The organism is Enterobacter sp. EC_64, assembly GCF_019584165.1.
GTDB classification, from domain to species: Bacteria; Pseudomonadota; Gammaproteobacteria; order Enterobacterales; family Enterobacteriaceae; genus Enterobacter; species Enterobacter roggenkampii.
On record NZ_VDAS01000002.1, the window covers coordinates 56,150 to 171,492 of the forward strand.

At 55.9% G+C, this 115,343-nt stretch carries 99 protein-coding genes, 1 tRNA gene, 3 pseudogenes, 1 riboswitch and 1 other annotated feature (2 of these 105 running past the window's edge); of the genes and pseudogenes, 61 read left to right on the plus strand and 42 right to left on the minus strand.

Annotated features, from left to right (window positions below; genetic code table 11):
- Positions 1-240: the final stretch of a DNA-binding transcriptional activator BglJ gene (bglJ, locus tag FHC52_RS01860; RefSeq protein ID WP_032622978.1), read on the plus strand. It extends 396 nt beyond the left edge of the window; 240 of the gene's 636 nt are visible here — the last part of the coding sequence; its start codon lies beyond the left edge, outside the window; its stop codon occupies positions 238-240.
- Between the two features lie 38 nt (positions 241-278).
- Here bglJ and FHC52_RS01865 read toward each other — a convergent pair whose 3' ends face one another.
- The gene (locus tag FHC52_RS01865) at positions 279-737 is read right to left on the minus strand and encodes a YbaK/EbsC family protein (protein WP_008502085.1); all 459 of its coding nucleotides are present in this window, start codon (positions 735-737) and stop codon (positions 279-281) included.
- A gap of 328 nt (positions 738-1,065) precedes the next feature.
- Between FHC52_RS01865 and FHC52_RS01870 the strand changes: the two genes are divergently transcribed.
- Positions 1,066-2,412, plus strand: a complete 1,347-nt coding sequence (locus FHC52_RS01870) for a PTS cellobiose transporter subunit IIC (RefSeq protein WP_008502084.1) — start codon at positions 1,066-1,068, stop codon at positions 2,410-2,412.
- A gap of 82 nt (positions 2,413-2,494) precedes the next feature.
- On the opposite strand, the gene fhuF is transcribed toward FHC52_RS01870, so the two are convergent.
- Together fhuF and FHC52_RS01880 are read right to left on the minus strand one after the other, a co-directional pair.
- Complete coding sequence (gene fhuF / locus FHC52_RS01875) at positions 2,495-3,283, minus strand: siderophore-iron reductase FhuF (RefSeq protein ID WP_220419881.1); 789 nt, start codon at positions 3,281-3,283, stop codon at positions 2,495-2,497.
- A 95-nt stretch (positions 3,284-3,378) separates the two neighbouring features.
- The gene (locus tag FHC52_RS01880) at positions 3,379-4,443 is read right to left on the minus strand and encodes a GGDEF domain-containing protein (protein ID WP_023293335.1); all 1,065 of its coding nucleotides are present in this window, start codon (positions 4,441-4,443) and stop codon (positions 3,379-3,381) included.
- A 215-nt stretch (positions 4,444-4,658) separates the two neighbouring features.
- On the opposite strand from FHC52_RS01880, the gene FHC52_RS01885 reads away from it, so the two are divergent.
- Entirely contained in the window at positions 4,659-4,928 is a 270-nt protein-coding gene (locus FHC52_RS01885; RefSeq protein WP_175441116.1) for a DUF1435 domain-containing protein, read from the plus strand.
- A 39-nt stretch (positions 4,929-4,967) separates the two neighbouring features.
- On the opposite strand, the gene FHC52_RS01890 is transcribed toward FHC52_RS01885, so the two are convergent.
- Positions 4,968-5,054: transfer RNA gene (locus tag FHC52_RS01890), tRNA-Leu, on the minus strand.
- A gap of 172 nt (positions 5,055-5,226) precedes the next feature.
- Positions 5,227-6,255 (minus strand): 16S rRNA (guanine(1207)-N(2))-methyltransferase RsmC, encoded by a 1,029-nt coding sequence (rsmC, locus tag FHC52_RS01895; protein ID WP_069597853.1) that lies wholly within the window; start codon positions 6,253-6,255, stop codon positions 5,227-5,229.
- 102 nt (positions 6,256-6,357) lie between these two features.
- On the opposite strand from rsmC, the gene FHC52_RS01900 reads away from it, so the two are divergent.
- The 8 genes from FHC52_RS01900 to FHC52_RS01935 all read left to right on the plus strand — a co-directional run bounded on the left by FHC52_RS01900 (position 6,358) and on the right by FHC52_RS01935 (position 12,720).
- Entirely contained in the window at positions 6,358-6,771 is a 414-nt protein-coding gene (locus FHC52_RS01900) for a DNA polymerase III subunit psi (RefSeq protein WP_032675908.1), read from the plus strand.
- The gene (rimI, locus tag FHC52_RS01905; protein ID WP_008502078.1) at positions 6,740-7,183 is read left to right on the plus strand and encodes a ribosomal protein S18-alanine N-acetyltransferase; all 444 of its coding nucleotides are present in this window, start codon (positions 6,740-6,742) and stop codon (positions 7,181-7,183) included. The genes FHC52_RS01900 and rimI overlap by 32 nt, the downstream gene beginning before the upstream one ends.
- A 20-nt stretch (positions 7,184-7,203) precedes the next feature.
- On the plus strand, positions 7,204-7,881 hold the full coding sequence (gene yjjG / locus FHC52_RS01910) for a pyrimidine 5'-nucleotidase (protein ID WP_008502077.1): 678 nt from the start codon (positions 7,204-7,206) through the stop codon (positions 7,879-7,881).
- 91 nt (positions 7,882-7,972) lie between these two features.
- Positions 7,973-9,562 (plus strand): peptide chain release factor 3, encoded by a 1,590-nt coding sequence (gene prfC / locus FHC52_RS01915; RefSeq protein WP_008502076.1) that lies wholly within the window; start codon positions 7,973-7,975, stop codon positions 9,560-9,562.
- Between the two features lie 299 nt (positions 9,563-9,861).
- Positions 9,862-10,479: a molecular chaperone OsmY gene (gene osmY, locus FHC52_RS01920; protein WP_008502075.1), complete on the plus strand. Its 618-nt coding sequence runs from the start codon at positions 9,862-9,864 to the stop codon at positions 10,477-10,479.
- A 127-nt stretch (positions 10,480-10,606) separates the two neighbouring features.
- On the plus strand, positions 10,607-10,768 hold the full coding sequence (locus FHC52_RS01925) for a DUF1328 domain-containing protein (RefSeq protein WP_003856556.1): 162 nt from the start codon (positions 10,607-10,609) through the stop codon (positions 10,766-10,768).
- 120 nt (positions 10,769-10,888) lie between these two features.
- Positions 10,889-11,941, plus strand: coding sequence for a patatin family protein (locus FHC52_RS01930; RefSeq protein WP_126287596.1), 1,053 nt, complete (start codon positions 10,889-10,891; stop codon positions 11,939-11,941).
- Positions 11,938-12,720, plus strand: a complete 783-nt coding sequence (locus tag FHC52_RS01935; protein ID WP_126287597.1) for a TatD family hydrolase — start codon at positions 11,938-11,940, stop codon at positions 12,718-12,720. Before FHC52_RS01930 ends, FHC52_RS01935 begins: the two co-directional genes overlap by 4 nt.
- Here FHC52_RS01935 and FHC52_RS01940 read toward each other — a convergent pair.
- Together FHC52_RS01940 and FHC52_RS01945 are read right to left on the minus strand one after the other, a co-directional pair.
- Positions 12,715-13,575: a YjjW family glycine radical enzyme activase gene (locus FHC52_RS01940; protein WP_032675911.1), complete on the minus strand. Its 861-nt coding sequence runs from the start codon at positions 13,573-13,575 to the stop codon at positions 12,715-12,717. The genes FHC52_RS01935 and FHC52_RS01940 overlap by 6 nt on opposite strands.
- A complete protein-coding gene (locus FHC52_RS01945; protein WP_126287598.1) occupies positions 13,550-15,097 on the minus strand; it encodes a YjjI family glycine radical enzyme in 1,548 nt (515 codons plus the stop codon). Before FHC52_RS01945 ends, FHC52_RS01940 begins: the two co-directional genes overlap by 26 nt.
- Before the next feature lie 262 nt (positions 15,098-15,359).
- On the opposite strand from FHC52_RS01945, the gene deoC reads away from it, so the two are divergent.
- The 4 genes from deoC to deoD all read left to right on the plus strand — a co-directional run bounded on the left by deoC (position 15,360) and on the right by deoD (position 19,663).
- Positions 15,360-16,139, plus strand: coding sequence for a deoxyribose-phosphate aldolase (gene deoC, locus FHC52_RS01950; RefSeq protein ID WP_047746207.1), 780 nt, complete (start codon positions 15,360-15,362; stop codon positions 16,137-16,139).
- A 101-nt stretch (positions 16,140-16,240) separates the two neighbouring features.
- Complete coding sequence (gene deoA / locus FHC52_RS01955) at positions 16,241-17,563, plus strand: thymidine phosphorylase (RefSeq protein WP_021240582.1); 1,323 nt, start codon at positions 16,241-16,243, stop codon at positions 17,561-17,563.
- A gap of 53 nt (positions 17,564-17,616) precedes the next feature.
- Positions 17,617-18,840 (plus strand): phosphopentomutase, encoded by a 1,224-nt coding sequence (gene deoB / locus FHC52_RS01960; RefSeq protein ID WP_046091472.1) that lies wholly within the window; start codon positions 17,617-17,619, stop codon positions 18,838-18,840.
- 103 nt (positions 18,841-18,943) lie between these two features.
- The gene (deoD, locus tag FHC52_RS01965; RefSeq protein WP_003856538.1) at positions 18,944-19,663 is read left to right on the plus strand and encodes a purine-nucleoside phosphorylase; all 720 of its coding nucleotides are present in this window, start codon (positions 18,944-18,946) and stop codon (positions 19,661-19,663) included.
- Positions 19,664-19,717: 54 nt separating this feature from the next.
- Here deoD and lplA read toward each other — a convergent pair whose 3' ends face one another.
- Both lplA and FHC52_RS01975 read right to left on the minus strand, forming a co-directional pair.
- Positions 19,718-20,734 (minus strand): lipoate--protein ligase LplA, encoded by a 1,017-nt coding sequence (gene lplA / locus FHC52_RS01970; protein WP_023293326.1) that lies wholly within the window; start codon positions 20,732-20,734, stop codon positions 19,718-19,720.
- A gap of 39 nt (positions 20,735-20,773) precedes the next feature.
- Entirely contained in the window at positions 20,774-21,418 is a 645-nt protein-coding gene (locus tag FHC52_RS01975; protein ID WP_008502067.1) for a YtjB family periplasmic protein, read from the minus strand.
- Between the two features lie 117 nt (positions 21,419-21,535).
- On the opposite strand from FHC52_RS01975, the gene serB reads away from it, so the two are divergent.
- The 3 genes from serB (at position 21,536) to nadR (ending at position 25,232) form a co-directional block, all read left to right on the plus strand.
- Positions 21,536-22,504 (plus strand): phosphoserine phosphatase, encoded by a 969-nt coding sequence (gene serB / locus FHC52_RS01980; RefSeq protein WP_008502066.1) that lies wholly within the window; start codon positions 21,536-21,538, stop codon positions 22,502-22,504.
- Positions 22,505-22,578: 74 nt separating this feature from the next.
- Positions 22,579-23,964 (plus strand): DNA repair protein RadA, encoded by a 1,386-nt coding sequence (gene radA / locus FHC52_RS01985; RefSeq protein WP_003856523.1) that lies wholly within the window; start codon positions 22,579-22,581, stop codon positions 23,962-23,964.
- A gap of 35 nt (positions 23,965-23,999) precedes the next feature.
- Positions 24,000-25,232, plus strand: a complete 1,233-nt coding sequence (nadR, locus tag FHC52_RS01990; RefSeq protein WP_006810194.1) for a multifunctional transcriptional regulator/nicotinamide-nucleotide adenylyltransferase/ribosylnicotinamide kinase NadR — start codon at positions 24,000-24,002, stop codon at positions 25,230-25,232.
- Between the two features lie 54 nt (positions 25,233-25,286).
- On the opposite strand, the gene FHC52_RS01995 is transcribed toward nadR, so the two are convergent.
- A complete protein-coding gene (locus FHC52_RS01995; RefSeq protein WP_220419882.1) occupies positions 25,287-26,288 on the minus strand; it encodes a zinc-binding alcohol dehydrogenase family protein in 1,002 nt (333 codons plus the stop codon).
- A gap of 108 nt (positions 26,289-26,396) precedes the next feature.
- Between FHC52_RS01995 and FHC52_RS02000 the strand changes: the two genes are divergently transcribed.
- Complete coding sequence (locus tag FHC52_RS02000) at positions 26,397-27,296, plus strand: LysR family transcriptional regulator (protein ID WP_021240577.1); 900 nt, start codon at positions 26,397-26,399, stop codon at positions 27,294-27,296.
- Between the two features lie 92 nt (positions 27,297-27,388).
- Here FHC52_RS02000 and ettA read toward each other — a convergent pair whose 3' ends face one another.
- Positions 27,389-29,056 (minus strand): energy-dependent translational throttle protein EttA, encoded by a 1,668-nt coding sequence (ettA, locus tag FHC52_RS02005; RefSeq protein ID WP_032654944.1) that lies wholly within the window; start codon positions 29,054-29,056, stop codon positions 27,389-27,391.
- A gap of 227 nt (positions 29,057-29,283) precedes the next feature.
- Between ettA and sltY the strand changes: the two genes are divergently transcribed.
- The gene (sltY, locus tag FHC52_RS02010) at positions 29,284-31,221 is read left to right on the plus strand and encodes a murein transglycosylase (protein WP_008502060.1); all 1,938 of its coding nucleotides are present in this window, start codon (positions 29,284-29,286) and stop codon (positions 31,219-31,221) included.
- 55 nt (positions 31,222-31,276) lie between these two features.
- Positions 31,277-31,603, plus strand: a complete 327-nt coding sequence (trpR, locus tag FHC52_RS02015; RefSeq protein WP_021240574.1) for a trp operon repressor — start codon at positions 31,277-31,279, stop codon at positions 31,601-31,603.
- Here trpR and yjjX read toward each other — a convergent pair.
- Entirely contained in the window at positions 31,600-32,115 is a 516-nt protein-coding gene (yjjX, locus tag FHC52_RS02020; RefSeq protein ID WP_008502058.1) for an inosine/xanthosine triphosphatase, read from the minus strand. The genes trpR and yjjX overlap by 4 nt on opposite strands.
- 50 nt (positions 32,116-32,165) lie before the next feature.
- Here yjjX and gpmB point away from each other — a divergent pair, with 50 nt between their 5' ends.
- Positions 32,166-32,813, plus strand: coding sequence for a 2,3-diphosphoglycerate-dependent phosphoglycerate mutase GpmB (gene gpmB, locus FHC52_RS02025; RefSeq protein ID WP_008502057.1), 648 nt, complete (start codon positions 32,166-32,168; stop codon positions 32,811-32,813).
- Here the strand turns inward: gpmB and robA are convergent.
- A complete protein-coding gene (gene robA / locus FHC52_RS02030; RefSeq protein WP_008502056.1) occupies positions 32,810-33,679 on the minus strand; it encodes an MDR efflux pump AcrAB transcriptional activator RobA in 870 nt (289 codons plus the stop codon). The genes gpmB and robA overlap by 4 nt on opposite strands.
- Before the next feature lie 211 nt (positions 33,680-33,890).
- Here robA and creA point away from each other — a divergent pair, with 211 nt between their 5' ends.
- Complete coding sequence (creA, locus tag FHC52_RS02035; RefSeq protein WP_023293322.1) at positions 33,891-34,364, plus strand: protein CreA; 474 nt, start codon at positions 33,891-33,893, stop codon at positions 34,362-34,364.
- Positions 34,365-34,410: 46 nt separating this feature from the next.
- On the opposite strand, the gene arcA is transcribed toward creA, so the two are convergent.
- Positions 34,411-35,127, minus strand: coding sequence for a two-component system response regulator ArcA (arcA, locus tag FHC52_RS02040; RefSeq protein ID WP_003856501.1), 717 nt, complete (start codon positions 35,125-35,127; stop codon positions 34,411-34,413).
- A gap of 95 nt (positions 35,128-35,222) precedes the next feature.
- On the opposite strand from arcA, the gene yjjY reads away from it, so the two are divergent.
- The 7 genes from yjjY (at position 35,223) to FHC52_RS02075 (ending at position 42,020) form a co-directional block, all read left to right on the plus strand.
- On the plus strand, positions 35,223-35,363 hold the full coding sequence (yjjY, locus tag FHC52_RS02045; protein WP_085928893.1) for a protein YjjY: 141 nt from the start codon (positions 35,223-35,225) through the stop codon (positions 35,361-35,363).
- A 399-nt stretch (positions 35,364-35,762) separates the two neighbouring features.
- Positions 35,763-36,449 carry a tRNA/rRNA methyltransferase gene (locus FHC52_RS02050; protein ID WP_045335631.1) on the plus strand — a complete coding sequence of 229 codons (687 nt, stop codon included), beginning with the start codon at positions 35,763-35,765 and terminating at the stop codon, positions 36,447-36,449.
- Between the two features lie 211 nt (positions 36,450-36,660).
- Positions 36,661-36,729 carry a thr operon leader peptide gene (gene thrL, locus FHC52_RS02055; protein WP_015572623.1) on the plus strand — a complete coding sequence of 23 codons (69 nt, stop codon included), beginning with the start codon at positions 36,661-36,663 and terminating at the stop codon, positions 36,727-36,729.
- Positions 36,668-36,785: a sequence feature (Thr leader region), on the plus strand. (Overlaps the previous gene by 62 nt.)
- Before the next feature lie 24 nt (positions 36,786-36,809).
- Complete coding sequence (thrA, locus tag FHC52_RS02060) at positions 36,810-39,272, plus strand: bifunctional aspartate kinase/homoserine dehydrogenase I (RefSeq protein WP_044597172.1); 2,463 nt, start codon at positions 36,810-36,812, stop codon at positions 39,270-39,272.
- 1 nt (position 39,273) lies between these two features.
- A complete protein-coding gene (gene thrB, locus FHC52_RS02065; RefSeq protein ID WP_021240567.1) occupies positions 39,274-40,203 on the plus strand; it encodes a homoserine kinase in 930 nt (309 codons plus the stop codon).
- Between the two features lie 3 nt (positions 40,204-40,206).
- Positions 40,207-41,493 carry a threonine synthase gene (thrC, locus tag FHC52_RS02070; RefSeq protein WP_023345407.1) on the plus strand — a complete coding sequence of 429 codons (1,287 nt, stop codon included), beginning with the start codon at positions 40,207-40,209 and terminating at the stop codon, positions 41,491-41,493.
- Between the two features lie 245 nt (positions 41,494-41,738).
- On the plus strand, positions 41,739-42,020 hold the full coding sequence (locus tag FHC52_RS02075; protein WP_126287601.1) for a DUF2502 domain-containing protein: 282 nt from the start codon (positions 41,739-41,741) through the stop codon (positions 42,018-42,020).
- Positions 42,021-42,052: 32 nt separating this feature from the next.
- Here the strand turns inward: FHC52_RS02075 and yaaA are convergent, their stop codons facing one another.
- Both yaaA and FHC52_RS02085 read right to left on the minus strand, forming a co-directional pair.
- Positions 42,053-42,826 (minus strand): peroxide stress protein YaaA, encoded by a 774-nt coding sequence (gene yaaA, locus FHC52_RS02080; protein WP_048225595.1) that lies wholly within the window; start codon positions 42,824-42,826, stop codon positions 42,053-42,055.
- A gap of 66 nt (positions 42,827-42,892) precedes the next feature.
- On the minus strand, positions 42,893-44,323 hold the full coding sequence (locus FHC52_RS02085) for a sodium:alanine symporter family protein (RefSeq protein WP_021240561.1): 1,431 nt from the start codon (positions 44,321-44,323) through the stop codon (positions 42,893-42,895).
- Positions 44,324-44,585: 262 nt separating this feature from the next.
- On the opposite strand from FHC52_RS02085, the gene tal reads away from it, so the two are divergent.
- The 3 genes from tal to FHC52_RS02100 all read left to right on the plus strand — a co-directional run bounded on the left by tal (position 44,586) and on the right by FHC52_RS02100 (position 47,682).
- Entirely contained in the window at positions 44,586-45,539 is a 954-nt protein-coding gene (gene tal, locus FHC52_RS02090) for a transaldolase (RefSeq protein WP_008502045.1), read from the plus strand.
- A gap of 110 nt (positions 45,540-45,649) precedes the next feature.
- Positions 45,650-46,237: a molybdopterin adenylyltransferase gene (mog, locus tag FHC52_RS02095; protein ID WP_008502044.1), complete on the plus strand. Its 588-nt coding sequence runs from the start codon at positions 45,650-45,652 to the stop codon at positions 46,235-46,237.
- Positions 46,238-46,359: 122 nt separating this feature from the next.
- Entirely contained in the window at positions 46,360-47,682 is a 1,323-nt protein-coding gene (locus FHC52_RS02100) for an MFS transporter (RefSeq protein ID WP_095442975.1), read from the plus strand.
- On the opposite strand, the gene satP is transcribed toward FHC52_RS02100, so the two are convergent.
- Complete coding sequence (gene satP, locus FHC52_RS02105; RefSeq protein ID WP_126287602.1) at positions 47,659-48,225, minus strand: acetate uptake transporter; 567 nt, start codon at positions 48,223-48,225, stop codon at positions 47,659-47,661. The two genes, FHC52_RS02100 and satP, sit on opposite strands and share 24 nt — an antisense overlap.
- Positions 48,226-48,521: 296 nt before the next feature.
- Between satP and dnaK the strand changes: the two genes are divergently transcribed.
- The 4 genes from dnaK (at position 48,522) to nhaR (ending at position 53,975) form a co-directional block, all read left to right on the plus strand.
- Positions 48,522-50,435 carry a molecular chaperone DnaK gene (gene dnaK, locus FHC52_RS02110; protein WP_008502041.1) on the plus strand — a complete coding sequence of 638 codons (1,914 nt, stop codon included), beginning with the start codon at positions 48,522-48,524 and terminating at the stop codon, positions 50,433-50,435.
- 87 nt (positions 50,436-50,522) lie between these two features.
- Positions 50,523-51,668, plus strand: coding sequence for a molecular chaperone DnaJ (gene dnaJ / locus FHC52_RS02115; RefSeq protein ID WP_008502040.1), 1,146 nt, complete (start codon positions 50,523-50,525; stop codon positions 51,666-51,668).
- Between the two features lie 173 nt (positions 51,669-51,841).
- Positions 51,842-53,017, plus strand: a complete 1,176-nt coding sequence (gene nhaA, locus FHC52_RS02120; RefSeq protein ID WP_023326672.1) for a Na+/H+ antiporter NhaA — start codon at positions 51,842-51,844, stop codon at positions 53,015-53,017.
- A 58-nt stretch (positions 53,018-53,075) separates the two neighbouring features.
- Complete coding sequence (gene nhaR, locus FHC52_RS02125) at positions 53,076-53,975, plus strand: transcriptional activator NhaR (RefSeq protein WP_008502038.1); 900 nt, start codon at positions 53,076-53,078, stop codon at positions 53,973-53,975.
- A 59-nt stretch (positions 53,976-54,034) separates the two neighbouring features.
- On the opposite strand, the gene rpsT is transcribed toward nhaR, so the two are convergent.
- The gene (gene rpsT / locus FHC52_RS02130; protein WP_008502037.1) at positions 54,035-54,298 is read right to left on the minus strand and encodes a 30S ribosomal protein S20; all 264 of its coding nucleotides are present in this window, start codon (positions 54,296-54,298) and stop codon (positions 54,035-54,037) included.
- Between the two features lie 115 nt (positions 54,299-54,413).
- Between rpsT and FHC52_RS22750 the strand changes: the two are divergent.
- The 10 genes and pseudogenes from FHC52_RS22750 to FHC52_RS02175 form a co-directional block, all read left to right on the plus strand.
- Positions 54,414-54,620: pseudogene (locus tag FHC52_RS22750) on the plus strand (DUF2575 domain-containing protein); the annotation flags it as partial.
- 7 nt (positions 54,621-54,627) lie between these two features.
- Complete coding sequence (gene ribF, locus FHC52_RS02135; RefSeq protein WP_023326674.1) at positions 54,628-55,554, plus strand: bifunctional riboflavin kinase/FAD synthetase; 927 nt, start codon at positions 54,628-54,630, stop codon at positions 55,552-55,554.
- A 45-nt stretch (positions 55,555-55,599) separates the two neighbouring features.
- On the plus strand, positions 55,600-58,416 hold the full coding sequence (gene ileS, locus FHC52_RS02140) for an isoleucine--tRNA ligase (protein ID WP_025912149.1): 2,817 nt from the start codon (positions 55,600-55,602) through the stop codon (positions 58,414-58,416).
- Positions 58,416-58,916 (plus strand): signal peptidase II, encoded by a 501-nt coding sequence (gene lspA / locus FHC52_RS02145; RefSeq protein WP_008502034.1) that lies wholly within the window; start codon positions 58,416-58,418, stop codon positions 58,914-58,916. Before ileS ends, lspA begins: the two co-directional genes overlap by 1 nt.
- Before the next feature lie 117 nt (positions 58,917-59,033).
- Positions 59,034-59,483, plus strand: coding sequence for an FKBP-type peptidyl-prolyl cis-trans isomerase (gene fkpB / locus FHC52_RS02150; RefSeq protein ID WP_023345412.1), 450 nt, complete (start codon positions 59,034-59,036; stop codon positions 59,481-59,483).
- A gap of 1 nt (position 59,484) precedes the next feature.
- Complete coding sequence (gene ispH, locus FHC52_RS02155; RefSeq protein ID WP_032654909.1) at positions 59,485-60,435, plus strand: 4-hydroxy-3-methylbut-2-enyl diphosphate reductase; 951 nt, start codon at positions 59,485-59,487, stop codon at positions 60,433-60,435.
- Positions 60,436-60,640: 205 nt separating this feature from the next.
- The gene (gene dapB, locus FHC52_RS02160; protein ID WP_023293311.1) at positions 60,641-61,462 is read left to right on the plus strand and encodes a 4-hydroxy-tetrahydrodipicolinate reductase; all 822 of its coding nucleotides are present in this window, start codon (positions 60,641-60,643) and stop codon (positions 61,460-61,462) included.
- Positions 61,463-61,916: 454 nt separating this feature from the next.
- Complete coding sequence (gene carA, locus FHC52_RS02165; protein WP_220419883.1) at positions 61,917-63,065, plus strand: glutamine-hydrolyzing carbamoyl-phosphate synthase small subunit; 1,149 nt, start codon at positions 61,917-61,919, stop codon at positions 63,063-63,065.
- 18 nt (positions 63,066-63,083) lie between these two features.
- Positions 63,084-66,308 (plus strand): carbamoyl-phosphate synthase large subunit, encoded by a 3,225-nt coding sequence (gene carB, locus FHC52_RS02170; protein ID WP_008502028.1) that lies wholly within the window; start codon positions 63,084-63,086, stop codon positions 66,306-66,308.
- A gap of 181 nt (positions 66,309-66,489) precedes the next feature.
- Positions 66,490-66,723: a YgdI/YgdR family lipoprotein gene (locus FHC52_RS02175; protein WP_021240552.1), complete on the plus strand. Its 234-nt coding sequence runs from the start codon at positions 66,490-66,492 to the stop codon at positions 66,721-66,723.
- A 48-nt stretch (positions 66,724-66,771) separates the two neighbouring features.
- Here the strand turns inward: FHC52_RS02175 and FHC52_RS02180 are convergent.
- A pseudogene (locus FHC52_RS02180) lies at positions 66,772-69,647 on the minus strand (autotransporter outer membrane beta-barrel domain-containing protein).
- Between the two features lie 351 nt (positions 69,648-69,998).
- On the opposite strand from FHC52_RS02180, the gene kefF reads away from it, so the two are divergent.
- From kefF to folA, 3 genes and pseudogenes are all read left to right on the plus strand, one after another.
- Positions 69,999-70,529: a glutathione-regulated potassium-efflux system oxidoreductase KefF gene (gene kefF, locus FHC52_RS02185; RefSeq protein WP_126287604.1), complete on the plus strand. Its 531-nt coding sequence runs from the start codon at positions 69,999-70,001 to the stop codon at positions 70,527-70,529.
- Positions 70,522-72,388, plus strand: a pseudogene (kefC, locus tag FHC52_RS02190) (glutathione-regulated potassium-efflux system protein KefC). Before kefF ends, kefC begins: the two are co-directional and overlap by 8 nt.
- A gap of 114 nt (positions 72,389-72,502) precedes the next feature.
- Positions 72,503-72,982, plus strand: coding sequence for a type 3 dihydrofolate reductase (folA, locus tag FHC52_RS02195; RefSeq protein WP_008502023.1), 480 nt, complete (start codon positions 72,503-72,505; stop codon positions 72,980-72,982).
- Between the two features lie 40 nt (positions 72,983-73,022).
- Here the strand turns inward: folA and apaH are convergent, their stop codons facing one another.
- The 6 genes from apaH to lptD are packed head-to-tail and all read right to left on the minus strand — an operon-like array spanning position 73,023 to position 79,752.
- Complete coding sequence (gene apaH / locus FHC52_RS02200; RefSeq protein ID WP_032654900.1) at positions 73,023-73,871, minus strand: bis(5'-nucleosyl)-tetraphosphatase (symmetrical) ApaH; 849 nt, start codon at positions 73,869-73,871, stop codon at positions 73,023-73,025.
- 4 nt (positions 73,872-73,875) lie between these two features.
- Entirely contained in the window at positions 73,876-74,253 is a 378-nt protein-coding gene (gene apaG, locus FHC52_RS02205; protein WP_008502021.1) for a Co2+/Mg2+ efflux protein ApaG, read from the minus strand.
- A 3-nt stretch (positions 74,254-74,256) separates the two neighbouring features.
- Positions 74,257-75,078, minus strand: coding sequence for a 16S rRNA (adenine(1518)-N(6)/adenine(1519)-N(6))-dimethyltransferase RsmA (rsmA, locus tag FHC52_RS02210; RefSeq protein WP_008502020.1), 822 nt, complete (start codon positions 75,076-75,078; stop codon positions 74,257-74,259).
- Positions 75,075-76,061, minus strand: coding sequence for a 4-hydroxythreonine-4-phosphate dehydrogenase PdxA (gene pdxA / locus FHC52_RS02215; RefSeq protein ID WP_029740873.1), 987 nt, complete (start codon positions 76,059-76,061; stop codon positions 75,075-75,077). Before pdxA ends, rsmA begins: the two co-directional genes overlap by 4 nt.
- Entirely contained in the window at positions 76,061-77,347 is a 1,287-nt protein-coding gene (gene surA / locus FHC52_RS02220) for a peptidylprolyl isomerase SurA (protein WP_008502018.1), read from the minus strand. The genes pdxA and surA overlap by 1 nt, the downstream gene beginning before the upstream one ends.
- Positions 77,348-77,400: 53 nt before the next feature.
- A complete protein-coding gene (lptD, locus tag FHC52_RS02225; protein WP_045353209.1) occupies positions 77,401-79,752 on the minus strand; it encodes an LPS assembly protein LptD in 2,352 nt (783 codons plus the stop codon).
- A gap of 239 nt (positions 79,753-79,991) precedes the next feature.
- On the opposite strand from lptD, the gene djlA reads away from it, so the two are divergent.
- Positions 79,992-80,807 carry a co-chaperone DjlA gene (djlA, locus tag FHC52_RS02230; protein WP_008502016.1) on the plus strand — a complete coding sequence of 272 codons (816 nt, stop codon included), beginning with the start codon at positions 79,992-79,994 and terminating at the stop codon, positions 80,805-80,807.
- 60 nt (positions 80,808-80,867) lie between these two features.
- Here the strand turns inward: djlA and FHC52_RS02235 are convergent, their stop codons facing one another.
- The 8 genes from FHC52_RS02235 to araB all read right to left on the minus strand — a co-directional run bounded on the left by FHC52_RS02235 (position 80,868) and on the right by araB (position 94,835).
- Complete coding sequence (locus tag FHC52_RS02235) at positions 80,868-83,378, minus strand: autotransporter outer membrane beta-barrel domain-containing protein (RefSeq protein WP_248260551.1); 2,511 nt, start codon at positions 83,376-83,378, stop codon at positions 80,868-80,870.
- Between the two features lie 88 nt (positions 83,379-83,466).
- Complete coding sequence (locus tag FHC52_RS02240; RefSeq protein ID WP_220419885.1) at positions 83,467-84,381, minus strand: ESPR-type extended signal peptide-containing protein; 915 nt, start codon at positions 84,379-84,381, stop codon at positions 83,467-83,469.
- Positions 84,382-84,689: 308 nt separating this feature from the next.
- Positions 84,690-85,349 (minus strand): bifunctional tRNA pseudouridine(32) synthase/23S rRNA pseudouridine(746) synthase RluA, encoded by a 660-nt coding sequence (gene rluA / locus FHC52_RS02245; protein WP_032654885.1) that lies wholly within the window; start codon positions 85,347-85,349, stop codon positions 84,690-84,692.
- A gap of 12 nt (positions 85,350-85,361) precedes the next feature.
- A complete protein-coding gene (rapA, locus tag FHC52_RS02250) occupies positions 85,362-88,268 on the minus strand; it encodes an RNA polymerase-associated protein RapA (RefSeq protein WP_025912159.1) in 2,907 nt (968 codons plus the stop codon).
- Between the two features lie 128 nt (positions 88,269-88,396).
- Positions 88,397-90,754, minus strand: a complete 2,358-nt coding sequence (gene polB, locus FHC52_RS02255) for a DNA polymerase II (RefSeq protein ID WP_220419886.1) — start codon at positions 90,752-90,754, stop codon at positions 88,397-88,399.
- A gap of 74 nt (positions 90,755-90,828) precedes the next feature.
- Positions 90,829-91,524 (minus strand): L-ribulose-5-phosphate 4-epimerase, encoded by a 696-nt coding sequence (gene araD, locus FHC52_RS02260; RefSeq protein WP_023326685.1) that lies wholly within the window; start codon positions 91,522-91,524, stop codon positions 90,829-90,831.
- An 88-nt stretch (positions 91,525-91,612) separates the two neighbouring features.
- The gene (gene araA, locus FHC52_RS02265) at positions 91,613-93,115 is read right to left on the minus strand and encodes an L-arabinose isomerase (protein ID WP_008502010.1); all 1,503 of its coding nucleotides are present in this window, start codon (positions 93,113-93,115) and stop codon (positions 91,613-91,615) included.
- Positions 93,116-93,125: 10 nt separating this feature from the next.
- Positions 93,126-94,835: a ribulokinase gene (araB, locus tag FHC52_RS02270; RefSeq protein ID WP_220419887.1), complete on the minus strand. Its 1,710-nt coding sequence runs from the start codon at positions 94,833-94,835 to the stop codon at positions 93,126-93,128.
- A gap of 337 nt (positions 94,836-95,172) precedes the next feature.
- On the opposite strand from araB, the gene araC reads away from it, so the two are divergent.
- Together araC and FHC52_RS02280 are read left to right on the plus strand one after the other, a co-directional pair.
- Positions 95,173-96,018 carry an arabinose operon transcriptional regulator AraC gene (araC, locus tag FHC52_RS02275; RefSeq protein WP_023293301.1) on the plus strand — a complete coding sequence of 282 codons (846 nt, stop codon included), beginning with the start codon at positions 95,173-95,175 and terminating at the stop codon, positions 96,016-96,018.
- 128 nt (positions 96,019-96,146) lie between these two features.
- Entirely contained in the window at positions 96,147-96,914 is a 768-nt protein-coding gene (locus tag FHC52_RS02280) for a DedA family protein (protein WP_008502007.1), read from the plus strand.
- Between the two features lie 28 nt (positions 96,915-96,942).
- On the opposite strand, the gene thiQ is transcribed toward FHC52_RS02280, so the two are convergent.
- The 4 genes from thiQ to sgrR form a co-directional block, all read right to left on the minus strand.
- Positions 96,943-97,641: a thiamine ABC transporter ATP-binding protein ThiQ gene (thiQ, locus tag FHC52_RS02285; RefSeq protein WP_126287608.1), complete on the minus strand. Its 699-nt coding sequence runs from the start codon at positions 97,639-97,641 to the stop codon at positions 96,943-96,945.
- Positions 97,625-99,235, minus strand: coding sequence for a thiamine/thiamine pyrophosphate ABC transporter permease ThiP (gene thiP, locus FHC52_RS02290; protein ID WP_126287609.1), 1,611 nt, complete (start codon positions 99,233-99,235; stop codon positions 97,625-97,627). Before thiP ends, thiQ begins: the two co-directional genes overlap by 17 nt.
- Positions 99,211-100,194, minus strand: coding sequence for a thiamine ABC transporter substrate binding subunit (thiB, locus tag FHC52_RS02295; protein ID WP_045371592.1), 984 nt, complete (start codon positions 100,192-100,194; stop codon positions 99,211-99,213). The genes thiP and thiB overlap by 25 nt, the downstream gene beginning before the upstream one ends.
- A 31-nt stretch (positions 100,195-100,225) precedes the next feature.
- Positions 100,226-100,326: riboswitch (TPP riboswitch) on the minus strand.
- 36 nt (positions 100,327-100,362) lie between these two features.
- Positions 100,363-102,018 carry an HTH-type transcriptional regulator SgrR gene (sgrR, locus tag FHC52_RS02300; RefSeq protein WP_220419888.1) on the minus strand — a complete coding sequence of 552 codons (1,656 nt, stop codon included), beginning with the start codon at positions 102,016-102,018 and terminating at the stop codon, positions 100,363-100,365.
- Between the two features lie 88 nt (positions 102,019-102,106).
- On the opposite strand from sgrR, the gene sgrT reads away from it, so the two are divergent.
- Both sgrT and FHC52_RS02310 read left to right on the plus strand, forming a co-directional pair.
- On the plus strand, positions 102,107-102,259 hold the full coding sequence (gene sgrT, locus FHC52_RS02305; protein ID WP_008502002.1) for a glucose uptake inhibitor SgrT: 153 nt from the start codon (positions 102,107-102,109) through the stop codon (positions 102,257-102,259).
- A gap of 120 nt (positions 102,260-102,379) precedes the next feature.
- Entirely contained in the window at positions 102,380-103,558 is a 1,179-nt protein-coding gene (locus tag FHC52_RS02310; RefSeq protein ID WP_032664609.1) for a sugar efflux transporter, read from the plus strand.
- Between the two features lie 58 nt (positions 103,559-103,616).
- Here FHC52_RS02310 and leuD read toward each other — a convergent pair whose 3' ends face one another.
- From leuD to leuL, 5 genes are all read right to left on the minus strand, one after another.
- A complete protein-coding gene (gene leuD / locus FHC52_RS02315) occupies positions 103,617-104,222 on the minus strand; it encodes a 3-isopropylmalate dehydratase small subunit (protein ID WP_023324149.1) in 606 nt (201 codons plus the stop codon).
- Between the two features lie 10 nt (positions 104,223-104,232).
- A complete protein-coding gene (leuC, locus tag FHC52_RS02320) occupies positions 104,233-105,633 on the minus strand; it encodes a 3-isopropylmalate dehydratase large subunit (protein WP_045335670.1) in 1,401 nt (466 codons plus the stop codon).
- A 2-nt stretch (positions 105,634-105,635) separates the two neighbouring features.
- Positions 105,636-106,727, minus strand: coding sequence for a 3-isopropylmalate dehydrogenase (leuB, locus tag FHC52_RS02325; protein WP_021240531.1), 1,092 nt, complete (start codon positions 106,725-106,727; stop codon positions 105,636-105,638).
- The gene (gene leuA, locus FHC52_RS02330) at positions 106,727-108,298 is read right to left on the minus strand and encodes a 2-isopropylmalate synthase (RefSeq protein WP_021240530.1); all 1,572 of its coding nucleotides are present in this window, start codon (positions 108,296-108,298) and stop codon (positions 106,727-106,729) included. Before leuA ends, leuB begins: the two co-directional genes overlap by 1 nt.
- A gap of 91 nt (positions 108,299-108,389) precedes the next feature.
- Positions 108,390-108,476 (minus strand): leu operon leader peptide, encoded by an 87-nt coding sequence (gene leuL, locus FHC52_RS23010; RefSeq protein ID WP_071530973.1) that lies wholly within the window; start codon positions 108,474-108,476, stop codon positions 108,390-108,392.
- A gap of 606 nt (positions 108,477-109,082) precedes the next feature.
- Between leuL and leuO the strand changes: the two genes are divergently transcribed.
- The 6 genes from leuO to rsmH form a co-directional block, all read left to right on the plus strand.
- Entirely contained in the window at positions 109,083-110,027 is a 945-nt protein-coding gene (leuO, locus tag FHC52_RS02340; RefSeq protein WP_094944006.1) for a transcriptional regulator LeuO, read from the plus strand.
- Positions 110,028-110,407: 380 nt separating this feature from the next.
- Positions 110,408-112,132, plus strand: a complete 1,725-nt coding sequence (gene ilvI / locus FHC52_RS02345) for an acetolactate synthase 3 large subunit (protein ID WP_008501995.1) — start codon at positions 110,408-110,410, stop codon at positions 112,130-112,132.
- 1 nt (position 112,133) lies between these two features.
- Entirely contained in the window at positions 112,134-112,625 is a 492-nt protein-coding gene (gene ilvN, locus FHC52_RS02350; protein ID WP_008501994.1) for an acetolactate synthase small subunit, read from the plus strand.
- Positions 112,626-112,804: 179 nt separating this feature from the next.
- Complete coding sequence (gene cra / locus FHC52_RS02355) at positions 112,805-113,812, plus strand: catabolite repressor/activator (protein ID WP_008501993.1); 1,008 nt, start codon at positions 112,805-112,807, stop codon at positions 113,810-113,812.
- Positions 113,813-114,412: 600 nt separating this feature from the next.
- Positions 114,413-114,871 (plus strand): division/cell wall cluster transcriptional repressor MraZ, encoded by a 459-nt coding sequence (gene mraZ, locus FHC52_RS02360; RefSeq protein ID WP_021240528.1) that lies wholly within the window; start codon positions 114,413-114,415, stop codon positions 114,869-114,871.
- A 2-nt stretch (positions 114,872-114,873) separates the two neighbouring features.
- A protein-coding gene (gene rsmH, locus FHC52_RS02365; protein ID WP_021240527.1) for a 16S rRNA (cytosine(1402)-N(4))-methyltransferase RsmH crosses the window boundary here: on the plus strand, positions 114,874-115,343 show its 5' end (the start). The gene runs 472 nt beyond the window's last position; 470 of the gene's 942 nt are visible here — the first part of the coding sequence; the start codon lies at positions 114,874-114,876; the stop codon falls past the right edge of the window.

Genomic DNA, 115,343 nt, shown 5'->3' on the forward strand with positions numbered 1-115,343 from the left:
AGGATGCTAAGCCCCACAGAACGGGCAATATTGCGTTATATGTCCTGCGGGTATTCCATCCCTGAAATCGCGGCACAGCTTGAACGGAATATTAAGACTATTCGGGCACATAAGTTTAATGCGATGGTGAAACTGGGTGTGAATTCAGACGTAGGGTTGCTCGATGCGGCGGATATTATTACGCATCTTCCTGCAAGAGAGCCGCAATGTTTGGCTCTCCTCACGCCCACATTTTTATAACCCGTCTTTTGCGCGCCAGATATACTCTGGCGCGTCAATCAGATACAGACATCCACCCATTTTGCGGAAGTCAGTTCTGCCATTCTGTCAGGTGAAATGCGCACAGCGCTGTGAATTGCGCCTGCGGCGGGCAGCACTTCGGCGTACTGCTTCAAAGAGATATCGCAATATACCGCGAGCGGGTTTTCCAGTCCGAACGGGCATACACCGCCAACGGGATGACCGGTAATGGTCACCACTTCATCACTGCTGAGCATGCGCGCTTTCGCACCGAACGTGTCTTTGAGCTTTTTGTTATCCAGACGCGCGTCGCCTTTCGCCACCACCAGGATCACCTCATTTTTAACCTTGAGTGACAGGGTCTTGGCGATTTGTCCCGGCTCGACACGATGGGCGGCAGCAGCCAACGCAACGGTAGCAGTACTTTGACTAAGCTCAATAACGTCTATATCCGGCGCGTTGTCGGCAAAAAACTGCTGTACAGACTGCAAACTCATTGTTTCCTCCTGACAAATATCCTGCGTAATCTGTCATAAGAATTTATGCTCTGTAAATATCTCTTAAGTAACAAATACCCCAAACGGCTGATTTCTGGATCCTCTTCACAATCACGGAAACCGGTTACAGTAACCGGTTGCAGAGCGCGGAGCGTAGATTAATACTGAGTACGTAACGTCCCCTGTATCCAATAATAAGAGCCAAATATGAAACCATTTCGTCTGAGCAGTACCGCTGGTTGGCAAGCCAGCAAGGTTGTGAAGCTGATGTATGGAACAACGTGCGGCGCGTATGTGCCCGTAACAAACGTCTGACAGGAGATCTGCCATGTCTGCCAACCATGCTGCGTTTAATCTGATATTCCGTTTCGTCGAAAATTACGTCAGCCCGATAGCCGGGCGGATCTCTTCCCAGCGTCACGTTATGGCGATTCGTGACGGGTTCATCTCCGCGATGCCGTTTATGATTGTGGGTTCGTTTTTGTTAGTCTTTGCTTACCCACCTTTTTCGCCTGATACCACCTGGGGTTTCGCCCGCGCCTGGCTGGATATGGCGAAGCAGTTTGAAGGCCAAATCCTGACGCCGTTTGATATGACGATGGGCATCATGTCCATTTATATCTGTGCCGCCATTGCCTATAACCTTGGCAAACACTACGTCAAATCTCACCAGCTGGACCCCTTTATGTGCGCCATGCTGTCGCTGATGGCGTTTCTGCTGGTCGCGGCACCGAAAACCAAAGGCACGCTCCCTGTCGACAGCCTGGGGGGAACGGGCATTTTTACCGCGATTCTGGTAGCGATTTATTGCGTTGAGATGATGCGTTTCCTCAAAGCGCATAACATCGGCATTCGTCTGCCGGACCAGGTCCCGCCGATGATCAAAAACTCTTTTGATCTGCTGATCCCGGTGCTGGTGGTGGTGGTGACCCTTTATCCTCTGAGCCTGGTGATTCAGTCTCAGTTTGGCATGCTGATCCCGCAGGCCATTATGTCGGTCTTTAAACCTCTGGTTTCCGCGGCAGATTCCCTGCCTGCGATCCTGCTGGCCGTGTTGATTGGTCATCTGCTCTGGTTCGCCGGGATCCACGGCGCCGCCATCGTCTCCGGAATGTTGCAGATGTTCTGGCTGACGAACCTGGGCGCTAACCAGACCGCGCTGGCCGCCGGTCAGCCTCTGCCGCATATCTTCATGGAGGCGTTCTGGACGTTCTTTATCGTAATTGGCGGGTCGGGCGCCACGATGGGATTGGTGATTTGCTATCTGCGTAGCCGTTCAGCGCATTTACGCTCTATCGGGCGTTTGAGCGTGGTACCCAGCTTCTTTAACATCAACGAGCCGGTCATTTTCGGTACGCCAATCGTGATGAACCCGGTGTTCTTTATCCCGTTCCTGCTGGCACCGATGGTTAACGCCGTGCTGGCGTGGGCGGCGATGACGTTTGATTTGATTGGGCGCGTCATCTCCGTGGTTCCCTGGACGGCACCGGCGCCGATAGGCGCAGCGTGGGCCCTGGGCTGGGATTTCCGCGCGGCGATTCTGGTTGTGGTTCTGGCCTGCGTATCGGCGATCATCTACTTCCCGTTCTTCAAAGTGTATGAGAAGCAGCTGCTGGAGCAGGAAGCGGAAGAAGCGCAGCGTAGCGCGGAAGAGGACAATCAGCAGGTGGCCTAGGTAAAAGCAAAACGGCAACTCAGGTTGCCGTTTTTGTTTTTGTCGGCCCGGTAAGCGAAGCTCCACCGGGCAATTCACTGCTCTACTTGAGCGTGCAATCCCCACACTGCTTAACGTCCGGCAGGCGATAGCGCTGGCAGCAGGTGCGGCGAACCAGAAGCCCATCACGGAGCACGACGGTACGGAATAGCGGGTTGTCACGGCCATCGGAAAGCTGCTTTGCAAAGAAACAGGACTGACGCAGGGCCTCAACGTTCTCATCACCGAGAAGCGGCTTCATTTCCGTTAAATACCAGTGGATTAAATAGCCCGTATTGCTCCAGATAAGCTTCCCGTTAATCTCTCCCGTCGCTTCCAGCGCTTCCACCACCGGGATCAGGGCCTGCGTGATGAGCCGCTCCATACGTTCCTGAGCAGTGAGGCGTTCAGCGCTGTGGTCTTCGTGGAGATCAATCCAGAAGCAGGCAGCACGTCCGGTTTCGTGAAACTCGACGTGGAAATTATCCGGCGAGAGTTCAAGCATGCTCCTCTGTGTTAACAGCGCCAGCATGAGCGGAGGCACCATCAGCCCGATATACCACTGCGCCCAGAGGGAGAGCAGGGGTTTATTTTCCCGCGTAAGGGTAGGCTGATTGCGATAAATATGGTCGGAATAGGTGGCCAGCAGTGATTGTAGCTTAGACGGTTGGCGCCACTCTGAGAGCGTCATCGCGTGGGACGGGGGCGCTTCATCAAGCCGGATAAAGTCCAGCAGGTGGGCACGCGTTTCCGCAATCTTTTCCCGTATCGCATCTGCAAGCGAAGCATTCCCGCTGGTGAGCGGCGCTCGCCAGAGGAGAGGTTCGACGATCTGTGCGGTATGCGTGGCCATAGTATAGATAGAAATCTAAATGATAATGATTGCCAATCCTAACTATTGCTCATACCAATGGCAAGACTTTTGTCCTGGTGACCTCGTCGGTAGGGTTATGCCGTCTGAATCTCTTCGCTTAGCAGAATGTTATTGCGTCCCATATGCTTTGCTTCATAGAGGGCTTTGTCCGCTTTTTCCAGCGCGCCTTCCACGTCTTCATCCTCGAAAATGGCGATGCCAATGCTGATAGTGACGTTTGTCGCGACGCTTTCGTTAAACAGATGCGGGATTTTCAAATCATACACTTTCTGACGGATCCGCTCGGCCGTCTGGCGAGCGTGTTCGAGTGAAATGTTGGTCAGCAGCACCATAAACTCTTCCCCACCAAAACGCGCCACAATATCGCGAGAACGTACGGCGTCACGGATTGCCGCAGAGACGCGCTTCAGCGCCTGGTCGCCCATCATATGGCCGTAATGGTCGTTATAGGCTTTGAAGTGGTCGATATCCATCAGCAGGACAAAGTGTTCGCCATTTTCTACCGTGGGCAGATTCTCCAGACGGCTTTGCAGACCGCGACGATTATAGAGCCCGGTAAGCGGGTCCATCATGCTGAGGTCGGTAAGGGTTTCTCGTTCTTCCAGAAGGCGAGAGAGCAGTTCCTGAGCGAAACGGTCGTTGCGTCTTTGCAAAATGTTATGAATAGCAATTGCCACCACAGGAAGTGCGAAAGAATAGGTCATTCGCAGCCATATATCGTGATCGCTTAACCACAGGCAGACAATAAAGGTGGGCAATGAATGCAGCGTAAACGCTTTGATATTACTGGCGAACGCCAGCGTGCCGATAAAAAGTACCGTTAAAAGAGCAATTAGCAAATATGTCGCATGGTCCTGAGTAATTAAGGCGAATTTGGAGACAATTTGCCAGGCCCATAAAATACCGAAGATCGCTGAAACGACAGGAATATTTATCTTCCGCGCGCGCTTTCTCCAGTGCCAGACGAACAGGCCAGTACTGATGGCGAAAATAGCAATCAGAGGGGCAGAAAACAGGCGTACAGAATTGAGCGGATTTGTTACCGAGAACACTGCCGAGGTTGCGTTCAGAAATAAAAATAAACGTAACGATAATTGATATTTTCTGTGAACCAAAGACCGCCAGGATTGTGATGTCATAGTCGCGTGTTTTTATTAAAATTTAATTAAAACAGATAAATAGGTGTTATTTCGCAATAAAATATGCAAAAAACTCAAAGAGTAATTATCAGAAAATCTTTAGACGTTGTTAACAGGTGCGCAATTTATCACCTTAGACAATTCCTGTCATTACGGGAAAGGTAAAGGTCGATGGATTTTGATTCATTCAGCTGGCAAATGATAATTTTTGTTATATGATATTGGTTATCATTATCGTTGATAGAGGGAAAAGCATGTTGAACAGAGCGCTGGGCAGTGGTTGGGGGGTACTGCTACCGGGAGCCATTCTCGGCGGTTTGACGTTTGCCGATCTCTCTCTCGATACCTGGAAAGTCATCATCGCGTCAGGACTGCTAGTCACGTCAGGCATGATCTGGCATAAGCAGCTACGTCACTTTGTTTTACTGCCATCCTGTGTCGCGCTGGTCAGCGGAATTCTGGTGATACTGATGAGTTTGAAATAACAGGGAAAAAGAAGAAATTCAGAGGGGTTGTAAGATAATTGGTGCGAGGGGGGGGACTCGAACCCCCACATCCGTAAGGACACTAACACCTGAAGCTAGCGCGTCTACCAATTCCGCCACCTTCGCATACCATCGATACTGTAAAAGTATCGTAACCACGGAGGCGCATTCTAGATGTTTTCAGCTTTACGTCAACAGAAAAGTGCGCGTGATGCCTTGATTGATGCAAAAATGGCCGATGGACGCGCCGTGTATAGCCGGATGGCGCTTTCGCTTATCCGGCCTACAGGGGAGGCGATTACTTTTTGGCCTGACGCGTCATCACGGTGCGGTAGACCTTAAAGCGGCCGGTCTGGGCGATAACTTCGTGGAAGCCAAAAGTTTCATCCAGCACTTTCGGGTATGCCAGGAAGGCGTTCGCGACGATACGCAGCTCACCGCCGCTGTTGAGGTGACGAACTGCGCCACGGATCAGCGCTTGTGCCGCTTCCAGGCTGGTCTCCATACCGTCGTGGAACGGCGGGTTAGAGATGATCATGTCGAAGCGACCGGTGATGTCGGAGAAGACGTTGCTGGCAATGACTTCGCCTTCAATGCCGTTTGCGGCAAGCGTTGCGCGGCTGGCTTCAACCGCCGGGGCGCTCACGTCACACAGGGTTAAGCGCACTTTTGGCGAATGGCTGGCGAGCACGGTAGAGAGCACGCCCGCGCCGCAGCCTACGTCCAGCACTTTGCCTTTGGTGTGCGGCGTCAGGGTGGAAAGCAGCAGCTTGCTGCCCGTATCCAGCGCATCGCGGCTGAACACGCCCGGCAGGGTTTTGATGGTCAGGCCCTCAAGCTGGTACTCGTCCCAGTATGCCTGCGCATCAAACGTTGTCTGTTTTTCCAGACGGCCATGGTACAGACCACAGCGGCGAGCGCTGTCGACTTTATTCAGCGGCGCGTAGCCTTCCAGCAGCTGTTCCGCGCTACGCACGCCGCTGCGGTTTTCACCGACCACGAAAATATCGCAGCCGACCGGTAGCAGGGAGAGCAGGTTCATCAGCTGGAACTGGGCTTCCGGTTTATTCTTCGGCCAGTAGTAGATCAGCGTATCGCAGTCGGCGATATCGCTCTGCTCTGCCACCAGGCTAAAGCGCGCGCGCTCGCCCATCTGGCGGCTCAGCACCTGCCAGTGGTGGTAGTATTGGGTGTGGGCACGGCTTTCAGCACAGTCGAAACGCGCGGGCAGGTCATCCTGCATATCTCCGGCAAACAGAATACGGCTTTCTTCGAAATCATCACTGTGACGCAGCAAGACTTCACTTGCCGGGGTAAATGCAGACATGAATTGTTCCTCAATAAACTCAGGCGGGGATTATAGTAGGTAGATGGCGCACTTTCGACACATTTGCTATATTTGCGCGCCTGAGAGACAGGAGTTTTCCCTATGACATCCCGACGAGACTGGCAGTTGCAGCAGCTGGGCATTACCCAGTGGGCTTTACGTCGCCCGACGGCGTTGCAGGGCGAAATCGCCATCTCCATACCGGCGCACGTTCGCCTGGTGATGGTGGCGGAAGAACTGCCTGCCCTGAATGACCCCCTGATCGATGATGTCCTTCGCAGCCTGAAGCTGACGGCCGACCAGGTTTTACCGCTGACGCCAGAGCGTGTCGCGATGCTGCCTCCTGATAGCCGCTGTAACAGCTGGCGTATCGGAGAGGCAAATGAGATCTCTCTTCAGGGGAGCCAGATCTGCACGCCAGCGCTGGACGAACTGAAAGCCAACCCAAAAGCGCGCAGCGCGCTATGGCAACAAATCTGCGAATATGAACACGATTTCTTCCCTCACGACGCCTGACCTGTCCACCGCGTTCGCGATTGAAACACGCGCCCACGCGTTTCCGTGGAGCGAAAAAACCTTCGCCAGCAATCAGGGCGAACGGTATCTGAACTACCGCCTGGACGTTGACGGCACCATGGCCGCTTTCGCGATCACGCAGGTTGTTCTTGATGAAGCGACGCTGTTTAATATCGCGGTTGATCCCGCGTTTCAGCGCCGCGGGCTGGGAAGAGAACTGCTTGAGCATCTCATCCGTGAGCTCGAAACCCGTGACGTTTTCACCCTGTGGCTGGAGGTGCGCGCGTCGAATGTCGCCGCCATCGCGCTCTATGAAAGCTTAGGCTTTAACGAGGCGACAATCCGCCGTAACTACTACCCCACCGCAGAGGGACGTGAAGACGCCATCATAATGGCTCTGCCGATTGGATAATAAAAAATAAGGTTGTAACGATGAAATGGGACTGGATTTTCTTTGATGCCGACGAAACGCTGTTTACGTTCGACTCGTTCGGCGGCCTGCAGCGGATGTTTCTCGACTATAGCGTAACCTTCACCGCTGAAGATTTTCAGGACTATCAGGCGGTCAACAAACCGCTGTGGGTGGATTACCAGAACGGTGCCATCACCGCGTTACAGCTTCAGCACCAGCGCTTTGACGTCTGGGCGGAACGCTTAAAGGTCAGTCCGGGAACGCTGAACGAGGCTTTTCTCAACGCCATGGCCGATATTTGTGCGCCCCTGCCGGGCGCGGTTTCCCTGCTGAATGCGTTGAAAGGTAAGGTGAAACTGGGGATCATCACCAACGGTTTTACCGCCCTGCAGCAGATCCGCCTTGAGCGCACCGGCCTGCGCGATCATTTTGACGCGCTGGTGATCTCGGAAGAGGTTGGCGTGCCGAAGCCGGATCCGCGAATTTTCGACTACGCGCTGGCGCAGGCCGGCAATCCCGACCGCGATCGTGTCCTGATGGTGGGGGATACCGCAGAGTCAGATATTCTGGGCGGCATGAAGGCTGGTCTGTCGACCGTCTGGCTCAATGCACATGGCCGCGTGAAGCCTGAAGGCATCGAGCCGACCTGGACCGTGACGTCGTTGAACGAACTGGAGCAACTCCTGTGTAAACAATGATTGCCTGCCCCCCGTTGATGGGTAAAATAGCCGCAATTTTGTATTCCATGATGCGTGGCGTGCTGCCGCGCTTATAAAAGAAGATTTAATTATGACGTTGTCTCCTTATCTGCAAGAGGTGGCCAAGCGCCGCACTTTTGCCATTATCTCGCACCCGGATGCCGGTAAAACGACCATCACTGAGAAGGTGTTGCTGTTCGGACAGGCGATCCAGACTGCGGGTACCGTTAAAGGCCGTGGCTCCAGCCAGCATGCAAAATCCGACTGGATGGAGATGGAAAAACAGCGTGGTATTTCGATTACCACCTCCGTGATGCAGTTCCCGTATCACGACTGCCTGGTGAACCTGCTGGACACCCCGGGTCACGAAGACTTCTCCGAAGATACCTACCGTACCCTGACGGCGGTGGACTGCTGTCTGATGGTGATCGACGCCGCGAAAGGTGTAGAAGATCGTACCCGTAAGCTGATGGAAGTCACCCGTCTGCGCGATACGCCGATCCTCACCTTTATGAACAAACTCGACCGTGACATCCGCGATCCGATGGAGCTGATGGATGAAGTGGAAAACGAGCTGAAGATCGCCTGTGCGCCAATCACCTGGCCAATTGGCTGCGGTAAGCTGTTCAAAGGCGTTTACCACCTCTATAAAGACGAAACCTACCTGTATCAGACCGGTAAAGGCCACACCATTCAGGAAGTGCGCATCGTGAAAGGTCTGGACAACCCGGATCTGGACGCGGCGGTCGGCGAAGAGCTGGCCGCGCAGCTGCGCGACGAGCTGGAGCTGGTCAAGGGCGCGTCTCACGAATTCGACAAAGAGCTGTTCTTGAGCGGCGAAATTACCCCGGTCTTCTTCGGTACCGCACTGGGTAACTTCGGCGTTGACCACATGCTCGACGGGCTGGTGGAGTGGGCGCCGCAGCCGATGCCGCGCAAAACCGACACCCGTGAAGTGGAAGCGAAAGAAGAGAAGTTCACCGGCTTCGTGTTTAAGATTCAGGCCAACATGGACCCGAAACACCGTGACCGCGTGGCCTTTATGCGCGTGGTGTCCGGTAAATATGAAAAGGGCATGAAGCTGCGCCAGGTGCGTATCGGGAAAGACGTTGTCATCTCCGACGCGCTGACCTTTATGGCGGGTGACCGTTCGCACGTTGAAGAGGCCTATCCGGGCGACATCATCGGGCTGCACAACCACGGCACCATCCAGATCGGTGATACCTTCACCCAGGGTGAAATGATGAAGTTCACCGGTATTCCGAACTTCGCGCCGGAGCTGTTCCGTCGCATTCGTCTGCGCGATCCGCTTAAGCAGAAACAGCTGCTGAAAGGCCTGGTTCAGCTCTCCGAAGAGGGCGCCGTGCAGGTGTTCCGCCCGATTGCGAACAACGATCTGATCGTGGGTGCGGTCGGCGTGCTGCAGTTTGACGTGGTCGTTGCGCGCCTGAAGAGCGAATACAACGTAGAAGCGATTTACGAATCGGTGAACGTCGCGACCGCGCGCTGGGTTGAGTGTTCTGACGTGAAGAAATTCGAAGAATTTAAGCGTAAGAATGAAGTTCAGCTGGCGCTGGATGGCGGCGATAACCTGACCTATATCGCGCCAACGATGGTCAACCTGAACCTGACGCAGGAACGTTATCCGGACGTTCAGTTCCGTAAAACCCGCGAGCATTAATCCCCTCTCAGAGCACGGCATTCGCCGTGCTCTTCTTTATTTCCAGTCTTATTAATCCCTTGCGGAATGTTCTTAATTCAACGCAATTTCACGCTATTCGCCCATTTTTTACCCAATTCTGAAAGCGGCTCTGTGAGAGTGATCTATATTTAACTCAGTGTTTAACACCGGGCGTGGATAAATTAACTGTTCAATGCATGGCTTTAGGTTATCCAATTTGCCCGTGTGTTTATTCGCAATATATATCACTACTAAGGAAGTATGTAGCCCGAATAACGGGTCAACACAGGAATAGATCGATGAATATGACAAGACTGAAGATTTCTAAAACTCTGCTGGCTGTAACACTGGGTAGCGTTCTGGTGAGCGGCTCCGCCCTGGCGGAAAGCAGCACCATGGATAAAGCACAATCCACGGCCGATAGCGCAGGGCAAAAAATCGATAGCTCTATGAATAAAGTCGGCAATTTCATGGATGACAGCTCTATCACAGCAAAAGTGAAGGCCGCACTGGTGGATGATGAAGCCATCAAGAGCACCGATATTTCCGTTAAGACCGACAAGAAAGTGGTCACGCTGAGCGGCTTTGTTGAAAGCCAGGCTCAGGCTGAACAGGCGGTGAAAGTGGCGAAAGGCGTCGAAGGCGTCGCCTCCGTCAGCGATAAGCTGCACGTGCGTGATGGCAAAAACGCGTCGGTGAAAGGTTATGCCGGTGATGCAGCCACCACCAGCGAAATCAAAGCTAAACTTTTAGCAGATGACATCGTGCCGTCCCGTAAGGTGAAAGTGGAAACCACCGATGGCGTGGTTCAGCTTTCCGGTACGGTAGATTCGCAGGCGCAAAGTGAACGTGCCGAGTCCATCGCGAAGGCGATTGATGGTGTGAAAAGCGTTAAAAACGATCTGAAAACGAAGTAAATCTCGACCATTCGCCCGTCTGGCTAAACCCTGCGGGCGAAATAAGAACGACTCTGGAAAAACGCCGGTGAGTGACCTGAGCGCTCACGTTTAGCGGCCGACATTAACTATGGTAAAGGAGAAGCTTATGTTTCGTTGGGGCATTATATTTCTGGTTATCGCGTTAATTGCCGCCGCATTGGGCTTTGGTGGACTGGCAGGTACAGCGGCATGGGCAGCTAAAATTGTCTTCGTTGTGGGTATTATTCTGTTCCTGGTCAGCCTGTTTACAGGGCGTCGACGTCCATAGCAAACGCAATATTCCGTCAACAAAATAAAGCCAGTCACTGTGACTGGCTTTTTCTTATTTGCGTAACAGGTCGGGTGCGTTACTGTGGTGTTATAAAATAATCAAAACAGGAAAGCAGAGGTGGGGCAACGAATTCCCGTTACGCTCGGCAATATTGCGCCGCTGACGTTAAAACCGTTTCGCGCGGGTCAACTCGCGCTGGTCTGCGAGGGTGGCGGACAGCGCGGCATTTTCACCGCTGGCGTGCTGGACGAATTTATGCGCGCGCAGTTCAACCCCTTTGATCTTTACTTCGGCACCTCTGCCGGGGCGCAGAACCTCTCTGCCTATGTCTGTAACCAGCCCGGCTACGCGCGAAAGGTCATCATGCGCTACACCACGGCGAAAGAATTTTTTAACCCGGTGCGGTTTGTGCGCGGCGGCAACCTGATCGATCTCGACTGGCTGCTGGAGTCAACCTCCAGCCAGATGCCGCTGGCCATGGATACTGCCGCCCGTCTGTTTGATAGCGGTAAAGAATTCTGGATGTGCGCCAGCCGGGGCGATGATTATTCGCCGGGCTATTTTTCGCCTCAGAAAGAGAACTGGCTGGACATTATCCGCGCCTCCAGCGCGATCCCCGGCTTTTATCGTACCGGCGCCCTGCTGGACGGTATTAGCTATCTGGACGGGGGGATCAGTGACGCGGTGCCGGTGCAGGAAGCCGCCCGTCGCGGGGCGAAAACCATTGTGGTGATCCGTACCGTACCGTCGCAAATGTATTACACCCCGCAGTGGTTTAAGCGGATGGAGCGCTGGCTGGGCGACAGCAGCCTGCAGCCGCTGGTGAACATCGCGAAGCAGCATGAAACCACCTACGGCGCGATGCAGCGCTTCATTGAGAAACCGCCGGGCAAGCTGCGTATTTTTGAAATTTATCCGCCTAAGCCGCTGCTGAGCATGGCGCTGGGCAGCCGCGTTCCTGCGCTGCGCATGGATTACAAAACGGGGCGGCTGTGTGGGCGCTACTTCCTGGCGACGGTGGGGAAAATGCTGGCGGAGCAGCCGCCGCTTCATCGCCATAAAAGCATTATTACGCCGCCTGCGATTGTCGCCAACGACGCCCTGACGGTGCCGCTGGTGGACATTCCGCAGGCGAATGACGCTTTACTGGATAACGAGGATCTGGCGTGATGCACCGCTTTGTCGATACCCATTGCCACTTTGATTTCCCGCCGTTTACGGGAGATGAAGAGCGAAGCATTGCGAAAGCGGCCGAGGCAGGCGTTCAGGCCATTATTGTGCCTTCAGTGGAAGCGGCTTACTTTTCCCGGGTGCTGGATCTTGCTGCACAGCACCCCGCGCTCTATGCGGCGCTTGGCCTGCATCCGATCGTGATTGAGCGGCATCGGGATGAGGACATTGAGCGACTTGATGAGATAGTGCAGACCGCAGGCGACAAGCTTGTCGCCATCGGTGAGATCGGCCTCGATCTTTATCGCGAGCATCCGCATTTTGAGCGCCAGCAGACGATCCTCGACGCGCAGCTCAGGCTGGCGAAGCGTCACGATCTGCCGGTGATCCTCCACTCCAGACGCACGCACGATAAGCTGGCAATGCACCTGAAGCGTATCGATCTGCCGCGCAGGGGGGTCGTGCACGGTTTCTCCGGCAGCCTGCAGCAGGCGCAGCGTTTTATCGAGCTGGGCTACAAAATCGGCGTTGGGGGCACCATCACCTATCCGCGCGCCAGCAAAACCCGGGACGTGATGGCACAGCTGCCGCTGTCGGCGCTTCTGCTGGAAACCGACGCGCCGGACATGCCGCTGAACGGTTTTCAGGGCCAGCCGAATCGTCCGGAACAGGCGGCGCGCGTGTTTGCCACCCTGTGCGAACTGCGAAAAGAGACTGAAGAGGCCATAGCCGGTGCGCTGCTGGAAAATACGCGTTCGGTATTTGGCATCACGCTATAGATAAAGCGCCGGACGGATCACCGTTATCTTCTGTTTTTCCAGCGCCCGCGCCAGCGGTTCAACGTCTTCCGGCGTGGCGCTGCGCCATGACGCCGCCTCGCCGTACACGCCATGCGCATGAAACGCGTTGAGGCGGACCGGCACATTCCCAAGCCCGTGGATAAAGGTTGTCAGCGGCTTCAGGTGCTCCAGATAATCACACTGCCCCGGAATCACCAACAGGCGGAGCTCTGTCAAACGGTGGCGTTCTGCCAGCCAGCGGATACTCTGCTTGATCTGCGGGTTTTCGCGCCCGGTCAGGAAGCGGTGGTGTTCGTTCCCCCATGCTTTCAGGTCCAGCATCGCGCCATCCAGTACCGGCAGCAGCTTTTGCCAGCCGGTTTCGCTTAACAAACCGTTGCTGTCGACCAGGCAGGTCAGATGATTCAGGTCGGGATCGGCTTTGATCGTGGTGAACAGCGTCACTAAAAACGGTAATTGCGTTGTGGCCTCACCGCCGCTCACGGTGATCCCCTCGATAAACGGTGCGGATTTGCGGATCTGTGAAAGGATCTCCTCCACGCTCAGGCGGTGCGCCATAGGCGTTGCCTGCTGCTGGCACAGGTGCAGGCAGGTGTCGCACTGCTGGCAGTCACTCTCCTGCCACCAGACGCGTCCCGCCTGTATGGTCAGCGCGTCGTGCGGGCAGTGGGGCACGCAGTCCCCGCAGTCGTTGCAGCGGCCGATCGTCCACGGGTTGTGGCAGGTTTTACAGCGCAGGTTGCAGCCCTGCAGGAACAGGGCCAGGCGGCTGCCCGGCCCGTCCACGCAGGAAAAAGGGATGACCTGACTAACTAAAGCGCATCTGCTGTTCATGGCTTATCACGCGCGGCTGACGTTCCAGAATACGGGTATTGCGCGCGGCTTCTTCACCCAGCCAGGTGGTATTGGTGCGCGATCCGGCTTCCCGGTACTTCTCCAGATCCGACAACCGCACCATATAACCGGTAACGCGCACCAGATCGTTACCCGCGACGTTGGCGGTAAACTCGCGCATCCCCGCCCTGAACGCGCCGAGACAGAGCTGGACCACCGCCTGCGGGTTACGTTTTACCGTCTCATCCAGCGTCAGGATATCGCTGATCCCGGAAGCGTAGTGCTTGTGGTGCGGCGCCACCGCCAGCAGGTGGCTGATGGGATCCGGCTCGTCGCCGTAGGGCAGGCGCGCGCCCGGCGTGGTGCCCGAGTCAGAGCTGATCCCCGACTGCGCATGCAGCATCGCGCGCTGCTTCCAGCCGTGTTTCACCGGCGTGTTTTCGACAAACGCCGCAAGCTGTTCGCTGATGCGATAGCCCAGCGCGTTGGCCTGCTCGTCTTTGCCGTAACGCCCAGTCATCCCGGCTTTCTCACAGAGCACGTTTACCGCTTCTGCCAGGCCGTACATGCCAAACATCGGCACAAACCGATCGGCATCAATCAGCCCCTCTTTCACCAGGAAGCTATTCTCAAAGAAGCCGGATTGTTGATACAGGAAATCGCAGCGGGCATCGATGATGGCCATTTGCTGCTGGCAGTAATGCGGGAGGGCGCGGCTGAAGAAGTCTTCCATTGACGTACTGTGTTCGGCGATGGCCTTGAGGTTGAGGCGCACCAGGGTGCTGCCACCGCCTGCCAGAGGCAGGGAGTTGTAACAGCTCACTACGCCGTAATGGCCTTTTGTGAAAATTTTATCATTCACCGGGCCATTAGAAATATGCGGTTTACTGCATTCACATATGTTTTTCGCCACCTCAAGCAGCAAATCGTCCGGGGTGATCGCTGGATCATAAATAAAGGTCAGGTTCGGCGCGACCTGCTTCAGCTCTGCATCGGCACGCAGAATGGCGCGCGTGACGGGGGTATCTTCCGGCCCGATATTGGCATGCATAAAGGCATCGGGCAGCGTACGGTCGAGATAGCGCCAGAAACGTTTTATTCGGCTATTGATTTCTTCTTGTGTTAGAATTCTAACATAAGGTTGCAGCAACACATCAAGCTGACCGAGATAGACCGGCATCGATGTGACGGACGGAACATGGTGGTAGAGGATGGTTAACAGTGAGAGGGCGTCGTCGAGATCTTTTGCCCCTTCCAGCTCCAGCCATTCTGAACCATTAGCCAGAAATTTTGCGTAATCCGGCAGAACGTAACGGGGTTTGTAAGGCGCATGGCCTTCGAACATGTCGCAGATGAACCCCTCGTCCAGCGCGGCGCGCGCAGCTTCAGGAAGTGCCGGATACGGCAGGTTGTTTTCCGCTTCCAGCGCCAGAAAATGACGTTTTTGTTCCGGGGTTAACGCCGGGCTTGTCACAATGTGCTGGCAACGTTGCTGCAGGGCGTCGGGGCTGGAGTGGGACATGTTCGCTTCCTTGAGTGTTCTGCGGATGATGAACGGATTGTAGAAAGCCTGCCTGTCGGCACTTTTGATCCGACAGGGGGTATCGCTGCTTTAGTCCGCAATATGCGCGCTAAAGTTTGAAGAAGATCGCATTACAGTAATGCAAATTTGCATGCAGTTTTCATTAACTGTGATGAATGTCGAAGTGTGGATGCGGGTGGATGTTAGAATACTCACAGACCCGCAAGGTAAAATTTATACGGCACTGCCGTTGGAGAATGTTATGACCGATTTAACTGCAAGCAGCCTGCGCGCGTTGAAACTGATGGACCTGACTACCCTGAACGATGACGACACCAATGAGAAAGTCATCGCTCTGTGCCATCAGGCGAAAACGCCGGTGGGCAACACCGCAGCCGTCTGTATCTACCCGCGCTTTATCCCGATTGCCCGTAAGACGCTGAAAGAGCAGGGCACCCCGGACGTGCGCATTGCAACCGTCACTAACTTCCCGCATGGCAACGATGATATCGAGATTGCGCTGGCAGAAACCCGCGCGGCGATTGCCTACGGCGCAGACGAAGTGGACGTGGTGTTCCCGTACCGCGCGCTGATCGCCGGCAACGAGAAGGTCGGTTTTGACCTGGTGAAGGCCTGTAAAGACGCGTGTGCGGCGGCAAACGTGCTGCTGAAAGTGATCATCGAAACCGGCGAGCTGAAAGAAGAGGCGCTGATTCGCAAAGCCTCTGAAATCTCCATCAAAGCCGGTGCGGATTTCATTAAAACCTCTACCGGTAAAGTACCGGTAAATGCGACCCCGGAAAGCGCGCGCATCATGATGGAAGTGATCCGCGACATGGGCGTGTCCAAAACCGTGGGCTTCAAACCTGCGGGCGGCGTGCGTACCGCGGAAGACGCGCAGCAGTTCCTGGCGATTGCCGACGAGCTGTTCGGCGCCGACTGGGCCGATTCCCGTCACTACCGCTTCGGCGCCTCCAGCCTGCTGGCCAGCCTGCTGAAAGCGCTGGGTCACGGCGACGGTAAGAGCGCAAGCAGCTACTAAGTTTGAATTGCCGGGTGGCGCTACGCTTACCCGGCCTACCCGGATCGTGGTCGGGTAAACCGTACCCGCCACCATTCACCCGATTCCTCATGGGGGTTACCGTGTTTCTCGCACAAGAAATTATTCGTAAAAAACGTGATGGTCATGCATTAAGCGACGAAGAGATCCGCTTCTTCATCAACGGCATTCGTGATAACACCGTCTCTGAAGGGCAGATTGCGGCTCTGGCGATGACCATTTTCTTCCACGATATGTCGATGCCTGAGCGCGTGTCGCTGACCATGGCGATGCGAGATTCAGGAACCGTTCTGGACTGGAAAAGCCTCAACCTTAACGGCCCGATTGTGGATAAACACTCCACCGGCGGCGTGGGCGACGTGACCTCCCTGATGCTTGGCCCCATGGTGGCAGCCTGTGGCGGTTATATCCCGATGATCTCCGGGCGCGGCCTGGGCCACACCGGCGGTACGCTCGACAAGCTGGAAGCCATTCCGGGCTTCGATATCTTCCCGGATGACAACCGCTTCCGCGACATTATTAAAGACGTTGGTGTGGCGATTATCGGCCAGACCAGCTCTCTTGCTCCGGCAGACAAGCGTTTCTACGCGACCCGCGACATCACCGCGACCGTTGACTCCATCCCGCTGATCACCGCCTCTATCCTGGCGAAGAAGCTGGCAGAAGGGCTGGACGCGCTGGTGATGGACGTGAAGGTAGGCAGCGGCGCGTTTATGCCAACCTATGAACTCTCTGAGGCGCTGGCCGAAGCGATCGTTGGCGTCTCCAACGGCGCGGGCGTGCGCACTACCGCACTGCTCACCGACATGAACCAGGTGCTGGCTTCCAGCGCCGGTAACGCCGTCGAAGTGCGTGAAGCCGTCCAGTTCCTGACAGGCGAATACCGCAACCCGCGTCTGTTCGACGTCACCATGGCGCTGTGCGTGGAGATGTTAATCTCCGGCAAGCTTGCCAAAGACGACGCCGACGCCCGCGCGAAGCTACAGGCGGTACTGGACAACGGCAAAGCGGCGGAGATCTTTGGCCGCATGGTTGCGGCGCAGAAAGGCCCAACCGACTTCGTCGAAAACTATGCGAAGTACCTGCCGACCGCGACGCTCAGCAAAGCGGTGTATGCCGACAGCGAAGGGTTTGTCTCGGCAATGGACACCCGCGCGCTGGGTATGGCGGTGGTGTCTATGGGCGGCGGCCGTCGTCAGGCGTCAGATACCATTGATTACAGCGTCGGCTTCACCGATATGGCCCGTCTGGGCGACAGCGTTGACGGCCAACGTCCGCTGGCGGTGATCCACGCCAAAGATGAAGCCAGCTGGCAGGAAGCGGCGAAAGCGGTGAAGGCGGCTATTACGCTTGACAATAAAGCGCCGGAAACCACACCGACTGTCTATCGCCGTATCACCGAATAGCGGTATACTGATCTGATCGATAATTTTTGAAGCACTACGTACGGAGAACAATTATGAAACGTGCATTTATTATGGTGCTGGACTCATTCGGCATCGGCGCAACCGAAGATGCGGAACGTTTTGGTGACGTGGGTTCCGATACCATGGGTCACATCGCGGAAGCCTGTGCGAAAGGCGAAGCGGATAACGGTCGTAAAGGCCCTCTGACTCTACCCAACCTGACCCGCCTCGGGCTGGTGAAAGCACATGAAGGTTCTACCGGTAAAATCGCAGCCGGTATGGATGCTAACGCGGAAGTGGTGGGCGCTTACGCCTGGGCGCACGAGCTCTCCTCCGGTAAAGACACCCCGTCTGGCCACTGGGAAATCGCCGGTGTGCCTGTGCTGTTCGACTGGGGTTACTTCTCCGATCACGAGAACAGCTTCCCGCAGGAGCTGCTCGATAAGCTGGTGAAGCGTGCCAACCTGCCGGGCTATCTCGGCAACTGCCACTCCTCCGGTACCGTGATTCTGGACCAGCTCGGCGAAGAGCACATGAAAACCGGCAAGCCGATTTTCTACACCTCTGCTGACTCCGTGTTCCAGATTGCCTGCCACGAAGAGACCTTTGGCCTGGATAAACTCTACGAGCTGTGCGAAATCGCCCGTGAAGAGCTGACCGAAGGCGGCTACAACATTGGCCGCGTGATCGCGCGTCCGTTTATCGGCGACAAAGCGGGTAACTTCCAGCGTACCGGTAACCGTCACGATCTGGCCGTTGAGCCGCCGGCACCGACCGTACTGCAGAAGCTGGTTGATGAGAAAGGCGGTCACGTGGTTTCTGTAGGTAAAATCGCGGATATCTACGCTAACTGCGGCATCACCAAAAAGGTCAAAGCGACCGGACTCGATGCGCTGTTCGATGCCACCATCAAAGAGATGAAAGAAGCGGGCGACAAGACCATTGTCTTCACCAACTTCGTCGACTTCGATTCCTCCTGGGGTCACCGTCGCGACGTAGCGGGTTATGCTGCGGGTCTTGAGCTGTTCGACCGCCGCCTGCCGGAGCTGATGGAGCTGGTGGGTGAAGATGACATTCTGATCCTGACCGCGGACCACGGCTGCGATCCGACCTGGACCGGTACCGACCACACCCGTGAGCACATTCCGGTGCTGGTGTACGGCCCGAAAGTGAAGCCGGGTTCGCTGGGTCACCGTGAAACCTTCGCGGACATCGGCCAGACCCTGGCGAAATACTTTGGTACGTCTGACATGGAATATGGCAAGGCCATGTTCTGATGTCATTGCCCGGTGGCGCTTCGCTTACCGGGCCTACGGTTTTGTAGGCCGGGTAAGGCGTAGCCGCCACCCGGCAAAAACAACAAGTTAAAAGGAACTGAAGATGGCAACTCCTCACATTAATGCAGAAATGGGTGATTTCGCTGACGTCGTATTGATGCCGGGCGACCCGCTGCGCGCGAAGCACATTGCAGAAACCTTCCTGGAAGACGTGCGTGAAGTGAACAACGTTCGCGGCATGCTGGGCTTCACGGGTACTTATAAAGGCCGCAAAATCTCCGTTATGGGCCACGGCATGGGTATCCCATCCTGCTCCATCTACACCAAAGAGCTGATCACCGATTTCGGTGTGAAGAAAATCATCCGCGTAGGCTCCTGCGGTGCGGTGCGTATGGACGTTAAGCTGCGTGACGTGGTGATCGGCATGGGCGCGTGTACCGACTCTAAAGTCAACCGCATCCGCTTTAAGGATCATGACTTTGCGGCCATCGCTGACTTTGACATGGTGCGTAACGCGGTTGACGCGGCAAAAGCGCTGGGCGTTGACGCGCGCGTGGGCAACCTGTTCTCTGCCGATCTGTTCTACTCGCCAGAAGGCGACATGTTCGACGTGATGGAAAAATACGGCATCCTGGGCGTGGAAATGGAAGCGGCCGGTATCTACGGCGTAGCGGCTGAATTCGGTGCGAAAGCGCTGACCATCTGCACCGTATCTGACCATATCCGTACCCACGAGCAGACTACCGCTGCCGAGCGTCAGACCACCTTCAACGACATGATCAAAATCGCGCTGGAATCCGTTCTGCTGGGCGATAAAGAGTAATTCTGTCTCTTCCCTCCCTCTCCCTGTGGGAGAGGGCTGGGGTGAGGACACCAGCTAGCGCACGGCCTGCGCAATCCACGCTGACAGCTCCCGCAGCTCATTTTCCTGCTCCGGGAAATCCCCAATTAACGCGTCACATTCCTGCTGCAGCATATCCGCCCGGTACAAACAGCCCTGCAAGCGTGCCGCAAGGGCTTCCAGTGGCCCCGGATTCAGACTGTCCGTAAACACCTGCGTGCGGGTGATATGACCTTTCTCGACGTCAAAATGCAGCTCCACGCCGCCCCAGGTAAAACGCTCATCCAGCAGATGGGAAAATGCAGGTGCCTGACCGAAGTTCCACTCCCAGCTGCTCTGGCGGGCGAAGGTTTCCGCGAAGTTTGGCAGGTCCGGGGTTTTGTCCGGTGAAATCACTTCTGCTTCCACGCGCTCGCCGTAATGCGCAAAGAACGCCTCGCGCACGGCCTCACAGATTTGCTCGTGTGTAACGCCCGGCAGCAGTTCGACCAGATTTGCCACGCGGCCGCGCACGGAGGTAATCCCTTTGGCCTGGAGTTTTTTCTTGTCGGGATTCAGGTAGTTCGCCAGGCGGCTCAGATCGGCGTTAAGAAGCAGGGTGCCGTGGTGGAACCCGCGATCCATCGTTTCGCGATAGGCGGAGCCGGACACTTTGCGATCTCCGTCGGGTGTTTTGACCACCAGATCGTTACGTCCGGAGGCTTCAGCCGTCACGCCGAGCGAATTGAGCGCGTTGAGGACGATGGACGTTGAGATGGTTTTGTCGTATTCCGGTTTGCCCGCCATAAAGGTAAAGCAGGTATTGCCCAGATCGTGGAATACCGCGCCGCCGCCGCTGCTGCGGCGCGCCAGACGGACGTTGTCCTCTTCCATACGGCGGGTGTTGCACTCTTTCCACGGGTTTTGCGCACGACCAATAACCACCGTATCGGCATTGCGCCAGAGAAACAGTACGCGCTGGGTGGCAGGCATCTGGCGGAAGATGCACTCCTCCACTGCCAGGTTAAACCAGGGATCGTAAGAGTCAGAGATAAGCAGGCGTAACGTCGACATGGCAGAGTTCCTTTTCCGAATCATCCGCCTACTTTATCACTATTCTTTCTTCTCGCTCTCTTCGTCTTCGGGGACTGACCGGCTGGCGGTCAGCAGGAACGGGGATTGCTGCCAGCGCGTGCGCTTGCCGCGAAGCAGGGTACGCGCCAGCACAACGCCGATGGCGAGTGAAAGCAGCAGCATCAGGCGCAGAATATTGGTGGTATTATCGACCTGTTTGGCTTCAGTGGGCAGGGTGTGGGTATCAAGGGTGAGGCGCAGATAACCCAGCGGGCCATTCTTCCCCTGAATAGGTTCAACAAGCTGTTGGTTGAAGTAGCCGCCGGCTTTTTTGCCGTCCAGCGCCAGCCTGTCTCGCACGTCGACGTGCTCACCCGCACGGGCAATGAGGTTGCCTTGCTCATCATAGACACCGGCATCAAGAATGCGGCTGTTCTCCGTGAGCAGGCGTAAAACCTGGCCTATCCGCTTCTCGTCAGGCGTTTCGTTACGCATGGACGGCGCGACGTTGAGCGTGACCTGGCGTGCCAGCGTGCGGGCCAGCTCTTCAAACTGCGGGTTGCGTTGCCGTTGATGGTTCTGGCTAAACCACGATGCCCCTTGCATCAGCACCACTAAGAGTGCGAGACAGGAAAGGACAATCACGGCGCGATGGAGCCGGAATTTCAGTTTTGCGCGAGCCATATTCCACCTGCTGAAAATTTACGGCTTAATGTTGCCAGAAGTGATGGTTACAGGGTAGCCTCATGCGTTATTTTCCCTCTGCAACCTTCCGGCGCGAACGAAATTACAGGAGCTTTAATGCCGAACATTACCTGGTGTGACCTGCCAACGGATGTCTCTTTATGGCCAGGATTGCCGCTCTCTTTAAGTGGCGATGAGGTGATGCCTCTGGATTACCACGCCGGTCGTAGCGGCTGGCTGCTGTATGGACGCGGTCTGGATAAGCAACGCCTGACCCAGTATCAAACCAAACTGGGAGCCGCGATGGTCATCGTCGCCGCCTGGTGCGTGGAAGACTACCAGGTCATTCGCCTGGCGGGATCTCTGACCCAGCGCGCCACGCGCCTGGCGCATGACGCCGGGCTGGATGTCGCACCGCTGGGCAAAATTCCGCACCTGAAAACGCCTGGCCTGCTGGTCATGGACATGGACTCTACCGCCATTCAGATCGAGTGTATCGACGAAATTGCGAAGCTGGCGGGCAGCGGCGAGCTGGTGGCGGAAGTCACCGAGCGTGCGATGCGCGGCGAGCTGGATTTCACCGCCAGCCTGAGACAGCGCGTGGCGACCCTGAAAGGGGCCGATGCCAACATTCTGCGCCAGGTGCGCGACGTGCTGCCGCTGATGCCAGGACTGACGCAGCTGGTGCTGAAGCTGCAGTCCCTCGGCTGGAAGGTGGCGATCGCCTCCGGTGGCTTCACCTTCTTCGCGGATTATCTGCGGGAAAAACTGCATCTGACCACCGTGGTGGCCAACGAGCTGGAGATCATGGACGGCAAGCTGACCGGTCAGGTGATCGGCGATATTGTGGATGCTCAGTACAAAGCCAATACGCTGACGCGCCTCGCGGAAAAATATGAAATTCCGGTTGTCCAGACCGTCGCCATCGGTGACGGCGCGAATGACCTGCCGATGATCAAAGCGGCCGGCCTGGGCATTGCCTACCATGCCAAGCCAAAAGTGAATGAAAAGACGGAAGTGACTATCCGTCACGCTGACCTGATGGGGGTGTTCTGCATTCTCTCCGGCAGCCTTAATCAGAAATAACGGTCTGCTTTGTAGGCCGGGTAAGCGTAAGCGCCACCCGGCTCGCAGGCCGCAGAGAAATAACGAGGTAAACCGTGGCGAAAGCTCCAAAACGCGCATTTGTCTGTAATGAATGTGGTGCGGATTATCCGCGCTGGCAGGGGCAATGCAGCGCCTGCCATGCCTGGAACACCATCACCGAAGTGCGTGGTGTGGCGGCTTCGCCGAGCGTGGCGCGCAATGAACGCCTGAGTGGCTATGCGGGCAATGCAGGCGTGTCGAAGGTACAAAAACTTTCAGACATCAGCCTGGAGGCGCTGCCGCGCTTCTCCACCGGCTTTAAGGAATTTGACCGCGTGCTCGGCGGCGGCGTGGTGCCGGGCAGCGCGATCCTGATCGGCGGTAACCCGGGCGCGGGTAAATCGACTCTGCTGCTGCAAACGCTTTGCAAGCTCGCCGAACAGATGAAAACCCTGTACGTCACGGGCGAAGAATCACTCCAGCAGGTGGCGATGCGCGCGCACCGCCTGGGCCTGCCGACCGGCAACCTGAATATGCTGTCGGAAACCAGCATCGAGCAGATCTGCATGATCGCCGAAGAAGAGCAGCCGAAGCTGATGGTGATCGACTCCATCCAGGTGATGCACATGGCGGACATCCAGTCCTCGCCGGGCAGCGTCGCGCAGGTGCGTGAAACGGCGGCCTACCTGACGCGCTTTGCCAAAACGCGCGGCGTGGCGATTGTGATGGTGGGTCACGTGACCAAAGACGGCTCGCTGGCGGGACCGAAGGTGCTCGAACACTGTATCGACTGCTCGGTGATGCTCGACGGCGACGCGGACTCTCGCTTCCGTACCCTGCGCAGCCATAAAAACCGCTTTGGGGCGGTGAATGAGCTAGGCGTCTTTGCCATGACCGAACAGGGGCTGCGCGAAGTCAGCAACCCGTCGGCCATCTTCCTGAGCCGGGGAGATGAGATCACCTCCGGCAGCTCGGTGATGGTGCTGTGGGAAGGGACGCGCCCGCTGCTCGTCGAAATTCAGGCACTGGTGGATCACTCGATGATGGGCAACCCGCGGCGCGTGGCGGTCGGTCTGGAACAGAACCGCCTGGCAATCCTGCTGGCGGTGCTGCACCGTCACGGCGGGCTGCAGATGGCGGATCAGGACGTCTTCGTGAACGTGGTCGGCGGCGTCAAAGTCACCGAGACCAGCGCAGACCTGGCGCTGCTGCTGGCGATGGTCTCCAGCCTGCGCGACAGACCGCTGCCGCAGGATCTGGTCGTCTTTGGCGAAGTGGGCCTTGCCGGGGAAATCCGTCCGGTGCCGAGCGGGCAGGAGCGTATCTCCGAGGCGGCAAAACACGGTTTCCGTCGCGCGATCGTTCCCGCTGCCAACGTGCCGAAAAAAATCCCGGAAGGGATGCAGGTTTTTGGCGTGAAGAAACTCGCAGATGCGTTAAATGTCTTTGACGACTTATAATTACGTATTCGATTTTGCAGGAGGCACCGTAATTTATGTCATCATTTGACTACATCAAGACCGCTATCCGCCAAAAAGGCTGCACGTTGCAGCAGGTGGCAGACGCCAGCGGTATGACCAAAGGCTACCTGAGCCAACTGCTGAACGCCAAAATCAAAAGCCCCAGCGCGCAGAAGCTGGAAGCGCTGCACCGCTTTCTGGGGCTGGAATTCCCGCGTATGCAAAAGAACATCGGCGTGGTGTTCGGCAAGTTTTACCCGCTGCATACCGGGCATATCTATCTGATCCAGCGCGCCTGTAGCCAGGTGGACGAGCTGCACATCATCATGGGGTACGACGAAACCCGCGATCGTCAGCTGTTTGAAGACAGCGCCATGTCGCAGCAGCCGACCGTGCCGGACCGTCTGCGCTGGCTGCTTCAGACCTTCAAGTACCAGAAAAACATTCGCATTCATGCCTTTAACGAAGAGGGTATGGAGCCGTACCCGCACGGCTGGGACGTGTGGAGCAACGGCATCAAAGCGTTTATGGAAGAGAAGGGCATTGCGCCTAACTGGATCTACACCTCTGAAGAGTCCGACGCGCCGCAGTTCCGCGAGCATCTGGGCATCGAGACGGTGCTGATCGATCCGAAACGCACCTTTATGAACATCAGCGGGGCGCAGATCCGCGAAAACCCGTTCCGCTACTGGGATTACATTCCGACCGAAGTGAAGCCGTTCTTCGTGCGCACGGTAGCTATTCTGGGCGGCGAGTCGAGCGGTAAATCAACGCTGGTCAACAAGCTCGCTAACATCTTCAACACCACCAGCGCGTGGGAGTACGGCCGTGACTATGTCTTCTCGCACCTGGGCGGCGACGAGATGGCGCTGCAGTATTCGGACTACGACAAAATCGCGCTCGGTCACGCTCAGTACATTGATTTCGCGGTGAAATACGCCAACAAGGTGGCGTTCATCGATACCGATTTTGTCACCACCCAGGCGTTCTGCAAAAAATACGAAGGGCGCGAGCACCCGTTCGTGCAGGCGCTGATTGACGAATACCGCTTTGACCTGGTGATCCTGCTGGAAAACAACACCCCGTGGGTGGCCGACGGCATGCGCAGCCTCGGCAGTTCGGTGGACAGGCGGGAATTCCAGTCCATGCTGGTGGAGATGCTCAACGAAAACAACGTTGAGTTTGTGCACGTTGAAGAGTCAGACTACGACTCCCGTTTCCTGCGCTGCGTCGAACTGGTGAAGGAGATGATGGGGGAGCAGGGGTAAGCGTTAACCGCCCTCTCCCTTTGGGAGAGGGCCGGAGTGAGGGAATCAGTCCACTCAGAACTCAACCACCACTTTCCCACGCATATGCCCGTCCAGCACCTTGCGGTGCGCCTCGGTAATGCTTTCCACGCTCAGCCCGTGCAGCGTTTCACTCAGTGAGCTTTCCACCACGCCGTTATCCACCAGCTTCGCCACCTCATTGAGGATCTCACCCTGACGCGCCATATCAGCGGTCTGATACATGCTGCGGGTGTACATAAATTCCCAGTGCAGGGCGGCGGATTTGGACTTCAGCTTGTCCTGGTTCAGCGGATGTTCATTCTCCACGATAGAACAGATATGCCCCTGCGGTGCAATCAGGTCGCTGACCGCATCCCAGTGCCCGTCGGTGTCGTTGAGGATGAAAATGTAATCCACAAAGGTCAGCCCGTGCTTCGCCAGTTCGCCTTTCAGATCGCGGTAGTTCACCACCACATCTGCACCGCGATCGCGGCACCACTGGGCGGAATCTTCACGGGACGCCGTTGCGATAATCTTTACCTTGCTGTTGTGCTTCGCAAACGGGATCGCCAGCGATCCCACCCCGCCCGCACCGCCGACGATCAGCAGGGTTTTGTCCGTACCGGCATCCTGAATATTCAGCCGTTCAAACAGGCCTTCCCACGCGGTGAGCGCGGTCAACGGCAGCGCGGCGGCAGCCGCCCAGCCGAGGCTTGACGGTTTGTGCCCGACAATGCGCGCATCGATCAGCTGATGCGTAGCGTTGCTGCCCGGACGGGTGATGTCGCCTGCGTACCACACTTCATCTCCCGGTTTGAATCCGGTCACGCCAGCCCCAACGTCTTTGACGATCCCGCTGGCATCCCATCCGAGAATACGCGGCTCGTTCAGCCCGTTCTTAGCAATGCCCGCGTGGACTTTGGTATCGACCGGGTTAACGGAGACGGCCTTTACCTCCACCAGCAGATCGTGCTCGCCGGGCAGCGGCATCGGTGGAGTGATTTCAATGAAGGTGGCGGGGTTTTCAGGGTTAACGGCGATGGCTTTAACTGACATGGTGTGCTCCTCAATGGCATGCGTTTTGTTGAGGCTAGTCTATTAAGTGGCCATCTGCGTGATAAGATGGACAATTAAGAACTCAGCGTTCGTACAGGATGAACAATCATGTTTAAACAGCTGCAGGATATGGCACTATTCGCGCTGGTGGCCGAGATGGGCAGCTTTACCGCGGCAGCCCAGAAGGCGGAGCTGCCAAAATCCAGCGTGAGCCAGCGGATTAGCCAGCTGGAGCAGCAGGTGGGCATTCGCCTGCTTAACCGCACCACGCGCAGGCTGAACCTGACGTTTGCGGGCGAGCACTATCTGGTGCACTGTCGCGAGATGCTGGCAGCCAGCGAGCGGGCGGAGTACGCCATCCAGCGCCTGCGCGAAAACCCCAGCGGGCGGCTGCGCATCACCTGCCCGGCGGGGATTGGCGCGACGCTGCTGGCGCATATGAATGCCGAGTTCCAGCTTCGCTATCCCGAGGTTTCGCTGGACGTGTCGATCTCTGATGACGTGGTGGATCTGGTTGAGGCCGGCTTTGACGTGGCGCTGCGTACCGGCAAGCCGCAGGACTCCTCCCTGATTGGCCGCATGATCGGGCACTGCCCGCGCTACATGCTGGCCTCGCCGGACTATCTGGCGCGCCGTGGGCCGCTAACGCATCCCCGTCAGCTGGTGGAGCACCGCAGCATTACGCATCGGGCGTGGTCAGAGTGGCTTCTGCGAAGCGAGAGCGAGGATTACCGCTACCTGCCGGATAACGCGCACATGACCGATAACCTGGTATACGCCCGCGAATGTGCGATTGCCGGTGCGGGGATTACGCTCCTTCCGGCTTTTTTGCTGGAAGATAAGGTCGAGAAAGGGGCGCTGGTGCAGGTACTGCCGGAGTGGAACGTTGAAGGAAACGACCTGTGGCTGGCCTATCCGAGCCGTAAGCTCAACTCACCCGCGCTGATGAGCTATATCGACTTTGCAATGCAGTTTGACGAGGTGAAGCGGTATTACGTGGGTAAATAAAAAAGCCGGGTGGCGGCTTCGCCTTACCCGGCCTACAAACAGCGCAGAACCGTAGGCCGGGTAAGCGTGAGCGCCACCCGGCTTTTGGGCACTTACTTAGAAATACGCTTGTACTTAATACGCTTCGGCTCCAGCGCGTCGGCGCCCAGCGTGCGTTTCTTGTACTCTTCGTATTCGGTGAAGTTACCTTCGAAGAACTCCACTTTACCTTCGTCCTGGTAGTCCAGGATGTGGGTCGCGATACGGTCAAGGAACCAGCGGTCGTGCGAGATAACCATCGCGCAGCCCGGGAACTCCAGCAGGGCGTTTTCCAGCGCGCGCAGGGTTTCGATATCCAGGTCGTTTGTTGGTTCATCGAGCAGCAGAACGTTACCGCCCACCTGCAGCAGCTTCGCCAGGTGCAGACGTCCGCGCTCACCGCCGGACAGCTCGCCCACGCGTTTGCCCTGGTCGGTGCCTTTGAAGTTAAAGCGGCCAACGTAGGCGCGGCTTGGCATCTCGGTGTTGCCGATACGCATGATATCCAGACCGCCGGAGACTTCTTCCCACACGGTTTTGCTGTTATCCATCGCGTCGCGGAACTGGTCAACGGAGGCCAGCTTCACGGTCTCACCCAGGGTGATAGAGCCGCTGTCTGGCTGTTCCTGACCGGACATCATGCGGAACAGGGTCGATTTACCCGCGCCGTTCGGACCGATGATGCCCACGATAGCGCCTTTTGGTACGGAGAAGGTCAGATCGTCGATCAGCACGCGGTCGCCGTAGGACTTACGCAGGTTGGTCACTTCAACCACTTTATCCCCCAGACGCGCTCCAGGTGGAATAAACAGTTCGTTGGTTTCGTTACGTTTCTGGTATTCGGTATTGTTCAGCTCTTCGAAGCGTGCCAGACGGGCTTTGCCCTTAGACTGACGGCCTTTCGCGCCCTGACGCACCCACTCCAGCTCTTTCTCGATAGACTTACGGCGCGCCGCTTCCTGAGACGCTTCCTGAGCCAGACGCTGATCTTTCTGCTCCAGCCAGGAGGAGTAGTTGCCTTCCCACGGAATGCCTTCACCGCGGTCCAGCTCCAGGATCCAGCCGGCGACGTTGTCGAGGAAGTAACGGTCGTGGGTAATCGCCACAACGGTGCCTTCGAAGTCGTGCAGGAAGCGCTCCAGCCACGCCACGGATTCCGCATCCAGGTGGTTAGTCGGTTCGTCGAGCAGCAGCATGTCTGGTTTTTCCAGCAGCAGGCGGCACAGCGCCACGCGGCGGCGTTCACCCCCGGAGAGGTTCGCGATTTTTGCATCCCAGTCCGGCAGACGCAGGGCATCCGCCGCGCGCTCCAGCTGCACGTTCAGGTTGTGACCGTCGTGCGCCTGGATGATCTCTTCATACTTGCCCTGCTGTGCGGCCAGCTTGTCGAAGTCCGCATCCGGTTCGGCATATTTGGCATACACTTCATCCAGACCTTTCAGAGCGTTAACCACTTCGGACACCGCTTCTTCAACGGATTCGCGAACGGTGTGTTCCGGGTTCAGCTGAGGTTCCTGCGGCAGGTAGCCAATCTTGATGCCAGGCTGCGGACGGGCTTCACCTTCGATGTCTGTATCAATGCCGGCCATGATGCGCAGCAGGGTGGACTTACCGGCACCGTTGAGACCCAGAACACCGATTTTTGCGCCCGGGAAGAAGCTCAGCGAGATATTTTTAAGAATATGACGTTTCGGCGGGACAACTTTGCCGACACGATGCATGGTATAAACGAATTGAGCCACGTTGGACTTCGCCTCTTTTATCGTAATGAGAAGGAATTTCAGCCTCGAAGTGTAGCCTTTTTCCCGCCCTAATCCCAGCCAGGAACGTCGGGAGTGTTAAAACGCGCAAGAAAGGTAAAAAAGTGTCCATGACGTGGCGCGTTGCAGGATGCCTGGTTAGCATAAGTTAATGAGACTTTGACGTGGCAAGACGCTGCAATTGACGAAAAAACAATGAGGAAGAGCTTGTGGAAAAAGCCAAACGGGTGGTCTGGCGTCTGCTGGCTGCCAGCGTATGCGTAATGGCGGTAAGCCAGGCGGTGCATGCCGATTCACTGGATGAACAACGTAGCCGGTATGCCCAGATTAAGCAGGCATGGGACAACAAGCAGATGGATACCGTGCAGGCGCTGATGCCGACGCTAAAGGATTATCCGCTGTATCCGTATCTGGAGTATCGTCAAATTACGGACGATCTCATGAACCAGCCCACCGTTACTGTGAATAACTTCATTCAGGCGAACCCGACCCTGCCGCCTGCCCGAAATCTCCAGTCTCGATTTGTGAACGAACTGGCGCGACGCGAAGACTGGCGCGGGCTGCTGGCGTTTAGCCCTGAAAAGCCGAATACCACCGAAGCGCAGTGTAACTACTACTACGCAAAATGGGCGACCGGCCAGCAGGAAGAGGCCTGGGCCGGGGCGAAAGAGCTCTGGCTGACCGGGAAAAACCAGCCGAACGCCTGTGATTCCCTGTTTGGCGCGTGGCGTGCTTCCGGCAAGCAGGATCCGCTGTCCTACCTCGAGCGTATCCGCCTGGCGATGAAAGCCGGTAATACGCGTCTGGTGACTGCGCTGGCGGGGCAGATGCCGTCCGATTACCAGACTATCTCCACGGCAGTTATCTCGCTGGCAAACGATCCCAACAGCGTCCTGACCTTTGCCCGCAGTACGGGCGCGACCGATTTTACCCGCCAGATGGCGGCGGTGGCTTTTGCCAGCGTGGCGCGTGACGATGTGGAAAACGCGCGGCTGATGATCCCGCAGCTGGTGCAGGCGCAGCAGCTTAATGAGGAGCAAACGCAGGAGCTGCGCGATATCGTGGCGTGGCGACTGATGGGCACCGATGTGACCGACGAGCAGGCGCGCTGGCGAGACGATGCGATTATGCGTTCGAACTCCACGTCGCTGGTGGAACGCCGCGTGCGCATGGCGCTGGGCACGGGCGATCGCCGTGGACTGAATACCTGGCTTGCGCGGTTGCCTATGGAAGCCAAAGAGAAGGACGAATGGCGCTACTGGCAGGCCGATCTGCTGCTGGAGCGCGGTCGTGATGACGAGGCCAAAGAAATTCTCCATACGCTGATGCAGCAGCGCGGGTTCTACCCGATGGCGGCCGCGCAGCGCCTGGGCGAGGAGTACACCTTCCGCATTGATAAAGCGCCCGCTAACGCGAATCCGGCGCTGACCCAGGGGCCAGAAATGGCGCGCGTTCGCGAGCTGATGTACTGGAATATGGACAACACCGCGCGCAGCGAGTGGGCGAATCTGGTGACCAGCCGCACCACCGATGAAAAAGCTCAGCTTGCCCGCTATGCGTTTGATAACCACTGGTGGGATCTGAGCGTGCAGGCGACGATCGCCGGTAAGCTGTGGGATCATCTCGAAGAGCGTTTCCCGCTGGCTTACAAGGATCTGTTCGATCGTTACACCAGCGGCAAAGATATCCCGCAAAGTTACGCGATGGCGATTGCCCGTCAGGAAAGCGCCTGGAACCCGAAAGTCCGTTCCCCGGTGGGCGCCAGCGGCCTGATGCAGATTATGCCGGGCACGGCGACGCACACGGTGAAGATGTTTAACATCCCTGGATACAGTAGCCCGTCACAGCTTCTCGATCCGGATACCAACATCAACATCGGTACCAGCTACCTGCAGTATGTGTACCAGCAGTTCGGCAATAACCGCATCTTCTCGTCGGCGGCATACAACGCGGGACCGGGTCGCGTGCGCACCTGGCTCGGCAACAGCGCCGGACGCATCGACGCCGTTGCGTTTGTCGAGAGCATCCCGTTCTCGGAAACGCGCGGCTACGTGAAGAACGTGCTGGCTTATGACGCCTACTATCGCTACTTCATGGGGCAGAAAGATACCCTGATGAGCGATGCCGAGTGGCAGAGACGTTACTGATCGGCGTGGGTTGTGTTATGCTGTACTCGCTAAAGAGTACAAGAGGCAGCATAACATGACCCAGCATTCCCCGTATTCCTCGGCAATGGCCGAACAACGTCATCAGGAGTGGCTTCGTTTTGTGGAGCTGCTTCGCCAGTCTTACGAGCAGGATTTGCATTTACCCCTGATGCAGCTGATGCTCACGCCGGACGAGCGTGAGGCGCTGGGCACGCGCGTGCGCATCATTGAAGAGCTGCTGCGCGGCGAGATGAGCCAGCGCGAGCTGAAAAATGAGCTCGGCGCGGGCATCGCAACGATTACCCGCGGATCGAACAGCCTGAAGTCGGCGCCCGTTGAGCTGCGCCAGTGGCTGGAAGCGGTGCTGTTGAAAAACGCCTAACGATAGATCGCGTTATGGAACGGGCTTAACGCCAGGATCACCGCCTGGTGATAAACGCCTGAACGCGTCAGCGCACCGGCGGTAAAGACGCCAATCGCTCCTTCTTTACGGCCAATCTCATCAATGCCGGTGTACTGCGACATCACCGGCCCAAGCGCTTCACCCGCACGCACTTTTTCCAGAATGATCTCCGGCAGGGGCAGGGTGGCCGAACGCGCCTCGCCGCGCTGCTCGCGGCTTTCGATCACCACCCAGCTAAAGGTTGCGCCTTCGTCGATACCGGCTTCAATCGCCACCCAAAAGTCCGCATCCGGGGCCGCAGCCCTGGCATTTGCCACGCGATTTCGTGCGCCAGCGCGCGTTTCCTCGCTGCCAAACGGCTGTTCAGGAACGCCACTCTCGACGCCGATGGCCTCAATATGGCAGGATCCTGCGCCGAAGATCTCGTCAAATGCCCTTAGAATTGCCTGAATTTTGGCAGGATTAGTGGTAGCAGAGACAACATGGTGCATAATTAAGCTCGATTCAAAAAAAACTCATCGCAGTATAACGGAAAAAAAGCATGTTACAGGTATACCTTGTTCGCCACGGTGAAACGCAGTGGAACGCCGAGCGACGTATTCAAGGCCAGTCAGACAGTCCTCTCACTGAGAAGGGTGTGCAGCAAGCGTGGCAGGTGGCGGAACGCGCCAGAACGCTGGGCATTACCCACGTGATTACCAGCGATTTAGGTCGCACACAGCAGACGGCGCGCATCATCGCGGACGCCTGCGGCTGTGACGTCATGCTTGAGCCGCGCCTGCGCGAGCTGGATATGGGCGTGCTGGAAAAACGCCATATCGATACGCTGACGGAAACGGAAGAGGGCTGGCGTCGCACGCTGGTGAACGGTACCGAAGATGGCCGTATTCCTGAGGGCGAATCCATGCAGGAGCTCAGCGTACGTATGCATGCCGCCCTGGCGGAATGCCTGAAGCTCCCGGCGGGAAGCCGTCCGCTGCTGGTGAGTCATGGGATTGCGTTGGGATGCCTGGTGAGCACCATTCTGGGACTACCGGCTTACGCTGAGCGCCGTTTGCGTCTGCGCAACTGCTCTATTTCCCGAATTGATTATCAGGAAAGCGCGTGGCTGGCGTCAGGTTGGGTGGTGGAGATGGCAGGGGACATTTCGCATCTTGATGCCCCTGCGCTTGACGAACTGCAGCGTTAACGACGTATCGGAATCAAGAATTCCATACGCAGATTGATTGGGCCTTCTTCCGGTTTGGCATCCTGCGCCGGGTAGTAGCGCTCAATGTCCTGACCTTTACGGCGATTCAGATTCAGCATCGGCATGCAGGTTCCGTAAACGGTCAGGATGAACTCCTGAACGCCCGTTCCCAGCCCTTCATAGGCGAACATCACGTATTCACCGCCTTCCAGCACGACAGGTTTTGAACCCTGAATGTAGCCATTGGCCATCTCTGGCGTCAGCGCGGTGGTGTAGAACACCTCCTGCTCGTCGTCCTTTTCCTGGCTTGGGTGCGTTTCGTTGAGACCATACAGAATAGGCGGGATCGCCGGTGCGTGGCTCAGGAAGTCGCGCCAGAACTGGACGCGCATCTGATGACGGAACTCGGAAATCTGCTCCAGCGAACAGGAGTAGCTCTGCGTCGTGCCGATCAGATGGGTTTCCGGCAGGGTAATAATTTCATACTTCGGCATTGCGAACTCGCCCAGACGCAGCGGCGGACGCATGCCAAACGAGCTCCAGTCAGGCGAGCGACGATACAGCGCTGGCGTCAACGAGAACTGTTTTTTAAAGGCGCGGGTGAAGGTCTGCTGCGAATCGAAACGATATTGCAGGGCAATATCCAGAATCGGGCGCGCGGTCAGGCGCAGAGCCACAGCAGATTTCGATAAACGACGTGCGCGAATATAGGCCCCGATAGCATGACCGGTGACATCCTTGAACATCCTTTGCAGATGCCACTTGGAATAGCCTGCTTTAGCCGCCACATTATCCAGTGACAAAGGCTGGTCGAGATGACCTTCCAGCCAGGTGAGCAGGTCGCGAATAATTCCAGCCTGATCCATATACTATCCTCATCCTTAAAACAGCAGGTGCCTGATAACAGGTTAGCGGATAATAGCATTTTTTGATGTTTTAGCATTCAGTGTTTTTTTTGCGCTTTCATGCTTTTTGTAGGGCATTATGGGCAAAAATATTCTAATCCTGTGATCTTGCTACATTTTTGTCTAAAGTGTTGAATAATCGCTCAGTGTAATTTTAAAGAATGGTAACAATATGAAATACAAGACTTTGCTCTTCACCGCGCTGATGTTGATGGCCGGGCGCGTCGCACAGGCGGAACAGATTGGTTCTGTCGACACCGTGTTCAAAATGTTTGGCCCGGACCACAAAATCGTGGTGGAGGCGTTTGACGATCCGGACGTGAAAAACGTCACCTGCTATGTCAGCCGTGCGAAAACGGGCGGTATCAAGGGCGGTCTGGGGCTCGCGGAAGACACTTCCGATGCGGCGATCTCCTGTCAGCAGGTGGGCCCGGTTGAATTGAGCGATAAAATTAAAAACGGCAAAGCGCAGGGCGACGTGGTATTCCAGAAACGAACCTCGCTGGTGTTCAAAAAGCTGCAGGTTGTGCGTTTCTACGATGCCAAACGCAATACGCTGGCTTACCTGGCCTATTCCGACAAAGTGGTGGAAGGTTCACCGAAAAACGCGATCAGCGCGGTGCCGATTATGCCGTGGCGGGAATAAAAAAAACGGCGCAAATGCGCCGTTTTTTATTGCGTTAACTGCGGGATTACTCCTGCAGGTCACCGCAGAAACGGTACCCTTCGCCGTGGATCGTGGCGATGATTTCCGGCGTATCTGGCGTAGATTCGAAGTGCTTACGAATACGACGGATGGTGACGTCTACGGTACGGTCGTGCGGCTTCAGCTCACGGCCGGTCATTTTCTTCAGCAGCTCTGCACGGGACTGGATCTTGCCCGGGTTTTCGCAGAAGTGCAGCATCGCGCGGAATTCACTGCGCGGCAGTTTATACTGCTCGCCGTTCGGGCTAATCAGCGAACGGCTATTGATATCAAGTTCCCAGCCGTTGAATTTGTAGCTATCGACGCTACGACGCTCTTCGCTGACCGTGCCCAGGTTCATGGTGCGGGACAGCAGGTTGCGTGCACGAATGGTTAACTCGCGAGGGTTGAACGGCTTGGTGATGTAATCATCCGCACCGATTTCCAGGCCAAGAATTTTATCAACTTCGTTGTCACGGCCCGTCAGGAACATTAACGCGACGTTCGCCTGCTCGCGCAGTTCGCGCGCCAGAAGAAGACCGTTTTTGCCCGGCAGGTTAATATCCATGATCACCAGGTTGATATCATTTTCAGAAAGGATCTGATGCATCTCTGCGCCATCGGTCGCTTCAAAGACATCGTAGCCTTCTGCTTCGAAAATGCTCTTTAACGTGTTGCGTGTTACCAACTCGTCTTCAACGATAAGAATGTGCGGGGTCTGCATGTTTGCTACCTAAATTGCCAACTAAATCGAAACAGGAAGTACAAAAGTCCCTGACCTGCCTGATGCATGTCGCAAATTAACATGATCGGCTTAACGTGACTAAAGTACGTAATTGCGTTCTTGATGCACTTTCCATCAACGTCAACAACATCATTAGCTTGGTCTTGGGTACTTTCCCTTTGGACCCGACAGTGTCAAAAACGGCTGTCATCCTAACCATTTTAACAGCAACATAACAGGCTAAGTGACACCAGACACCCAATAAAACTACGCTTCGTTGACATATATCAAGTTCAATTGTAGCACGTTAACAGTTTGATGAAATCATCGTAGCCGAATGCTAGCCTTTGTCACAATTTTTCAATAAACCAACTAGTTGCGGACATTGATTTATAAACGAAGCGAATCCAATCAGAATAGAGTATTCATGTTACTATTATCATTATAAAACATAGGGATAATAGTGTTCTGTTAACATTCTAACTGATTGTTCAGACACAGAATAGTTTAGCGTTTTTAATTTGTTATGAAACGCTATTTCGGTGATTTGTGTTGCAATTTTGTAAATTCGCGCTGCGTAATATGTTGAAGTGCATCACATTTTTACCGGCTAACTGATTAAAAAGAGAGCATAAATGCATCTGTCGATTGTACTGGTTGCACCAGCCAGAGCAGAAAATATAGGCGCAGCGGCGCGTGCGATGAAGACCATGGGTTTTACCGATTTACGTATTGTGGACAGCACGGCCCATCTGGAGCCAGCCGCCCGGTGGGTGGCGCACGGTTCGGGAGATATTCTCGATAATATAACCACTTACGCTACGCTTGCCGACGCGCTGCATGACATTTCGTTTACCGTTGCAACCACCGCGCGCAGCCGGGCGAAGTTCCACTATTACGCCACGCCTGCTGAACTGGTACCCATGCTCGAAGAGAAAAGCCAGTGGCTGGAGAAAGCCGCGCTGGTATTTGGACGTGAAGATTCCGGATTAACCAACGAAGAGCTGGAATTGGCGGACGTTCTTACCGGTGCGCCGATGGTGGCCGATTATCCTTCCCTGAATTTGGGCCAGGCGGTCATGGTCTATTGCTATCAATTAGCCTCCCTAATGCAAATCCCTCAACCTCAGCCAGAAGCGGCAAATGAAAATCAGCTGGCCGCGCTGCGAACTCGCGTGCAGGGGCTGTTATCGAGCCTTGGCGTCGCGGACGATCAGAAAATGGCCGACTGGCTGCAGCAGCGTCTTGGTCGTCTTGAGCAGCGGGACACCGCCATGTTGCACCGTTTGCTGCACGATATTGAAAAAAAATTGACCGAGTAAAATTCTGTTATAAGTTTTTATTATGGCGAATAAGTCTGTCTGACCGGGTTGCGTTTGGGGTAATCGGATGAAAATAAATCGGTACGCAGCGGGACGTGAGAGTCTTCCGAAATGTGATCAAATTAAAAATCCATTGACTTAAGGGGCCCGATCCTTTAACCCTAAAAGAATACAGCACAGACAGATAATAATGACAGAGTACACAACATCCATGAAACGCATCAGCATCACCACCATTACCACAACCATCATCATTACCACAGGTAACGATGCGGGCTGACGCGTACAGGAAAAACAGAAAAAAGCCCGCACCTGAACAGTGCGGGCTTTTTTTTCGGCTAAAGGAAACGAGGTAGAACCATGCGAGTGTTGAAGTTCGGCGGTACATCAGTGGCAAATGCAGAACGTTTTCTGCGTGTTGCCGATATCCTGGAAAGCAACGCCAGGCAGGGGCAGGTTGCGACCGTGCTCTCTGCCCCGGCAAAAATCACGAACCATCTGGTGGCGATGATTGAAAAAACCATCGGTGGCCAGGATGCACTTCCGAACATCAGCGACGCAGAGCGTATCTTCGCTGACTTACTGCAAGGCCTGGCAGAAGCGCTGCCTGGCTTCCCGCATGCGCAGCTGAAGTCTTTTGTTGAACAAGAATTCGCGCAAATTAAACATGTCCTGCACGGCATCAGCCTTCTCGGCCAATGCCCGGACAGCATCAATGCAGCGCTGATTTGTCGCGGTGAAAAACTCTCTATCGCCATCATGGCCGGCGTGCTGGAAGCGCGCGGCCATAGCGTGACCGTGATCGATCCCGTTGAAAAACTGCTGGCGGTGGGCCACTACCTCGAATCCACCGTTGATATTGCCGAATCAACCCGCCGTATCGCCGCCAGCAAAATTCCCGCTGACCACATGATCCTGATGGCAGGCTTCACCGCCGGTAACGAGAAGGGCGAGCTGGTGGTGCTGGGCCGTAACGGTTCCGACTACTCCGCCGCCGTGCTGGCCGCCTGTTTACGCGCGGACTGTTGTGAGATCTGGACTGATGTTGACGGCGTCTATACCTGCGATCCGCGCCAGGTACCGGACGCCAGGCTGCTGAAGTCGATGTCGTACCAGGAAGCGATGGAGCTTTCCTACTTCGGCGCCAAAGTACTTCACCCGCGTACCATCTCCCCGATTGCCCAGTTCCAGATCCCTTGCCTGATTAAAAACACCGGTAACCCGCAAGCGCCGGGTACGCTGATTGGCGCGAGTACCGATGAGGACGGACTGCCGGTGAAAGGCATCTCCAACCTGAACAACATGGCGATGTTCAGCGTCTCAGGTCCGGGGATGAAAGGGATGGTCGGCATGGCGGCACGCGTGTTTGCGGCCATGTCCCGCAACGGTATTTCGGTGGTGCTGATCACCCAGTCTTCTTCAGAGTACAGCATCAGCTTCTGCGTGCCGCAGGCTGACTGCCTTCGCGCCCGCCGCGCGCTGGAGGAAGAGTTCTATCTGGAGCTGAAAGAAGAATTGCTGGAGCCGCTCGCGATTCAGGAGCGTCTGGCGATCATCTCCGTGGTGGGCGACGGTATGCGCACCCTGCGCGGTATCTCCGCCAAATTCTTTGCCGCGCTGGCGCGCGCCAATATCAATATCGTGGCGATTGCCCAGGGCTCGTCAGAGCGTTCAATTTCTGTTGTTGTGGATAACGACGATGCCACCACCGGCGTTCGTGTGGTTCACCAGATGCTGTTCAACACCGATCAGGTTATCGAGCTGTTCCTGATTGGCGTGGGCGGCGTCGGCGGCGCGCTGCTGGAGCAGGTGAAGCGTCAGCAGGAATGGCTTAAGAAGAAACACATCGATCTGCGCGTCTGCGGGATCGCGAATTCCAGAGCGCTGCTGACCAACGTCCACGGCCTGAACCTGGAAAACTGGCAGGCCGAGATGAATGAGGCAAAAGAGCCGTTCAACCTGGGGCGCCTGATCCGTCTGGTAAAAGAGTATCATCTGCTTAACCCGGTCATCGTCGACTGTACCTCGAACCAGGCGGTGGCCGACCAGTACGCGGACTTCCTGCGCGAAGGTTTCCACGTGGTGACGCCGAACAAAAAGGCCAACACCTCGTCGATGGATTACTATCACCAGCTGCGCCTGGCGGCGAGCAAGTCGCGCCGCAAGTTCCTCTACGACACCAACGTGGGGGCAGGCCTGCCGGTTATCGAGAACCTGCAGAACCTGCTTAACGCGGGCGATGAGCTGCAGCGTTTCTCCGGCATTCTCTCCGGATCGCTGTCGTTTATCTTCGGCAAGCTGGACGAAGGAATGAGCCTCTCGGAGGCCACCCGCGCCGCGCGCGAGCTGGGCTATACCGAGCCGGATCCGCGTGACGATCTTTCCGGCATGGACGTGGCGCGCAAGCTGCTGATCCTCGCGCGCGAAACGGGCCGTGAGCTTGAGCTTTCCGATATTGTGATTGAACCTGTTCTGCCGGCAGAATTTGACAGCAGCGGCGATGTCGGCGCCTTTATGGCCAGGCTGCCGCAGCTTGACGACGCGTTTGCCGCCCGCGTGGCGAAAGCCCGTGATGAAGGTAAGGTATTGCGCTATGTTGGCAACATTGAAGAAGATGGCGTGTGCCGGGTGAAGATTGCCGAAGTGGATGGCAACGATCCGCTGTACAAAGTCAAAAACGGCGAAAACGCCCTCGCGTTTTACAGCCACTATTATCAGCCACTGCCGCTGGTGCTTCGCGGCTATGGCGCAGGGAACGACGTTACGGCGGCGGGTGTCTTTGCCGATCTGCTGCGTACCCTGTCATGGAAGTTAGGAGTTTAACATGGTCAAAGTTTATGCCCCGGCTTCCAGCGCGAATATGAGCGTCGGATTTGACGTGCTGGGTGCGGCGGTAACGCCGGTGGACGGTTCGCTGCTGGGCGATACGGTGACGGTGGAAGCGGCAGACAGCTTCAGCCTGAATAACGTGGGTCGCTTCGCCAGCAAACTGCCGTCTGAGCCACGCGAGAATATCGTCTATCAGTGCTGGGAGCGTTTCTGTCAGGAGATCGGTAAAAACGTGCCGGTTGCCATGACGCTGGAAAAAAGTATGCCGATTGGCTCCGGGCTGGGTTCCAGCGCCTGCTCGGTGGTCGCCGCGCTGGTGGCGATGAACGAGCACTGCGGCAAGCCGCTGAACAACAACCGCCTGCTTGCCTTAATGGGCGAGCTGGAAGGGCGTATCTCCGGCAGCATTCATTATGACAACGTTGCGCCATGCTTCCTCGGCGGCATGCAGCTGATGATCGAAGAAAATGGCATCATCAGCCAGCAGGTGCCAGGGTTTGATGAGTGGCTGTGGGTGCTGGCCTATCCGGGTATCAAGGTATCAACCGCGGAAGCGCGTGCGATCCTGCCCGCGCAGTATCGCCGTCAGGACTGTATCGCCCACGGGCGTCATCTGGCGGGCTTTATCCACGCCTGCTACACCCGTCAGCCGCAGCTGGCGGCCAAACTGATGAAGGACGTCATTGCCGAGCCGTACCGCACGAAGCTGCTGCCCGGCTTTAACGAGGCGCGACAGGCGTCCATGGATATCGGCGCGCAGGCGTGTGGCATCTCCGGCTCCGGCCCGACGCTGTTCGCCCTGTGCGACAAGCCTGACACTGCGCAGCGCGTGGCGGACTGGCTCTCTAAACACTACCTGCAAAATCAGGAAGGCTTTGTTCATATTTGCCGTCTGGACACGGCTGGCGCACGAGTATTGGGATAATTAATGAAACTCTACAACCTTAAAGATCATAACGAGCAGGTCAGCTTCGCGCAGGCGGTAACGCAGGGACTGGGCAAAAATCAGGGGCTGTTTTTCCCGCATGACCTGCCGGAATTCCAGCTGACCGAGATTGATGACCTGCTGAAGCAGGATTTTGTGACCCGCAGCACCAAAATTCTGTCCGCGTTTATCGGCGATGAAATTCCGCAGGAGCTGCTGGAAGAGCGCGTACGCGCGGCATTCGCCTTCCCGGCGCCGGTTCAGCAGGTTGAGCCTGATGTTGGCTGCCTGGAGCTGTTCCACGGTCCGACGCTGGCGTTCAAAGACTTCGGCGGCCGCTTTATGGCGCAGATGCTGACCCACATCAGTGGCGACAAGCCGGTGACCATCCTGACCGCGACCTCCGGGGATACCGGCGCGGCGGTCGCCCACGCGTTCTACGGCCTGAAAAACGTCCGCGTGGTGATCCTCTATCCGAAAGGTAAAATCAGCCCGCTGCAGGAGAAACTGTTCTGCACCCTCGGCGGCAACATTGAAACCGTGGCAATTGACGGCGATTTCGATGCCTGTCAGGCGCTGGTCAAGCAGGCCTTCGACGACGAAGAGCTGAAGGTGGCGCTGGGTCTGAACTCCGCCAACTCCATCAACATCAGCCGTCTGCTGGCGCAGATTTGCTACTACTTCGAAGCGGTGGCGCAGCTGCCGCAGGACGCGCGCAATCAGCTGGTGATCTCCGTGCCGAGCGGTAACTTCGGCGATCTGACGGCAGGCCTGCTGGCGAAATCCCTGGGTCTGCCGGTGAAACGCTTTATCGCCGCCACCAACGCCAATGACACCGTGCCGCGCTTCCTGAAAGACGGGAAGTGGGCGCCGAACGCCACGCAGGCGACCCTCTCCAATGCGATGGATGTCTCTCAGCCGAACAACTGGCCGCGCGTGGAAGAGCTGTTCCGCCGTAAGATCTGGCGCCTGGGTGACCTGGGCTATGCTGCGGTGACGGATGAGACCACCAAATCCACCATGCGCGAGCTGAAGGCGGTGGGGTATACCTCTGAACCGCACGCGGCAATTGCTTACCGCGCGCTGCGCGACCAGCTTAACCCGGGTGAATACGGCCTGTTCCTGGGAACCGCACATCCGGCGAAGTTCAAAGAGAGCGTGGAGGCGATCCTGGGCGAAACGCTGCCGCTGCCGAAAGAACTGGCCGAGCGTGCCGACCTGCCGCTGCTGTCCCATGAGCTGCCGGCGGACTTTGCGGCGCTGCGTAAGCTGATGATGACCCGTGCGTGATTTTTGTCGGGTGCGGCTACGCCTTACCCGACCTACAACGGCTCAGAACGTAGGCCGGGTAAGGCGAAGTCGCCACCCGGCTTTTTTGTGAAGAAATTAAGGAGAAAAATAGCAGGGAAAAAGCAGAAATTCCCAATAAATGCGGTCACTTAGCGTTTAGGATTGCAGAGAATAACATCCCCCGTTCCCCTCGCGTACTCTCCTTACAACGGCCCACGTTGGGCAACGATAATAAGGAGTCACCGATGTCTACACTGAAACCTGTGCTGATTGCGCTTTCACTGATGCTGGTCGCTCCCATGGCGGTACAGGCATCTGAAATCACCCTTGTGCCTGCGGTCAAACTGCAGATTGGCGACCAGGATAATAACGGTCACTACTGGGACGGCGGCCGCTGGCGCGACCATGACTGGTGGAAGGCGCATTATGACTGGCGCGATAACCGCTGGCGTCCTCACGATGAGCATAGCGAGCGTGACCATCATCATGACGATCATCGTCCAGGTCCGGACTGGAAACACCACTAATGCAAAACCCCGCCAGCCGGCGGGGTTTGTTTTTACTGCTCGTGGCGCTTAAACACCAGTTCGCCTTTCCCTGACGACGCCTCGTCAAAGAAATAGCCTTCGCTGTTGAAGGCGGTTAGCTGCTCCGGCTTCGTCAGGCGGTTCTGAATGATGTAGCGGCTCATCAGACCGCGCGCTTTCTTGGCGTAGAAGCTGATCACTTTGAACTTGCCGTTCTTCTCGTCGAGGAACACCGGCTTGATGATGTCGGCATCCAGCTTTTTCGGCTTCACCGACTTGTAGTATTCATCGGACGCCAGGTTAATTACCACGTTATCGCCCTGAGCGTGCAGGGCCGCATTCAGCTTATCGGTGATGATATCGCCCCAGAAATGGTACAGGTCTTTGCCTTTGGCATTCTCCAGGCGAATCCCCATCTCCAGACGATAAGGCTGCATCAGATCCAGCGGGCGCAGTACGCCGTACAGGCCCGACAGCATGCGCAGATGCTGCTGGGCAAAATCGAAATCGGCTTCGCTAAAATCTTCCGCCTGCAGGCCAGTGTACACATCGCCTTTAAACGCCAGAATCGCCTGGCGAGCGTTAGCCGGGGTGAAATCCGGGTGCCACTCGTGAAAGCGGGTCGCGTTCAAATCGGCCAGCTTGTCGCTGATGCTCATCAGCGAGGCGATTTGCGGTGCTGAGAGCTTACGCGCTTCGCGGATCAGCTGTTGCGAATAGTCCAGCAGTTCAGGCTGGGTATAGCGCTCGGTGGCGAGCGGGCTCTGGTAGTCGAGCGTTTTTGCAGGTGAAATCAGAATCAACATATCCAGTCCTTGCAGGAAATTTAGAGCGACTTTAGCAAAAAAACGCCCTGAATTGATCGATAGCTGTTATTGCCGTGGCAAATCATCCCACGTGCCGGGGGCAAGCTGCGCCTTGATATCGGGATAGCGGGCGGGATCAAAGACCGGCGGAACGCCGAGTTTGCGCTGACGCAGATAGTCTCTGGCAATCAGGGTCACCACGGGCGAGAGCAGCAGGATCGCCGTGAGGTTAGTGATTGCCATCAGCGCCATAATGATATCGGCCAGTTGCCAGACCAGCGGCATACTGAGCAGGGAGCCTGCTACCACCATCAGGATAACCCCAAGACGCAGGGTGCCGATCGCGGCGCGGGAGTCGAGTTTCAGGAAAATAAGGTTATTTTCGGCGTAGAGGTAATTCACCACAATCGAGCTGAAGGCAAACAAGATCAGGATGAGAGAGACAAATCCGGCTCCCCAGCCGCCGGTCAGGGTCACCAGCGCCTGCTGGAGAAGCTGTATCCCGACGGTTCCCGACGCGTGGGGGACGGGGCCTGCCAGCAGCAAAATCATGGCGCTGGCGGAACAGATAATAATGGTATCGGTAAAGACGCCAATCATCTGCACAATACCTTGTGCGGCCGGGTGTGGCGGCCAGGAAGAGGCGGCGGCTGCCGCATTGGGGGTTGACCCCATACCGGCTTCATTGGAGAACATGCCCCGCTGAAAACCCGCCATCAGCGCCTGGCTGAAGGTGTAGCCCAGCGCGCCGGAAGCCACTTCGCGCCAGCCAAAGGCGCTTTTGACGATGGTGGCAAGCACGCCCGGCACCTGGTCGAGATGCAGTGCGGCGACGAACAGGCTCGCGGCAACCCAGAGCAGCGCCATAATGGGCACCAGCCACTGCATCAGGCGAGCGATACCCTTGAGACCGAATGAAATGGTAAGCAGAACGATCGAAGCTAAAGCGAGACCCGCGAGCCACTCGGGGCAGGAGAAGGCATAGCGCATGGCATGGGCGACCGAGTTCGCCTGGACGGTATTAAAAATAAGACCGTACGCGAGCAGTAAAAAAAGCGAGAACAGGACGCCCATCCAGCGCATCCCCAGGCCACGCGCCATGTACCAGGCTGGACCACCGCGAAACTGGCCGCGCTTATCTTTCTCTTTATAGAGTTGCGCAAGCGAACTTTCGGCAAAGGAGGTGGCCATACCGAGAAGTGCCGTCATCCACATCCAGAAGACCGCGCCTGGCCCACCGGCGCTGATGGCCAGTGCTACCCCCGCCAGATTCCCGCTGCCCAGGCGTGCCGCAAGGCTGGTACAGAGCGCCTGAAACGACGTTAATCCGCCCGGCTGGGGCGTGACGCTGTTTTTCAGACTTCTGCCAAACTTGCGAATATAGCGAAACTGGATAAACCCACTGCGTAGCGTAAACCAAATACCTGCTCCCAGAAGCAGGTAAATCATTATCGAACCCCAGAGGACTTCGTTAATAAAGAAAAAGAAATCAGGCATTAACGTCCCTCTTGTTGATGCCAACGTGAATATGTAAGCGCTACCACTGATTGGGCATGCTGTTGCTTAGCAGCCTGTTAATATTCTGAGTTTATCATACTCTGCCTAAGCGCACTGTCTGCGGTTGCGCTACCCCTCCGTCGTGTTATCATCAGGGCAGACCGGTTACATCCCCCTAACAAGTAAACCTGTCATTTTTCCGCTGCAGGCATGCTGTCGGTAGCGTGAATTATCCAGGGCACGTTAAAAGAGAAACACTATCATGACGGATAAATTGACCTCCCTTCGTCAGTTCACCACTGTCGTAGCTGACACCGGAGATATCGCGGCAATGAAGCTGTACCAGCCGCAGGATGCCACAACTAACCCTTCTCTGATCCTTAACGCCGCACAGATCCCTGAGTATCGCAAACTGATTGACGAGGCTGTGACCTGGGCGAAAGCGCAGAGCAACGACCGCGCGCAGCAGGTTGTGGACGCTACTGATAAACTGGCCGTGAACATCGGTCTGGAGATCCTGAAACTGGTTCCGGGCCGTATCTCTACCGAAGTGGACGCGCGTCTCTCCTACGACACCGAAGCGTCTATCGCGAAAGCAAAACGTCTGATCAAACTGTACAACGATGCGGGCATCAGCAACGATCGTATCCTGATCAAACTGGCTTCTACCTGGCAGGGTATCCGCGCGGCAGAGCAGCTGGAAAAAGAGGGTATCAACTGTAACCTGACCCTGCTGTTCTCCTTCGCACAGGCGCGTGCATGTGCAGAAGCTGGCGTATACCTGATTTCTCCGTTCGTGGGCCGTATTCTGGACTGGTACAAAGCCAACACCGATAAGAAAGAGTACGCACCGGCTGAAGATCCAGGCGTGATTTCTGTGACTGAAATCTACGAATACTACAAACAGCACGGCTATGAGACCGTGGTTATGGGCGCAAGCTTCCGTAACGTCGGTGAAATCATCGAGCTGGCTGGCTGTGACCGCCTGACCATCGCGCCAGCGCTGCTGAAAGAGCTGGCTGAAAGCGAAGGTACTCTGGAGCGTAAACTGTCCTACACCGGTGAAGTGAAAGCACGCCCAGAGCGCATCACTGAATCCGAGTTCCTGTGGCAGCACAACCAGGATCCAATGGCGGTAGACAAGCTGGCGGACGGTATCCGTAAGTTTGCTGTTGACCAGGAAAAACTGGAAAAAATGATCGGCGACCTGCTGTAATCATTCCGCGTGACCGGGCTCCCGGTCACGCGACTGCTTTCGTACCCTGTCTGAATTTCCTCTCTGCGTGTATCATTCCCTTTAATCAGTACTCTTTGAATGGAATGGATATGAATACCTTACGCATCGGCTTAGTGTCGATTTCTGACCGCGCCTCCAGCGGTGTTTACCAGGATAAAGGCATCCCCGCTCTGGAAGCGTGGCTGGCCAGTGCACTGACTACCCCGTTTGAGATCCAGACTCGCCTTATTCCCGACGAACAGCCGATTATCGAGCAGACCCTGTGTGAGCTGGTGGATGAGATGAGCTGTCACCTGGTGTTAACCACCGGCGGAACCGGGCCCGCGCGCCGTGATGTGACGCCGGACGCGACGCTGGCGATTGCCGATCGTGAAATGCCAGGCTTCGGCGAACAGATGCGCCAGATCAGTCTACACTTTGTCCCGACGGCCATTCTTTCCCGCCAGGTAGGGGTGATCCGCAAGCAGGCGTTGATTCTGAACCTCCCGGGGCAGCCGAAGTCGATCAAAGAGACGCTGGAAGGGCTAAAAGCGGAAGACGGCAGCGTCATCGTTCACGGCATCTTTGCAAGTGTACCGTATTGTATACAGCTGCTTGACGGCCCGTATGTCGAAACCGATGAGAAAGTGGTAGCAGCTTTTCGTCCTAAAAACGCGCGTCGCGAAACAATCTCCTGAAATTAATCAATATGTGACATAAGCTGAAGCGGCGATAGCGTGGTAACGGTTTTACGGTATAGTAATTTTTTCTTTACGATTGCTGTAAAAATAAATCCACAATACACGCATAATGGTTCGCTATGTCACATAACACCCGACCTCTGAATCGACAGGACTACAAAACCCTCACGCTCGCGGCCTTAGGCGGTGCGCTGGAGTTTTACGACTTCATTATCTTCGTCTTCTTCGCTGCCGTAGTGGGGGAGCTCTTCTTCCCGGCAGATATACCGGAGTGGCTGCGTCAGGTGCAAACCTTCGGCATTTTTGCTGCCGGGTATCTGGCGCGTCCGCTGGGCGGCATTATCATGGCCCACTTTGGCGATCTGGTCGGGCGTAAAAAGATGTTTACCCTCAGCATCCTGCTGATGGCGGTACCCACGCTGGCCATTGGTCTGCTGCCCACCTATGCCTCGATGGGCATTCTCGCGCCGCTGCTGCTGTTGCTGATGCGCGTGCTTCAGGGCGCGGCGATTGGCGGTGAAGTGCCGGGCGCGTGGGTGTTTGTCGCAGAGCATGTTCCGGCGCGCCGCATTGGTATCGCCTGCGGAACCTTAACCGCGGGGCTGACGGTCGGGATCCTGCTCGGCTCGGTGGTCGCCACCATTGTGAATACCAGCATGACGCAGCAGGCCGTACACGACTGGGGCTGGCGTATTCCGTTCCTGCTGGGTGGGGCGTTTGGCCTGGTGGCGATGTACCTGCGCCGCTGGCTGCAGGAGACACCGATTTTCCTCGAAATGCAGCAGCGTAAAGCGCTGGCGCAGGAGCTGCCGGTGAAGGCGGTTGTGGTACGTCATAAAAAGGCGGTGGTGGTGTCGATGCTGCTCACCTGGCTACTCTCGGCCGGGATTGTGGTGGTGATATTGATGTCTCCGGTGTGGCTGCAAAAGCAGTACGGTTTCGCCCCAGCCGTGACGCTACAGGCAAACAGTATCGCGACAATCATGCTCTGCTTTGGCTGTCTGGCCGCCGGGCTGGCGGCAGATCGTTTCGGGGCCAGCGTTACCTTTATTGTCGGCAGCCTGTTACTGGCCGCTTCAAGCTGGGCGTTTTACCATCTGGCTGGCAGCCATCCTGAACAGTTGTTCCTGCTGTACGGCGTGGTAGGGCTGTGCGTGGGCGTTGTCGGCGCGGTGCCTTACGTCATGGTGCGCGCGTTCCCGCCGGAGGTACGCTTCACCGGGATCTCATTTTCCTACAACGTGTCGTATGCCATTTTCGGTGGGCTGACGCCGATTGCGGTGACGGTCCTGATGGGCGTCTCTCCCATGGCTCCGGCCTGGTACGTGCTGGCGCTGTCGGTGATGGGGCTGGTATTGGGATTTTGGCTTCGTCAGGCGGGGGGATGTCGTGCCCGCGAGGCGGGCACGACAGAGGGATCAGTGTTTTTCACCAATCGGTAGAACGGTGCGGTCAAACTGCTCGTTCAGCACTTCACCCATTGCCAGGTAGATAGCGCTTGCGCCGCAAACCAGACCAATCCAGCCGGCAACGTGAACGATGCCTTCGTTATCCACCAGGTGACCGATTGCCAGCAGGGCAAACAGCACGGTCAGGCTCAGGAAGACGAACTGCAGCATGCGGTTGCCTTTCAGGGTACCGAAGAACATGAACAGGGTGAAGACGCCCCACAGGCCCAGGTAGACGCCCAGGAAGTGGGCGTTTGCCGCGTCTGCCATGCCCATTTTAGGCAGCAGCAGAATGGCGACCAGGGTCAGCCAGAAAGAACCGTAAGAGGTGAAGGCGGTTAAGCCGAAGGTATTGCCTTTCTTATATTCCAGCAGGCCCGCAAAGATTTGCGCGATACCGCCATAAAAAATGCCCATCGCCAGGATGATGCCATCCATCGGGAACATCCCGATATTGTGCAGGTTCAGCAGAAGAGTGGTCATGCCAAAACCCATCAGGCCCAGCGGAGCCGGATTAGCCAACTTAGTGTTGCCCATAAGTCCTCAAAAAAATCATCATTAATATGGTGAAATGGTTAAACCCGCGTCAGTTCTCCCTGACGGGGCGCGGCATCATAATGGGCGCAATCGATGGCGTCTATGATCTCATCAGGGTGAAATTAAAATTTTTTTTATGCTTGCCCCTTGATGGATGCCGTCGCGACCCCATCTTGTAGTCAACCGCAGTGTGTGGACCTGAAAAAAATCAAATCTGGGCAGTTGAAAAAGCACGTTCTGCCCTTATTACAGGTACACAACCACATGTTGACTGAATTTTTAGTGGAGACGTTTAGATGGGTAAAATTATTGGTATCGACCTGGGTACTACCAACTCTTGTGTAGCGATTATGGATGGCACTACTGCACGCGTGCTGGAGAACGCCGAGGGCGATCGCACCACGCCTTCTATCATTGCTTATACCCAGGACGGTGAAACTCTGGTTGGTCAGCCGGCTAAACGTCAGGCAGTGACAAACCCGCAAAACACTCTGTTTGCGATTAAACGCCTGATCGGTCGCCGCTTCCAGGACGAAGAAGTTCAGCGTGACGTTTCCATCATGCCTTACAAAATCATCGCGGCAGATAACGGCGATGCATGGCTTGATGTGAAAGGCACCAAAACAGCACCACCGCAGATTTCTGCTGAAGTGCTGAAAAAAATGAAGAAAACCGCAGAAGATTACCTGGGTGAGCCGGTAACTGAAGCTGTTATCACCGTTCCTGCATACTTCAACGATGCTCAGCGTCAGGCAACCAAAGATGCTGGCCGTATCGCAGGTCTGGAAGTAAAACGTATCATCAACGAACCAACCGCGGCTGCTCTGGCTTACGGTCTGGATAAAGAAGTCGGCAACCGTACTATCGCGGTTTACGACCTGGGTGGTGGTACCTTCGATATCTCTATTATCGAAATCGACGAAGTTGACGGCGAAAAAACCTTCGAAGTTCTGGCAACCAACGGTGATACCCACCTGGGTGGTGAAGACTTCGATACCCGTCTGATCAACTACCTCGTTGACGAGTTCAAGAAAGATCAGGGCATTGACCTGCGTAATGACCCGCTGGCTATGCAGCGCCTGAAAGAAGCCGCTGAGAAAGCGAAGATCGAACTGTCTTCCGCTCAGCAGACCGACGTGAACCTGCCGTACATCACTGCAGACGCGACCGGTCCTAAACACATGAACATCAAAGTGACCCGTGCGAAACTGGAAAGCCTGGTAGAAGACCTGGTGAACCGTTCTATCGAGCCGCTGAAAGTTGCTCTGCAGGACGCTGGCCTGTCCGTGTCTGATATCAACGACGTTATCCTCGTTGGTGGCCAGACCCGTATGCCAATGGTGCAGAAGAAAGTGGCTGAGTTCTTTGGTAAAGAGCCACGTAAAGACGTTAACCCGGACGAAGCAGTGGCTATCGGTGCTGCGGTTCAGGGTGGCGTACTGACCGGTGAAGTGAAAGACGTACTGCTGCTGGACGTTACCCCGCTGTCTCTGGGTATCGAAACCATGGGCGGTGTGATGACTGCGCTCATCAACAAAAACACCACCATCCCAACCAAGCACAGCCAGGTGTTCTCTACCGCTGAAGACAACCAGTCTGCGGTAACCATTCATGTGCTGCAGGGTGAGCGTAAGCGTGCGGCGGATAACAAATCTCTGGGTCAGTTCAACCTGGACGGTATTAACCCGGCACCGCGCGGCATGCCACAGATCGAAGTCACCTTCGACATCGATGCTGACGGTATCCTGCACGTGTCTGCGAAAGACAAAAACAGCGGTAAAGAGCAGAAGATCACCATCAAGGCATCTTCTGGTCTGAACGAGGCGGAAATCGAAAAAATGGTTCGCGATGCCGAAGCTAACGCGGAATCCGACCGTAAGTTCGAAGAGCTGGTTCAGACCCGTAACCAGGGTGACCATCTGCTGCACAGCACCCGTAAGCAGGTTGAAGAAGCAGGCGATAAACTGCCAGCGGAAGACAAGACTGCTATCGAAGCTGCACTGAGTGCGCTGGAATCCTCACTGAAAGGTGAAGATAAAGCGGACATCGAAGCGAAGATGCAGGAACTGGCACAGGCTTCTCAGAAGCTGATGGAAATCGCTCAGCAGCAGCACGCTCAACAGCAGGCGGGCGCTGACGCTTCGGCGAACAATGCGAAAGACGACGATGTTGTCGACGCTGAGTTCGAAGAAGTTAAAGATAAAAAATAATCGCCCTGATGCAGGGTAATTAATCGGCACGGGCGTAGGAGAACTCTCCACGCCCGTGCTCGCATGTTAAGGGGCTTAAAAAAACCAATGGCAAAGCAAGACTATTACGAGATTTTAGGCGTTCCGAAAACTGCGGAAGAGCGTGAAATCAAAAAGGCGTATAAGCGCCTGGCCATGAAATTCCACCCGGACCGTAATCAGGGTGACAAAGAGGCTGAAGCCAAATTTAAAGAGATCAAAGAAGCCTACGAAGTTCTGACCGATGCACAAAAACGTGCGGCCTATGACCAGTACGGTCACGCAGCCTTTGAACAGGGCGGCATGGGCGGCGGTGGATTCGGTGGCGGCGGCTTTGGCGGCGGTGCCGACTTCAGCGATATCTTTGGTGATGTGTTTGGCGACATCTTCGGCGGCGGGCGTGGTCGTCAGCGCGCGGCGCGCGGCGCGGATCTGCGCTACAACATGGATCTGACGCTGGAAGAGGCCGTTCGCGGTGTTACCAAAGAGATCCGTATTCCGACGCTGGAAGAGTGTGACGTCTGCCACGGCAGCGGCGCGAAAGCGGGTACCCAGCCGCAGACCTGTCCAACCTGTCACGGCTCCGGTCAGGTTCAGATGCGTCAGGGCTTCTTCGCGGTACAGCAGGCCTGTCCTCACTGTCACGGTCGCGGTACGCTGATTAAAGATCCGTGCACCAAATGCCACGGCCACGGTCGCGTTGAGAAAACCAAGACCCTGTCCGTTAAAATCCCGGCTGGCGTGGATACGGGCGACCGCATCCGTCTGGCGGGTGAGGGTGAAGCTGGTGAACACGGCGCACCGGCAGGCGATCTGTACGTTCAGGTGCAGGTGAAACAGCACGCTATCTTCGAGCGCGAAGGGAACAACCTGTACTGTGAAGTGCCGATCAACTTCGCGATGGCGGCTCTCGGCGGCGAAATCGAAGTGCCGACGCTGGATGGTCGCGTCAATCTGAAGATCCCGGGCGAGACCCAGACCGGTAAGCTGTTCCGCATGCGCGGGAAAGGCGTTAAATCCGTTCGCGGTGGTGCGCAGGGCGACCTGCTGTGCCGCGTCGTCGTGGAAACACCGGTTGGCCTGAACGATAAGCAGAAACAGCTGCTGAAAGAGTTGCAGGAAAGCTTTGGTGGTCCGACGGGTGAGAAAAACAGCCCGCGTTCCAAAAGCTTCTTCGATGGCGTCAAAAAATTCTTCGATGATTTGACCCGCTAATCCGTTAGCTGGTTTTCATCTTCAAAAAGCCCGGAAGCGATTCCGGGCTTTTTTTATTTACGGTTATTGCTCGGTAAAAGTGAATCTATACTCAATATTAATCTGTTTTTGCCGATCTATTTGGCTTGGTATTATGGTTTTATCGAGGTATTGTTGTAAAAGAGAGAACTTAAATGAAATTACTACACCGTTTCTTTAGCAGTGAGGCGTCCGGTGGCGTGCTCCTGATTATTGCCGCAGCGGCCGCGATGGTGCTGGCTAATCTTGGCATCACGCGGGATCTCTATCATGCATTTCTGGAAACGCCCGTTGAGCTGAAGGTCGGGGCGCTGGAAATTAACAAGAACATGCTGCTGTGGATCAACGATGCGCTGATGGCGGTGTTCTTCCTGCTGGTGGGGCTTGAAGTTAAGCGTGAGCTGGTTCTGGGCTCGCTTGCCAGCCGCCAGCGCGCGGCGTTCCCGGTCATTGCCGCGCTCGGTGGGATGGTGGTGCCGGCGCTGCTCTTCCTGGCGTTCACCTGGCAGGATCCGGTTGCACGTCACGGCTGGGCGATCCCGGCCGCGACGGATATCGCTTTTGCGCTCGGGGTGCTGGCCTTGCTGGGAAGCCGCGTGCCGGTTGCGCTGAAAATCTTCCTGATGGCGCTGGCGATCATCGATGATCTTGGCGCCATTGTGATTATCGCGCTGTTCTATACCAGCGATCTGTCGATCCTGTCTCTGAGCGTGGCTGCCGGAGCGATTGCGGTGCTGGCGCTGCTGAACATCTTTAACGTGCGCCGCATCGGTATCTACATCCTCGTGGGGATGGTGCTGTGGACGGCGGTGCTGAAATCCGGCGTGCACGCCACGCTGGCTGGGGTGATCGTCGGCTTCTTCGTACCGCTTAAGCCTCAGGACGGCAAGTCGCCGGCCAAACAGCTGGAGCATGTGCTGCACCCGTGGGTCGCCTTTATGATCCTGCCCCTGTTTGCGTTTGCTAACGCCGGGGTTTCGCTGGGCGGCGTGACGCTGGACGGGCTGACGTCCGTGCTGCCGCTGGGCATTATTGCCGGTCTGTTTATCGGTAAGCCGCTGGGTATTAGCCTCTTTTGCTGGCTGGCGACGAAACTGAAGCTGGCGTCATTGCCGCACGGCACCACGTTTAAGCAGATTATGGCCGTTGGCGTGCTGTGTGGAATAGGATTTACGATGTCGATCTTTATCTCGACGCTGGCATTTGGCGCGCATGCGCCTGAGCTGATCGTCTGGGCGAAACTCGGCATTCTCATCGGGTCATTACTGGCCGCCGTAATTGGTTATACCTTGTTGAAGGTGAAATTGTCCGGACAGGCCGTCCAGGCATAACGGAACACCGGGAGGAGGCGATCCTTCTCCCGAAACACACTCAAGGAGCGAAGACGCGATGTCTCATTTGAATTACAACCATCTTTACTACTTCTGGCACGTCTATAGACAGGGCTCGGTGGTCGGGGCTGCAGAGGCGCTCTACCTGACGCCGCAAACCATCACCGGGCAAATCAAGGCGCTGGAAGAACGTTTGCAGGGCAAGCTGTTCAAGCGTAAGGGGCGCGGGATTGAACCCAGCGAGCTGGGTGAGTTGGTTTTCCGCTACGCGGACAAAATGTTTACCCTTAGCCAGGAGATGCTGGATATCGTCAACTACCGCAAAGAGTCGAACCTGCTCTTTGATGTTGGCGTGGCGGATGCGCTGTCCAAACGGCTGGTGAGCGGCGTGCTGGATGCGGCGGTGGTTGAAGATGAACAAATTCATCTTCGCTGCTTTGAATCCACCCACGAGATGCTGCTGGAACAGCTGAGCCAGCACAAGCTGGACATGATTATCTCGGATTGTCCGATCGACTCGACGCAGCAGGAAGGGCTGTTCTCGGTGAAAATTGGGGAATGCGGCGTGAGCTTCTGGTGCATTAATCCGCCGCCGGAGAAACCCTTCCCGGCCTGCCTGGAAGAGCGTCGACTGCTGGTGCCGGGAAGACGTTCCATGCTGGGGCGCAAGCTCCTGAACTGGTTTAACTCGCAGGGGTTAAACGTGGAAATCCTCGGCGAATTTGACGATGCGGCGCTAATGAAAGCCTTTGGTGAAGCCCACAACGCCATCTTCGTTGCGCCGACGCTCTACGCGCACGATCTCTATTCGGACGACAAGATTACGGAGATAGGCAGAGTGGATAACGTGATGGAGGAGTATCACGCCATCTTTGCTGAAAGGATGATTCAGCATCCGGCGGTACAGCGAATCTGTAACCGTGACTACTCGGCGCTGTTTACGCCACCGGCAATCTGAAGATATAAAAAAACCCGCGTTAAGCGGGTTCTTTTAAAACAAGCAACAACAAGCGGCGATTAAGCCAGTTTGTTGATCTGCGCGGTCAGGTTTGCTTTATGACGCGCTGCTTTGTTTTTGTGGATCAGACCTTTAGCAGCCTGACGATCCACGATTGGTTGCATTTCGTTAAATGCGTTCTGCGCAGCAGCTTTGTCGCCAGCTTCGATAGCTGCGTATACTTTCTTGATGAAAGTACGCATCATAGAGCGACGGCTTGCATTGTGCTTACGAGCCTTTTCAGACTGAATAGCACGTTTCTTAGCTGATTTGATATTAGCCAAGGTCCAACTCCCAAATATGATCTATGTGGACAATTCAAAGGCCGAGGAATATGCCCTCTATACCTTCTTTTGTCAATGGATTTGTGCAAATAAGCGCCGTTAATGTGGCGACGCTACGTTACGTAGTGATGGCGCAGGATTCTACCAGCTTGTTGTCCGTGAATACAGCTTTTCGGCATAAAAATCGCAGTTCGCGAGCAGATTTTTTCGCTGCGAAAGGTCAGCCTGATGAAATCATTACGGCTTTCTGTTTTGCACGAACAATCGCCGGTTAACCTTAACCGCTGTACAAGGTATACTTTGGCGATTTTCACTGTTTTGAGCCAGACATGAAGCTGATACGCGGCATACATAATCTCAGCAGAGCCCCGCACGGGTGCGTGCTGACCATTGGTAATTTCGACGGCGTGCATCGTGGTCATCAGGCGCTGTTGCAGGGATTGCGTAAAGAAGGGGAGGCCCGCGGCCTGCCCGTTGTAGTGATGATTTTCGAACCGCAGCCGCTGGAGCTGTTTGCGGGCGATAAATCTCCCGCCCGTCTTACACGCCTGCGCGAGAAGTTGCGCTATCTGGCTGAGTCCGGCGTGGACTATGTATTGTGCGTACGTTTCGATCGCCGCTTTGCCGCGCTGACAGCACAAAATTTCGTCAGCGACCTGCTGGTGAAGCGTCTTGGCGTGCAGTTTCTTGCCGTGGGCGATGATTTCCGCTTTGGCGCTGGTCGTCAGGGTGATTTCTTGCTATTACAGAAGGCTGGTCTGGAGTACGGTTTTGACGTCACCAGCGCGATGACCTTCTGTGAAGGCGGCGTGCGCGTCAGCAGCACGGCAGTGCGGCAGGCGCTGGCCAACGATGAACTGGATACGGCAGAAAACCTGCTGGGACATCCGTTCACCATCTCTGGTCGCGTGGTCCATGGCGATGCGCTGGGCCGCACGATAGGTTTCCCGACGGCGAATATACCGCTGCGTCGTCAGGTTTCCCCGGTTAAAGGGGTCTATGCGGTGGAAGTGGCAGGACTGGGCGAAAAGCCGTTTTACGGCGTCGCCAACATTGGCACGCGTCCGACCGTCGCCGGTGTGCGTCAACAGCTAGAAGTGCACCTGCTGGACGTTGTAATGGACCTGTATGGTCGCCATATAGATGTGATACTGCGTAAAAAAATACGCAACGAGCAGCGATTTGGTTCGCTGGATGAACTCAAAGCGCAAATTGCGCGAGATGAATTAACAGCCCGCGAGTTTTTTGGGCTTTGAACCCGGCTTAACTGCCTACGTGATAAATACGGAACCGAGAATCTGATGAGTGACTATAAATCAACCCTGAATTTGCCGGAAACAGGGTTCCCGATGCGCGGCGATCTCGCCAAGCGTGAACCGGGAATGCTGGCGCGTTGGACCGATGATGACCTGTACGGCATCATTCGTGCAGCCAAAAAAGGCAAAAAAACCTTCATTCTGCATGATGGCCCTCCCTATGCGAATGGCAGCATTCATATTGGTCACTCTGTAAACAAGATTCTGAAAGACATTATCGTGAAGTCCAAAGGACTCGCAGGATATGACTCGCCTTACGTTCCGGGCTGGGACTGCCACGGCCTGCCAATCGAGCTGAAAGTTGAGCAGGAATTTGGCAAGCCTGGTGAGAAATTCACCGCCGCTGAGTTCCGTGCGAAGTGCCGCGAATACGCAGCCACCCAGGTTGACGGTCAGCGCGCTGACTTCATCCGTCTGGGCGTACTGGGCGACTGGTCGCATCCGTACCTGACCATGGACTTCAAAACCGAAGCCAACATCATCCGTGCGCTGGGCAAAATCATCGGTAACGGCCACCTGCACAAAGGCGCGAAGCCGGTGCACTGGTGCGTGGACTGCCGTTCTGCGCTGGCAGAAGCGGAAGTGGAGTATTACGACAAAACCTCTCCGTCTATCGACGTAGCCTTCCATGCCGTCGATCAGGATGCGGTGAAAGCCAAATTTGGCGTGTCGTCCGTTAACGGCCCGATCTCGCTGGTGATCTGGACCACCACCCCGTGGACCCTGCCAGCCAACCGCGCGATCTCCCTGTCCGGTGAGTTCGAATACGCGCTGGTGCAGATTGACGGCCAGGCGGTTATCCTGGCGAAAGATCTGGTTGAAAGCGTGCTGAAGCGCGCGAACATCGCCGATTACACCGTGCTGGGCACAGTTAAAGGCGACGCGCTGGAGCTGATGCGCTTCAAACACCCGTTCCTGGACTTCGACGTTCCGGCGATCCTGGGCGACCACGTCACGCTGGACGCGGGTACCGGTGCGGTACATACCGCCGGTGGCCACGGTCCTGACGACTACAACATCAGCCTGAAGTACGGTCTGGAAATCGCTAACCCGGTGGGGCCGGACGGCTCCTACCTGCCTGGCACCTACCCCGCGCTGGACGGCATCAACGTCTTCAAAGCGAACGACATTATTGTCGACATGCTGCGCACCAGCGGCGCGCTGCTGCACGTTGAAAAAATGCAGCATAGCTATCCGTGCTGCTGGCGTCACAAGACGCCAATTATCTTCCGTGCGACCCCGCAGTGGTTCGTCAGCATGGATCAGAAGGGCCTGCGCGAGCAGTCTCTGAAAGAGATCAAAGGCGTGCAGTGGATCCCGGACTGGGGCCAGGCGCGTATCGAATCCATGGTGGCTAACCGTCCTGACTGGTGTATCTCCCGCCAGCGTACCTGGGGCGTGCCGATGTCGCTGTTCGTGCATAAAGAGACGCATGAGCTCCACCCGAACACCTTGGAACTGATGGAAGAAGTGGCGAAGCGCGTCGAAGTTGACGGCATCCAGGCGTGGTGGGATCTCGACGCCCGCGACATCCTGGGCGCTGATGCGGATAACTACGAGAAAGTGCCGGATACCCTGGACGTGTGGTTCGATTCCGGGTCTACCCACTCCTCCGTGGTTGACGTGCGTCCGGAGTTTGCCGGTCACGCTGCCGATATGTATCTGGAAGGGTCTGACCAACACCGCGGCTGGTTCATGTCATCTCTGATGATCTCTACCGCCATGAAGGGTAAAGCGCCTTACCGTCAGGTACTGACTCACGGCTTCACCGTGGATGGTCAGGGCCGTAAGATGTCCAAATCTATCGGTAACACCGTTTCTCCGCAGGATGTGATGAACAAGCTGGGCGCAGACATTCTGCGTCTGTGGGTGGCGTCGACCGACTACACCGGCGAAATGGCGGTGTCTGACGAGATCCTGAAACGCGCTGCCGACAGCTATCGTCGTATTCGTAACACCGCGCGCTTCCTGCTGGCGAACCTGAACGGGTTCGATCCGGCAAAAGACATGGTGAAACCGGAAGAGATGGTCGTGCTGGACCGCTGGGCGGTAGGCTGCGCGAAAGCGGCGCAGGAAGATATCCTGAAGGCCTATGAGTCTTATGACTTCCACGAAGTGGTGCAGCGCCTGATGCGCTTCTGCTCCATCGAGATGGGCTCGTTCTACCTCGACATCATCAAAGACCGTCAGTACACCGCGAAAGCGGACAGCGTGGCGCGTCGTAGCTGCCAGACCGCGCTGTTCCATATCGCAGAAGCGCTGGTACGCTGGATGGCGCCGATCATGTCCTTCACCGCGGATGAAATCTGGGGTTACCTGCCGGGCGATCGTGAGAAGTATGTCTTCACCGGCGAATGGTACGAAGGTCTGTTCGATCTCTCCAGCACCGAAGCGATGAACGATGCCTTCTGGGACGAGCTGCTGAAAGTGCGTGGCGAAGTGAACAAGGTTATCGAGCAGGCACGTGCTGACAAGAAAGTCGGCGGCTCTCTGGAAGCGGCAGTGACCCTGTACGCGGAGCCAGAGCTGGCGGCGAAGCTGACGGCGCTGGGAGATGAATTACGATTTGTCCTGTTGACCTCCGGTGCGAAAGTTGCGGATTATGCTGACGCGTCTGCTGATGCTCAGCAGAGCGAACTGCTCAAAGGACTGAAAGTCGCGCTGAGCAAAGCCGACGGTGAGAAATGCCCGCGTTGCTGGCATTACACCACCGATGTCGGTCAGGTGGCGGAACACGCAGACATCTGCGGACGCTGTGTAAGCAACGTCGCCGGTGACGGCGAAAAACGTAAGTTTGCCTGATGAGTAAAACTCTCTGTTCAACAGGACTGCGCTGGCTGTGGCTGGTTGTGGTGGTGCTGATTATCGATCTGGGCAGCAAGTTCCTGATCCTCCAGAACTTTGCTCTGGGGGAGACGGTGCCGCTGTTCCCGTCGCTTAACCTGCACTACGCGCGCAACTACGGTGCGGCGTTCAGTTTCCTTGCCGACAGCGGTGGCTGGCAGCGCTGGTTCTTTGCGGGTATCGCTCTCGGTATCTGCGTGATCCTGGCGGTGCTGATGTACCGCTCGAAGGCAACGCAAAAGCTGAATAACATCGCCTACGCGCTGATCATTGGCGGCGCGCTGGGCAACCTGTTTGATCGCCTGTGGCACGGCTTTGTGGTCGATATGATCGACTTCTACGTCGGCGACTGGCACTTCGCGACCTTTAACCTCGCCGATAGCGCCATTTGCATCGGTGCGGCGTTAATCGTGCTGGAAGGCTTCTTGCCTAAACCGGCCGCGAAAGAGCAGGCGTAAGCATCAATGCCGGGTGGCGCTACGCTTACCCGGCCTACAGAATTTGTGGCTTCCCGTAGGCCCGGTAAGCGTAGCGCCACCGGGCAACAGATGACCCAAAACAAGCGAGCAATTTGCATGTCTAAATCCGTACAGAGCAACAGCGCGGTTCTCGTTCACTTTACGCTGAAGCTGGATGACGGCTCAACGGCTGAATCCACCCGCAACAACGGCAAACCGGCCCTGTTTCGTCTTGGTGATACCTCCCTGTCTGAAGGTCTTGAGCAGCAGCTTCTCGGTCTGAAAGAGGGTGAGAAAAAAGCCTTTTCGCTGGAGCCGGATGCCGCGTTTGGCGTGCCAAGCCCGGATCTGATCCAGTATTTCTCCCGTCGTGAGTTTATGGACGCGGGTGAACCGGAGATCGGGGCAATTATGCTCTTTACCGCTATGGACGGCAGCGAAATGCCTGGCGTGATCCGCGAAATCAACGGCGACTCGATTACCGTTGACTTCAACCATCCGCTTGCCGGGCGCACTGTCCATTTTGATATTGAAGTGCTGGAGATCGATCCGGCACTGGAGGCCTGAGATGCAGATCCTGTTGGCTAACCCGCGCGGCTTTTGCGCCGGTGTAGACCGCGCTATCAGCATTGTTGAAAACGCGCTGGAGATTTACGGCGCGCCGATTTATGTGCGTCACGAAGTGGTGCATAACCGCTACGTGGTCGACAGCCTGCGCGAACGCGGTGCCATCTTTATCGAGCAGATCAGCGAAGTGCCTGACGGTGCGATCCTGATCTTCTCCGCGCACGGCGTCTCTCAGGCGGTCCGTAACGAAGCGAAAAGTCGCGATCTGACCGTCTTTGATGCGACCTGTCCGCTGGTAACCAAGGTGCATATGGAAGTGGCGCGCGCCAGCCGTCGCGGTGAAGAGTCGATCCTGATTGGCCATGCCGGCCACCCGGAAGTTGAAGGCACCATGGGCCAGTACAGCAACCCGGAAGGGGGAATGTACCTGGTGGAGTCGCCGGAAGATGTCCTGACGCTGAACGTGAAAAACGAAGCGCGTCTGTCGTTTATGACCCAGACGACGCTCTCCGTAGACGACACCTCAGACGTGATTGACGCCCTGCGCCAGCGCTTCCCGAAAATCGTCGGGCCGCGTAAGGATGATATCTGCTACGCCACCACCAATCGTCAGGAAGCGGTGCGCGCGCTGGCTGAACAGGCAGACGTGGTGCTGGTTGTCGGCTCTAAAAACTCCTCTAACTCCAACCGTCTGGCTGAACTGGCACAGCGAATGGGCAAAGCGGCGTTCCTGATCGACGATGCCACGGATATTCAGGAAGCGTGGGTTAAAGACGCGGCCTGCGTTGGCGTGACGGCCGGGGCGTCCGCGCCGGATATTCTGGTACAAAACGTCATTTCCCGTCTGCAGGAACTGGGCGGCGGCGAAGCGGTGCCGCTGGAAGGACGTGAAGAGAACATTGTTTTCGAAGTGCCGAAAGAACTGCGCATCGACGCCCGCGAAGTCGAATAGTCCCTTTTCTGATGAAAGGCCAGCACCTCCTGTGCTGGCCTTTTTTTTACCTGTTACTTTATCGTGACGACAAAATCATGTCTTTTACTGATATTTAAGTCGGTTTCACGTTAAATTCTAATTATTGGTGTTTTCAGTTGGCAGTGCTCAGAAAGGCTGGTTAATCTGAAAACGGTTTACATCATTTTAACGTAAGAGAATAACTATGCATGATGCACAGATCCGTGTCGCCATTGCGGGCGCGGGTGGACGTATGGGCCGTCAGCTGATTCAGGCGGCACTTCAGATGGATGGCGTAGCACTTGGCGCGGCGCTGGAGCGTGACGGTTCATCGCTTCTGGGGACCGATGCTGGTGAGCTGGCGGGCGCGGGAAAGACCGGCGTCACCGTGCAAAGCAGCCTGGAGGCGGTTAAAGAGGACTTCGATGTCTTCATCGATTTTACCCGCCCGGAAGGGACGCTCGCGCATCTGGCATTTTGCCGCCAGCATGGCAAGGGGATGGTGATCGGCACCACCGGTTTTGACGATGCGGGCAAGCAGGCTATCCAGGATGCATCCAAAGAGATTGCGATTGTCTTCGCCGCAAACTTTAGCGTGGGCGTTAACGTCATGCTGAAGCTGCTGGAGAAGGCCGCGAAGGTGATGGGCAACTACACCGATATTGAGATTGTTGAAGCTCACCACCGCTATAAGGTTGATGCGCCATCCGGCACGGCGCTGGCGATGGGCGAAGCGATTGCTCATGCACTTGATAAAGATTTAAAAGACTGTGCGGTCTATGCCCGCGAAGGCCACACCGGGGAACGCGTGCCGGGCACCATTGGTTTTGCAACCGTCCGGGCGGGTGACATCGTCGGCGAACATACCGCGATGTTCGCCGATATTGGCGAGCGCGTCGAAATTACGCATAAAGCGTCCAGCCGAATGACGTTTGCCAATGGTGCCGTTCGGTCCGCTTTGTGGCTGAAAGAGAAAAAAAATGGTCTTTTTGATATGAGAGATGTGCTGGATCTCAACAATTTGTAAGCATTATTACCCATCGTGATGTGGTTATTGCAGTCGTAATTATTTGATTGCATAGGGCAATAATTTATTGCCCTTTTATTTTATATGTTTCGTGATTATTTTGTGCATTTAGCCTTGAAAGTATAGCTATTCCTCTTGATTCTCGTTATAGAAATGTAAATTTTGACCATTTGGTCCACTTTTTGATGCTGCGTCCACTCATTTTTCATTAAACCCGGCGCGCAAGCGTTTTCCGCAGTGATTTACCTGATCTTTTTGTCGCTTAATCTTCACTCGCCTCGCCAGATACGCAAAAGACTAAACAAAATATCGGTTTTAAGTTGACTTTTACCCACCAAATCTCCAGAATGCCGCCGTTTGCCAAAAATCCGCTGGCAACACATTTGCATTGATCCATGACATGGTTATGAATTAATATGCAAATAAAGTGAGTGAATATTCTCTGGAGGGTGTTTTGATTAAGTCAGCGCTATTGGTTCTGGAAGACGGAACCCAGTTTATCGGTCGGGCCATAGGGGCAACGGGTTCGGCGGTTGGGGAAGTCGTTTTCAATACTTCAATGACCGGTTATCAAGAAATCCTCACTGATCCTTCCTATTCTCGCCAAATCGTTACTCTTACTTATCCTCATATCGGCAATGTCGGCACCAATGCGGCTGACGAAGAATCCTCTCAGGTACATGCGCAAGGCCTTGTCATTCGTGACCTGCCGCTGATTGCCAGCAACTTCCGCAACACTGAAGATCTCTCTTCTTACCTGAAGCGCCATAACATCGTGGCGATTGCCGATATCGATACCCGTAAGTTAACGCGTCTGCTGCGTGAGAAGGGTGCACAGAACGGCTGCATCATCGCAGGTGATAACCTCGATGCGACGCTGGCGCTGGAAAAAGCGAAAGCTTTCCCGGGCCTGAACGGCATGGACCTGGCGAAAGAAGTGACTACCGCTGAAGCCTACAGCTGGACTCAGGGTAGCTGGACGCTGGAAGGCGACCTGCCGGAAGCGAAAAAAGAGAGCGAGCTGTCGTTCCACGTGGTGGCCTACGATTTTGGCGCCAAGCGCAACATCCTGCGCATGCTGGTTGACCGCGGCTGCCGCCTGACGGTGGTGCCTGCACAAACGTCTGCCGAAGACGTGTTGAAGATGAATCCGGACGGTATTTTCCTGTCCAACGGTCCTGGCGACCCGGCGCCGTGCGATTACGCCATCGCTGCCATCAAGTCCTTCCTGGAAACCGATATCCCGGTATTCGGCATCTGCCTCGGCCATCAGTTGCTGGCGCTGGCGAGCGGTGCGAACACCGTCAAGATGAAGTTCGGCCACCACGGTGGTAACCACCCGGTGAAAGATATCGATAACAACACGGTGATGATCACCGCGCAAAACCACGGCTTCGCCGTCGATGAAGCCTCAATGCCGGCTAACCTGCGCGTGACCCATAAGTCGCTGTTCGATGGCACCCTGCAGGGGATTCATCGTACCGATAAGCCAGCGTTCAGCTTCCAGGGCCACCCGGAAGCGAGCCCGGGCCCGCACGACGCCGCGCCGCTGTTCGATCACTTCATCGAACTTATCGAGCAATACCGTAAGACCGCTAAATAATCAGGAGCCGAGAAGACAATGCCAAAACGTACAGACATAAAAAGCATCCTGATCCTTGGCGCTGGCCCGATCGTTATCGGCCAGGCCTGCGAATTCGACTACTCCGGCGCGCAGGCGTGTAAAGCCCTGCGTGAAGAGGGCTACCGCGTCATCCTGGTGAACTCTAACCCGGCCACCATCATGACCGACCCGGAAATGGCTGATGCAACCTACATTGAGCCGATTCACTGGGAAGTGGTGCGTAAAATCATCGAAAAAGAGCGCCCGGACGCGGTGCTGCCAACCATGGGCGGCCAGACGGCCCTGAACTGCGCGCTGGAGCTGGAGCGTCAGGGCGTACTGGCCGAGTTCGGCGTCACCATGATTGGTGCCACCGCCGACGCGATTGATAAAGCCGAAGACCGTCGCCGCTTCGACGTGGCGATGAAGAAAATCGGCCTCGACACCGCGCGTTCCGGTATCGCACACAACATGGAAGAGGCGTTGGCCGTTGCGGCTGAGGTGGGCTATCCGTGCATCATCCGTCCATCGTTCACCATGGGCGGCACCGGCGGCGGTATTGCCTACAACCGCGAAGAGTTCGAAGAGATTTGCGAACGTGGCCTGGATCTTTCCCCAACCAAAGAGCTGCTGATTGATGAATCGCTGATTGGCTGGAAAGAGTACGAGATGGAAGTGGTGCGTGATAAAAACGACAACTGCATCATCGTCTGCTCCATCGAAAACTTCGATGCGATGGGTATCCACACCGGCGACTCCATCACCGTTGCGCCAGCCCAGACGCTGACCGACAAAGAGTACCAAATCATGCGTAACGCCTCGATGGCGGTACTGCGTGAAATCGGCGTGGAAACCGGCGGTTCTAACGTGCAGTTCTCCGTGAACCCGAAAACCGGCCGTCTGATTGTTATCGAAATGAACCCGCGCGTGTCCCGTTCCTCCGCGCTGGCCTCTAAAGCGACCGGCTTCCCGATTGCGAAAGTGGCGGCGAAACTGGCCGTGGGTTATACCCTCGACGAGCTGATGAACGACATCACCGGTGGCCGCACCCCTGCGTCCTTCGAGCCGTCCATCGACTACGTTGTGACCAAAATTCCACGCTTCAACTTCGAGAAATTTGCCGGCGCGAACGACCGTCTGACCACCCAGATGAAATCCGTCGGTGAAGTGATGGCGATTGGCCGCACGCAGCAGGAATCCCTGCAGAAAGCGCTGCGCGGCCTCGAAGTGGGCGCGACCGGCTTTGACCCGAAAGTGAGCCTGGACGACCCTGAAGCGCTGACCAAAATCCGCCGCGAGCTGAAAGACGCGGGTGCGGAGCGCATCTGGTACATCGCCGATGCCTTCCGTGCCGGCCTGTCCGTCGACGGCGTGTTCAACCTGACCAACATCGACCGCTGGTTCCTGGTACAGATTGAAGAGCTGGTGCGTCTGGAAGAGAAAGTGGCAGAGCTGGGCATCAACGGCCTGGACGCAGACTTCCTGCGCATGCTGAAGCGTAAAGGATTCGCCGATGCGCGCCTGGCTAAACTGGCGGGCGTGCGCGAAGCGGAGATCCGCAAGCTGCGCGACCAGTACGACCTGCACCCGGTTTACAAGCGCGTCGACACCTGTGCGGCAGAGTTTTCTACCGACACCGCGTACATGTACTCCACCTATGAAGACGAGTGCGAAGCAAATCCGTCAGTTGACCGCGACAAGATTATGGTGCTGGGCGGCGGTCCAAACCGTATCGGCCAGGGCATCGAGTTCGACTACTGCTGCGTACACGCCTCGCTGGCGCTGCGTGAAGACGGTTACGAGACCATCATGGTCAACTGTAACCCGGAAACCGTCTCCACCGACTACGACACCTCTGACCGCCTCTACTTCGAGCCGGTGACCCTGGAAGACGTGCTGGAAATCGTGCGCATCGAGAAGCCAAAAGGCGTTATCGTGCAGTACGGTGGTCAGACTCCGCTGAAGCTGGCGCGCGCGCTGGAAGCGGCAGGCGTACCGGTTATCGGGACCAGCCCGGATGCGATTGACCGCGCGGAAGACCGCGAGCGTTTCCAGCAGGCGGTTGACCGTCTGAAGCTGAAACAGCCAGCGAACGCCACGGTGACGGCCATCGAACAGGCCGTAGAGAAGGCGAAAGAGATTGGCTACCCGCTGGTGGTGCGTCCTTCCTACGTCCTGGGCGGCCGCGCGATGGAAATCGTCTACGACGAAGCCGACCTGCGTCGTTACTTCCAGACGGCGGTGAGCGTCTCCAACGATGCACCAGTGCTGCTCGACCGCTTCCTCGACGATGCGGTAGAAGTGGACGTTGACGCCATCTGCGACGGCGAAATGGTGCTGATTGGCGGCATCATGGAGCATATCGAGCAGGCGGGCGTGCACTCCGGCGACTCCGCCTGTTCTCTGCCAGCGTACACCCTGAGCCAGGAGATTCAGGATGTGATGCGCCAGCAGGTGCAGAAGCTGGCCTTCGAGCTGCAGGTTCGCGGCCTGATGAACGTCCAGTTCGCGGTGAAAGACAACGAAGTCTACCTGATTGAAGTCAACCCGCGTGCGGCACGTACCGTACCGTTCGTCTCTAAAGCCACCGGTATTCCGCTGGCGAAAGTGGCGGCGCGCGTGATGGCAGGCCAGACGCTGGCGCAGCAGGGCGTGACCAAAGAGATCATTCCACCGTACTACTCGGTGAAAGAAGTGGTGCTGCCGTTCAACAAATTCCCGGGCGTTGACCCGCTTTTAGGGCCAGAAATGCGCTCCACCGGGGAAGTGATGGGCGTGGGCCGCACCTTCGCAGAAGCATTCGCGAAGGCGCAGCTGGGCAGCAGCTCCACCATGAGAAAATCGGGCCGTGCGCTGCTCTCTGTTCGCGAAGGCGATAAAGAGCGCGTGGTTGACCTTGCGGCCAAGCTGCTGAAGCAGGGCTTTGAGCTGGACGCGACCCACGGTACGGCAATTGTGCTGGGCGAAGCGGGTATCAACCCGCGTCTGGTGAACAAGGTGCATGAAGGTCGTCCGCACATTCAGGATCGTATCAAGAATGGCGAATATACCTACATCATCAACACCACCGCAGGACGCCAGGCGATTGAAGACTCCAAGCTGATTCGCCGCAGCGCGCTGCAGTACAAAGTGCACTACGACACCACCCTGAACGGCGGTTTCGCAACGGCCATGGCGCTGAATGCGGATGCTACCGAGAAGGTGATTTCGGTTCAGGAAATGCACGCGCAGATTAGCAAGTAATCTGTGTAGGCCCGGCAAGCGTTAGCGCCGCCGGGCAAATGGCGGGTGGCGCTTCGCTTACCCGCCCTACTTTTTTCTTTATCTATCTTCAGAACCTTCTGGTTTTTCATCCTCTTTCAGTCAGTTAGCCTAAAATTGTTAGGTCGATAACGAAATTCAACTGAGAGCAGGGGAAAACACCATGCAAAATAAATTACTGATCGCCACCCTTCTTGCCGCCACTGCAACGTTTACCGTCGCGGGCTGTTCTTCTAACCAGGCAGTGAAAACCACCGATGGCAAAACCATTGTCACCGACGGAAAACCACAGGTCGATGACGATACCGGTCTGGTGTCGTATAAAAATGCGGAAACGGGTCAGACCGAGCAGATCAACCGCGATCAGGTGAAATCAATGGGCGAGCTGGATAACTAATAAAAAAAGCCGTGGCGTTTGCCACGGCTTTTAGTCTTTCAGGAACGATTACCAGCGGTGGTTCAGCAGGATATGACCGCCATAAGCAGCATAGCTGTTCTCACCCCACTCGCCGCTGGCGCGCAGGGAGAGCGTCGTGGTTTCGTTCAGGTTGCCGGTGACGCCCAGCTCTAACTGACCACGATCTTCCGGCGTATCGTTGCTGACGGCCTCGCCGTTAAACGCCAGATCGTTCTGTCCTGCGCCTTTCAGCCAGTTCACGGCAACGTACGGCTGCCAGGCTTTCACGTCTTTCTGTTCGAAGTAGCTTGATTTGACGCCCAGACGACCAAACAGACCGTCGTTGTCCAGCGTGGTAATCCGCACGCCGTCGCGATCGGTATGGTTTTCCTGATCCAGATAGCTGTAGATAACCTGCGCCTGAGGTTCGATTTTCCAGGTGCGCTCATTTTCTGAATCAATCACCCATGCATGGCCCACTTCGACGGATGCCGCGAAGCCTTCACTGTCGTAATCTTCATCATTACGGTTGCTGGTCACTTTATTGTTGTACCAGCTATAGGCGGCCCAGGTATCAACGTAGCTGCCCAGACGCAGCTTCTGATCTTCCTGCCAGGTTGCATACAGGCCGACGTTAAAGCCATCCACTTTGCCCTGCGCATCACGTACGTTGTGTTTTGCATCAGAGCGGGTCTTCGCCTGGCCTGCCCCGAACATGCCACCCGCACGCAGGATGCCGTTGTCCATTGGCTTACTCATGAAGTCGCTGCCTACCTGAAGGACAGTGGTGGTGGTGTCATAGCTGACTTTGTCACCGCCCGCATTGTTTTCATGGTAGCGACCTTTGACGTACATCCAGGTATTGAGATCTTCCTCGTTACGGAAGGTGATCTGATCGCGATCGTCACGCTTGTGCAGGAACATGCTCTGCGCGGCAAGGTAGTTACCTAAGTAAGCGCCGACCTCAGGAGCCATGACTTCGGGACCGCTATTGCTGCCGTTGTCGGTGTTACCACCGTTGTCAGTGTTACTGCTGTTGTCGGTGTTACTGCCGTTGTCGGTATTACCGCCGTTGTCGGTATTACCACCGTTGTCGGTATTACCACCGTTGTCGGTATCGTCTGCCGGAATGTCTGATGGCGTTGCCTTCGATTCCAGATACCAGATACCAGTTTCCGTCAGCCGTGCTGATAAAGATTATACTCATACGCACCCGCAACAACCGGTTTTGCCAGGGTGAGCTGAGCTTCTGAACTGCCGCCAACTCTGACAATTTCCATACCGTTTACGGTTTGCGCGCCCAGCCCCCCCATGTTGCTGACGCTGACCCCGGATTGGCCAAAGCTGCTCCCGGTGATGGTAAGATGGTCGGTTGGCGCATTATCCTCACCGAGCGTACTGTTTAACACGATCTGGCTGCCCGCGGAGCCGGTATAGTCGCCGTTAATGGTGAAATTGTTGCCAACGCTGTTATTGGCGGCGCTGAGTAACAGCGTGCCGCCATTAGTCACGTTGCCGTTGATAGTATCAACGCCGGCAGCGCTGAGCGTGGCGTTACCCTGGACTGCATTCCATGCCGCCAGCGTACCGCCCGCCAGAACATGAATGTTATTGTTCACTTCACCTGCAGTAGCAAACGTAGCGCCATTTTCAATGGTGACGGTGGCGTTACTGTTCTTTACGCCAAGCGTAGCACCATTAGCGACCAGGGTGGTGCCGCCGTGCAGAACAGTATCGCCCGTGTAGCTGTTCTTGCCGATGAGGGTCAGGGTGTGTGAATCTACTTTCTCAACCTTGCCGCTACCGGTCATATCGGTGGCGAAAGTGGAATTGTTGCCCTGATTAAATATTACCGTACCGTTGTTTTTCAGGCCGCCACTGAGCGAAGCTGTTTTTTGGCCATTGCCTAATTGTAGAGAGGCATCTTTAGTAACCAGCGTATTGCCGCTATTAGAGACGGTTCCCGCCAGCGTTAAATCACCGCTGTTAACCTGAAGGGAATCGCCAGAACCGATCACGTCGAGATCGCCCGTCAGCGTCCAGCTTTCACCCTCCATTTTGACAGAGGCAAAACCGTCTCCCTTATTCAGGCCAACAAAATTGCTGTCTTCTATTCCGGCACCAACCAGCGTGAGGCTATTTCCCGTTGAGCCGGTAGAGATCACATCACCGTTGAGCGAGGAGCCGGTATTGAGTACCAGCGTATTATTTTTATTACTGGCAAAGGAGATTGCCGTATTGCCGCCACCGATTGAACCACTGTTTATGATGTCGACTTTAGCGGTATTCGTTACGTTGATTCCGTTCTGAAGGCCCTCTACGGTACCCGTGTTCGTGAGCTTAATATTGCCATCGCTCAGGGTAATACCGTCAACTTCTGTACCCTTGATGGTGCCAGCGTTATTAATGGCAACACCTACTTCAGCATTAAGACCTGATTTGCCTTTAATAAGACCGGTAGCGGTATTGGAAATACTGACAGCAGATGAGTTTTTACTGACGAAAACACCATTTTCAGCCGCAGTAATATTCCCTTTGTTAATCAGGTCCCCTTGCATGGTATCAATATTAACACCTGTCGCTGAAGTAGAGGAAATTGTCGCCCCTTCCTCGTTATTCACTACTAAACGTTGTGCTCCAGTGCTAATATCAAGTCCATTCCCGTAACCAGAAATATTTCCCATATTTTCAACGTTTGAAACATCAATCCCATTGACCGACACGGCAGCTTCATTTCCGGAAGAGGTTATCGTAACGTCTTTATTAATGACGTATTCAGCGTCGGTGGAGAAGTTTTGTGGAATTGAGGTTGATTGGTCAATCGTACTGGCAAAAGCGACGGCGGGGGTGAATAACAATAGGGCAGGAAAGAGACTTTCCAGAGTTTTAGTCGTTTTATTGAGTCTGAAATGTTTGTTGCTCATTTACACATCCATTTGAATTAGAAAGGCGCGATACGACGTATTAAAATCCCGTCAGTATGCGGAGAAAAAGAATGAGCTCGCGACAAAGAGCGTAAAATTATTATTTTTTCAATGTTTTATGTATAGATCGATTTATTAAATAATTATTTTAGATTTTCTTAAAATATCTCATTCCTATATGGATTGAAGTGAGATATTCACATCCTGGATTTTTTGGAGAGGAAAAATCGTCCAACGAATGATGATTACCAATAGCTGCGCTTTCCTTTTCATGGCTGCTGCGCCCCTTTCACCGGGCGGGTTAACTGTCTACACTCACTGCTACAAGAAGAGAAGAAGACAGGCCATTTGATGATACTCATAATTTATGCGCACCCCTATCCGCAGCACTCGCATGCGAATAAGCGGATGCTTGAGCAGGTAAGGACGCTTGAAAACGTCGAGATACGTTCCCTCTATCAACTCTATCCCGATTTCAACATCGATATTGCCGCCGAACAGGAGGCGCTCTCCCGTGCCGATCTGATCGTCTGGCAGCATCCTATGCAGTGGTACAGCACGCCCCCACTCCTGAAATTGTGGATTGATAAAGTCTTCTCCCACGGCTGGGCGTATGGCCACAACGGCAATGCGCTAAAAGGGAAAAGCCTGATATGGGCGGTCACCACGGGTGGAGGGGAAAGCCACTTTGATATTGGTTCCTTCCCGGGGTTTGAGGTTCTGGCACAGCCGCTGCAGGCGACCGCACTTTATTGCGGGCTGAACTGGCTCCCGCCTTTTGCGATGCACTGCACCTTTGTCTGCGACGATGAAACGCTGCAGGCGCAGGCGCGCCATTATAAACAACGCTTACTTGAGTGGCAGGAGGCGCACCATGGATAGCCATACGCTGATACAGGCGCTGATATACCTCGGCGCGGCGGGCGCTGATTGTACCCGTGGCGGTTCGCCTGGGACTGGGCTCTGTTCTCGGCTATCTGATTGCGGGCTGCGTCATTGGGCCGTGGGGCTTTCGACTGGTGACGGATGCAGAGGCAATCCTCCATTTCGCTGAAATCGGCGTTGTGCTGATGCTCTTTGTGATTGGTCTTGAACTCGATCCGCAGCGCCTGTGGAAGCTTCGCGCCTCGGTGTTTGGCGGCGGGGCGCTGCAGATGGTGGCCTGCGGCCTGCTGCTGGGTGGGTTCTGCATCCTGCTGGGCATGGACTGGAAAGTGGCAGAGCTTATCGGCATGACGCTGGCGCTCTCCTCGACCGCCATTGCCATGCAGGCCATGAACGAGCGCAATCTGACGGTCTCCCAGATGGGACGCAGCGCGTTCTCGGTGCTGCTGTTCCAGGACATTGCCGCTATCCCGCTGGTGGCGATGATCCCACTGCTGGCGGCCAGCGGTTCCGCCACGACGCTGGGGGCGTTCGCGCTGTCGGCATTAAAAGTCGTGGGGGCGCTGGCGCTGGTGGTGCTGCTTGGTCGCTACGTCACCCGTCCGCTGCTGCGGTTCGTTGCCCGCTCGGGCCTTCGCGAAGTGTTCAGCGCCGTGGCGCTCTTCCTGGTGTTTGGCTTTGGTTTGCTGCTGGAGGAAGCCGGGCTGTCGATGGCGATGGGGGCGTTCCTGGCCGGCGTTCTGCTGGCGAGTTCCGAATACCGTCACGCGCTGGAAAGCGATATCGAGCCGTTTAAAGGCTTGCTGCTGGGGCTGTTTTTCATCGGCGTGGGGATGTCCGTCGACTTCGGCACGCTGGTGACGCACCCGCTGCGGATCGTCATCCTGCTGGTTGGCTTCCTGATCATTAAAATGGCGATGCTGTGGCTGATTGCGCGTCCGCTGAAGGTGCCGAATAAGCAGCGCAGCTGGTTTGCGGTTCTGCTGGGGCAGGGGAGCGAATTTGCGTTTGTGGTCTTTGGCGCAGCACAGATGGCAAACGTCCTCGACCCAGAATGGGCGAAAGCGCTGACGCTCGCGGTCGCGCTGTCGATGGCCGCGACGCCTATTCTGCTGGTGGTGCTGACGCGTCTGGAAAAATCGGGTAGCGAGCAGGAGCGCGAAGCCGATGAAATTGACGAAGAGCAGCCGCGCGTCATTATTGCCGGATTTGGCCGCTACGGGCAGATCGTTGGCCGTCTGCTGCTGTCCAGCGGGGTGAAAATGGTTATCCTCGATCACGACCCCGACCATGTCGATACCCTGCGAAAATTTGATATGAAGGTGTTTTACGGCGATGCGACCCGCGTCGATCTGCTGGAATCTGCCGGGGCGGCAAAAGCGGAGGTGTTGATTAACGCCATTGACGATCCGGAGACCAGCATGCAGATGGTGGAAATGGCGAAAGAACATTTCCCGAATCTGACCATCATTTCACGCGCCCGCGATGTTGATCACTATATCCGGCTGCGGCAGGCGGGGGTAGAAGCACCGGAGCGTGAAACCTTTGAAGGTGCGCTGAAGTCTGGCCGCATGGCGCTGGAAAATCTGGGGCTCGGCGCGTACGAAGCGCGCGAGCGTGCGGACCTGTTCCGTCGCTTTAATACTGAGATGGTGGAAGAGATGGCGGCGATGGCGGGCAGTACGGCCACGGAGCGCGCGGCGGTGTTTAAACGCACCAGCGCGATGCTGACGGAAATCATTAACGAGGACCGTAATCACCTGTCGCTTATCCAGCGTCACGGCTGGCAGGGAACGGAAGAGGGCAAGCATACCGGGGATCCGGCTGACGAACCGGAGAGTAAACCTTCCGCGTGAAGTGGAGTTGCCAGCAATAATAAAAAATTTCTTTATCTTTACCCTGCCGCCAGTCGACGAAAGATTAAGCTTTCCGTATAGTGGCGGCAATTTTTTGCATCCGGGAAATTTTCAATGATCAGTCTGATTGCAGCGCTGGCGGTGGACCGCGTTATCGGTATGGAAAATGCCATGCCGTGGAACCTGCCTGCCGATCTCGCATGGTTTAAACGTACTACGTTAAACAAGCCGGTAGTGATGGGCCGCCTGACCTGGGAGTCGATTGGTCGTCCATTGCCGGGCCGTAAAAATATTGTTATCAGCAGCCAGCCGGGCACTGACGATCGCGTCGAATGGGTAAAATCAGTCGACGAGGCGATTGCTGCATGCGGCAATGCCGAAGAGATCATGGTGATTGGCGGCGGGCGCGTGTACGAGCAGTTCCTGCCAAAAGCGCAGAAGCTGTATCTGACCCACATTGATGCAGAAGTGGAAGGGGATACCCATTTCCCTGACTACGATCCGGACGAGTGGGAATCGGTGTTCAGTGAATTCCACGACGCGGATGCACAGAACTCCCACAGCTACTGCTTCGAGATTCTGGAACGTCGTTAAGTGATTTTTCCCTCTCCCGGCCGGGAGAGGGAAGTGCATATCAGGAGGCAACCGCCTCGTCTCCCCCTAAATCCAGCTGTCGGTTGGACGGCTGAACAAAGTAAGTTTTATCTTCCCAGCGTAAGCAGGTTAACTCTCCGCCCCAGCAGCATCCGGTATCCAGGCCGTAGATCCCTTCTGGCGTTCCTTTTCCTTCCAGTGCAGCCCAGTGACCAAATACCACGTTGTACTCGCTGGTCACCGGCCCGGGAATGGCAAACCACGGCTTGAGCGGAGCGGGCGCGCTCTCCGGCGTCTCTTTGGAATACATGTCCAGCTGTCCGTTCGGGAAGCAGAAACGCATGCGGGTGAAGGCATTGGTAATAAAGCGCAGACGCGCCAGACCGCTGAGATCCTCGCTCCAGTGGTTCGGCATATCGCCGTACATGGCATCGAGGAAGAAAGGATAGGAGTCGCTCGCCAGCACCGCCTCAACGTCGCGCGCACAGGTTTTCGCCGTCTCAAGATCCCATTGTGGCGTGATCCCGGCATGCGCCATGACCAGCTTTTTCTCTTCGTCGACCTGCAGCAGCGGCTGACGGCGCAGCCAGTTAATCAGATCGTCGGCATCTGGCGCATCCAGCAGCGGGGTGAGGCGATCTTTAGGTTTGTTGCGGCTGATGCCGGCGAACACCGCCAGCAGATGCAGATCGTGATTGCCCAGCACCATGCGCACGCTGTCGCCTAGCGATTTGACGAAACGTAATACTTCAAGGGAGCCGGGGCCACGCGCGACTAAATCGCCCGTCAGCCAGAGTGTGTCCTGTCCTGGCGTAAAGTCGACCTGTTTTAATAATGCGATCAGTTCATCGTAGCAACCGTGAACGTCGCCAATCAGATATGTAGACATTAGATTAATGAATGAGTGTGGTTACGGCGAGACGGAACACAGGAATGGCAACGCGGAAATCATTGCCATCGACGTCGACCATTTCATAATGGCCTTGCATGGTACCCATCGGCGTTTCAATCACCGCGCCGCTGGTGTACTGGTACTCTTCGCCAGGGGCGATATGAGGCTGTTCACCGACCACACCTTCCCCCTGGACTTCGATTTCGCGGCCATTGCCGTTGGTGATAAGCCAGTAGCGACCGCGCAGCTGCACGGGCGTCCGCCCCAGATTGCGAATGGTCACGGTGTAAGCAAAGACAAAACGTTCTTCATCCGGTGAGGACTGTGATTCAACATAAACGCTTTGTACATGGACACATACGCGGGGCGAATCAATCATGGCTTAACTCTCCTTCGGCGGCGCATTTTCGCTGATGTAATTAGCCAGCTTGCAGTATTGCTCTACGGAGATGTTCTCCGCACGCATTGCCGGGTCGATCCCAAGCTCAGCTAACACCTCAACGGTGAAGGAATTGCTGAGGCTGTTACGGATCGTTTTACGACGCTGGTTAAAGGCTTCAGTGGTAATGCGGCTCAGTACACGCAGATCTTTTACCGGGTACGGTTTCGTTTTGTGCGGCACAAGGCGCACAACCGCTGAATCCACTTTCGGTGGTGGTGTGAACGCTGACGGCGGTACTTCGAGTACCGGGATCACGTTGCAGTAATATTGCGCCATCACGCTTAAACGACCATACGCTTTACTGTTCGGGCCTGCAACCAGGCGGTTAACCACCTCTTTTTGCAACATGAAGTGCATGTCGGCAATGGCATCAGTATAGCTAAAGAGGTGGAACATGAGCGGCGTGGAGATGTTATACGGCAGGTTGCCGAATACGCGCAGCGGCTGACCCATTTTTTCTGACAGTTCGCCGAAGTTCATGGTCATGGCGTCCTGCTGATAGATGGTCAGCTTCGGCCCGAGGAACGGGTGCGTTTGCAGGCGTGCGGCCAGATCGCGGTCCAGTTCGATGACGGTCAGCTCGTCGAGGCGCTCGCCTACCGGTTCGGTCAGCGCGGCAAGACCCGGGCCGATTTCGACCATCGCCTGGCCTTTTTGCGGATTAATAGCCGAGACAATGCTTTCGATCACGAACTGATCGTTTAGGAAGTTTTGCCCGAAACGTTTACGGGCTAAGTGGCCCTGATGGACTCGATTAGTCATTGAGTATTAACTATCATTTTGATGGCGAGATTAAGCGCCGTAATAAAACTGCCGACATCCGCCTTCCCCTGGCCTGCCAGATCCAGCGCAGTACCGTGGTCAACGGACGTTCGAATAAAGGGTAAACCGAGGGTGATATTCACGCCGCGGCCAAAGCCCTGGTATTTTAGCACGGGCAGGCCCTGATCGTGGTACATCGCGAGCACGGCGTCGGCATTATCCAGGTATTTCGGCTGGAAAAGGGTATCAGCAGGCAGCGGACCGCTGAGATTCATCCCCTTCGCCCGCATTTCGTTGAGTACCGGAATGATGGTGTCGATCTCTTCGGTACCCATGTGCCCGCCTTCGCCGGCGTGCGGATTCAGGCCACAGACCAGCACATGCGGCTGCGGGATCCCAAATTTTGTCTGCAGATCGTGATGCAAAATCCCGATGATCTCGCGCAGGAGTTCAGGCGTGATCGCATCCGGAATCGCTTTGATCGGCAGATGGGTGGTCACCAGCGCAACGCGCATTTCTTCCGTCGCCAGCATCATCACCACTTTCGGACTGTGCGAGCGCTCTTCAAAGAACTCCGTATGACCGGTAAACGGTATACCCGCTTCGTTGATGACGCCTTTGTGGACGGGGCCGGTAATCAGGGCGGCAAATTCGCCCTTCAGGCAACCGTCGCAGGCGCGCGCAAGGGTTTCAACCACATAGTGGCCGTTTTCCGTGCTGAGCTGGCCAGGAATGACTGGCGTACGAAGGGGAACAGAAAGAAGGGTGAGGGTACCGGCTTGCTGCGGTGCAGGCTGTTGGCCTTCAACGTAAGGGATGAGCGTTAAAGGCAGACCGAGCAGCGTTGCCCGGTCCTGTAACAGTGTTGCATCCGCGCAGACAACCAGTTCTACTGGCCAGCTGCGCTGGGCGAGCTGGACAACGAGGTCAGGCCCAATCCCGGCGGGTTCGCCGGGTGTGATAACAACACGATGCTGTTTCATTAGTTGCTCAGCACTTTCACGTAAGCACTGGCGCGTTGTTCCTGCATCCAGGTGGCTGCTTCTTCAGAGAACTTACGGTTAAACAGCATGCGGTAGGCTCTGTCTTTCTGCGCCGCATCCGTTTTATCAACGTTACGGGTGTCCATCAGCTCGATCAGATGCCAGCCAAACGAAGAGTGTACCGGCGCGCTGATCTGGCCTTTGTTCAGCTTCATCAACGCGTCACGGAAGGCAGGATCGTAAATATCCGCTGCCGCCCAGCCCAGATCGCCGCCCTGGTTAGCAGAGCCAGGATCCTGAGAGAACTCTTTTGCTGCTTTCGCAAACGAGGTTTTACCGCTCTTAATATCTGCCGCAATCTGTTCCAGCTTCGCACGCGCCTGATCGTCAGTCATGATTGGTGACGGCTTCAGCAGAATGTGGCGAGCGTGAACTTCGGTAACGGAGATATTTTGGCTCTGGCCGCGCAGATCGTTCACTTTCAGAATGTGGAAGCCCACGCCTGAACGGATTGGACCGACTATATCGCCTTTTTTAGCCGTGCTCAGTGCCTGAGCAAAGAGGGATGGCAGCTCCTGAATACGTCCCCAGCCCATCTGGCCGCCTTTCAGCGCCTGTTGGTCTGCGGAGTAGGTAATGGCCAGCTTGCCAAAGTCACCGCCGTTACGCGCCTGTTCGACAATTGAACGCGCCTGGCTTTCTGCTTCCGCAGCCTGATCGGACGTAGGGTTCTCTGGCAGTGGGATCAGAATGTGGCTCAGATTCAGCTCTGTGCTTGCATCGTTCTGGTTACCCACCTGTTTTGCCAGCGCGTCCACTTCCTGAGGCAGGATAGTAACGCGGCGACGCACTTCGTTGTTACGCACTTCCGAAATCAGCATCTCTTTACGGATCTGGTTACGGTAGGTAGCGTAGCTGATGCCGTCATAGGCCAGACGGCTGCGCATCTGGTCTAAAGACATATTGTTCTGCTTTGCGATGTTAGCGATGGCCTGATCGAGCTGCTCGTCAGTAACCTTCACCCCCATTTTCTGCCCCATTTGCAGAACGATCTGATCCATGATCAGGCGTTCCAGGATCTGGTGGCGCAGCGTGGCGTCATCCGGAAGCTGCTGACCCGCTTCGCCCGAATTGAGCTTCACCGATTTCATCAGACCGTCAACGTCACTTTCAAGCACGACGCCGTTGTTAACCACAGCAGCGACTTTATCAACAACCTGGGGGGCCGCGAAGCTGGTATTCGCAACCATAGCGACACCGAGCAGCAGCGTTTTCCAGTTCTTCATACTTTTTCCATTTCAATTAACCGCAAAGCGGATTACGTTGCAAATCAAGCACATTACAAGGAACTGCGGTAAGGCAGAATGTTCGAGCGTAGCATTTTCTGCGTACCCAGACCGTAGTTGGAACTCAGGCCGCGTAACTCGAAGTTAAAGCCAATCACGTTATCGTATTTGCTCTGATTGTTTTCCCAGCCGTTAAGCTTACGTTCGTAACCGACACGCAGCGCGTAGCAGCAGGAGTTATATTGCAGCCCCAACATCTGGTCAGCAGCTTTATTGGTGTTAGTGTCAAAGTAGTAAGCGCCTACGATTGACCAACGGTCGGCGATAGGCCAACTCGCTGCGCCACCCACCTGCGAAATACCGTCTTTATACTGCTCGGCAGTACCATAGTTTGGTAATGTCGCCTGAATATATTCGGGACTGGCATAACGATAGGTCAATTGCACCATCCGATCTTCATCCCGGCGATATTCTATAGCCGCCGTGCTGTTAGCGATATTGTCGAGACGGGTGTCATACTGAACGCCACCACGCAGGCCCCAACGATCGGTCATACGCCAGTAGGTATCGCCAGCCCAAATCAGCGAACCCGTCTTATTATCTTTCTCCCACTTAATGTTGTCATCGCCCGTGCGAGACTCGGTGAAATAATAGATTTGACCAACAGAAACGTTAAAACGTTCAACGGCAGCATCATCATAAACGCGCGATGTGACCCCGGTCGTTAACTGGTTCGCTGATGCGATGCGGTCAAGGCCACCGTAGGTACGGTCGCGGAAGAGGCCACTGTAGTCAGACTGCAGTAAAGAAGAGTCGTAGTTATTGATATTGCTCTGATCGCGATAAGGCACGTACAGATACTGCATACGTGGCTCCAGCGTCTGGGTATAGCCATCCGCCAGAAGATCCATATCGCGTTCGAAGATCAGCTTACCGTCCATTTTGAACTGAGGAAGCGTACGGTTTACTGATTCTTCCAGGTGACCGGTATTGTTTGGGTTCGCGTTGTAATCATCTATGTTTTTCTGCTGATAGTGGGTCGCCATCAGCTTAGCTTCCGTGTTCAGACTAGCCCAGTCATTCGACCATGGAAGGTTAATGACGGGCTCCAGGTGAACACGGGTGGCTTCCGGCATAGAGGAATTGGTGTTTACAAAATGCACTGCCTGGCCATAAATACGGGTGTCAAATGGCCCTACGTCATTCTGGTACCAGTTAACGTCCAACTGCGGTTCGGCACCATAGGTACTCGCCGTCTGGCTTGAGAACACCTGGAACTGCTTACTGGTTACCGTCGCATCGAAGTTCTGCACCGCATAGCCAACGCTGAAGATCTGCGTTGCATAACCGTCGGTACTCGAACCGTATTTTGACGAAAAATCGTTGAAGTAGTTCGGGTCACTGACCTTGGTGTAATTGACGTTGAAACGCCACACCTGATCCATCACCCCGGAATGCTGCCAGAAATACATCCAGCGGTGCTTATCACCTTCAGTGGGATGCTCGTCCTGGAAGACTTTATCCGACGGCAGATAATCCAGCTCCATCAGACCCGCACCGGCGTGGGTCAGATAGCGGAACTCGTTCTCCCACATGACGTTACCGCGCTTGTGGATATAGTGCGGCGTGATCGTCGCATCCATGTTAGGCGCGATGTTCCAGTAATACGGCAGGTAGAACTCAAAGTAGTTCGTGGTGCTGTATTTGGCATTCGGGATCAGGAAACCGGAGCGACGTTTGTCACCCACCGGAAGCTGCAGATAAGGGCTGTAGAATATGGGGACCGGACCCACCTTGAAGCGGGCGTTCCAGATCTCTGCGACCTGCTCTTCGCGGTCATGGATAACTTCGCTCCCGACCACGCTCCAGGTATTTGAACCCGGCAGACACGACGTGAACGTGCCATTTTCCAGGATCGTATAGCGGTTTTCACCGCGCTGTTTCATCAGGTCCGCGTCACCGCGCCCCTGGCGACCCACCATCTGGTAATCACCTTTCCAGACGTTAGTGTCTTTGGTATTCAGGTTTGACCAGGCTTTCGGACCTTTCAGGATGACCTGATTGTCGTCATAGTGCACATTACCCAGCGCATCCACCGTTCGGACCGGCTCGGCCGCACCTTCCGGCTGCTTCTGGTGCAACTGCACTTCATCTGCCTGCAGGCGGCTATTGCCCTGGTTAATATCGACATTGCCTGTAAAGGTGGCATTGTCAGGGTAAGTCCCTTTTGAACTGTCGGCAGTAATGGTTACCGGCAAGCTATTTGTATCGCCACTCACCAGTGGGCGATTATAACTTGGGACGCCAAGCATGCACTGCGAGGCGAGATCGGCCGCCAGCCCCTGTTGACTGTACAGGGCGGTGCCAATCATTGTGGCCAGGAGGGTGGGGATACGTTTTTTCATACGTTGTATTTTATTGTTCCGTCATCAGTGGCTACGGCTTACAAACGCTCAGAGACTATCTTACTCATCTGCGCAGTACCAGCGTTAATCCTGCCCGTTTGCGTGCCAGAGTGTTAGGCTCGCTATCGAATGACGAGTATGATAAAGCAAATTATAGGCGATGTCCTTCAATTGACCGTGACTTGAACACAGTGATGATGACGTTGCGTCGGCCAGGAATATGACTATCCGGGGAGTATATGCAGTATTGGGGTAAAATAATCGGCGTTGCGTTCGCCATCATCATGGGTGCCGGGTTCTGGGGAATAGTGCTGGGGCTTATTATTGGCCATATGTTTGATAAGGCGCGCAGCCGTAAAATGGCCTGGTTTGCCAACCAGCGCGAGCGCCAGTCACTCTTTTTCTCCACCACTTTTGAGGTGATGGGGCATTTAACCAAATCCAAAGGGCGCGTCACGGAAGCCGATATTCAGATTGCCAGCGTCTTTATGGATCGCATGAATCTGCACGGTGACTCCCGCCTGGAGGCGCAAAATGCGTTTCGCATCGGGAAATCCGATAACTACCCGCTTCGCGAAAAAATGCGCCAGTTCCGCAGCATCTGCTTCGGCCGTTTTGATTTAATTCGGATGTTTCTGGAAATCCAGATTCAGGCGGCCTTCGCCGACGGCTCGCTTCACCCTAACGAACGCGATGTTTTATACGTGATTGCGGAAGAGCTGGGTATCTCCCGTATGCAGTTCGATCAGTTCCTGCGCATGATGCAGGGTGGCGCGCAGTTTGGCGGCGGGTATCACCAGCAGTCTTCTGGCGGCGCCTGGCAGCAGGCGCAGCGTGGTCCGACGCTGGAAGATGCCTGCAACGTGCTTGGCGTAAAACCCTCTGACGATCAGACCACCATCAAACGTGCCTATCGTAAGCTCATGAGCGAGCACCATCCAGACAAGCTGGTTGCAAAAGGCTTACCGCCTGAAATGATGGAGATGGCGAAGCAAAAAGCGCAGGAAATTCAGAAAGCGTACGAGCTGATTAAAGAGAAGAAAGGCTTCAAATAAGCCCCTTTTTAGAATGATGAAGGGCCTGACGGCATGAGCTGCCAGGCCCTTTATACAGGGTTACCAGCTGTAGCGCACGTTCAGGCTACCGTTTACATCGCTGTAATCATTATCACCTTTCTGTCCGGAGACCTGGGCAATAACGCTCCATTGCTTGCTCACATTTGCCTGAATACCCGCTTTCAGCTCCGCACGATCGGCAGGAAGGTCCTGTTTGATCTGTGTGTCACCAAAGTTGACTGCCGTGTCTTCAGAGGTATGCAGCCAGTTGGCCTCCGCAAACGGCTGGATAACCGCGTCGTTCGCCTTATTCATCTTGCTGTCAACTCGCAGACCTAAACGGGTGGTCCAGCTTTCGCCGTTTTGCCCATCAATCGTTGTGCCGCTGCTGTCTTTGATGTCATCGGCACGGTAATCCTGCCAGACGATCTGTGCCTGCGGCGTGAGGCTCAGCGTGTTGTCGCCGAGTGCGACATCGTAGCGATAGCCCGTTTCCAGCGAAACGGCGTTGGCGTTTGAATCGTAATCCGTTGAGCCAACGTCCCCGTTATCTACGCTGTTGTGGTACATCCCGTACTGATACCAGCTGTCGACATAAAAACCCTGATGCTGTCGGGCATCGGCAAACCAGGTGGCATAGACGCCGAGGTTATAGCCATCGACTTTACCGTCAGCGCTGAAGCGGCTGCCGTCACCACCTCTATTGCCCGTGCTGTCGCTGCTGGCGTTCATATAGCTACCCATAACCCCGACCACCAGGCTTTGTTCGCCGTTGTTCCAGGCGGCAACATCGCCCCCAATCTGGAACTGGGAGTAGTTGCTGTCGATATCAATATTGCTCTCTGCCGCAGTAGACTGGTTCTTACCTGCTTTGAAACGCGCCCATGTCGTGCCGTTTTCCGATTTGAACTGACTGCCTTCTCGGTCTGACAGGGTCTGCATTTGCAGATCGCGAGCCAGCCACTGGTTGCTGAGGTATGAACCGATATCGGCACGATACTGAGGCGTTACGTCGCCATTATCACTCGTGGCCTGGGAACGAAGATACCAGTCCCCTGAGTCCTGATACAGGCGGTATTCGTAGGCGTTAATCTGGACCTGATTACCCTGAACAAAGGTGCCGTTTGATTCACCGCCGACCGTAATCACTGCAATACCGTTTTGGGTCAGTGCGCCCTGACCGCCAGCGTTGTTAATGTACAGGGTGGTGTTCCCGGACGTATTCCCCGTAATGTTAAGCATATCGGTTGGAGACGTGTCGTCGCCTAACTGCGTATTTAGCGTCACAGAACCCTGGTTGCTGGTGTAATCGCCGTTTACGATCAGCGTGTTGCCGGTCGTCGCACCATTGGTTCCTTCAATATTGCCGCTGACAATGCTGCCTGCGTTGCTCAGATTACCATTGATCGTTAGCGTGTCGTTGAACTGAACGGTGCCGTTGCTGTTAACATTGCCGTTCACCACACCGTTGGAACCGCCAAACGTGGCGCCTGCCGCGACATTCACGGCCTGCTCGCTGTTTTGTACGCCGATAACGCCGGCCTCGTCCAGCCAGAGCGTGCCCTGGTTGACATCCGTTGTGCCGCTGTAACTGTTTACGGCATTAAGGATCAGCGTACCTTGCCCCTCTTTGGTCAGCGATTTGCCGTCCCATCCGGTCGTGGCTTCGGCATTTTGATCGACAAGCGCCGTGCTCAGCGTAAAGCTGCCGTCAGGATTGTTCAGAGTGAATGTGCCGTGAGCCGCTGTTGCCGCTGGGTTCTGGCTGGCATACCAGGTTAATGACGGTGTCAGGACGTAATTGGTCACGTCGGCGGGATCAATGGTGCCGCTAAAGGTGATGAAGTCAACGGAGCCAGATGCCATGCCCGCGACGGTGAGGCTGGTAAAATTGCCATTAATTGCATTTTCAGCGTCAATCACCGTGAAGGCGCTATCCGCGGAAAGCGTGCTGGCACTACCGTAACCTGTAATATTTAGTGTGCCATCAAGCGTCGCATTCTGAGCGACAATAGGCGCACTGGTCGCGTTTGCGTCAAGATAGACATCAGTTTGGCTGTTAGCCAGAAGGGTGAAATTACCGACATTGAGTGTACCAGCACTGCCGTTTTCATCGCCGAGTGTGATGCGTCCGCTGCTGGTAAGATTACCGACGCTGGAATCGGCCGTCAGCAGCCATTGGCTGTTCGCATCCAGCGTCATGCTGACGTTATTACCGCTGGCCTTAACGGCGCCGGACAGCTTGCTGTTTTCAGCGCGAAGGGTGACTGCATCAGTGGTATTGGCCACGGTGAGCAGATTGTCTGCGTTCATCGTTTGCACATTCTTCACGTTAATATCGGCAGATCCGGAATCCACCGCAAAAGCACTTCCTCCTGACGCGGTTGCCGTAATGCTCCCTCCGTCAATCGTAGCGACATTTTTTCCACCGCTGAACGAGAAGGCGACATTGCTACCGGAAACGTTGCTGTGGGTGACGGTCGCGCTGCTGGCGCTTTCTAAGGCAATGGCAGCAGATTGTTCGCTGGTGATATCTGTGCTGTTCGCCTCAAGGGCTCCACCGTGAGTCATCGCCACTGCCCGCGAATTTTCTCCGGACGCGATCGTTGAACCGTTATTCAGTACGAATGTGCTCTTTGCCCCGTCAGAGGATATTGCGTCAGCATTTTTCCCCATGAGTGACGATATGAGTGTCAGTGAGTTCTGCGCGTCCGGTATTCATTATGCCAACTGACTGCTCACCGTAAGTTTCAACGTGGGATGCCGCTAAATTAAATGTGTTGGTATAGTTTTGAATACCAAAGCTCTGGCTTCCGGTAGTGGTAATCGTGACGTTTGAGCCGGTCAATTCACCGTCGTTATATATACCTGCATTACCAAAATCTCCCGTGGTGTTTATATTCACATTGTCTAATGAAAGGGTGGCATATCGGTTAACAATAGCCCGAGCCATGCCATACCCGGAAGTCGTAATGGTCGCGTTTTTTATCGTCAGGTCTGCGCCATTCAATATCTCAACACCATAAGAACCCTCTCCCGTCGCCGTATAGCTCCCCCCGTCAATGGTGCCTTTTGCATTAGAGCTAAACAATACGGCAGATGCGATCTCGCCTTCCGTCGAAACGGTAAGGTTGTTCAACATGGCTTCTGAGTTATCACCGACAATGGTTATCGCATGACTGCCTTCCCCGGAAGTGCGGATTGTGGATCCCGAATCATCGAGCGTGATTTTCGCTCCATTCGACACGGATAGCCCCATGCCTGCATCCCCGGTTGTGGATATCGTTAAGGCGCCGTTATCGGTGACGATGACATCAGAGCCAGAGGCGGATACCGCCGAGGTATTAGGGCTCGTCGTTGAATATTCACCACTGATGGTATTATTACCCGGGACTGCAACAAACGTCGTGTCACTGGCGTGTGCGGTACTCATAACACCTGACAAGATAATCGTTGCGATCGCGCTTCCGGCGCGTACGCAGGATTTGACTTTGCTGTCCCCTTTTGAAAACTCCGAGGCAACGATGTACATATTTCTGGCGCAATTCCAGACGATGTTATACGAACGGTTCATACACTTCCTTGTGAATCAATGAGTAAACTAAGTGTGGCTGTTGAGTAGAAAAATAACTCCGTTTGGATAGGGTAGAGTTAGTATTTCCTTAAAATGAGCTGGATTATCAGTAATAAATTGCATCGTGTTCAATTTAATATTTTTTAATCCAAACCTTAGTCTTTCTAAAAATACTGAGTGTTATTTAAGGAAGAGATAATTATCATGAATGAACTTGGGCGGGTTTTCAGATGAGCAGGGGAGATATATATGCTGTGTGAATATTTACCGTCGACAGTGAGCTAACAGTAAATATTCACATCAGGAATTTAAAAATCGACCGGGGCTTTAAACGTCATCGCGTTAGCGAAGGCCGGATGGGTGATGGTAAGCGTCTGCGCGTGCAGCTGCAGACGTGGCGCTAAGGTCAGCGCTTCAGGCGGCGCGTAAAAGCGGTCGCCCAGAATCGGATGACCCAGCGCAAGCATATGCACGCGCAGCTGGTGTGAACGTCCGGTAATTGGCTTAAGCAGGACGCGCGCGGTATTATCCGGCGCGTACTCAAGCACTTCATACTCGGTTTGCGCGGCCTTGCCGGTTTCATAACACACCTTCTGCTTTGGCCGATTCGGCCAGTCGCAGATCAGCGGTAAATCCACCAGCCCTTCCGCCTGCGCCGGGTGACCCCAGACGCGGGCGACATACTGCTTCTTCGGCTCGCGCTCGCGGAACTGGCGCTTCAGCTCGCGTTCTGCCGCTTTGTTCAGCGCCACCACAATCACGCCGCTGGTCGCCATGTCCAGGCGATGGACCGACTCCGCCTGAGGATAATCGCGCTGAATGCGCGTCATCACGCTGTCTTTGTGTTCATCCAGACGTCCCGGTACGGACAACAGCCCGCTGGGCTTGTTGACCACCATAATGTGTTCATCCTGATACAGAATGACCAGCCAGGGATCCTGCGGCGGATTGTACGGCTCCATCACCATCTTGCGCTCCGTTTACTGATGCGTCACAACGATAAGACGCAGGGCATCCAGACGCCAGCTTGCCTGATTCAGGCTTTCCAGCACCTGCTGACGGTTGCTTTCAATCGCCGCCAATTCGTCGTCACGGATGTTCGGGTTCACGGCCTTCAACGCCTCCAGACGCGACAGCTCTGCAGACAGTTTCTCGTCGGCTTCACTGCGCGCGGCGTCAATTAGCGCTCTGGCCGCTTTTTCAATCTGGGTTTCACCCTGCTGGAGAATGGCATGCACGTCCTGCTGCACCGCATTGACCAGCTTGCTGCCGGTATGGCGGTTCACCGCGCTCAGCTGGCGGTTGAAGCTCTCAAATTCAACCTGTCCTGCGAGGTTCGTGCCGTTTTTATCCAGCAGCAGACGCACCGGCGTTGGTGGCAGGAAGCGGTTGAGCTGCAGCTGTTTCGGCGCCTGCGCTTCCACAACGTAGATCAGCTCCAGCAGCAGCGTGCCTACGGGCAGCGCCTTGTTTTTCAACAGGGAGATGGTGCTGCTGCCGGTATCGCCAGAGAGGATCAGATCCAGCCCGTTACGGATCAGCGGGTGTTCCCAGGTGATGAACTGAGCATCTTCGCGGGACAGCGCCACATCACGCTCGAAGGTGATGGTGCAGCCATCTTCCGGCAGGCCCGGGAAATCTGGCACCAGCATGTGATCGGACGGGGTCAGGACAATCAGGTTCTCGCCGCGGTCGTCCTGGTTAATGCCAACGATGTCGAACAGGTTCATTGAGAAGCTGATGAGGCTGGTGTCATCATCCTGCTCTTCAATGCTCTCAGCCAGCGCCTGCGCTTTTTCACCGCCGTTGGAGTGGATCTCCAGCAGGCGGTCGCGGCCTTGTTCAAGCTGCGCTTTCAGCGCGTCATGCTTCTCACGACAGGACTTAATCAGATCGTCAAAGCCGTCGGTGTTTTCCGGCGCGGCCAGATAGCCGATCAGATCGCCGTGCACCTGATCGTAAATGGTGCGGCCCGTCGGGCAGGTATGTTCAAACGCATCCAGACCTTCGTGGAACCAGCGCACCAGCACGGACTGGGCCGTTTTTTCCAGATACGGCACGTGGATCTGAATATCGTGCGCCTGACCGATACGATCCAGACGACCGATACGCTGCTCCAGCAGATCCGGGTTGAACGGCAGATCGAACATCACCAGGTTGCTGGCGAACTGGAAGTTACGGCCTTCAGAACCGATTTCAGAACACAGCATAACCTGAGCGCCGCTGTCCTCTTCGGCAAACCACGCCGCAGCGCGGTCGCGTTCAACGATGGACATGCCTTCGTGGAACACGGCGGCGCGAATGCCTTCGCGCTCGCGCAGGACCTGCTCCAGCTGCAGTGCGGTGGCCGCCTTGGCGCAGATCACCAGCACCTTTTGGGAGCGGTGCGCGGTCAGGTAGCCCATCAGCCACTCTACGCGCGGATCGAAGTTCCACCAGGTGCCGGTATCGCCTTCAAATTCCTGGTAGATTTGTTCCGGGTAGAGCATGTCGCGGGCGCGCTCTTCCTGCGTTTTGCGCGCGCCCATGATGCCGGAAACTTTAATTGCCGTCTGATACTGCGTCGGCAGCGGCAGCTTAATGGTATGCAGTTCGCGTTTCGGGAACCCTTTCACACCGTTACGGGTGTTACGGAACAGGACGCGACTGGTGCCGTGGCGATCCATCAGCATGTCGATCAGCTCTTTACGCGCGGATTCCGCGTTGTCGCTGTCGCTGTTAGCGGCCTGCAGCAGCGGCTCGATATCCTGCTCGCCAATCAGATCGCTCAGGGTGTTGAGTTCATCATCAGAAAGACGCTTGCCCGCCAGCAGCAGCGCGACGGCATCTGCAACCGGACGGTAGTTATTCTGTTCTTCCACAAACTGCCCGAAGTCGTGGAAACGGTTTGGATCGAGCAGGCGCAGACGGGCGAAGTGGCTTTCCAGACCCAGCTGTTCCGGCGTAGCGGTCAACAGCAGGACGCCAGGCACGCGCTCGGCAAGCTGCTCGATAGCCATATATTCGCGGCTCGGCGCGTCTTCGCTCCAGACCAGGTGGTGCGCTTCGTCGACGACCATCAGGTCCCACTCGGCATCGCACAGATGCTCAAGACGCTGCTTGCTGCGGCGCACGAAGTCGAGAGAACAAATCACCAGCTGTTCGGTTTCAAACGGGTTGTCCGCATCGTGCTGGGCTTCGGCGTAGCGTTCGTCATCGAACAGAGAGAAGCGCAGGTTAAAGCGGCGCAGCATCTCAACCAGCCACTGGTGCTGTAAGGTTTCTGGCACCACAATCAGCACGCGCTCGGCAGCGCCGGAAAGCAGCTGTTGGTGCAGGATCATGCCTGCCTCGATGGTTTTACCCAGGCCCACTTCATCTGCCAGCAGCACGCGCGGCGCATGGCGACGGCCCACGTCATGGGCGATGTTCAGCTGATGGGGGATCAGGCTGGTGCGCTGTCCGCGCAGGCCGCTCCAGGGCATGCGGTACTGTTCACTCTGGAACTTACGCGCGCGATAGCGCAGGGAGAAGCGATCCATACGGTCGATTTGCCCGGCAAACAGGCGGTCCTGCGGCTTGCTGAACACCAGCTTGCTGTCGAGCAGCACTTCGCGCAGGATGACATTGGCCTCGTCGGTGTCCAGGCGAGTGCCGATGTAGGCGAGCAGTCCATTCTCTTCTTTTACGTCTTCAATCTTGAGCTGCCAGCCGTCGTGGCTGGTCACGGTGTCACCCGGATTAAACATCACGCGGGTTACAGGGGAGTCATTGCGGGCGTACAGGCGGTTTTCACCGGTGGCAGGGAAGAGGAGGGTAACCATGCGCGCATCAACGGCAACGACGGTTCCTAATCCAAGTTCGCTTTCTGTATCGCTGATCCAGCGTTGACCAAGTGTAAAAGGCATAGTTGTTCGGCTCTAATCTTTAATTGCAGGCAATAGTTCGACCACCGTCAAAAAAGACGGTCATCGAAAAATGGGTCCGGGAATGGAAAGGGCGCTATGGTACTGGATGGCAGCCATTTCGTCACGCGTCAAAATAGGCCAAGTTGCCCTGTCACTAGTGTAGCAAAATCATCGTCGATGAAGGGCAAAATTCCGTCGGCAACCGGCTGAAGCTGACGCGTCAGATAGTGTTCATAATCCAGAGGCGAGTGCTGATAATCCACCGGTTCCGGACCGTTTATCGTCCAGACGTATTTGATGGTTCCCCGATTCTGATACTGCGGCGCGCGGCCACGGCGGACGTTTTCTTCGTCCGCGAGGCGCGCGGCGCGAACGTGCGGAGGAACGTTACGCTGGTACTCCGCGAGCGGGCGGCGCAGGCGTTTGCGATACACCAGCTGCGCGTCAAGTTCGCCTGCCATCAGGCTGGCTATCGTCTCGCGCACGTAGTCCTGATACGGCTCATTGCGAAATACCCGCAGATAGAGCGTTTGCTGGAACTGCTGCGCCAGCGGCGTCCAGTCGGTACGCACTGTCTCGAGCCCTTTAAACACCATCCGCTGCGCGTCGCCTTCCTGAATCAGCCCGGCATAGCGCTTCTTGCTGCCCTGATCGGTACCGCGGATGGTGGGCATTAAGAAGCGGGCAAAATGGGTTTCAAATTCCAGCTCCAGCGCGCTGGTTAACCGCGCTTTCTGCAGATGTTCCTGCCACCAGTCGTTCACGAAGGCAACCAGCGCTTTGCCGATTTGCGCGGCATCGTCTTCGGAATGCGCGCCCTTAAGCCATACAAAGGTGGAGTCCGTGTCGCCGTAGATGACGTCATAGCCCCGGGATTCAATCAGCGCTTTAGTCTGACGCATGATCTCGTGCCCACGCATGGTGATCGAGGAGGCCAGCCGCGGGTCGAAGAAGCGACAGGCGCTGGTGCCCAGCACCCCGTAGAAGGCGTTCATGATGATTTTCAGCGCCTGTGAGAGGGGCTTGTTGCCGTGGCGCTTGGCCTCGTCGCGGCCGTGCCAGATGTTGCCTACGATGTCGGGCAGGCAGTGTTTTTCCCGCGAGAAGCGTGCGCCGAGGAAGCCTTCGGTGCTGTGTTCATCATCCGGCTGGGCCAGCCCCTCAACCAGCCCGACGGGATCGATCAGGAAGGTGCGAATTATCGACGGGTAGAGGCTTTTGTAGTCCAGGACCAGAACGGAGTCATACAGTCCTGGTCGGGAATCCATGACGTAGCCGCCGGGGCTGGCCTGCGGCGGCACGTCCCCGAGGTTGGGGGCGACGTATCCTGCCCGGTGCATTCGGGGAAAATAGAGGTGGCTAAAGGCCGCCACGGAGCCGCCGTGCCTGTCGACCGCAAGGCCGTTTACCGTCGCGCGCTCCAGCAGGAAGGGCATGATTTCGGTTTTGTGGAAAATCCGCGTGACCAGCTCACAGTCTTTCAGGTTATAGGTGGCGAGCGCGGGCTTGTCTTCGTTAAAGCGCCGGTCGATCTCGTCCATTCTGTCCCAGGGGTTGTCGATGGATTTGCCTTCGCCAAGCAGCTCCTGCGCCACTGCTTCGAGGGCGAATGACGAGAAGTTCCAGAAGGCGGACTTGAGCGTCTCGATGCCGTCGATAATCAGGCGGCCGTTCGCCTGTGCGAAGAAAACGCCGTTCTTAAAACCGTGTTCGCGCCACTCAAGCTCGCTGTTGCCGCGTCCGAGCATCAGCGGGATGCGGTAACGCTCGGCGTGTTTTTGCAGCACGCGCAGGTCGAACTGCACCACATTCCAGCCGATCAGAACGTCGGGATCGAAGTCGGCAAACCACTGGTTGAGCTTCTCCAGCAGCTGCGGCCGGCTGGTAACATACTCAAGCCGGAAATCCAGCGCGGAGGCATCACCATTCGGTGGCCCGAGCATATAGACAACCCGATCGCCGCAGCCTTCAAGTCCTATACAGTACAGTTCGCCGTGACGGGTGGTTTCGATATCCAGGGAGACCCACTTCAGCGGCGGGCGGTAGTGCGGGTTCGGCTTTAGCCGCGCGTTGATGAGACCGCCATTTTGCGGAGAACCATCGACCCAGACGGGCGCGGTAATAAACCGCTCCATCAGAAAGCGTTCGGGTGGGCGGATATCCGCTTCGTAGAGCGTCACGCCTGCTTCACGGAGCAGTTTTTCATAGCGCATCAGCTGACGATGGGCGCGACAGTAGAGGCCGTAAACCGGCTGACGGTGGAAATCTTTCAGTTCAAGCGGGGTAATGCGCCAGCCGTTTTCACCGCGCAGCAGCTGTTTCACTTTCTCGACGTGCGCTTCAGGAATAAACGCCACGGACTCCTGCGGCGGCAGCGTCACCTGCAGCGGGCCGTTGTCCGTTGCCAGCCAGAATTCAACCTCGGTGCCCTGAGGGGTATCCCGCCAGTGTCGGGTCAGTAAAAAGCCTTCTTGCGCCTGCGTCACGCCGCTATCCCACAAAACAAAACCAGGCCTGATTATAGCCTGGTTGAATGTTTTATGCTGGGGATATATACAGTTTATTGTCCGTAATAGGCCTTCGCGCCGTGCTTGCGCAGGTAATGCTTATCCAGCAGGGTTTGCTGCATATCCGGCAGCTGCGGCGCCAGCTGTCGACAGAAGATCCCCATATAGGCGATCTCTTCAAGCACGATGGCGTTATGCACCGCGTCTTCTGCGTTTTTACCCCAGGCGAACGGGCCGTGGGAGTGCACCAGCACGCCGGGCATTTGCGCCGCGTCGATACCCTGTTTTTCAAAGGTTTCGACGATCACGTTCCCGGTTTCCCATTCGTACTCACCGTTAATCTCCGCATCGGTCATCAGACGCGTACAGGGAATGGTGCCGTAAAAGTAGTCCGCGTGGGTGGTGCCGGTCGCCGGGATGGACTGGCCCGCCTGCGCCCAGATGGTGGCATGGCGTGAATGGGTATGCACGATACCGCCGATGGTTGGGAATGAGCGGTACAGCAGGCGGTGAGTTGGCGTATCGGAGGAGGGCTTTTTGTTCCCTTCCACCACTTCACCCGTTTCGATGCTGACCACCACCATATCGTCCGCCGTCATCACCGTGTAATCGACGCCGGAAGGCTTGATCACAAACACGCCTTTATCGCGGTCAACGGCGCTGACGTTGCCCCAGGTCAGGGTGACCAGATTATGTTTCGGCAGCGCCAGGTTGGCTTCGAGCACCTGGCGTTTGAGCTCTTCTAACATTGTTGTCTCCAGTGCCGGATGGCGCTTCGCTTATCCGGCCTACAGAACCGTAGGCCCGGTAAACGCGGTGCCACCGGGCATTCAGGGCTTAGCGTTTTGAACCGTAATAGACTTCGTTCCAGCGCAGCGCGTCTTTAAAGGCGGGCAGGCGGGTATCGTTATCAATCACGGTCAGCTCGATATCATGCAGCTCGGCGAACTGACGCATGTCGTTCAGATCCAGCGCGTGGCTGAAGACGGTATGGTGCGCGCCGCCGGCCAGGATCCAGGCTTCTGACGCGGTCGGCAGATCCGGCTGTGCTTTCCACAGGGCGTTGGCGACCGGCAGTTTCGGCAGGGAGTGTGGCGTTTCAACCGCATCGACGCAGTTCACCAGCAGGCGGAAACGATCGCCCAGATCGATCAGGCTGGCGTTGATGGCCGGGCCCGTGCGGGTGTTGAAGATCAGACGCGCCGGATCGGCTTTACCGCCGATGCCGAGGTACTGCACGTCGAGGATCGGTTTTTCCTCTACCGCGATAGAAGGACACACTTCCAGCATGTGCGAGCCGAGCACCAGGTCATTGCCGTTTTCGAAGTGGTAGGTGTAGTCCTCCATAAAGGAGGTGCCGCCCTGCAGACCGGTCGACATCACCTTCATGATGCGAAGCAGAGCGGCAGTTTTCCAGTCGCCTTCACCCGCAAAGCCGTAGCCCTGCTGCATCAGGCGTTGTACTGCCAGACCCGGCAGCTGTTTCAGACCGTGGAGATCTTCAAAGGTGGTGGTAAACGCGTGGAAGCCGCCCTGTTCCAGGAAGCGCTTCATGCCCAGCTCGATGCGCGCCGCGTCCAGCACGTTCTGGCGCTTGTCGCCGTTGATTTGTGCCGCAGGCGTCAGGCGGTAGCGGCTTTCGTACTCGTCCACCAGCGCGCTCACGTCGCCATCGCTGATGTCATTCACCACCTGCACCAGGTCGCCCACGGCCCAGGTATTCACGGAGAAACCAAACTTGATCTGCGCGGCCACTTTATCGCCGTCGGTGACCGCCACTTCACGCATGTTGTCGCCGAAACGCACCACTTTCAGGTGGCGGGTGTCCTGCTTAGAGACCGCCTGACGCATCCAGGCGCCGATACGCTGTTGCGCCTTGCCATCCTGCCAGTGGCCGGTGACCACCGCGTGCTGCTGACGCATACGCGCGCCGATGAAGCCGAACTCGCGGCCGCCGTGTGCGGTCTGGTTCAGGTTCATAAAGTCCATGTCGATGCTGTCCCACGGCAGGGAGGCGTTGAACTGGGTATGGAACTGCAGCAGCGGTTTGTTGAGGATAGACAGGCCGTTGATCCACATTTTTGCCGGTGAGAAGGTGTGCAGCCACACCACCAGACCGGCGCATTTATCATCGTAGTTGGCGTCGCGGCAGATGTGGGTGATTTCGTCCGGCGTCGTGCCCAGCGGTTTCAGCACCAGTTTGCACGGCAGTTTGGCTTCCGCGTTCAGCGCGTTAACGACGTGCTCCGCGTGTTTTGTTACCTGCTGCAGCGCTTCCGGTCCGTAAAGATGCTGGCTGCCAATCACAAACCACACTTCATAGTTATTAAAAATGGTCATCATCGTGTCCTTAATGGGTCAGGGTTGCCGTAGTGTCCGCGGTGCTTTTGGCCGGGGCGGCGACAGGGAGATAGTGAAGTTCGGCGCTTTTTGCCCATTGCTGGTAGCGCTGATAAAGCTGTTCAAAGCGTTGTGCCTGCTGGGCACGCGGCTGAAGGGTGTTTTCGACGGCACTCGCCATATGCTGCTGCGCGGTGGGGATATCCGCATGGACGCCAGCGGCTACGGCGGCGAAAATTGCCGCCCCCAGCGCGCAGCACTGATCGGAGGCCACAATCTGGAGCGGACGGTTCAGCACGTCGCAGCAGGCCTGCATGATCACCGGGTTTTTACGGGCGATGCCGCCCAGCGCCATCACGTTATTCACGTCGATGCCCTGCTCGGTGAAGCACTCCATAATCGCGCGGGCGCCGAAGGCGGTGGCGGCAATCAGACCGCCGAACAGCGCAGGCGCGTCGGTCGCCAGGTTGAGGTCGGTAATCACCCCTTTCAGGCGCTGGTTGGCAAACGGCGTGCGGCGGCCGTTAAACCAGTCCAGCACCACCGGGAGGTGGTCGAGAGACGGATTTTTAGCCCAGGCGTTGGTAAGCTGCGGCAGGAGCTGTTTTTTGCTCTCGGCGATCTGGGTTTTCAGTTCAGGATGTGCCGCCGCCAGCCGATCCAGCGGCCAGCCGAGCACGCGGCCAAACCAGGCGTAGATATCGCCAAACGCGGACTGACCGGCTTCGAGGCCGATAAAGTCTGGCACCACGCTGCCGTCAACCTGGCCGCAGATGCCTTTTACCGCGCGGTCGCCGACGGTGGCTTTATCTGCCGTCAGGATGTCGCAGGTGGAGGTGCCGATCACTTTTACCAGCGTGTTTGGCTGCGCGCCCGCGCCCACGGCGCCCATATGGCAGTCAAACGCGCCGCCGGAGATAGCTACGTTCTGCGGCAGGCCGAGACGCGTCGCCCACTCTTCGCAGAGGGTGCCGACGGGAATATCGGCGGTGAAGGTGTCGGTAAACAGCGGGTATGACAGGCTCTTGTTAATGATCGGGTCGAGCTCATCAAAGAACGCGGCCGGAGGCAGACCGCCCCAGCTTTCATGCCACAGGGATTTATGCCCGGCGCTGCAGCGGCCGCGGCGGATATCCTGCGGGCGCGTGGTGCCGGAGAGCAGGGCGGGAACCCAGTCGCATAGCTCAATCCATGACGCCGCTGCCTGTGCGACAGACGCGTCCGCGCGGGTGACGTGCAGGATCTTGGCCCAGAACCACTCGCTGGAGTAAATCCCGCCGATATACCGTGAGTAGTCGGTTTTGCCCGGCTGATGGCATAAGCGGGTGATGGCTTCGGCCTCTTCCACGGCGGTATGGTCTTTCCACAGCACGAACATGGCGTTCGGGTTGTCGGCAAACTCAGGACGCAGCGCCAGCACGCGGCCTTCGGCATCCACAGGGGCAGGCGTAGAGCCGGTGCTGTCGACGCCAATCCCAACAACATCGGCCCGCTGGGCGTCGGTCAGGTCCGCCAGAACGGTTTTGAGCGCCGCTTCCATCGACTCGATGTAGTCCCGCGGGTGGTGACGGAACTGGTTGTTTGGCGCATCGCAGTAGCGCCCCTCTTGCCAGCGCGGATACCACTCAACGCTGGTTGCTATCTCCTGGCCGGACGTACAGTCCACTGCCAGCGCGCGAACTGAATCGCTGCCAAAATCGAGGCCAATCGCAATTGCCATGGTGTTGCTCCATCGAAAAAACAGGTATGGAAGAACATTAGAGACTGGGGACAAAAGTCGTCAGGCAGGATCCGCTAATCTTATGGACTAAATTGCTGTTACAACGGAAAGTGTGACGCTGTGCAAATATTCAATGTGGACATTTCTGCCGCACTTATAGACACTTTTGTTACTGGTTATCTGCCTGCTCTGGCGGAGAAATCAGGGGGAAAGGCTGAAACATGGCGGACGTAAAAGCGGCGTGATGCTTTTTGGATCTTTTCGCGGGCCATTTTTAACCTGCATTTAGTGATATGGACAATTGGTTTCCTTCAGGACCCTTGGGAGAACTGAATCTATGGCCGAAACGCAGAACGATCCCCTGCTGCCGGGATACTCGTTTAACGCGCACCTTGTGGCGGGGCTGACCCCTATCGAGGCTGAGGGATATCTCGACTTTTACGTCGACCGACCGCTCGGGATGAAAGGGTATATCCTCAACCTGACCGTGCGGGGGGAAGGGATCATCAAGAACGGTGACCAGCAGTTCGTCTGCCGCCCGGGGGATATCCTGCTGTTCCCGCCGGGGGAGATCCACCACTATGGCCGTCATCCGGATGCCAAAGAGTGGTATCACCAGTGGGTCTACTTCCGTCCGCGCGCCTACTGGCAGGAGTGGCTTTCCTGGCCGGCTATTTTTGCTCACACCGGGTTTTATCGCCCGGATGAGGTACATCTGGCGCAGTTTCGCGAGCTTTTTGCCCAGATAATCGAGGCGGGGCAGGCTGGTGGACGCTATGCCGAACTGCTGGCGATAAACCTCCTTGAACAGCTGCTGCTGCGGCGGATGGAGGCGATTAACGCGTCGCTGAATCCGCCGCTGGATAACCGCGTGCGCGACGCCTGCCAGTACATCAGCGACCACCTGGCCGATAGCCAGTTTGATATTGCCAGCGTCGCCCAGCACGTCTGCCTGTCGCCGTCGCGGCTGTCGCACCTGTTCCGCCAGCAGCTTGGCGTCAGCGTACTGAGCTGGCGCGAAGATCAGCGCATCAGCCAGGCGAAGCTGCTGCTCAGCACCACCCGGATGCCCATCGCCACCGTGGGGCGCAACGTGGGCTTTGAGGATCAGCTCTATTTCTCCCGCGTATTTAAAAAATGCACCGGTGCCAGCCCCAGTGAATTTCGCGCGGGATGTGAATAAACGGTAAAAAAAGATAAACAAACAGGTGAATGCGGAAAGCAACCTGTAAACTATTCAGACAATTGTTGCCTTGACGCGGTGCGGGGCGCTAAGCAGAATCGCTGATTCGTTTTCTGACCGGAATAGTTATGCAGGCATTGCTGGAACACTTTATTACCCAGTCCGTTATGTACTCGCTCATCGCCGTGGCGCTGGTGGCGTTTCTGGAATCGCTGGCGCTTGTCGGGTTAATCCTGCCCGGCACCGTGATGATGGCGGGGCTTGGGGCGCTGATCGGCAGCGGTGAGGTCAATTTCTGGCAGGCATGGCTGGCCGGGATTATCGGCTGTCTGCTGGGGGACTGGATCTCCTTCTGGCTGGGCTGGCGCTTTAAGAAGCCGTTGCACCGCTGGTCGTTCATGAAAAAGAACAAAGCGTTGCTCGATAAAACCGAGCATGCGCTGCACCAGCACAGCATGTTTACCATCCTCGTGGGCCGCTTTGTTGGGCCAACGCGTCCGCTGGTGCCGATGGTGGCCGGGATGCTGGATCTGCCCGTCGCGAAATTTGTGGTGCCGAACATTATCGGCTGCGTCTTCTGGCCGCCGTTCTACTTCCTGCCGGGTATTCTGGCCGGTGCGGCGATTGATATTCCTGACGGTATGCAAAGCGGTGAGTTCAAGTGGCTGCTGCTGGGCACGGCGGTCCTGCTGTGGCTGGCGGTCTGGCTCTGCTGGCGCCTGTGGCGCAGCGCGAAAGCGAGCGTCGATCGCCTGACGCGCTATCTTCCGCGCTCTCGTCTTTTGTGGCTGGCCCCGCTGACGCTGGGTGTGGCCGTGGTGGCGCTTGTGGCGCTGATTCGCCACCCGCTGATGCCGGTGTACGGTGAGATCCTGTTGAAAGTTGTGAGCCGTTAAGCGCCGGGCGGCACTGCGTTTGCCCGGCCTACGGTTTTATACCCAATAATCCAGAAGCGCTTTCTTTTCCGCTCATTAATGCTTCTGTTGCTCCATCCCACAAAATGCGTCCCTCCGCGATCACCACCGATCGCGGCGCAATCCGTGCGGCATCTTCGATACTGTGCGACACCATCAGCATCGTCAGCTGCTGGCGCTGACAGACGTCCTTCACCAGCGCCAGCATCTCCTGACGCAGCGCGGGATCGAGCGCCGAGAACGGCTCATCCAGCAGCAGCAGCGGCTGCTCGCGCACCAGACAACGCGCCAGCGCCACGCGCTGACGCTGGCCGCCGGAGAGCTCGCCCGGCAGCCTGTCAATGAACCCGGTGATCCCCATCTGTGCGGCAATGATCTCCAGCTTCTGGCGCTGGGCATCGTTCAGCCTGAGCCCCGGATGCATTCCCAGCGCGATGTTTTGCCGCACCGTCAGATGGGTAAACAGGTTGTTTTCCTGAAACAGCATCGACACAGGACGTTTAGCCGGAGGGGCGTCGGTGAAATCACGATTATCGATGGCTATCGACCCGCTGGCAGGTTGCAGAAAACCAGCGATCAAATTGAGCAAGGTGCTTTTCCCGGCACCGCTTGGGCCAAGCACCGCAATACGCTCGCCCTGCTGAACGGAGAGCGTGAAGCGCATCGGCAGATGCTGATAGAGCCAGGTTACATCAGTCAGTTTTAACATCACGCCCCGGGAGTTTTTCGATAACGGTAAATAAGGCAAAGCACAGCAGCAGCAGTAACAGCGCGGTAACCGCGCCGTCCTGACTGCGGTAAGAGCCGATTTGCTGATAAAGCCAGTACGGCAGCGTGCGGAAATCGTCATTACCGAACAGCGCCACGACCCCAAAGTCTCCAATGGAGAGCACGCAGGCAAACGCCAGCGCCTGAGCAAGCGGACGTTTTAGCGCGCGCAGTTCCACAACCTTCAGCCGCTGCCAGCCCTGCATGCCCAGCGACTGACACAGCAAACCGTAGCGGCTGTTGACGTCGCGCATCGGGTTTTCCAGCACCTTAAGCGCGTAGGGGATGGCCATTAAGGCGTTAGTGAAAATCACAATGCCATCGGCCCTTTCCGGCAGGCCGAGGGTGCTGTTGAACAGTAAAAAGAAGCCCGTTGCCAGCACGATACCCGGCATCGCCAGTATCAGCATGCCCGTCAGTTCCAGCATGTGTCCGGCTTTTTGCGCCTGGCGGGCGTAGAGCTCACGGCTGCTCCACAGCAGCATCAGGGTCAGCATAACGCACAGCAATCCGGCAGCCAGCGCTATGCGTACCGAGGTCCAGGTCGCCTGCCAGAGAACGGGCTGTTGCAGGACGGACATAAGATTGAGGTTCATGCCGTCAACGATAACGGCCAGCAGCGGCGGCAACAGCAGCAGGAGCGCCAGCCCGATCAGGATAACATCGCTGATGCGGCTGTGCAGGCTGTCCTGCGGATCGCGCCAGCCGGTTATTTGATGACTGCCAGCGGGAATGGCTTTACTTAGCCGCTGGCTCAACAGTACCAGTGCAAGGCAGCACGCCATCTGGACTATCGCCAGCAGCGCGGCGCGACCGGGATCGTAGTCGTAACTCAGCGCCTGATAAATCGCCAGCTCAATGGTGGTGGCCTGTGGCCCGCCGCCGAGTGACAGCACGGTGGCAAAGCTGGCAAAGCAGAGCATAAAGATTAATGCCGCCACGGGCGGGAGCTGGCGGCGCAGCCACGGCCATTCGACAAAACGAAAGAACGACCAGCCGCGCATGCCGAGCTGGGCGGCAATCTGCCGCTGCTCGCCGGGAATGTTCTCCAGCGCCTGCAAAAAGAGGCGCGTTGCCATCGGCATATTGAAAAACACGTGCGCCAGCAGAATGCCCTGCAGTCCGTAAGGCGAGAATGACCACTCAATACCAAGCTGGCCGAACAGCGAGGCCAGCCAGCCCTGGCGGCCGTAAACGCTCAGAATACCAAATACCGCTACCAGCACGGGCAGGATCAGCGTCATGGCGCACAGGCGCAGCAGGGCCTGCCTGCCGGGGAAACGCCGCCGATAGAGCGCGCGTGCAAGAAAAATAGCCGGGATCGCCGACAGCAGGGCAGAAAGAGCCGCCTGCCAGAAGGAGAACCGGATAACGTGCCAGAGGTAGCTGTCGTGCCAGAGGGCGAGCAGGTCGCTCTCCGGTGCGTTAAACCACAGCGCAAGAAAGGCTCCCAGACTGACCGTCACCATCACGACGGCGGCGAGCAATCCGGGGAGTAACCAGCCGGGAATTAACGGCTGACGGCGCGTTGCCATTCGCTTACCCATGCGGCACGCTGCGCGGCGACCTGCTGCGGCGTAAACTCCAGCGAGGTTTTCGGCTTGGTCAGCTGCTCAAAACCTGCAGGCAGCGCAACGCTGGTGACCGGATACATCCAGTTGCCTGCGGGAATGGCGTTCTGGAATGCCGGTGAAACCATAAACTTCAGGAACTTCTCGGCCAGCTCCGGCTGTTTGCTGGCGGCGGTACGCGCGGCCACTTCCACCTGCAGATAGTGTCCTTCCGCAAAATCAGCCGCAGCATAGTTGTCTTTCTTCTCGGCGATAATGTGGTAGGCCGGGGAGGTGGTGTAGCTCAGCACCAGATCGCTTTCGCCTTTCAGGAACAGGCCATAGGCTTCGCTCCAGCCTTTGGTTACGGTGACGGTTTTAGCGGCCAGCTTCTGCCACGCTTCCGGCGCCTTATCGCCGTAGACTTTCTGCATCCACAGCAGCAGGCCCAGGCCCGGCGTGCTGGTCCGCGGATCTTCGTAAATCACGCGCCACTTCTGGTCGCTTTCCACCAGCTCTTTCAGGCTCTTCGGCGGGTTTTTCAGCTTGTTTTTATCGTAGACGAAAGCAAAGTAGCCGTAGTCGAACGGCACAAAGGTGTCGTTCTTCCAGCCGCCCGGCACGTTAACGGCCTCTGCCGCGACGCCGCTTTTGGCAAAGAGGTTGGTTTGCGAGGCGGCTTCCAGCAGGTTGTTATCCAGCCCGAGCACCACGTCGGCCTTGCTGTTTTTGCCTTCCATGCGCAGGCGGTTGAGCAGCGAAACGCCATCTTCCAGCGCCACGAACTTCAGCTCGCAGTTGCAGTCCGCTTCAAAGGCTTTTTTGACAACCGGGCCAGGGCCCCAGTCGGCGGAGAAGGAGTCGTAGGTGTAGACCGTCAGAACGGGCTTGGCTAAAGCGGGCAGCGCGAACAGCGCCAGCAGGGGGAGAACTTTTTTTAACACTTTGCACCTCAGGGTTGAGTGGCAAAGGATTTTGAGCGACAGCCTCAAATCCCTTCGCCGGCGTTATCCGGATCAGGTTCGACGGGTATTATCTCAGCGCACATCTGTGATGCAGCACCCCGTTGAGAACGGCGCTATTGTAATGATTTGGTGAATATTACGAAAGCGTTATGGCTCCGGGGGCGCAAACCAGGCGGATTTAAAATCAAACCAGCCCAGGGTGTTCATCCGCAGGCCGCGCATGCTGCGCTGGCCCTGGATCATCAGCCAGTGGTGGATCAGCGGGACGATCGCCTGCTCGGCCAGCAGCTGCTGGCACCACACGGCAAGATTCATCTCGCCCGCACGCCACATAGCGGCATCCTGCTGCCAGTCCCTGTCGATGCAGTGCTGGATCAGCGGGACTTCATACAGGTGTGAGAATAATGAAAAATCGAGCGGCAGGGTGAAGTTGGCGCTGTTGAGCCAGATATCGCTGGCGATTTCCCCCTGATGCCATTCGTCATAGTCCACTTCCCTGATGTCCAGCCTGACTCCCTCCGCTGCCAGCAGGCGGGTCATGATCCTCGCGATAAAACGATGCTCAACATGATCGCGGTAGTAGGTCAGGGTGATGGACTCCAGCCCTGCGGGTTTGTCGCAGCGCGTTGGTCGGGCATGGTGCCAGCGCGGAAGCAGGCCGTACGCCGGGAACCAGTATGTCTGGTACTGCTCTTCCGCATGGTAGATAAGATTGGAAGGAGACAGCACGTGGCTGATCCACTTGCGGACAGCCGGGTTTGCCCCACGGTGGGTGCGGCGGTCAAAGAGGAGATAGTAGCAGCCCTCCTCCAGGCGGCTCTCCACGGCCTTTTCTCCGGTGGTGGGGCCTTCAAGCGTCAGCCCGCAGCTCAGGTCTTCATTGAGATCCGGCAATACCCACACGTTCACTTCGTCGATCAGCGCCCGATAGCCAAAGTAGTCATCGAATGCGCGGATTTTCAGCTGGTTGCTGTTATTGCGGGAGACGGAGTAGGGCCCGGTGCCAATCGGCAGGCTGGCAAAATTGTTCATCGACTCCCACTCGGCGGGCAAAATCATCGACGGCACATAGCCCAGCAGCCAGGGAAGCCACTTGTCCTGCTGCGCCAGCTCAATATCCAGCGTCCAGGCCGTGGGGGAGTGGATGCGCGAAATATGCGAGTAGAGCGGCAGCCTGCGGGCGCGTTCCAGAGAGGCGATGACGTCGTGCATCTCCAGCTCGCGGCCGTGGTGAAAGTGGATGCCGGGGCGTAAGAAGAAGCGCCAGTGGCGCGGGGAAAGCTGCTGCCAGTGGTGCGCGATATCCGCCTCCAGTTCCCCGTTTTCCTCATTTATCCGCGTCAGGCCGCTGAAGATTTGTCGGGCCATGTGGGTTTCAGAACGCCGTAACGCCGTGCCGGGCAACAGATTTTTCATCGGACGGTAGTAGAGCACCCGCAGAATGTGTCGGCCCTGACGAAAACTGCGTCCGAGATGGGAGACCAGCATTTGGCGCACGGCGGCCTTGTCGCCCACCAGCTGGACCAACTGATCGATACGGTCCTGCTCGAGCAGGTCTTCTGCACGCTGCTGCTGCAATGCCAGCCCGGTGTAGAGAAAGGTCAGCCGCGAGCGTTTCCCGCGTCCCGCCTCCGCTTCCCAGCTTAACCACCCCTGCTGCTGCATGGTATTGAGCAGCGTGCGCATATGGCGGCGGGAACAGCTAAGCAGGTCAGCCAGCTCGTTGAGCGTGGTTTCCTGCGATTGCCCCTCGCAGCACTGCCAGAGGCGGATAAATTGTTGCTGCAGACGACCGGAAGGCATAAAAGAGGAACTCCTGACAAAAAACCAGCAATTTATTAATCCCTATATTAGGCCAATAATGCTTCCCGATGAAGCGAGGAGGTAAATGATGAAGAGGTCTACCGCACGTCAGTTTTATCAGCAGTACTTTTCAGCGACAAAAGGATCGTCCTGGCTGGCCCGCCCGTGTGCAGAGCAACGGCTGAAAATGTTAGAAGAACTGATGCAGTGGGACGTTACGAAACCGGCCTCTTCTCGCTGACTCGCCTCGATCATGTGTGACTGAGTATTGGTGCTAATCACCCGCCAGCAAAATGTTTTTGCTGGCTTTTTTCGTTTATTCTTTCACCCAATTTCGATTCGCTTTCACAAGGACTTGCGCATGCTGTGGTTGATGACGATGGGGCGACGCCTGAACGGCGTGTATGCCGCTTTTATGCTGGTGGCCTTTATGATGGGCGTGGCGGGAGCGCTGCAGGCGCCGACGCTGAGCCTGTTTCTCAGCCGCGAGGTGGGGGCACAGCCGTTCTGGGTGGGGCTGTTTTATACCGTCAACGCGATTGCCGGGATCCTGGTCAGCCTCGCGCTGGCGAAACGATCGGACAGCCAGGGCGATCGTCGTAAGCTGATCCTCTTTTGCTGCGCCATGGCCGTGGGCAACGCGCTGCTCTTTGCCTTTAACCGCCATTACCTGACGCTCATTACCTGCGGCGTGCTGCTGGCCTCTCTTGCGAACACCGCCATGCCGCAGCTGTTTGCGCTGGCCCGGGAATACGCGGATAACTCGGCGCGGGAAGTGGTGATGTTCAGCTCGGTGATGCGTGCCCAGCTCTCGCTGGCGTGGGTCATTGGCCCGCCGCTGGCCTTCATGCTGGCGTTGAACTACGGCTTTACCGCGATGTTCTCCATCGCGGCCGGGATTTTTGTCATCAGCCTGGCGCTGATAGCCTTTGCGCTGCCGTCCGTGGCGCGCGTCGAACAGACAGCGGATAAACCGCTCACCCAGGTGAGCGGCTGGCAGGACAAAAACGTCCGCATGCTGTTTATTGCCTCCACGCTGATGTGGACCTGCAACACCATGTACATCATCGACATGCCGCTGTGGATCAGCAGCGATCTGGGCTTACCGGACAAGCTCGCGGGGATCTTAATGGGCACCGCTGCCGGGCTGGAAATTCCGGCGATGATTCTGGCGGGCTATTACGTTAAGCGCTTTGGGAAGCGTCGGATGATGATCGTCGCCGTGGCGGCCGGGGTGCTGTTTTACGCGGGACTGATCCTTTTCCATTCGCGTGAAGCGCTGCTGGCGCTGCAGCTGTTTAATGCTGTGTTTATTGGCATCGTTGCCGGGATCGGCATGCTCTGGTTCCAGGATTTAATGCCGGGCCGCGCCGGGTCGGCGACCACGCTTTTTACCAACAGCATTTCGACCGGAGTGATCCTGGCGGGGGTGATTCAGGGGGCGCTGGCGCAAAGTTACGGGCATGGCTCAGTTTACTGGGTGATTGCCGCGATTTCGGTGGTTACGCTTGGGCTGACTTGCCGGGTTAAGGATGTCTGATTCTGGAAGGCGGCTTTACGAAACAAATCAATGGCCCGCTTTTTGCGGGCCATTGTCTTTAGCCCATAAACGCAGGCTGTTTTTTCTCGTACGCGGAGATGGCGTCTTCGTGCTGGAGAGTTAAACCAATGCTGTCCAGACCGTTCAGCATGCAGTGGCGACGGAAGGCATCAATGCTGAAGCTGTAGGTTTTATCCCCGGCTTTCACCACTTCCCCTTCCAGATCCACTTCAAACGACATGCCCGGATTTGCCTTAACCAGCGCGAACAATTCATCGACCTGTTCGTCGCTCAGCGTCACCGGCAGCAGCTGGTTGTTGAAGCTGTTGCCATAAAAGATATCCGCGAAGCTGGGGGCAATGACCACCTTAAAGCCGTAGTCTGTCAACGCCCAGGGGGCGTGTTCACGCGACGAGCCGCAGCCAAAGTTTTCCCGCGCCAGCAGGATGGATGCGCCTTTGTACTCCGGGAAGTTCAGAACGAATTCCGGATTAGGCACCTCGCCTTTATCGTCCAGGAAACGCCAGTCGTTGAACAGGTGCGCGCCAAAGCCAGTGCGGGTCACCTTCTGCAAAAACTGCTTAGGAATGATCGCGTCCGTATCAACGTTAGCGGCGTCCAGCGGGACAACACGGCCCGTATGTTGGGTAAATTTCTCTGCCATGATTGTCTCCTTATTTCAGGCTGCGAATGTCGGCGAAATGACCGGTGACTGCCGCAGCGGCGGCCATTGCCGGGCTGACCAGATGGGTGCGCCCACCGCGGCCCTGACGGCCTTCAAAGTTACGGTTGCTGGTGGAGGCACAGCGCTCACCCGGATTCAGGCGATCGTTGTTCATGGCCAGGCACATGGAGCAGCCAGGCAGGCGCCACTCGAAGCCTGCTTCGATAAAGATCTTATCCAGACCTTCGGCTTCCGCCTGGGCTTTCACCGGACCGGAGCCTGGAACCACCAGCGCCTGCACGCCCGGTGCGACTTTACGGCCTTTGGCAATCTCTGCCGCCGCACGCAAATCTTCGATACGGGAGTTGGTGCAGGAGCCGATAAAGACCTTATCAATGGTCACGTCGGTCAACGGTACGCCGGGTTTCAGCCCCATATAGGCCAGCGCTTTTTCCGCACTGGCGCGCTCGACAGGATCGGCGAAGGAGGCCGGATCGGGAATGGCGTCGTTGACGGAAATTACCTGGCCCGGGTTGGTTCCCCAGGTCACCTGAGGGGCAATCTCTTCTGCCTGCAGTGTGACAACGGTATCAAACCTTGCCCCGTCGTCGGTTTTCAGGGTTTTCCAGTATGCTACCGCGTCGTCAAAATCCTGGCCCTTCGGCGCGTGCAGACGGCCCTTCACATAGTTGAAGGTCGTTTCATCTGGCGCGACCAGACCGGCTTTGGCACCCATCTCAATGGCCATATTGCACAGGGTCATGCGACCCTCCATGCTCAGCGCCTGAATCGCGTCGCCGCAGAATTCAACGACGTGGCCGGTACCGCCTGCGCTGCCGGTTTTACCGATGATCGCCAGCACGATGTCTTTCGCGGTAATGCCAGGTGCCGCTTTGCCCTTCACTTCAATCTTCATCGTTTTGGCGCGGCCCTGCTTCAGGGTCTGCGTCGCCAGCACGTGTTCAACTTCAGACGTGCCAATCCCGAACGCCAGGGCGCCAAACGCGCCGTGGGTTGCGGTATGGGAGTCGCCGCAGACGATGGTCATGCCCGGCAGGGTAATTCCCTGCTCTGGCCCCATCACGTGAACGATGCCCTGATAGGGGTGGTTCAGATCGTACAGCTCAACGCCAAATTCGTTGCAGTTCTTGATCAGCTCCTGCATCTGGATACGCGCCATCTCACCCGAGGCATTAATGTCTTTGGTCTGGGTGGAAACATTGTGATCCATCGTCGCGAAGGTTTTACCCGGCTGACGTACCGGGCGCTTGTGCGCGCGCAGGCCGTCAAATGCCTGAGGAGAGGTCACTTCGTGTACCAGATGACGGTCAATGTACAGCAGTGGGGTTTCGTTTGGTGCCTCGTAGACAACGTGCGCATCAAACAATTTTTCGTATAACGTTTTGGCCATGATTACACCCCTTCAGCGACATAGCGGGCAATAATGTCGCCCATTTCATCGGTACTGACTGCCGCCGCGCCGCGTGATAAATCACCGGTACGAACGCCTTCTTCTAACGCCCGGTTAATGGCATTTTCAATTGCGGTTGCTGCATCGCCTGCATCCAGGCTGTAGCGCAGCAGCAGGGCCAGAGAGAGGATCTGCGCAATCGGGTTAGCGATGTTTTTGCCCGCAATATCCGGCGCGGAACCGCCTGCCGGCTCGTACAGGCCAAAACCTTCTTCATTCAGGCTGGCGGATGGCAGCATGCCCATAGAGCCGGTGATCATCGCGCACTCGTCTGACAAAATGTCGCCGAACAGGTTGGAGCACAGCAGCACGTCAAACTGGGACGGATCTTTAATCAGCTGCATGGTCGCGTTGTCGATGTACATGTGCGACAGCTCAACGTCCGGGTACTGCTTCGCGACTTCGCTGACGATCTCGCGCCACAAGATGGAAGACTGCAGCACGTTCGCTTTATCAATGGAGGTCACTTTATGGCGGCGCTTGCGCGCTGACTCAAAGGCGATATGGGCGATACGTTCAATTTCGAAGCGGTGATACACCTCGGTGTCGAACGCCTTCTCATGCTGGCCGCTGCCTTCGCGCCCTTTTGGCTGACCGAAATAGATCCCGCCGGTCAGTTCACGCACGCACAGAATGTCGAAGCCGTTGGCGGCGATATCCGCGCGCAGCGGGCAGAACTCTTCCAGGCCCTGATACAGCTTCGCCGGACGCAGGTTGCTGAACAGCTTGAAATGTTTACGCAGCGGCAGCAGCGCGCCGCGCTCTGGCTGCTCTGCAGGCGGCAGGTGTTCCCACTTCGGGCCACCGACGGAACCAAACAGCACGGCATCGGCATTTTCACAGCCTTCCACGGTCGCTTTCGGCAGTGGCGTACCGTGGTTATCAATCGCAATACCGCCCACATCGTAGTGGCTGGTGGTGATTTTCATCGCAAAACGCGCGCGAACGGCTTCCAGTACTTTCAGCGCCTGTGCCATCACTTCCGGGCCAATACCGTCGCCCGGTAACACAGCAATATGGTAATTCTTCGACATTACACGGTTTCCTTGTTGTTCTCTTTATTCTGAGCTTTGCGTTGCAACTCTTTTTCGACTTCGGCGGCGCGCCAGATGTTGTTCAGCACATGCACCATCGCTTTCGCGGAGGATTCAACGATATCGGTCGCCAGGCCCACGCCATGGAAACGGCGGCCATTGTGGGTCACAACAATGTCGACCTGGCCCAGCGCATCTTTGCCGTGGCCCTTGGCCGTCAGGTCATATTTCACCAGCTCAACGTCGTACTCGGTGACGCGGTTGATCGCCTGATAAATGGCATCCACAGGGCCGTTTCCGTTCGCCGCTTCGGCCTTAATTTCATCACCGCAGGCCAGCTTGACAGAGGCAGTGGCGATGTCGCTGGAGCCGGACTGCACGTTGAAGTAATCCAGACGGAAGTGCTCTGGCTCTTCCTGCTGCTTGTTAATAAAGGCCAGCGCTTCCAGGTCGTAGTCGAACACCTGACCTTTTTTGTCGGCCAGCTTCAGGAAAGCGTCGTACAGCTGATCCATGTTGTAATCGCTGTCCTTATAACCCATCTCTTCCATGCGGTGCTTCACCGCCGCACGGCCGGAACGGGAGGTCAGGTTCAACTGGACCTGGTTCAGGCCGATGGATTCCGGGGTCATAATTTCGTAGTTTTCACGGTTCTTCAGCACGCCATCCTGGTGAATGCCGGAGGAGTGCGCGAAGGCACCCGTGCCGACGATCGCTTTGTTGGCCGGAATCGGCATGTTGCAAATCTGGCTGACGGTCTGGCTGGTGCGCCAGATCTCGTTGTGATTGATGCGGGTGTGCACGTCCATGATGTCTTTGCGCACTTTGATCGCCATGATCACTTCTTCCAGCGAGCAGTTGCCCGCGCGTTCACCGATACCGTTCATCGCGCCTTCTACCTGACGCGCGCCGGCGTGGACGGCTGCGATGGCATTGCCCACGGCCAGACCCAAATCATCATGGGTGTGGACGGAGATAATCGCTTTATCAATGTTCGGTACGCGGTCATACAGGCCGGTGATGATATTGGCGAACTCAAACGGCATGGTGTAGCCGACGGTGTCCGGAATGTTGATGGTTTTGGCGCCGGCATTGATGGCGGCTTCCACCACACGGGCCAGATCTTCAATCGGCGTGCGGCCCGCATCTTCACAGGAGAATTCAACGTCATCGGTGTAGTTACGTGCGCGTTTCACCATATATACCGCGCGCTCAATCACCTCATCCAGCGTACTGCGCAGCTTGGTGGCGATGTGCATAGGTGAGGTGGCAATAAAGGTGTGGATACGGAACGCTTCGGCCACTTTCAGCGACTCAGCCGCGACGTCGATATCTTTTTCAACACAGCGTGCCAGACCGCACACGCGGCTGTTTTTAATGGTGCGGGCGATAGTCTGGACGGATTCGAAATCACCCGGAGACGAGACCGGGAAACCCACCTCCATCACGTCGACACCCATACGTTCGAGAGCCAGCGCGATCTGCAGTTTCTCTTTTACACTCAGGCTTGCCTGTAATGCCTGTTCACCGTCACGTAAAGTAGTATCGAAAATAATGACTTGCTGGCTCATGGGTTAGGTCCTTGTCAGTCTTAGGGCGCCTTGCTACGAGCATAAAAAAACCCGCGCAGTGGCGCGGGTTTTTAGTCTTACTGGTGACGATTCAACGCTGAATTTCGCCCGCCAGTCTACCGCGCACAGTGGATGCGTTTAGTAGTAGTAGACCGGTGAAACGAATGGTGCGAATCATGAATCGTGCTCCGTTAAATTCAATATGCTTTTAGTGGTACTGGATACGCCAGTTGATGTCAACCCCTGATGATAAAAACGGGCCCGACGGGCGTAATCAGCAGGATAATTACTTTAGCTAATTGTGCTGGTTTTGGCTTTTACGACCCGACTAATTGTCTAATTTTGGACTGAAGAAAACAGTTGCAAAAACAAATAAATATAATTGTTTCAAATGAGTGACGCGCGTTACTGAGAATGTTCTGTACGTAAAGGGTTTTAATATCATTAAGTTATAATTATGGTGAATCTATTGCGCTTCGCTGAAAAACGAAAAGAGATAACATGTTATTAACTAACTGCAGAGCGGTGGCGATAACAGTTTAATAATACTTAAGTCATCATTAACCTGGCGGTCATTGTGTATTTGTTTGGTTTATGGTTTCATTTGAATCCTAAAGTCAAACATATCATTTGCGCTATTTTCTTTTCGTTTATATAGCGTCTTTATATATTCTGAATTTTAAATAATTCTCTTTCGCTGATCGTATTTGCATGATAAATCATATTTTTCGAGATGATTAGCGTACGTTGGCAAAGGGAGTTTAGCGTGACAGTGGAGTCAGAAGTGCCAGAAAATAATATTAAACAACCTCAAGCTACTGATGGGATTAAACCGCAGTTACGCACGGTGGATCTTAATCTTCTGACGGTGTTTGATGCGGTCATGCAGGAACAGAATATCACCCGCGCCGCCCAGGCGTTGGGGATGTCGCAACCTGCTGTGAGTAATGCCGTTGCCAGACTCAAGCTCATGTTTAACGACGAATTATTCGTTCGTTACGGGAGGGGGATCCAGCCTACGGCACGCGCATTCCAGCTGTTCGGTTCCATCCGCCAGGCGTTGCAGTTGGTGCAAAATGAGCTGCCGGGATCGGGCTTTGAACCCTTGAGCAGCGAGCGCGTATTCCATCTTTGTGTCTGCAGTCCATTAGATAATTATTTAACGTCGATTATTTATAATAAAGTTGAAGAGATCGCACCAAATATCAATCTGGTTTTTAAATCATCCCTGAATCAAAACACGGAACATCAGTTACGCTATCAGGAGATCGAATTCGTGCTGGGGTATGAAGAGTTCCGTCGTCCGGAATTTTCCTGCGTGCCGCTCTTTAAAGATGAAATGGTTCTTGTCGCCAGTAAAAAACACCCACGTCTGAATTCTCCGCTGCGAGAAAACGATGTTTATAACGAACAGCACGCCGTTGTTGCTCTCGACAGATATGCTTCCTTTAGCCTGCCGTGGTATGACACTGCGGATAAACAGGCTTGCGTGGCTTATCAGGGCATGGCTATGGTCAGCGTATTAAACGTGGTCTCCCAGACACAGCTGGTAGCGATTGCACCGCGCTGGCTGGCAGAAGAGTTTTCTGACCCATTAAATCTGCAAATTTTGCCACTGCCGCTTAAGTTAAATAGCCGAACCTGTTATCTCTCCTGGCATGAAGCGGCCGGACGGGATAAAGGACACCAGTGGATGGAAGAGTTGCTGGTTGGTATCTGTCGCCGGTAAACGCATCGGGATAAATCGCATCGGATCATGTGATTTATCCTGAGTTTTTTTGGATAGTTGCTATTTTGTTCTGTGAGTCTTTTTTTCAGGCGGCTCTTCGGCACGCAAAAATAGATGATTTCCTGCATTGTCCTGCTTTTCAGCGATGATTTATCACACCGTCCTCTATTCTCAGAGGAATTAACCATATCTTCTGTTAACGGCTGCGTTTTCTGCTTTACGCACCGTTTATCTCCCCGGGTTTGCTAATTGCCTGCCTCATAACGAGCGGTTAAGGTAAAGAACACTCTGCAAAATATAAGATTGGTTCATCCCAATCGTAAGACGGTGCGGAAATGAATTCGGCAGTCCGTCTATAACAAAATGCCTGGAGGCAAAGCATGGAGATGTTGTCTGGCGCGGAAATGGTCGTCCGGTCGCTGATCGATCAGGGCGTAAAGCAAGTGTTCGGCTACCCTGGCGGCGCGGTCCTCGATATTTATGATGCCCTCCATACGGTAGGGGGCATTGACCATGTTCTGGTACGTCACGAGCAGGCGGCGGTGCACATGGCCGACGGCCTGGCGCGTGCGACGGGTGAAGTGGGCGTGGTCCTGGTCACGTCCGGCCCCGGCGCGACAAACGCCATTACCGGCATTGCGACGGCGTATATGGACTCTATCCCGCTGGTGATCCTCTCCGGGCAGGTAGCCACCTCGCTGATTGGCTACGATGCTTTTCAGGAGTGCGACATGGTCGGGATTTCGCGTCCCGTGGTGAAGCACAGCTTCCTGGTTAAGCAAACCGAAGATATTCCCGGCGTACTGAAAAAAGCCTTCTGGCTGGCGGCAAGCGGACGCCCGGGACCGGTGGTGGTCGATCTGCCTAAAGACATTCTGAACCCGGCAAACAAGCTGCCTTACGTCTGGCCGGAATCGGTGAGCATGCGTTCTTACAACCCGACAACGCAGGGGCATAAAGGTCAGATCAAGCGAGCGTTGCAAACGCTTCTGGCAGCCAAAAAACCGGTCGTCTATGTCGGGGGCGGAGCGATCAATGCAGCCTGTGAAGCCCAGCTTCGTGAACTGATTGAAAAACTCAACCTTCCTGTTGCGTCGTCGCTGATGGGGCTGGGGGCGTTTCCCGCCACCCACCGCCAGGCGCTGGGTATGCTGGGTATGCACGGTACCTATGAAGCCAACATGACGATGCATCACTCCGATGTGATCTTTGCCGTCGGTGTGCGTTTTGACGATCGTACCACCAACAACCTGGCGAAATATTGCCCGAATGCCACCGTGCTGCATATTGATATCGATCCGACGTCAATATCTAAAACGGTGTCGGCTGATGTGCCGATCGTCGGTGATGCCCGTCAGGTTCTGGAACAGATGCTGGAGCTGCTGGCCCAGGAGAAAGCGACCCAGCCGCTGGATGAGATCCGCGACTGGTGGCAGCAGATTGAACAGTGGCGCGCGCGTCAGTGCCTGAAATATGACACGCAGAGCGAAAACATTAAGCCGCAGGCGGTCATCGAAGCGGTGTGGCGACTGACGAAAGGTGAAGCGTATGTGACCTCAGACGTGGGCCAGCATCAGATGTTTGCTGCCCTGTATTATCCGTTTGATAAACCGCGACACTGGATCAACTCGGGTGGCTTAGGCACCATGGGCTTTGGTCTGCCTGCCGCGCTGGGCGTGAAGCTGGCGCTGCCGGATGAAACCGTCGTCTGCGTGACCGGAGACGGTAGTATCCAGATGAACATTCAGGAGCTGTCTACCGCGCTGCAGTATGAACTGCCGGTTCTCGTGCTGAACCTGAATAACGGCTACCTCGGCATGGTGAAGCAGTGGCAGGATATGATTTATTCTGGCCGTCACTCACAGTCATACATGAAATCGCTGCCGGATTTTGTTCGTCTTGCTGAAGCTTACGGCCATGTTGGCATGCGGGTAACCGATCCGGCCGAGCTGGAAACGAAGCTCGCACAAGCGCTTGAGCACGTTAAAAACAACCGCCTCGTCTTTATGGATGTGATTGTTGATGGAACCGAGCACGTCTATCCGATGCATATTCGGGGTGGTGGTATGGATGAAATGTGGTTAAGCAAAACGGAGAGAACCTGATATGCGCCGGATATTATCAGTTTTACTGGAAAACGAGTCTGGCGCACTGTCGCGCGTCATTGGCCTTTTTGCGCAGCGCGGCTATAACATTGAAAGCCTGACCGTCGCCCCGACGGAAGACCCAACGCTGTCGCGCATGACGATCCAAACCGTCGGCGACGCTAAGGTGCTTGAACAGATTGAGAAACAGCTGCATAAGCTGGTCGACGTGCTGCGCGTGAGCGAGCTGGGGCAAGGGGCCTACGTTGAACGTGAGGTCATGCTGGTGAAAATTCAGGCCAGCGGCTACGGGCGTGAAGAAGTCAAACGCAATGCGGATATTTTCCGCGGACAGATTATCGACGTCACGCCTTCTCTTTATACCGTTCAGCTGGTCGGGACGAGCGACAAGCTGGATGCGTTCCTGGCGTCCGTACGGGATGTCGCAAAAATTGTCGAGGTGGCGAGATCGGGTGTTGTGGGTCTGTCACGCGGCGAGAAAATCATGCGTTAGTTGTCAAAAAGGTTCGCCTCTTTCTGCCCGGTCACCAAAGCCGGGCTTTTTTTTGCGTAATCAGCCGACAACGCAGATAAAAGCGGTTGCCGCGAAGGCTTTTCTGCGTTTAGATGTTAAAAGATTTAACCATAACCTTGACAGGGCCATGGACTCTTTTCTTTTTTTAAGGGGCAATTGTGAAACTGGATGAAATCGCCCGGCTAGCCGGCGTGTCACGAACAACGGCCAGCTATGTGATTAACGGTAAAGCAAAGCAGTACCGTGTCAGCGACAAGACCGTTGAAAAAGTTATGGCGGTGGTTCGTGAACATAACTACCATCCGAATGCTGTCGCAGCCGGTCTGCGCGCCGGGCGCACCCGCTCTATTGGTCTGGTGATCCCGGATCTGGAAAACACCAGCTATACCCGTATCGCCAACTATCTTGAACGTCAGGCGCGTCAGCGCGGCTATCAATTGCTGATTGCCTGCTCGGAAGACCAGCCTGATAACGAAATGCGCTGCATTGAACATCTGCTTCAGCGCCAGGTGGATGCCATTATTGTTTCGACCTCCTTACCGCCGGAGCATCCTTTCTACCAGCGCTGGGCGAATGATCCGTTCCCGATCGTTGCGCTTGACCGTGCCCTCGATCGCGAGCATTTCACCAGCGTGGTGGGTGCCGATCAGGACGATGCCGAAATGCTGGCCGCAGAGCTGCGGACGTTCCCGGCGGAAACGGTACTGTATTTGGGCGCGCTGCCTGAACTTTCCGTGAGCTTCCTGCGCGAGCAGGGATTCAGAACGGCCTGGAAAGACGATCCGCGCGAGGTTCACTACCTCTATGCCAACAGCTACGAACGTGAAGCCGCCGCGCAGCTATTCGAAAAATGGCTGGAAACGCATCCGATGCCTCAGGCGCTGTTCACTACCTCGTTTGCGCTCTTGCAGGGTGTCATGGATGTGACCTTACGTCGTGAAGGTAAACTGCCTTCCGATCTGGCGATTGCCACGTTCGGGGATAACGAGCTGCTCGACTTCCTTCAGTGCCCGGTGCTGGCGGTTGCACAGCGCCATCGCGATGTGGCTGAACGCGTGCTGGAGATTGTGCTGGCGAGTCTGGATGAACCCCGCAAACCGAAGCCGGGCCTGACGCGTATCAAACGTAACCTCTACCATCGCGGAATTTTAAGCCGCCAAAAATGAAATGACCGGGGCGGTGAAATCTGCCCCTTTTTGCTGCAATAATTTGTGCAGATAATTCCCGGAGAGAAATTAGGATAATTCTTGGGAGATCATAATCGCCTATTTTTCTTTATTCATTTTGGCTTTTAAATTGCCCTTTAAACAACATCTCAGCGATTTTAAACGGCACTCTTTGTATTATTTTGTTACAAACCCTCTTCGGTCGATGAATATTCAGACGTTTTTTCCTCTTCCTTTGACAGCTTACGCGATAACCACTGCGCTTACCGCTCGCCTGAGTGAATCTGGCGCTGTCATCCCCTGAGAATCTGTCATAAAATGCTGCCCGCGTCGCAAACTGACACTTTATATTTATCTGCGATGATATTGAGTGAGCCTTAACGCTAGTGTGCATATTCGGTTTTTTTCTTACAAATATTCATAACGTTAATTTTGCCTCGCCAGTTGTGCAGTTATTAACCAGGACTGTTTATCTCTGTAAATAGAGGGCTTTCGAGTCCTTATGCCGAGAGTCCTGGCTTGACAAGCTTTTCCCTCGCTCCGTAAACTCCTTTAGGTGGGAATTTGTGGGTTAAAGTGGTGAGGAGGGGTGAGACTGGCATGTTCCGTGGAGCTACGTTAGTCAATCTCGACAGTAAAGGGCGTTTATCGGTACCAACCCGATACCGCGACCAGCTGATTGAGAACGCTGCGGGTCAAATGGTTTGCACCATTGACATTAACTCCCCCTGCCTGCTGCTTTACCCCCTGCCTGAATGGGAAATTATTGAGCAAAAGCTGTCGCGACTGTCGAGCATGAACCCGCAGGAACGCCGCGTGCAGCGGTTGTTATTGGGACATGCCAGTGAATGTCAGATGGATAACGCAGGGCGATTACTGATCGCACCTGTGTTACGGCAACATGCCGGTCTGACCAAAGAAGTGATGCTGGTCGGGCAGTTCAACAAATTTGAACTGTGGGATGAAACGACCTGGTATCAACAGGTCAAGGAAGATATCGACGCTGAGCAGTCTGATTCCGCGACATTATCGGAACGGCTGCAGGACTTGTCTCTATAAATATGATGGAAAATTATAAACATAAAACGGTGTTACTGGACGAAGCCGTTAACGGCCTGAATATTCGTCCGGATGGCATCTACATTGATGGCACTTTTGGTCGCGGTGGTCACTCGCGTTTGATCCTCTCCCAACTGGGTGAGGAGGGGCGTCTGCTGGCAATCGATCGCGATCCGCAGGCAATTGCCGTTGCACAGACTATCAATGACCCACGCTTTTCCATCGTGCATGGACCTTTTTCTGCGCTCGCGGACTATGTGGCTGAGCGCGGCCTGACGGGCAAGATCGACGGGATTCTTCTCGATCTTGGCGTCTCTTCACCCCAACTTGATGACGCTGAACGCGGTTTCTCCTTTATGCGTGACGGTCCGCTGGACATGCGTATGGACCCGACTCGCGGCCAGTCTGCCGCCGAGTGGTTACAGACCGCTGACGAAGCGGATATTGCATGGGTCATCAAAACCTTCGGCGA

Coding starts and splice junctions, on each gene's coding strand:
- leuB (WP_021240531.1), bottom strand. CDS start 106,727: ATGTCGAAGAATTACCATATTGCTGTGTTACCGGGCGACGGTATTGGC.
- leuL (WP_071530973.1), bottom strand. CDS start 108,476: ATGATTCGCACCATTCGTTTCACCGGTCTACTACTACTAAACGCATCC.
- FHC52_RS01940 (WP_032675911.1), bottom strand. CDS start 13,575: ATGAACAGCAGATGCGCTTTAGTTAGTCAGGTCATCCCTTTTTCCTGC.
- mraZ (WP_021240528.1), top strand. CDS start 114,413: ATGTTCCGTGGAGCTACGTTAGTCAATCTCGACAGTAAAGGGCGTTTA.
- araD (WP_023326685.1), bottom strand. CDS start 91,524: ATGTTAGAAGAGCTCAAACGCCAGGTGCTCGAAGCCAACCTGGCGCTG.
- ispH (WP_032654909.1), top strand. CDS start 59,485: ATGCAGATCCTGTTGGCTAACCCGCGCGGCTTTTGCGCCGGTGTAGAC.
- ileS (WP_025912149.1), top strand. CDS start 55,600: ATGAGTGACTATAAATCAACCCTGAATTTGCCGGAAACAGGGTTCCCG.
- sgrR (WP_220419888.1), bottom strand. CDS start 102,018: ATGCCTTCCGGTCGTCTGCAGCAACAATTTATCCGCCTCTGGCAGTGC.
- FHC52_RS01900 (WP_032675908.1), top strand. CDS start 6,358: ATGACATCCCGACGAGACTGGCAGTTGCAGCAGCTGGGCATTACCCAG.
- mog (WP_008502044.1), top strand. CDS start 45,650: ATGAATACCTTACGCATCGGCTTAGTGTCGATTTCTGACCGCGCCTCC.
- deoC (WP_047746207.1), top strand. CDS start 15,360: ATGACCGATTTAACTGCAAGCAGCCTGCGCGCGTTGAAACTGATGGAC.
- trpR (WP_021240574.1), top strand. CDS start 31,277: ATGACCCAGCATTCCCCGTATTCCTCGGCAATGGCCGAACAACGTCAT.
- sgrT (WP_008502002.1), top strand. CDS start 102,107: ATGAAGAGGTCTACCGCACGTCAGTTTTATCAGCAGTACTTTTCAGCG.
- thrC (WP_023345407.1), top strand. CDS start 40,207: ATGAAACTCTACAACCTTAAAGATCATAACGAGCAGGTCAGCTTCGCG.
- gpmB (WP_008502057.1), top strand. CDS start 32,166: ATGTTACAGGTATACCTTGTTCGCCACGGTGAAACGCAGTGGAACGCC.
- surA (WP_008502018.1), bottom strand. CDS start 77,347: ATGAAGAACTGGAAAACGCTGCTGCTCGGTGTCGCTATGGTTGCGAAT.
- araB (WP_220419887.1), bottom strand. CDS start 94,835: ATGGCAATTGCGATTGGCCTCGATTTTGGCAGCGATTCAGTTCGCGCG.
- FHC52_RS02175 (WP_021240552.1), top strand. CDS start 66,490: ATGCAAAATAAATTACTGATCGCCACCCTTCTTGCCGCCACTGCAACG.
- thiQ (WP_126287608.1), bottom strand. CDS start 97,641: ATGTTAAAACTGACTGATGTAACCTGGCTCTATCAGCATCTGCCGATG.
- ilvI (WP_008501995.1), top strand. CDS start 110,408: ATGGAGATGTTGTCTGGCGCGGAAATGGTCGTCCGGTCGCTGATCGAT.
- rapA (WP_025912159.1), bottom strand. CDS start 88,268: ATGCCTTTTACACTTGGTCAACGCTGGATCAGCGATACAGAAAGCGAA.
- dapB (WP_023293311.1), top strand. CDS start 60,641: ATGCATGATGCACAGATCCGTGTCGCCATTGCGGGCGCGGGTGGACGT.
- dnaK (WP_008502041.1), top strand. CDS start 48,522: ATGGGTAAAATTATTGGTATCGACCTGGGTACTACCAACTCTTGTGTA.
- thiP (WP_126287609.1), bottom strand. CDS start 99,235: ATGGCAACGCGCCGTCAGCCGTTAATTCCCGGCTGGTTACTCCCCGGA.
- creA (WP_023293322.1), top strand. CDS start 33,891: ATGAAATACAAGACTTTGCTCTTCACCGCGCTGATGTTGATGGCCGGG.
- FHC52_RS01885 (WP_175441116.1), top strand. CDS start 4,659: ATGATATTGGTTATCATTATCGTTGATAGAGGGAAAAGCATGTTGAAC.
- ilvN (WP_008501994.1), top strand. CDS start 112,134: ATGCGCCGGATATTATCAGTTTTACTGGAAAACGAGTCTGGCGCACTG.
- FHC52_RS01865 (WP_008502085.1), bottom strand. CDS start 737: ATGAGTTTGCAGTCTGTACAGCAGTTTTTTGCCGACAACGCGCCGGAT.
- FHC52_RS02085 (WP_021240561.1), bottom strand. CDS start 44,323: ATGCCTGATTTCTTTTTCTTTATTAACGAAGTCCTCTGGGGTTCGATA.
- nhaA (WP_023326672.1), top strand. CDS start 51,842: ATGAAATTACTACACCGTTTCTTTAGCAGTGAGGCGTCCGGTGGCGTG.
- robA (WP_008502056.1), bottom strand. CDS start 33,679: ATGGATCAGGCTGGAATTATTCGCGACCTGCTCACCTGGCTGGAAGGT.
- nhaR (WP_008502038.1), top strand. CDS start 53,076: ATGTCTCATTTGAATTACAACCATCTTTACTACTTCTGGCACGTCTAT.
- deoB (WP_046091472.1), top strand. CDS start 17,617: ATGAAACGTGCATTTATTATGGTGCTGGACTCATTCGGCATCGGCGCA.
- rluA (WP_032654885.1), bottom strand. CDS start 85,349: ATGGTGATGGAGCCGTACAATCCGCCGCAGGATCCCTGGCTGGTCATT.
- FHC52_RS02235 (WP_248260551.1), bottom strand. CDS start 83,378: ATGACTCACGGTGGAGCCCTTGAGGCGAACAGCACAGATATCACCAGC.
- djlA (WP_008502016.1), top strand. CDS start 79,992: ATGCAGTATTGGGGTAAAATAATCGGCGTTGCGTTCGCCATCATCATG.
- FHC52_RS02310 (WP_032664609.1), top strand. CDS start 102,380: ATGCTGTGGTTGATGACGATGGGGCGACGCCTGAACGGCGTGTATGCC.
- FHC52_RS02100 (WP_095442975.1), top strand. CDS start 46,360: ATGTCACATAACACCCGACCTCTGAATCGACAGGACTACAAAACCCTC.
- FHC52_RS01925 (WP_003856556.1), top strand. CDS start 10,607: ATGTTTCGTTGGGGCATTATATTTCTGGTTATCGCGTTAATTGCCGCC.
- pdxA (WP_029740873.1), bottom strand. CDS start 76,061: ATGAAACAGCATCGTGTTGTTATCACACCCGGCGAACCCGCCGGGATT.
- leuC (WP_045335670.1), bottom strand. CDS start 105,633: ATGGCCAAAACGTTATACGAAAAATTGTTTGATGCGCACGTTGTCTAC.
- rsmA (WP_008502020.1), bottom strand. CDS start 75,078: ATGACTAATCGAGTCCATCAGGGCCACTTAGCCCGTAAACGTTTCGGG.
- serB (WP_008502066.1), top strand. CDS start 21,536: ATGCCGAACATTACCTGGTGTGACCTGCCAACGGATGTCTCTTTATGG.
- FHC52_RS01995 (WP_220419882.1), bottom strand. CDS start 26,288: ATGTCAGTTAAAGCCATCGCCGTTAACCCTGAAAACCCCGCCACCTTC.
- FHC52_RS02280 (WP_008502007.1), top strand. CDS start 96,147: ATGCAGGCATTGCTGGAACACTTTATTACCCAGTCCGTTATGTACTCG.
- yaaA (WP_048225595.1), bottom strand. CDS start 42,826: ATGTTGATTCTGATTTCACCTGCAAAAACGCTCGACTACCAGAGCCCG.
- leuD (WP_023324149.1), bottom strand. CDS start 104,222: ATGGCAGAGAAATTTACCCAACATACGGGCCGTGTTGTCCCGCTGGAC.
- fkpB (WP_023345412.1), top strand. CDS start 59,034: ATGTCTAAATCCGTACAGAGCAACAGCGCGGTTCTCGTTCACTTTACG.
- FHC52_RS02050 (WP_045335631.1), top strand. CDS start 35,763: ATGCATCTGTCGATTGTACTGGTTGCACCAGCCAGAGCAGAAAATATA.
- yjjG (WP_008502077.1), top strand. CDS start 7,204: ATGAAATGGGACTGGATTTTCTTTGATGCCGACGAAACGCTGTTTACG.
- folA (WP_008502023.1), top strand. CDS start 72,503: ATGATCAGTCTGATTGCAGCGCTGGCGGTGGACCGCGTTATCGGTATG.
- lptD (WP_045353209.1), bottom strand. CDS start 79,752: ATGAAAAAACGTATCCCCACCCTCCTGGCCACAATGATTGGCACCGCC.
- apaG (WP_008502021.1), bottom strand. CDS start 74,253: ATGATTGATTCGCCCCGCGTATGTGTCCATGTACAAAGCGTTTATGTT.
- osmY (WP_008502075.1), top strand. CDS start 9,862: ATGAATATGACAAGACTGAAGATTTCTAAAACTCTGCTGGCTGTAACA.
- FHC52_RS01870 (WP_008502084.1), top strand. CDS start 1,066: ATGTCTGCCAACCATGCTGCGTTTAATCTGATATTCCGTTTCGTCGAA.
- tal (WP_008502045.1), top strand. CDS start 44,586: ATGACGGATAAATTGACCTCCCTTCGTCAGTTCACCACTGTCGTAGCT.
- lspA (WP_008502034.1), top strand. CDS start 58,416: ATGAGTAAAACTCTCTGTTCAACAGGACTGCGCTGGCTGTGGCTGGTT.
- FHC52_RS01945 (WP_126287598.1), bottom strand. CDS start 15,097: ATGTCCCACTCCAGCCCCGACGCCCTGCAGCAACGTTGCCAGCACATT.
- lplA (WP_023293326.1), bottom strand. CDS start 20,734: ATGTCGACGTTACGCCTGCTTATCTCTGACTCTTACGATCCCTGGTTT.
- arcA (WP_003856501.1), bottom strand. CDS start 35,127: ATGCAGACCCCGCACATTCTTATCGTTGAAGACGAGTTGGTAACACGC.
- FHC52_RS02075 (WP_126287601.1), top strand. CDS start 41,739: ATGTCTACACTGAAACCTGTGCTGATTGCGCTTTCACTGATGCTGGTC.
- thrA (WP_044597172.1), top strand. CDS start 36,810: ATGCGAGTGTTGAAGTTCGGCGGTACATCAGTGGCAAATGCAGAACGT.
- leuA (WP_021240530.1), bottom strand. CDS start 108,298: ATGAGCCAGCAAGTCATTATTTTCGATACTACTTTACGTGACGGTGAA.
- carB (WP_008502028.1), top strand. CDS start 63,084: ATGCCAAAACGTACAGACATAAAAAGCATCCTGATCCTTGGCGCTGGC.
- satP (WP_126287602.1), bottom strand. CDS start 48,225: ATGGGCAACACTAAGTTGGCTAATCCGGCTCCGCTGGGCCTGATGGGT.
- fhuF (WP_220419881.1), bottom strand. CDS start 3,283: ATGGCCACGCATACCGCACAGATCGTCGAACCTCTCCTCTGGCGAGCG.
- ribF (WP_023326674.1), top strand. CDS start 54,628: ATGAAGCTGATACGCGGCATACATAATCTCAGCAGAGCCCCGCACGGG.
- FHC52_RS02240 (WP_220419885.1), bottom strand. CDS start 84,381: ATGAACCGTTCGTATAACATCGTCTGGAATTGCGCCAGAAATATGTAC.
- araC (WP_023293301.1), top strand. CDS start 95,173: ATGGCCGAAACGCAGAACGATCCCCTGCTGCCGGGATACTCGTTTAAC.
- dnaJ (WP_008502040.1), top strand. CDS start 50,523: ATGGCAAAGCAAGACTATTACGAGATTTTAGGCGTTCCGAAAACTGCG.
- rsmC (WP_069597853.1), bottom strand. CDS start 6,255: ATGTCTGCATTTACCCCGGCAAGTGAAGTCTTGCTGCGTCACAGTGAT.
- FHC52_RS02000 (WP_021240577.1), top strand. CDS start 26,397: ATGTTTAAACAGCTGCAGGATATGGCACTATTCGCGCTGGTGGCCGAG.
- apaH (WP_032654900.1), bottom strand. CDS start 73,871: ATGTCTACATATCTGATTGGCGACGTTCACGGTTGCTACGATGAACTG.
- thrB (WP_021240567.1), top strand. CDS start 39,274: ATGGTCAAAGTTTATGCCCCGGCTTCCAGCGCGAATATGAGCGTCGGA.
- nadR (WP_006810194.1), top strand. CDS start 24,000: ATGTCATCATTTGACTACATCAAGACCGCTATCCGCCAAAAAGGCTGC.
- FHC52_RS01880 (WP_023293335.1), bottom strand. CDS start 4,443: ATGACATCACAATCCTGGCGGTCTTTGGTTCACAGAAAATATCAATTA.
- kefF (WP_126287604.1), top strand. CDS start 69,999: ATGATACTCATAATTTATGCGCACCCCTATCCGCAGCACTCGCATGCG.
- deoD (WP_003856538.1), top strand. CDS start 18,944: ATGGCAACTCCTCACATTAATGCAGAAATGGGTGATTTCGCTGACGTC.
- rimI (WP_008502078.1), top strand. CDS start 6,740: ATGAACACGATTTCTTCCCTCACGACGCCTGACCTGTCCACCGCGTTC.
- prfC (WP_008502076.1), top strand. CDS start 7,973: ATGACGTTGTCTCCTTATCTGCAAGAGGTGGCCAAGCGCCGCACTTTT.
- FHC52_RS01975 (WP_008502067.1), bottom strand. CDS start 21,418: ATGGCTCGCGCAAAACTGAAATTCCGGCTCCATCGCGCCGTGATTGTC.
- araA (WP_008502010.1), bottom strand. CDS start 93,115: ATGACCATTTTTAATAACTATGAAGTGTGGTTTGTGATTGGCAGCCAG.
- yjjX (WP_008502058.1), bottom strand. CDS start 32,115: ATGCACCATGTTGTCTCTGCTACCACTAATCCTGCCAAAATTCAGGCA.